The organism is Bradyrhizobium sp. B025, from assembly GCF_042257955.1.
Lineage (GTDB): Bacteria > Pseudomonadota > Alphaproteobacteria > Rhizobiales > Xanthobacteraceae > Bradyrhizobium > Bradyrhizobium diazoefficiens.
Map to the genome: position 1 here is coordinate 6,956,444 of NZ_CP170150.1, position 112,950 is coordinate 7,069,393.

Genomic DNA, 112,950 nt, shown 5'->3' on the forward strand with positions numbered 1-112,950 from the left:
GCCGCACTTGGCGAGAGCGACGCCACAAGCACGCCATCCTATCGCCTCATCTGACGCAACGCGTCGCTTTCTGCGTGACGTGCGCGCAACAATTGCGAATTCGTTCGCGCGGACCATTGCAGCCATACGACAATGGCGCATACTTGGCTCGGGCGGCGCAGCACTTTTCGATTCGAACATCACGAGAGATCGAGCAACCACATGCGGGATGAGGTTCCCGGCGTGATGGCTGAGACATGCGGCAGGTCAAGCCGCGTGAGGCGCCCCAAAACCAAGCGGCTCAAGCCCACGGAACTCGGGGACACATTCAGCATGACACGCAACCGGACCATCGCAACTCTCTTCGCCCTCGCCACCACCGCCGTCGCATTCCAGACATCGCCCGGCTTCGCCTTCTCGTCCGAAGCGCAGCAGATGTGCTCGGGCGATGCGATGCGGCTGTGCTCCAGTGAAATTCCCGACATCCCGCGGATCACCGCGTGCATGGTGCGGAACAAGGCGCAGGTCAGTCCCGGCTGCCGCGCCGTGATGGACCGCGAGCACGCCGCCGCCGCGGCATCGCGCAAGCGGGAAGCGGCCGCGCAGTAGTCATCCATCCAGGATGTCATTCCGGTTCGGTGCGCAGCACCAGTGGTCTAATCGCCCCACTGCGCGAACGCGTCGTTGAAGGCGCGCTCGCCGGGGGCGCCCTTCTCGATCGCGATGATGGCGCGGCGCTGGTTGGCGTAGACCAGGGGCACGTCGAACCAGGAACGCTCCTTCAGGAGCTGGACGTTGCGGGCGCGGTCGGCGTCGACGTTGGACAGGCCGACCAGGAAGAAGCCGTCGGTGACCTTGACCGCGAGCCCTGCGAGCGGCGTGCCGCGCGCCTGCTCGTTCGACTTCATCAGAATGCCCGGCACGTTGGAGACGCTGCCGCCCGGGAAATCCTGCGGCAGGATGAAGGTCAATTCCGCGGTGTGGCTCGCCGGCAGCGAGGAGTCGGTGTTGCGGCGGAACGACATCGTCATCTTGAACTTGCGGTCGGGAATCTCGATGTCGGCGCGCACGGCGACGTCGGCCTTCTGGTTGCCCGACGCCTTGATCGGCTCGAGCCGCCACACCACCGAGCCGACATATTGCTTGCCCTTCGGATCGGACGGATCCTCGTCATAGAGCACGACCTTCTGCGCCACCGGCGCGACCGGCTGGTCGCTGGCCGAGGGCTGGCCGACGCGATCGGGGATCTTCGGCTTGCTCTGCGGCTGGGACGCATCCTTCGGCGCCTCCACCACCTGGGTCGGCGAGGACTTGAACAGATTGGTCGCGGTCTTGACCAGCGACTCGCGCGCGACGATTGCGACGCCGACCAGGATCAGCACGATGCCAAGGGCGATCGCGCTCTTGAACGGGAAGACGGAGCGGGCGCGCTTGGGCTTCTTGGCGTCGCGGTCGAGGACGGGGATGTGCGGGCGCCCCGACGGCTGCCGCGGCGCATAGCGCTCGGCCTCCTCGACCGACTCGTCATAGGAATAGGGCGCATCGCCCTCGCCGGCGCGGTTCTCCAGGCTCGGCTCCAGCCGGTCGAATTCCGGCGAGGGCGAGGGCACGTTGGCGTAGGTGCGGCGCGCGGCGCGATTGGCCTGCGCGGCGGCGCCGCCGAGATCGTTGACGTCGGCGGTGATGTCGCGGAAGCCGCGCACGCCAGGTGCGGGCGGCAGCGGCGGCGGAGGTCCGATGTCCGGCGGACGGCGCCCACCCGCGCGCTCGCGTCCGGCAGGCGGCGGGACCGGCGGCTCGGGCGGCGGCGGCGCCGGCGGACCGGGCTGGCGCGGCGCATCGAAACGGGGCGCGCGCGGCGGACGCTGGGCCTCGCCCTGGTCATCGACGTTGAAGGACGGGCGGTCGGCGCGCGGCGGCGGCGGTGCCGGACGGGCGCGCGGCGGAGCAGCCGGTGGGGCTGCGGCCGGATTGCCTTCGGTGGCACGGGTGCTGGCGCGGCGGAAGGCATCGCCGCTGCCGCTGCTGCGGGTGCCGCCACCACCGGGGCGCGAGGCCTCGCGGGCACGCTGGGCGGCCTCCGATTCGACCTTGCGGACAGCCTCTTCCAGCGACAGCCGTTCGCGGGTGATCTCGGATTCGGAGAGCGGCGGCTGCACGCTGCGCAGCTGTGCGATCAGCGCCGTGCGCGCCCGCTCATAGAGCGCGCGACGGCTTTCGCCGGGAGCGTTGGGATCCAGGGCGGCAATAGCGCGGGCGATCAGCGGATAGTAATCAGCCATTTCTACTCAACTATACGCGCGTCCCGGTAAGAGATCGTTAAGCCTCAAACGGATTTTGCACCAGGATAGTATCTTCGCGTTCGGGGCTGGTGGAAAGCAGCGCGACCGGGCACCCCACCAATTCCTCGATCCGGCGGACATATTTGATGGCCTGGGCCGGCAGATCGGCCCAGGACCGTGCACTGGCGGTCGGCTCCTTCCAGCCCTCGATGGTCTCGTAGATCGGCTCGACCCGGGCCTGGGCGCCCTCGCCGGCCGGGAAGTGGTCGATCTCCTTGCCGTCAAGCTTGTAGCCGGTGCAGACCTCGATCGAGTCGAAGCCGTCGAGGATGTCGAGCTTGGTCAGCGCGAGGCCATTGATGCCGCAGGTGCGGACCGCCTGGCGGACCAGCACGGCGTCGAACCAGCCGCAGCGGCGGGGCCGCCCGGTATTGGTTCCGAACTCGCGGCCGCGCTCGCCGATCTTGCGGCCGATCTCGTTGTCCTGCTCGGTCGGGAACGGGCCCTGGCCGACGCGGGTCGTATAGGCCTTGCACAGGCCGAGCACGTAGCCGACCGCGCCGGGGCCGAGGCCCGAGCCGGTCGCAGCCTGCGCCGCCACCGTGTTGGACGAGGTGACGTAGGGGTAGGTGCCGTGGTCGACGTCGAGCAGCGCGCCTTGCGCACCCTCGAACAGCATGCGCTTGCCTTCGCGGCGCTTGATGTCGAGCAGCCGCCACACCGTCTCGGCATATGGCAGCAGCTGCGGCGCCAGCGCGGTCAATTCCTTCAGGATATCCTTGCCGTCGAACTCCGGCAGATTGAGGCCGCGGCGCAAGGCGTTGTGGTGAGCCAGCAGCCGGTCGATCTTGTGCGGCAGCGTGTCGAGGTCGGCGAGGTCCATCAGGCGGATGGCGCGGCGGCCGACCTTGTCTTCATAGGCCGGTCCAATGCCGCGGCGCGTGGTGCCGATCGCGGTCGCCGCATTGGCGGATTCGCGGTGCGCGTCGAGCTCGCGGTGCAGCGGCAGGATCAGGGTGACGTTCTCGGCCACGCGCAGATTTTCCGGAGAGACGGCGACGCCCTGCGAGCGCAGCTTGGTGACCTCGTCGAGGAACGCGGTGGGGTCGAACACCACGCCGTTGCCGATCACCGACAGCTTGTGTTCGCGCAGCACGCCCGAGGGCAGCAGCGCGAGCTTGTAGGTCTTGCCGTTGATCACCAGCGTGTGGCCGGCGTTATGGCCGCCCTGGAAACGGACGACGATGTCCGCCTGCTCCGACAACCAGTCGACGATCTTGCCCTTCCCTTCGTCGCCCCACTGGGCGCCGACGACGACAACATTGGCCATTCGCGGGTAATCCCTATTCAATCTGTCTCTAGGAGGCATGATCCTCGCGGAAAACCGGTGCCCACTTTTCCGGGATCATGCCTGCGCCAAGCCCTCTCCGCGGCCCAAGGCCGCTCGCACGCAAGGCAGCCAACCGGATAAAGGAAGCGGCCCCTCTAGGCAAGCAAGAACGGGGCTTTTTCGAGGTCGGAAAGGCACCCCAAGCCTTTGATATAACCTTAAAATCCTGAAAGATTCGCGGCCCCGCGACATCGGAATTGACACGCATCAACCGTTCCGGCCCGCGATTGCGCCAAGGGATGGCTGTCACCTCCACCGCTTACCCTTCCCGGGCCTAGAAGCCTCCATGCCGGATATGCCGTGACCAAGCCACCGAACAGCCAGGCGAGCCAGTTCTGGCGCCTCCCGACGGATGCGCTCTGCACCCAGCTCGGCTGCTCCTTGCAGGGCCTGACCGCGACCGAGGCCGCCAAGCGCCTCGGCCGGTTCGGGCCGAACAGCGATGCACCGCCGCGCATCGAGGGCGCGATGCGCGCGATCCTGCGCCGGCTGCTGGAGCCGCTGTCGCTGATCCTGCTGGTCGCCGGCATCGTCTCGATGCTGACCGGTGACGACATCGGCGGGCTCATCATCGTGCTGATTCTCGCCGGCTCCATCGGGCTCGACACCATCCAGGAGGGCCACGCAGTCCGCGCCGCCGAGATCCTCCGCCGTTCGGTGGCGCTCAAGGCCGAGGTCAGGCGCGACGGCGCCTTCCGCGAGATCGACGTCGACCACGTCGTTCCGGGCGACCTCCTGCGCGTCCGCGCCGGCGACATCATCCCGGCGGATGCGCTGATCCTGGAGAGCACCGCCTTCACGGCCGGGGAGGCCGCGCTCACCGGCGAGCCCTATCCAGTGCAGAAGCGCCCAGGCGCTGCCACCGATCCCGACGACACGTCGAACGCACTGTTCCGCGGCGCCGTGGCGCAAACGGGCGAGGCGATCGCGCTCGTCGTCAGGACCGGCCGCGACACCGTGTTCGGCGCGGCCGCATCCGCGCTCGCCGAGGCGCAGGCTCCCTCCCCGTTCGAGCGCGATTTGCGCGAGTTCGGCCTCGTGATCGCGCGGGCCACGCTCGCGCTGGTGCTGGTCGTGCTCACCGTCCGCGTCGTGTTCGGCCGGCCTGTGCTCGATTCGCTGCTGTTCGCGGTCGCGCTCGCGGTCGGGCTGACGCCGGAGCTGCTGCCGATGATCACCACGGTGACGCTGTCGCGCGGCGCGCTGCGCATGGCCGGCCGCAAGGTGATCGTGAAGCGGCTGGCCGCGATCCACGATCTCGGCGCCATGACCGTCCTGTGTACCGACAAGACGGGCACGCTGACCTCGGCCGAGATCACGCTCGCCGGAAGTCTCGACGGCGAGGGCAAGGACAACGCCCGTGCTGCGCAGCTCGGCGCCATCGCAGCATCGCTCGGCGGCGATCGCGGCTCGCTCGATGCCGCGCTCGTCGCCGGCCGGCCCGACGCCGCGCAGGGCTGGACGCTGGCCGGGCGGCAGGCCTTCGACTTCTCGCGCCGGCTGGGATCGGTGCTCGCGACCGGCCCCGAAGGCACGCTACTCATCGTCAAGGGCGCGCCGGAAGCCGTGCTCACATTGTGCACGATGGACGAGAGCGCGCGCATTGCTGCGCTGGCGCGCGTGCGTGAGCTCGCGAGCGAGGGCCTGCGCACCGTGGCGATCGCCTCGCGGGCGTGGAGCGGCGTGCTGCGCGAGGTCGAGACGGAGGACGAGACCGATCTCGCCTTCGAGGGCTTTTGCGCCTTCGCCGATCCGCCGAAGCCGACGGCCGCGGCCGCAATCGCGCAGCTCGCGGCGCGCGGCGTGGGCCTGAAGATCCTCTCGGGCGACGACCCCGTGGTGGTGAAGCGGCTCGCGAGCCTGGTCGGACTGAACCCCGAGCGCGTACTGTCGGGGACCGACGTTGCGGCGCTCAGCGACGCGGCGCTCGCCGTGCAGGTGCGCTCCACGGACGCGTTCGGCCGCCTCGCGCCGGACCAGAAGTCGCGCATCGTGAGGGCGCTTCAGGCGGGCGGCGAAGTGGTCGGCTTCCTCGGCGACGGCATCAACGACGCACCGGCCCTGAAGGTCGCCGACGTCGGATTGTCGGTCGACGGCGCGACCGGCGTGGCGCAGGCCGCCGCCGACATGATCCTCCTCGCTTCGGATCTCGAGGTCGTCGCCGACGGCGTCGCGGAAGGACGGCGCACCTTCGCCAACATCCTCAAATATGTCCGCATGGGCGCAAGCTCGAATTTCGGCAACATGCTGTCGATGGCGATCGCCTCGATGGTGCTGCCGTTCCTGCCGATGCTGCCGACGCAGATCCTGCTCAACAACCTGCTGTACGATCTCTCGGAGCTCGGCATTCCCTTCGACCGGGTCTCGGCGCAGGCAACGGCGCAGCCGCAGGTGTGGAGCATGTCGAACCTGGCGCGCTTCGCCGCGATCATGGGACCGCTGTCGTCGGTGTTCGACTTCCTGACCTTCGGCGCCCTCATCATGCTGTTTCACGCATCGCCCGGCGAGTTCCGCACCGCCTGGTTCATCGAATCCATGGCGACGCAGATCCTGGTGATCTTCGTCATCCGCACCAACGGCCGACCGTGGCGCAATTGGCCCGATCCAGTGCTGTCGGCCTCGTCGCTGATCGCCTTGCTGGTCGCGATGGTCGTGCCGTTCACCCCGGTCGGCACCTGGTTCGGCTTTGTCGCGCCGCCGCCGTTGATGATGGCCGGCATCGCGCTGCTCGTCGTCGTCTATCTCGCCTGCGCCGAGCTGCTGAAGCCCTTCGCGATCCGCAGCAAACGCAAGCGATAGAGATTTGTGACCGCGATATTTCAGATCATTTCGGACCCGCACAAATTTCCACCGACAGCGATTGACGCAGGTCAATCGCGCCCCCTGCTGCGCGCTCCTAGTATGGAACCGGGAGCCATGGAGGCGGACCAGGCGTCTGCCTCAATGTTGCAGCGAGGTCACCCGAGATGTCACGCAGCTTTGACGCCATCACCATCGGATCGGGGCTCGGCGGCCTGACCGCGGCGGCCCTGCTCGCCCGCGCAGGCCACGAGGTTCTGGTACTCGAGCGCAACCAGAATTTCGGGGGAGCGGCCACGGTCTATCGTCACGGCCAGCTCGCGATCGAGGCCTCGCTGCACGAGATCGACGGCCTGGACGCCTCCGATCCCAAGCTTCCGATCCTGCGCGCGCTCGGCATCGATCGCGATCTGCCCTTCGTGGATGTCGGCGCGCTGCACGAGGTGCGGAGCCCTCTGTTCGAGCGCCCCTTCGTGATGCCGCACGGCCTCGAAGCCGCCTCGGCCGCGGCGAAGGCGCAGTTTCCGGCGCACGCCAAGGGCATCGCCCAATATTTCGAGCGCATCGACGCCGTCCGGCAGGCGGTGGCGCTGATGAGCGAGCATCAGGACGACCGCGACTGGTGGCTCTGGAACGCGCCGACATTGCCGTGGCGCCTGTGGCCGCTGATCCGCGACCGGCACGCGACCTTGAGCGAAGTGCTCACCCGCCTGTTCGGTGACAGCGAGGCGATCAAGCTCGCGCTTGCCTCCAACCTCAGCTACTACACCGACGATCCCGACACGATGCCTTTCATCCAGTTTGCGATTCCGCAGGCCTCCTATCTCGTCGGCGGCGGACACTATGTCCGCGGCGGGTCGCAGGCGCTCAGCGATCGCCTGATCGCGATCATTCGCGACGCGGGCGGTGCGGTAGAGGCGGGACGCGAGGTCGAGACCATTCTGGTCGACGGCGCCCGCGCCCGCGGCGTGCGTCATCGCGCGACGAGGGCCGATGATGTGCGCGAGGAGCTGGCGCCGATTCTGCTCGGCAACGCGGCGCCCTCCGTGCTGGCCTCGATGCTGCCGCAGGACAAGCGCGCCGCGTTCCTGTCGCGCTACGAAGACCGGCAACCATCGATCTCACTTTGGAGCATAGCGATCGGTCTCAGCCGGCCGTCCGGCGATTTCGGCGTCAGGCACTATTCGACCAGCGTGCTGCCGGGGTGGTTGACGAAACTCTCCGGTTTCCGCGAGGCCGGCGCACTGCTGGGCGAGGATCCACCGGCACGTCTCCCCCCCTACGGCTTCGTCGCCTACGATCAGATCGATACGGGCCTGAACGAGAGGCCGCCTTATCTCGGCGCGCTCGTCGGCGTCGACCGGCTCGCGAACTGGACCGGTCTGTCCGCCGAAGCAAAGCGCTCCCGCAAGGAGCGCTGGATGGATCTCGTCATTGCCGATCTCGACCGGAATTATCCCGGAATCGCCGGCGCGATCACGCAGCGCGAGATGTCGACGTCCGAAACCTTCGCGCATTACCTCAACACGCCCGGCGGCGCGATCTACGGCTTCGCACCGCAAACGCGCGGATCCAAGCCAATGCCGGCGACCGCCATCAACGGCCTTTATCTCGCCTCGGCGTTCACGGGCGGCGGCGGCTTTACCGGCGCGATTCTCGGCGGAGGTTGGGCCGCACGGGCAGCGATGCACCCGAATGCGGGGCCAAGCGGCGCACAGGCGGCTTCCTGAAGTTTCGCCGTTCCGCGCGGCGCATGATGGCGATGCATCTGCGCCATTGATATCAGGCATATTTCCGTGTCTTTGGACGGTGCCGGGCTATGAGCCGGCCCGGACATCGCCGGGCCGGGGCTTCGGCGCATGACGCGGGGCCATAACAATCACGATGTCCGCCACGGACCAGACCACGAGCACCGAAACATCCGGTCACAACTGGGTCGCGAACCAGCCTTACCTGCTGCTCAGCATCACCGCGTTGTGCTGGGCCGGCAACGCCATCGTCGGGCGGCTTGCCGCCGGCCACATCCCGCCGGTGACGCTGTCGTTCCTGCGCTGGTCCTTCGCGTTCCTCCTGGTGCTGCCGTTCGCCTGGAAACATCTCGCACAGGACTGGCCGGCGATCCGCGGCAAGCTCGGCCTGATGGTGACGCTCTCGATCACCGGCATCGGCGCCTTCAACACCCTGCAATACTGGGCGCTGGAGCACACCCAGGCGCTCAACACGCTGCTGCTCCAGTCGGCCGCGCCGCTGCTCGTGGCGCTGTGGTCGCTGGCGATCCTCGGCATCAGGCTCACCGCGGCGCAGGCCTTCGGCGTACTGCTGTCGATGTGCGGCGTGCTGACCATCCTGCTGCATGGCGATTTCACCACGCTGTCGAACATCGAGTTCAACAAGGGCGACCTCATCTTCCTCCTCGCGCTGCTGATCTTCGCGCTCTATTCGGTGCTGAGCCTGAAGCGGCCGGCGATGCACGGCCTGTCGTTCCTCGCCTTCACCTTCGGCGCCGGCGCCGCCTGCCTCATTCCGCTGGAGATCTGGGAACTGTCCGCGCGGCCCGTGATGAAGTTCGACGCGCCGAACCTGCTGACCCTGTTCTATGTCGCGGTTTTCCCCTCCACCCTCGCCTATCTCTGCTTCAATCGCGGGGTGCGCCTGATCGGCGCCAACCGCGCCGCGCCGTTCTTCCACGTCGTGCCGGTGTTCGGTTCGATCATGGCGATGGTCTTCCTGGGCGAACGCCCGCAGGCGTTCCACTTCATCGGTTTCGCGCTGGTGCTGTCGGGCGTGTTCGCGGCGTCAAGGAAGCAGGCGAGCTAGCCCGCCTTGTCAGCTCGCCGCGCAGCGTTCTGCGGTCAGGTGCTCGCTGATGGGTTCATCCATACGATTTCCCAAACATAGCCGTCCGGATCTTCAATGTGGCGGTTATACATGAAGCCGAGATCCTGTGCCGGGTTGGGATCGGCGCGACCACCCGCCGCCACCGCGCGAGTCAGCGTTGCATCGACGGCGTCGCGGTCATCGACCGTGAGGGCGATCAAGACCTGACTGTCGCGGCGCGGGTCACCAATCGGGCGTTTGGTGAATTGGCGATAGTGGTCGTGGGTCAGCAGCATCACGCCAATCGCGTCCGTGATCATGAGCGAGGTCGAACTCTCGCCCGAGAACTGAGGGTTCACCGTACCGCCGAGCGCCACATAGAACTCCGTCGATGCGGCGAGATCGCGCACGGGCAGGTTCAGCAGAATCATCCTGGACATTGCTTTTCCTTCTTCAGCGGCGGGATGCCGCGCTATTGCAAAGTTCTGCTTGCGAGAGTGCCTGCCGGCCTCGGGGCCGTTGTGGCGCCTCGCCGTCGGCTGTTACCTTGGATGAACGAGCCCCTAGATGTAGCGCGCCGCGCCCATGCAGAGGGCGGTGATGGCGAGCAGAGCGGCGGCCACGCGCTGGGCGGTCGCGATGCGCGAACGCACATCGGTCGCCTCGCTCGTGCCACGACGCAAGCTCAGCAGCGCACGAGGACCGGTTGCGGCCTGAACGCCGGCTGCGATCAGCGCGCAAACCGCACCAAGCGCGAGCACTTGCTCGGCCGCGCCAAAGCTGCCGGAATGAACGAGATGCCCGAGATAGCCGCCGGTAAGGATCGCAATCATAGCCGCGCCGAGTTGCGGACCGACGAGCTGCTCGCCCCCGGCTGCTCCGGTTCGCGCCAGCGCAAAGCTTGATCCGGCCCAGAACACGGACGACAACACATGAAGCGACAGTGCGATTACGAGGGCAGTCTGCATGGCAAGCTCCAAACCGGCTTCTAAATTGGATATACATTATGTATAATCAATACGTCAAGACAATGGCAGGGCGATGCCGAAGCGCAGCTATGTGAGCTCGGTCCGCGCCTCCGCGGCCGCGGAGACGCGCGAACGCATCATCGCGGCCGGCGCGCGCCTGCTGCGCAAGGATGCGAGCATCGCGAACTTCTCGCTCGACGTGGTGGCGAAGGCGGCCGGCGTCACGCGGCTGACCGTCTACAACCAGTTCGGATCCCGGCGCGGACTGCTGGAGGCCGTGTTCGACGACATCGCACGGCAGGGCGGGCTGTTCGAACTGGCCGACGTGATGGCGTTGCCGGATCCACGCGCCGCGCTCGATCGCGTCGTCGCGATCTTCTGCACCTTCTGGGCGCACGACCCCGCGATCGGCGGCCTCAACCAGGCGATCGCAACCGATCCCGAATTCGGCAATGCGCTGGTCGCGCGCAACGAACGGCGGCGTGAGCTTGTTACGGGACTGGTGACACGCATCACCGAGAGCCGTGCCGCAAAGCGGGCCATGCAGGATGCCGTCGACCTGATCTTCGTACTGACGAGCTATCCGACCTTCGCAGCGCTGAGCCCGCAGCGGTCGACGGAGGAGGTCTGCCGCCTGTTGCAGACGGCGTGCCACGCCGCTGTGGATGCGTCGATGCCGGATGCGCGCGCGGAGCGGAAGAAATAGGCCGGCGGCTCTGCCTTCACGAAAGGCTCACACGCAAGAGCGCGCGCTACTTCATCTTGAACTTGCTGTACGCCTCGCTCGTCGCGATGATGACGTGCTCGGCGCAGCCGTTGACGCGGTGGGGGTCGGCTTCACGCTCGTAGGCCTCCGACGTCATCATGTCGAGAAAGGCTGCGACGGTGGGGTAGTGGACCAGCGCGACGAAATCCCAGTCATTGCCCGGTTGCGGGCCGAGCGCGACCGCCTTGGCCTCGCCGGTCCAGAGCAGCGTGCCACCGCGTGCCTTGATCATGGGAACGGTGATCGCGCTGTAGCGCAAATAGGCGTCCCAGCCCGAACCGTCACCGTCGCGCGAGCGCGCGTGGAAGCGCATCAGGTTCAGCATCACCACCGGCGCATGCCGGTCGAGCCCTTCCAGGCCCTTGATGTTCAACATATTGACCGCCAACGGCACCTCCTCAGGTCATGCGTGCATTGTAGCATTGCGGCGGCGTGACTTGTGTCGCGACGGCAATCCGGCGCAAGGTTGTATCCGACCCCAATGACGACCGCTTCGCCCGCGCCACCAGCCTCGAATCCGGCCAGTTGGCTCAACAACCAGCCCTATCTGCTGCTCAGCCTGAGCTCGTTGTTCTGGGCCGGCAACATCGTGCTCGCGCGCCATGTCGGCGCGCATGTGCCGCCGCTGACGGTGACCACGATCCGCTGGTTCGGCGTGTTCCTCATCCTGCTGCCGTTCGCCTGGCCGCATCTGAAGCGCGACTGGCCGGCTCTGCGCAAGAGCCTGCCCCTGATGCTGTTCCTGTCGCTGGTGGGTTTTGCCTTCAACAACGCGATCTCGTACTGGGCGCTGCAATACACCGAAGCGCTGAACGCGCTGCTGATCCAGTCGGCCGGACCGCTGTTTGTCGCGCTGTGGTCGCTGGCGCTGTTCGGCGTGCGGCTGACGGCTGCGCAGCTGGCCGGCATCGCGATCTCGCTTCTCGGCGTGCTGACCATCATCCTGCGCGGCGATCTCTCCGCCCTTGCCAGCATCAGCTTCAACAGGGGCGACATCATGTTCGCGTCCTCGCTGGTGGCATTCGGACTCTACTCCGCCTTCATCCCGCGCCGGCCGAAGGTCCATCAGCTCTCCTTCCTGTCCTTCACGACCTGCTGTGGCGCGATCATGCTGCTGCCCACCGCCGTCTGGGAGGCCTGGAGCGGCAACGTCATGCAATTCGATGGGGTGACGCTGGCAACGTTCGGCTACATCCTGATCTTCCCCTCGACGCTCGCCTATCTCTTCTTCAACCGCGGCGTGGCGCTGATCGGGCCGAACCGGGCCGCGCCGTTCTTCCATCTCGTGCCGGTGTTCGGCTCGGCGATGGCGATCCTGCTGCTCGGCGAAAAGCTCCAGCCGTTTCACCTGATCGGCTACGCGCTGGTGCTCGCCGGCGTCGTGATCGCCTCGCGCCAGGGCGCGGCGGTGAAATAATTCCGCGACGCGGAGACAAGGCAACAAACTCGAGCCTTCCGATTCCAACAAAGAGAAGCTAGGTTCCCCGCCAACGAAAAAGAGGGAACGACCAGACATGCTTTCAGCGTTGATTCGAAACCTGCGCACCATCGGCACGGCCGCGCTCTGCCTCGCCGCCTCGACCGCCGCACAGGCCGACAATTACCCCAGCCGCAACATCACGCTGGTGCTGCCCTTCGCGGCCGGCAGCGGCACCGACACCACGACCCGGCTGATCTCGCAGCATCTGTCGCAGGCGCTCGGCGTCGGCATCGTGATCGAGAACAAGGCGGGCGCCAACGGCATGATCGCGGCAACTTTTGTCGCGCGCGCCGCCCCCGACGGCTACACGCTGCTGGTGACGACCAACACGACGCATTCGGCCAATCCCTACCTGCTCAAGAGCCTCACTTACGATCCGGTCAAGGATTTCACCCCGATCGCGCGCACCGGCGATTTGCCCTTCATGCTGGTCATTCACCCCGAGGTGCCGGCCAAGACCGTCGGCGAGCTGGTCGCCTACGGCAAGGCCAATCCGGGCAAGCTGAGCTACGCCTCGGGCTCGTCGTCGGCGATCGTGTCGGGGGCGACCTTCGCGCACAATGCCGGGCTCGACCTGCTGCACGTGCCCTACAAGAGCTCGCCGCCGGCGCTCAACGACGTCATGGGCGGCCGCGTCTCGATGATGTTCGTGGACATCCTGACCGGCCTGCCGCACGTCAACGGCAACGCGCTGCGCGCGCTCGCCGTCACCACCAAGGACCGCTCTCCGCTGGTGCCGAACCTGCCCTCGATGCAGGAGGCCGGCGTGCCGGACTTCGACATCTCCTCGTGGCAGGGCTATTTCGGTCCGGCCGGCATGCCGAAGGAGATCGTGACGCGGCTCAACGCCGAGATCAGGAAGATCGTCGAGAAGCCGGAGATCAAGGCGCAACTCGCCACCCTCGGCATGGATGCCTTCTCGGGCACGCCGGAACAGCTCGGCACCTTCGTGAACGAGCAGCTGGTGCTGTGGGAGAGGCTGATCACCAACGCGAAGATCGAGAAGCAGTAAGACGGTCTCGTAGGGTGGGCAAAGTGTAACGTGCCCACCGAGACGTCACAGCGAACTCAAAAAGAAAGGTGGGCACGACGCTTACGCGTCTTTGCCCACCCTACGAATTCCGTGCGCTTGAGCTTACGCCGCGCGCACCTTGGCGAGGAAGCCGTCCACCGCGCTGCGTAGCGCGCCGGACTGGCTGTCCAGCTCGCGGGCGTTGGTGAGCACGTCGGTGGCGGCGGTGCCGGTCGCTTCCGCGGCCGAGGTGACGCTGCCAATATTGGCATTGATCTCGTTCGATCCGGCGGCGACCGACTGGATGTTGCGGGCGATCTCGCGCGTCGCCTCGCCCTGCTGCTCGATCGAGGCGGAAATGCCCGCCGTGATCTCGCTCATCTCGGCAATCGTCTGGGTGATGCCGCCGATCGCCGCGACCGCATCGCTGGTCGAGGTCTGCATCGCCGCGACCTGGGCGGAGATTTCCTCGGTGGCCTTCGCGGTCTGGTTGGCGAGCGCCTTGACCTCGGAGGCGACGACGGCGAAGCCGCGGCCGGACTCGCCGGCGCGCGCCGCCTCGATGGTGGCGTTGAGCGCGAGCAGGTTGGTCTGCGCCGCGATCGAATGAATGAGCTTGACCACCTCGCCGATCTTCTCCGCGCCGGTGGAGAGCTCCTGCACCGTGGCGTTGGTGCGCTCGGCGTCGTTGACCGCCCGGCTCGCCACTTCGGTCGAACGCGTCACCTGGCGGGAGATTTCCGCAACCGAGCTCGACAGCTCTTCGGCGGCGGCGGCAACCGTGCCGACATTGCCGGAGGCCTTCTGCGAAGCCGCGCCGACTGTCGCCGCGCGCGAGGAGGCGTCGCTCGCGGTCGCCGTCATCGACTGCGCCGTGCTCTGCATGCCGGCCGCGGCCGAGGAGACCGAGCGAACGATGCCGTTGACGCTGCGTTCGAAGTCGTTGGCGATCTCTTCCATCGCGCTGCGACGATCCGCCGCGGCGCGTTCCTTGGCGTCCGCCTCGGTCTTCTCGAGGTCACGAATACGGACCGCATTGTCCTTGAAGATCTGAACGGTCGAGGCCATTGCGCCGACCTCGTCGCCGCGGCCGACGCCGGGAATGTCACCCTCGAGCTTGCCGTCGGCGAGATCCTTCATGCGGGCGCCGAGCAGCGCCAGCGGACGGCTGATGCTGCGTCCGATCATCCAGGCGACGCTGCCGGCGACGATGACGATGCCGAGCATGGCGAGGCCGAGCAGCCAGTAGACCGGCCCCATCTTGGCGTCGATATCCTCGAGATAGGCGCCGGTGCCGAGATACATGTCGAAGCCGGGAACGGCGACCGCGTAGCCGAGCTTACGGATCGGCTTCTCCTGGCCGGGCTTCATGTATTCATAATACAGCAGGATCGAACCATTGGCCTTGACGCCATCCATCAGCTCGACCGACAGCCTGCGGCCGTTGGTCACCACATCCATGCGGTTGGCGCCGATCTGCTTCGGATCGGGGGCAAGCTGCGTGATGCCGTCATAGGACGTGCCGAACAGGTAGCCCGCACCGTTGTCGTAGGTCATCGCATTGCCGTAGCGGCGAAGCTCGGCCATGGCCGCGTCCTTCGTCATCTCGCCGGCATCGACGCGCTTCTTCAGCGCAGCGGCGTAGTTGCGCCCCAACTCGACGATCGCCTTGGCCTGGTCGATGCGCGCATTCACCATCTCCTGCTTCATCAGGTAGCCGGCGAGAACTCCGGAGATGCAAAGGCCGAACAGGGTAACACCGACAAGGATGCCAAGCTTGGGGGCGATCTTCAGATTGCTCAACAGAGCTGGCCCCGGTTATCTGAACAGCAATTCCGCGTCGATAAGTGGAGTTTCTGCCAGAGTTAGGCTGCCGCGCGGAACGGCAGCGGGCTGAAGTAAGCTTGATCGGGGGTGCCGCCGTCAAGGCTCGAGTGGGGACGCCGGCCATTGTAAAAGGCGAGGTATCGGCCGATCGAGGCGCGGGCGTCGGACACGGTGTCGTAGGCGCGCAGATAGACCTCTTCGTATTTGATGCTGCGCCACAGACGCTCGACGAACACGTTGTCGCGCCAGGCGCCCCGACCGTCCATGCTGATGGCGATGCCATGACTGGCGAGCATGCCGGTGAACGCGGCGCCCGTGAACTGCGAGCCTTGGTCGGTATTGAAGATGTCCGGCTTGCCATGGCGAGCGAGAGCGTCCTCCAGCGTCTCGACGCAGAATGCGGCTTCCATAGTGATCGAGACGCGCCACGACAGCACCCGGCGGCTGAACCAGTCCAGCACCACCGCGAGATAGACGAAGCCGCGCGCCATCGGGATGTAGGTGATGTCCATCGCCCAGACCTGGTTCGGGCCTGTGATCTCCATCCCGCGCAGCAGATACGGATAGATCTTGTGCCCGGGTTCGGGCTTGGTGGTACGCGGCCGGCGATAGAGCGCCTCTATCCCCATCCGCCGCATCAGCGTTTTGACATGCCGGCGGCCGATCTTGCACCCCTCGGCAGCCAGCAGGTCTCGCAACATTCGCGAACCGGCGAAAGGAAACTCCAGGTGCAGCCGGTCAAGCCGCTGCATGATCGCGAGGTCGGCGGGCGACACCGGACGTGGTAGATAATAGATACTGCCACGGCTGATCTTCAAAACTTCCGCCTGTTTGGTGATCGGCAGGTCGTGCTCACGGTCGATCATCGCTTTGCGCTCAGCAGGCCGGCTTTGCTGAGCGCGCCTTCTAAAAAATCGTTCTCAAGCGTCAGCTCCCCGATCTTGGCGTGCAGCGTTTTCACGTCTACCGCGGACTCGCTCGCTCTGTTGCCACCGCCAGGACCAAACACCTCGGCCGCCGCCTCCTGAAGCTGGGACTTCCACTGCGTGATCTGGTTCGGGTGCACGTCGAAATGCTCAGCCAGCTGGGCCAGCGTCATCTCGCCCTTGATCGCCGCTAACGCCACCTTGGCCTTGAATGCCGGTGCGTGTTGCCGGCGGGCTCGTCTGCTCATCGTCTCTCCTGATTCGCGGGACAATCTTGCCCGCCGTCAGGCAGAAACTCCACTTACCGCCCTGTCCAGATTTCCGGAGCCAGCTCTAACTTCACGATGGGCTCCTCGGGTGACGCGGGCTCGCGCAGACCTTTTTATTTGAATCAACTTTTAGTGTGTGACCCCTTAGCAAGTTACTTACGTGCCTCCGTAGAAGCCCTGACGATGCCGCGAAAACCGGCAAATAATGGTCAAGCCGGCAACCGGCGATTGTACGCACGCACCCCGATTTCGCGTAAAAGACGCAAAGGCCCGCCGAGAAGGCCGGGCCGCAACAAGAACCGACAAACCAAATCGGGAGCAGGAAATGCCGAAATACAGGGTGGTGACGCCGAAGGGCGCGAGCTTCACGGTCGCGGGCAGCGATTATTCCTACGAGCGCGAGGCGCTTGATCCGATCGACGCCGAGATCATCGAAGCTCCGGCCAACGAGGCCGAGTTCATTGCCGCCGCGAAAAACGCCGACGCCATCTATGCCAAGGGCATCCCGATCACCAAGTCGATCATCGACGCACTGGAGAACTGCAAGGTCATCACGCTCGGCTCGGTCGGCGTGGACAGCGTCGACGTGAAGGCCGCCACCGCGCGCGGCATTCCCGTCACCAACATCCCCGACACCTTCATCGAGGAGGTCGCGGACCACGCCATGATGCTGCTGCTCGCCGGCTTCCGCCGCCTGGTCGAGCAGGACAGGATGGTGCGCAGCGGCCGCTGGGCCGAGGGCCGGCCGGCGCTGCTGAAGATCCCGCGGCTGATGGGCCAGACGCTCGGCTTCATCTCGTTCGGACGCGTCGCGCGCGCGGTTGCGAAGCGCGCCGCGCCGTTCGGCCTGCGCATGATGGCCTACGACCCCTTCATCCAGGAAACGCTGATGTACGACCACGGCGTCATCCCCGCGACGCTGAACGAGGTGCTGTCGCAATCCGACTTCGTCTCGATGCACGCGCCCGCGCGGCCCGAAGTGCACCACATGCTGACCGAGAAGCACTTCCGGCAGATGAAGAAGGGCTCGATCTTCATCAACACCGGTCGCGGCGCCACGGTGGACGAGGAGAGCCTGATCAAGGCGCTGCAGGAGGGCTGGATCGCGCACGCCGCCCTCGACGTGCTGGAGAAGGAGCCGCCCTCGCACAACAATCCCATCCTCAGCATGGAGAACGTGACCCTGACCGCCCATGTCGCCTCGGCCTCGGCACGGTTCGACGAGGCACGCAAGCGCCGCGTGGGCTACGAATTGTCACTGGTGCTTCAGGGCATGTGGCCGGTAAGCTGCGTCAATCCGTCGGTGCTGCAAAGCACCGCGCTCCGCCGTTGGCAGCCCGTCAGCATGGATCGCGGACCGAACAGCTAGGCGGCCGGCCGCACGACGCGCCGGAAACAGGAAGACCCTTCACCGGCGATCAACGCCGGGAAGGGAGACAACAGGGAGGAACTGATGAGGAACGACCTGACACGTCGTGACGCCTTGGCGCTGGGCCTGTCCGCTGCGACGTTCGCGGCAACCGGTGCTGCGGCGCAAACACCGCCATCACAGATCAAGGCCGCCGATGTGCCGGCCCCCAAGCTCGCGATCGAGAAGGGCGCGAGCCTGCGCATGCTGCGGCCGGTGCGGTTCGTGCAGGCCGACGAGGACGTGTTTCGCGCCAACGCGGCCAAATTCACCAAGGAGACCGGGGTCGAGGTCAAGGTCGATTTCGTCGGCTGGGAGGACATCAACCAGCAGACCGCGGTGACGGCCAATTCCGGTGCCGGCCCCGACATCATCATCGGCTTCTCCGATGCTCCGCACATCTACATCGACAAGCTGATCGAGCTGACCGACGTCGCCGACTATGTTGGCAAGCGTTACGGCGGCTGGCTGCCGCTGGCGCAGCGCTACGGCAAGAGGAACAAGAGCGACGCCTGGATCGGACTGCCGTTCGGCGCCACCGCGGGTCCGCTGATCTACCGCAAGTCGATCCTGCAATCGGTCGGCTTCGACAAGGTGCCGGAGGACCACGCCGGCATCGTCGACCTCTGCCAGAAGCTGCAGAAGGCCGGCAAGCCGGCCGGCTTCGCGCTCGGCAACGCCAAGGGCGACGGCAACGGTTTTGCGAACTGGGCACTGTGGTCACACAACGCCGCCCTGCTCGACGAAGAGGGTAACGTCACCATCAACAGCAAGGAGACGATTGCCGCGCTGAACTGGGTCAAGCAGCTCTACCCGACCTTCATCGCCGGCACGACCTCGTGGAACGACGTCAGCAACAACCGCGCCTACTCCTCGCAGGAGATCGCGCTGACCGCCAACGGCGTCTCGCTGTACTTCTCGCTGAAGAACGATCCGGCGACCAAGGCGATCGCCGACGACAGCGAGCATCAGTTGCTGCCGAAGGGCGTCGCCAAGATCTCGCCGATGGCCGGCCTGACGTTGAACGCCATGGTGTTCAAGCACAGCCAGTATCCCAACGCCGCAAAGGCCTTCCTGCAATACATGCTGGAAAAGGACCAGTACGAGCCGTGGCTCAATGCCAACTCCGGCTACTGGGCCCAGCCGCTGGCCGCCTATGCCGATGCCGCCGTGTGGTCGCAGGACCCCAAGGTGAAGCTGTTCAAGGACACCATGAACAGCACCTATTATGACGGCTACAGGGGCCCGATCTCGACGGCGACCGGTGCCGTCAGCGCCGACTACGTTCTGATTCAGATGTGCGCGTCGGTCGCGACCGGCGCTGCCACGCCGGAAGCCGCAGCCGCGGAAGCCGAACAGCGCTGCAAGCGATACTTCCGGCGGCAGAAGTAACGGCCGCCGACAAAGCAACCGTTATTGCGAGGAGCAAAGCGACGAAGCAATCCAGACTGCATCCGCGGAAACACACTGGATTGCTTCCGCCTTCGCCAAGGCCTCGGCGGACAAGTCGCTTCGCTCGCAATGACGGTGTGGTGATAGCCCTGAACAGGACAACGACACGATGTCCGTGACCACACTTCCCCCTCTCGCCCTGGCCCAGCGGCAGCCGTCCTGGCTGGTGCGCCTGTTCGACTACAAGCCGTTCCTGATCGTGATGTGCCTTGCGCCCGCGATCGGGCTGCTGGCGGTGTTCCTGACCTATCCGCTCGGCCTCGGCATCTGGCTCGCCTTCACCGACACCACGATCGGCCGCAAGGGCGACTATGTCGGCCTGGAAAACTTCCAGTATCTGCTCACCGATCCCCTGTGGTGGAACGCGGTGTTCTACAGCGTGGTCTACACGGGCATAGCGACGTTCGGGAAGTTCGCGCTCGGCTTCTGGCTGGCGCTCCTGCTCAACAACCATTTTCCGTTCAAGAGCCTGCTGCGGGCGATCATTCTCCTGCCCTGGATCGTGCCGACGGTGCTCTCGGCGCTGGCGTTCTGGTGGATCTACGATCCGCAATTCTCGATCATCTCCTATCTCCTGGTCGACGTGCTGCACTGGCGGTCGAGCAACATCGACTTCCTCGGCTCGCCCTGGCCGGCGCGCTTCTCGCTGATCGTCGCCAATATCTGGCGCGGCATTCCCTTCGTCGCGATCTCGCTGCTGGCGGGCCTGCAGACCATCTCGCCCTCGCTCTACGAGGCTGCGATGCTCGACGGCGCCAGCGCCTGGCAGCGCTTCCGCTACATCACCTTCCCGATGATGATGCCGATCCTCGCCATCGTGATGACGTTCTCGATCATCTTCACCTTCACCGACTTCCAGCTCGTCTACGCCATCACCCGCGGCGGCCCCGGCAACTCCACCCATTTGCTGGCAACGCTGGCCTTCCAGCGCGGCATTGCCGGCGGCGAGCTCGGCGAAGGCGCCGCCATCGCGGTGTCGATGATCCCGTTCCTGGTGTTCGCGACGCTGTTCTCCTATTTCGGCCTGGCGCGCCGCAAATGGCAGCAGGGAGAGAGCAATGACTGACACCGTCGCGCAAGCCACACCCGACACCAAGGCGGCGCCCGACACCATGGCCTGGGATTCCGGGCTGCGGCGGCTGATGATGATCTACCTGCCGCTCGGCTGCTTCGTGCTGATCCTGCTGTTTCCGTTCTACTGGATGGCGATCACCTCGTTCAAGCCGAACGCCGAGCTGATGAACTACAAGGCGCACAATCCGTTCTGGATCTCCTCGCCGACGCTGGCGCACATCAAGCACCTCCTGTTCGACACCGCCTATCCCCGCTGGCTGTGGACGACGATGCTGGTTGCGATCGGCTCGACCACGCTGTCGCTGATCGCGAGCACGCTTGCCGCCTATGCGATCGAACGCCTGCGCTTCCGCGGCAGCCCCTATGTCGGCCTCGGCATCTATCTCGCCTACCTCGTGCCGCCGTCGATCCTGTTCATTCCGCTCGCCACCGTCGTGGTGCAGTTCGGCCTGTTCGACTCACCGATGGCGCTGATCCTGGTCTACCCGACCTTCCTGGTGCCATTCTGCACCTGGCTCCTGATCGGCTATTTCAAGTCGATCCCCTACGAGCTCGAGGAATGCGCGCTGGTCGACGGCGCGACGCGGCTCCAGATCCTGCGCCGGATCACGCTGCCGCTGGCCGTGCCCGGCCTGATCTCGGCCGGCATCTTCTCCTTCACGCTGTCCTGGAACGAGTTCATCTATGCGCTCGCCTTCATCCAGAGCGGCGCCAACAAGACCGTGCCGGTCGCGATCCTGACCGAGCTCGTCACCGGCGACGTCTACCAGTGGGGCGCGCTGATGGCGGGCTCGCTGCTCGGCTCGCTGCCGGTTGCGATCTTCTACTCGCTGTTCGTGGATTACTACGTGTCCTCGCTGACCGGCGCGGTAAAGGAGTAATCGGCGGTTGCACGCGACGATCGTGCAATCGCGATAGACTGCTCACTTCTTCCGTCCCATCATGTCACGGTGATGGCGGGTCGATCGCTGGCGCCGTCAATTTATCGCTCGAGAAAGCGAGAATTGCATGGGATCGCCAAATTCGTTATCGCGGCGCGGCTTTTGCCTGTGTTGCGTCGGCGGCGCCACGTTCGCCGCCTCCGCCGGATGGCTCACACCGCGCGAGGCCTACGCCGAGGCGCGCGGCCTCGTCAGCCTGATCAAGGACAGTGCGGCAATTTCTCCGATCACGGCCTCCAGGCTGCGCAACAATATCAGCGTGCTCGAAGGCTCCGGCGGCAACATCGCCGTCCTGACCGGGTCCGACGGCAAGCTCCTGGTCGATGCCGGCATCCGCGTGTCGCGCGCCCAGCTCACCAATGCGCTGGCCGGTCTCGGCACCGATCCCGTCACCCATCTCGTCAACACCCACTGGCATTTCGACCATGCCGACGGCAATGAGTGGCTGCATTCGGCCGGCGCGAAGATCATCGCACACGAGAACACCCGGAAGCACCTCCTCGGCGTTCAGCGCGTCGAAGACTGGGACTACAATTTCCTTCCGCTCGGACCCGGCGGGATTCCCAGCGAAGTGTTTGCCGGCAGCCACAAGCTCGGTCTCAACGGCGCCTCGATCAGCCTGAAATATTTCGGGCCCGCACACACCGACAGCGACGTCTCCGTCACCTTCGTGGAAGCCAACATCGTCCACGTCGGCGACACATTCTGGAACGGCATCTATCCGTTCATCGACTATTCGACCGGCGGCAGCATCGACGGGATGATCGCGGCATGCGACGCCAATCTCGCGGCGACCGACAAGGATACGATCATCATTCCCGGTCATGGCAAGCCGGTCAGCAACAAGGCCGAGCTTCAGGCGTTCCGCGACATGCTGGTCGCGATCCGCGACAACGTCGCCCGGCTGAAGGCGCAGGGACGCACCCGGGACGAAACCGTCGCGGCGAAGCCAACCGCGGCCTTCGACGCGCAATGGGGGCAGTTCGTGATCGACCCCGGCTTCTTCACCAGGCTGGTCTACCAAGGCGTTTGAGGAGCGGACGACTGACGTCCGACCACCGAGTTTAACGGGGAGACCGACATGAGCATCGCAGAATTCACACCGGCGCCAGCCCGGCTCGATCGGCGCCGCCTGATTCTCGGATTGTCCGGGATGGCTGTTGCCGCGGCTCCGCAGGCTGCATCGGCCAAGTCGCAAGCCGGCGCGCAAGGCGGCGGCTATCCGGTCGTCCATCATCGAACCACGACCGTCGACGGCATCAGGATCTTCTATCGCGAGGCGGGTCCGAAGGACGCACCTGCGGTACTGCTGCTGCACGGCTTCCCGACCTCCTCGCACATGTTCCGCAACCTGATCCCGGCTCTGGCCGACCGCTACCACGTGATCGCTCCCGACTACCCCGGCTACGGCCAGAGCGACATGCCGCCGCGCGCGTCGTTCAAGTACACGTTCGACCGTTTCGGTGAGCTCGTCGACGGCCTGCTCGATCAGCTCGGTGTCACCCGCTATGCGATGTATGTCATGGATTACGGCGCTCCCGTGGGCTGGCGGCTGGCGCTCAAGCATCCCGAGCGCGTCAGCGGCCTGATCGTGCAGAACGGCAACGCCTATGACGAAGGGCTGAAGAAGTTCTGGGATCCGATCAAGCAATACTGGGCCGACGGATCCGATGCGAGCCGGCAGGCGTTGATGAAGCTCGTCACGCTGGAGACCACGAAATTCCAGTACACCGACGGCATGTCCGACGTCAGCCGGATTTCACCGGACAACTGGGTGCACGATCAGGCGCTGCTCGACCGTCCCGGCAACAGCGAAATCCAGATGGACCTGTTCTACGACTACCGGACCAACCTGCCGCTGTATCCCGCGGTGCAGGCCTACTTCCGCAAGCACAAGCCGCCGACACTGATCGTCTGGGGCAAGAACGATTTCATCTTTCCCGCCGACGGCGCCCATCCCTACAAACGCGACCTGCCCCAGGTGGAATTTCACCTCATCAACACCGGCCATTTCGCGCTCGAGGACAAGTTCGACGAAATGGTCCCGCTGATCCGCGACTTCCTCGCCCGCAAGATCGCCTGATCCCTTCGGAAGGAACGGCCATGTACGCCCCCCTCGACTGCATGGCCGTTCTGGCGGCCTCCACATTGTTTGCAGCGACCGCCGTCGCCCAGACCGCCAGAGACGTGCGTGGCCCCTCCCCGCTGGTTGCGATCGAAAACGAGGCGCCCGCCCGGCTGATCGTCGATCCGCCGCTCGCCGAGCAGTTGGCGCGAGGCCTCGTCTTCATCCAGTATGCGACGGAAAACCTGCGCGTGGTGCCGGTGTTCGGTAAGGGCGCGCTCGACGTATCGCCACGCATCGGCCACGTCCACGTTACGGTCGACGACGCGCCGTGGCATTTTGTCGATGCCAGTGGCGAGACCGTGATCGTGGTCGGACTGAAGCCGGGCCCGCACAAGGTGCTGTTCGAGCTGGCCGATCCCACACACCGCGTGATCGACAGCAAGACGGTCAGCTTCGAGATTCCGCCACAGCCAAAGCCAGTGCCCTCGCCGGCGCGGTAAAGGAGTAGGACGAACTCAAGCCTGTGAGGCGCACGAAACGCGCCCGGATCGCGCTCTCGGGCGCTTTACAGACGACGATCTGCTGCATAGGCTCCAGAACATTATTTTTTTGATTTTTTGGAGCATTTGACATGAAGACATTGGTGTTGACCGTCATCGCTGTTCTGTTTCTCGTCCCCGTTGCGTCGAGCGCGCAGGCCCAAACCGGAACGTCGACTGCAACCAAGAAGAGCAGCAAGCAACCACAGACCAAAAATCTGCCGCGGTGCAGCCGCGCAAATCAGATGGCCGGCAAACCGTGTTACGGCGGGTAGCGCCGAGCAAGGAGTGACAAAACCCCGGCAACGCGCCGGGGCTTTGGCTGCGGCCTTTGGCCCGCTTTCACAAAACTGAAACAAGGGATCCGCATAAGGCATGCGTCCGCCAACAGGAGACGCACATGCGCGCGAGTTTTCTTGCCACCGTCGCAACGATCATTCTCACCGCGAGCACGGCGCTCGCCCAGAGCGAAGGTGAATTCCCGGCGAAGCTCGCCGGCCACGTGGTGATGCCGGCCGAATCGTTCATCGACGCGCCGGCGGATGCGCCCGCCGATCTCAAGACCTCCGGAAAGTACACCACCGGCAAGCGCGTCGACGCGCTCGGCACCGTGATGGGCAAATCCTATGAGCGGGCGACCGGCGTATCGCTGCCGTTCAAGGGCCAGCCGCTCCAGGGCCATTCCGGCATCAAGACCATGCCCGACGGCAGCTTCTGGGTCATCACCGACAACGGCATGGGCGCCCGCGCCAACTCGCCGGATTCGATGCTGTATCTCAACCGCTACAAGATGGATTGGGCGAGCGGCAAGATCGAGCGGCAGGAGACGATCTTCCTGCACGATCCCGACAGACGCGTGCCGTTCCGCATCGTCCATGAGGACACGCAGAAGCGCTACCTCACCGGCTCCGACTTCGACACCGAAGGTTTCCAGATCATCGGCGATACTTTCTGGATCGGCGACGAGTTCGGCCCCTACATCCTCAAGGCCGACAAGACCGGCAAGATCCTCGGTGTGTTCGAGACGGTTGCCGACGGCAAGCCGGTGCGCTCGCCCGATCACTGGGCGGTGGCGACGCCGGGCGCACCGGGCGCGACCTACACCAACGTCAACCTGCGCCGCTCCAAGGGGTTTGAGGGCTTTGCCTCGTCCAAGGACGGCAAGTTCCTCTACGGCCTGCTCGAGGGGCCGCTGTGGGATGCCGACAAGAAGGACTGGGAGAAGGTCGACGGCAAGGAAGCTTCCCGCATCCTCGAATTCGACGTCGCCGCGGAAAAGTTCACCGGCCGCTACTGGCAATACGTGTTCGAGCAGAACGGCAACGCCATCGGCGACTTCAACATGATCGATCAGGCCTCCGGCCTCATCATCGAGCGCGACAATGGTGAAGGCACGCCCGACAAGGCCTGCCCGCAGGGCACTCGCGGCGACAACTGCTTTCCTGATCTCGCCAAATTCAAGCGCGTCTACAAGATCGAGCTCACCGAGGCCAATGTCGGCAAGCCCGTGCGCAAGATCGGCTATGTCGACCTCATGAAGATCAAGGATCCCGACAAGAAGGCGCGCAAGCCGCTCAACGACGGCGTCTACACTTTCCCGTTCTTCACCATCGAGAACGTCGATCGCGTCGACGACTCCCACATCATCGTCGGCAACGACAACAACCTGCCGTTCTCGTCCAGCCGCGATCCCAACAAGGCCGACGACGACGAGTTCATGTTGCTCGAGGTCGCGGATTTTCTGAAGGCGAAGTAAGGCAACGGTCTCTCTTCAGCCGCCACAAACTCCGCCGTCGTCCCGGACAAGCGCAAGCGCAGATCCGGGACCCATAACCCCAGGCCGGAGTTGTGGCACGAGATGGTGGTGACGAATCTTCGCCAAACGCGACCCTGTGGTTATGGGTCCCGGATTTGCGCGCGCTTAGGGCGCGCTTGTCCGGGACGACGGCGGAGTTTGTGGAGACCGCGACCTACCTCACCGTAAACTCCACCGGGATCGAAAAGCTCATCGCGCCGTTCTTGATCTCGTCGGGAAACGGAGGGAACGGTGAGGCCTGGCGGATCATCGACATGGCCTGGGCGTCGAAGGCGGCAACGCCGGAGGAGCCGCCGAGACGGCTCGACGTGACCTGCCCGCTGCGGCCTAGGGTGAAGCTCAGCCTGGCCACGCCGCGCTGACCGCCGCCACCGGACGGATATTGGTGGAAACGCATCAGATGCGCGCGGACGCGTTGATTGTAGGACGCGATCGCCGAGGCCACCGCGCCCGCGCTCATCGCGGACGCCATGGGCGCCTCGCGCTCGGCGCGCGGCGGCGCGCTGGTGCGCGGCGCGGGCATCGCCTCCGAGGGCTTTTTTGACTCGCGGCGAACGATCTTCGGCTTCTCCGGCACAGGCTTTTCAACCGGCACGATCTTCGCGGGCTCGGGCCTGGCTGGTGTCGGCTCCAGCTTCTGCTCAGGCGGCGCCACCACGTCAGGCTTGTCCTGCGGCGGTGTCGGCGCGATGGTCTCTTCGACGGCTTGCCGCTGCGCGGGCTCCGGCGGCGAAGCGTCGGCCTCCTGCATCACGGGCCCGGGCGCGACGTCGTCCGGCATTGACTGCGGTGCCGATGTCACCGGCGCCATGTCGACCATGATCGCGGGAAGGCTGACGCCCTGTTCCGGCTGCGATTTCAGCCAGCTCATCGCAAGCAGCGCGACGGCAACATGCAACGCCACGATCACTGCTCCCGAGACGCCCCAGCGTGCGCCCTCGCGCTCGCCGAGCGGCTCGTGCAGGACAAAGGCGTGGGCGGCCATCAGCTGCGTCCGTCGAGGCCGACCAGGGCGACCTTCAAGTAGCCGGCATTGCGCAAGCTGTTCATCACCTCCATCAGATCGCCATAGGAGACGGCCTTGTCGGCGCGGAGATAGATGCGCTCGTCCTTGCGGCCCCTGGTGGCGACGTCGAGCGAGGAACTGAGCGCCTCGCGAGCCACGACGTCTTCGCCGACGGCAATCGAGAGGTCCGGCTTCACGGTGACGAACACCGGCTTGTCCGGCCGCGGCGCCGGCTCGGCGGCGGTTGCCGGCAGCTCGACGCCGATGTCCACGGTGGCGAGCGGTGCGGCCACCATGAAGATGATCAGCAGCACCAGCATCACGTCGATGAACGGCGTGACGTTGATCTCATGGGTGACGTCGAGATCATCGGGGTCGCCGCGCCTAAGCGGCGATCCTGCCCCTGCGCCGAGCTTCGCGGCCATGGCCTACTCCGCCGCCCGCGACAGGCGAAAATCGCGGTGGTCGCGCTGGCGGCTCACCAGCAGCATCAATTGTGCCGAGGCATCGCCAAGCAGCGCGCGGTAATTGGCGATGCCGCGGACGAGATGATTGTAGATCACGACCGCCGGGATCGCGGCGACGAGGCCGAGCGCGGTGGCGAGCAGCGCCTCCGCAATGCCGGGCGCAACCACCGCAAGGCTGGTGGTGTGGCTCTCGGAGATGCCGATGAAGGCGTTCATGATGCCCCACACCGTGCCGAACAGGCCGACAAACGGCGCGGTGGCGCCGATGGTCGCGAGCACCCCGGTGCCGCGCGCGATCTGCCGCGACATCGCCGCCTCGACCCGCTCCAGCCGCAGCGCCACGCGCTCCTGAAGACCGTCGTCGACAATGCCGCCGGAGAGCTCGGCCTCCTTCGCGCAGGACTGGATGAGCTGGGCAACCGCGTCATGCGCGTCCCCGGTCCGCGCCGCCGCCTCCGCCAGCTTCATCCGGCCCTCGAGCGCGCGCGTCCGCTGCACGGCGAGCGCACTCTTGCGGCGCAGCTCGACGGTCTTGGCGAGCCACACCGTCCACGTCACCACCGAGGCGACGGCCAGCCCGATCATCACCGCCTTCACGATGATGTCGGCACCGAGGAACATGCCCCAGGGCGACAGATTACGCGGCAACAGCGCTTCGTCGATCGCGAAGGCCGGAGCCGGCGCGAGCGCCAGCGCGATGGTTAGGATCACGTGCCGAAGCCTGGAATTGCCTTGCATCCTGATCACCCGACAGACAGAAGGAAGCTATGCCGCGATCCGGCCCGAAAGCTGGCGAAACCGCACGAGCTGATCCGCACGCAGCGCCCGGGTCTCGTCGCGGCCGACGAAGACCTTGAACATGATGCCGCCGTCGGCATTGACGAAGGCGATGAAGGCCGAATTCTTGCCCATGAAGGGACGCTCGACGAAGGCGATGCCTGCGCAACGCTCATGGCGCAGATGGCCATGCAGGCCCTTCGGCTGCATCAGGTTGAAATAGCCGCGGCCGATCTCGCCCGCGGGAATTGATCCGGTGAATTCGAAGATCGCGTCATCCGTGTGCACGATCAGCGTGACCTCGCCCCATTGTGCGACGTCCTGCATCGCGGCGGCAAAATGCTCGCCGCCTCCCATGCGCACCATCGACGAGGGCAGTGCCTCGATCACGGCACGTGGCGTGACATTGCGCCCCCGCGCGACGTCCTCGATCACCGCGCCGGGATTGTCGGCCATGTACGCCTTGAGATCGGCGAGATCGGTGCTCAACATGTCCAGCTCCTCTCCTGCGTCGCGGCCTCAGGCGGCCGCGGCCTTGCGTTCACTCTGGATCACCTCGAAGCCCTCGAACTTGGGATGGCCCAGATAGAGGCTCTCGCCGGTCCGATTGTCGGCGCGGGCATGGGCGCGGCGGAATTCCTCGGAGCGCGTCCAGGCCTCGAACGCCGCCTTGTCGACCCAGGTGGTGTGCGACGAGTAGAGCGTGTGGTCCTCGGCCTCGGGGCCCCTCAGGAGATGAAACTCGACGAAGCCCGACATGCTGCCGAGATAGGATTCGCGCGTGGCCCAGACCGTTTCGAACGCGGTCTCCGCGCCCTTCTTCACCTGGAAACGATTCATGGCGATGAACATAAAAGTCTCTCCTTCTGATCAAGATGAAAACGCGCCGAAACCGCGCTGGAGCATCAGCGCGGCCCGGCGGAGATTGCTGGCGTTGCAACGCCTGTCGGCTCACGCACCTCCAAAGTGGATCTTCATGCCGGCCTTGTAGACCCTGCCCGGTCCCGGGCTCGACCACAGCACGTCGTTCTGCGTGGTGCCGTCGGTCGAGCTGCCGGGAATGGCGTAAGGCCGGTAGTACTGGTTCAAGAGGTTGTCGATCGAGGCCGACAACACGATGTCCCTGGTCGCGTTGTAGGTCAGGTACAGGTTGACCAGCTCGTAGCCGGTCGCGGGCAGATAGCCGGCGGGCACGTCGTTGTTGGGACCGTACGAGGCCCACTGCGCCGTCAGGATCAGCGTACGATCGAGCAGGCGGACGCCGCCGGTCGTGACGACCTTGCGCGGGGTGATGGTCGCAAGCCCGATATTGGTCGCGACGTTCTTGCCCTGGATGTAGTGACCGGCAACACCGATGAACCAGTCGCCGGCATCGTACATCGTCTCCGCCTCGAAGCCCTGGATGCGAGCATTGGCGATGTTCTGGTACTGATAGAACTGGCTGAACGAGCCGAATGGCGGCACCGCGACCGGCGCCGAAGCAACGAGGTCGATGTAATCGCCGACATCGTTGCGGAACAAATTGATCTTGCCGCGGAACGAATCGTTGGCACTGAAGATGTTGTCGTATTTCAGGTTGATGCCGACTTCCTTGTTCTTGCCGACCTCGGGGCGAAGGTTCGGGTTGGGCAGGAAGCAGAACAGGCCGGCCGTGCCGTCCGGACAGACGAAGAAGGCCGGTCCGCCACCGGTCGCATGTGCGCCCGAGATCACGGTCTCGGTGATCGATGGGGCGCGATAGCCCTCGGCATAGCTGACATAAGGCTGGAAGCCCGGAACCGGCGTCACACCCAGGGTGATCTTCGGCGAGAAGCGGTCGCCACCGGTGCTGGTCTTGCCGGAATCCAGGTCATAGCGGTCGTAGCGGATCGCGCTCACCGCCTCGAACCAGGTGCTGTAATTCTGCTTCAGCTGGAGGAAGCCACCCGACACTGTGCGGATACCGCTTGGCGTGGTGATGTTGGAATTGCCGCGGCTGTCGGTCGTGATCACGTCGTCCTGGAACGCGTCGACGCCCCAGGTGAGCGCATTGCGCCAGTCGCCGACGTTGAAGCGCGTGGTGTTGTTGGCGTCGACGCCATACGTATTGAGGACGTAGCCGCGCTTGTCGCCGACGCAGCCCGAGACGTTGTTGCCGAAGCCGCCGTTGCAATAGGTCGAGGTGGTCGTGCCGTAGTGATAAGTCTTGGTCTGGTCGTTGTCGGTGCGATTGCCGTAGACCGACATATGCCAATCGAACAGATTGTCGCTCGGAAGCGAGTAGTTCCAGGTGATGGTCCCGGTGTAATTCTTGGCATCGGACGCGTAGACCGACGACCCGCGATTCAATGCAATCAATGCCTGGGTAGTCGTCGGACCGCGATTGAACTGGCCAATGTCGTATTGATAATCCTGGAACACGGCGCCGAACTTGACCTCGTGACCGAGGGCCGGCCGCACCGTGAGCTTCATCAGTCCGCTCTCGACCTGGTTGCCGGTGTTGCCGATCTCGGTGCCGTTACCATCCTTGTAGTTGCCCTGGGTGCGGTAGACCGCGCCGCCGAAGATATCGACGTCGGGCGTGGCGCGCACGCCGCCGAACACCGAGCCGAGGCCGCGATTGTTGTTGGAGCCGTAGGATCCCGAGAGATCGACACCCCAACGCTCGCCGGGACGCAGCACGTCGTTGATGTCCTTGGTGCGGAACGAGACCAGGCCGCCGATCGCGCCGGAGCCGTAGATGTTGGCGGTCGGTCCCCGCACGACGTCGACGCCGCCGATCAATTCAGGATCGAGAAAGAAGGAGCCGTTGGCATTGTGGCCGGTGCGTTGATAGTTCTGCCGCGCGCCGTCGACCACGACCGCGACGCGGCCGAAATCCTGCAAGCCGCGAATGTTGATGACGGTCGCGGGATCGTCGCCGCGCTCCTGGAACGAAACACCGGGAACCGCATAGAAGATGTCCGACAGCCGGTTCGGCTGAAGACCCTGGATCTGGTCGAGCGAAATCGAGCTGACGGGCGCGAGCGCGTCGATCGCTCGCTCCCTGGTCTTGGTTGCGGCGACCGTGATGGTGTCGAGCGTCTGCACCGGCGCGGCGCTGCCCGCCTGCGCTCGGGCGTTCAAGGCGTCGGGCGTTGCCTGCTGTGCAGCCAGCGGCTTGGCCGGCTTGCGCTTGGCCTGCTTCGGCCGTTCCAGCGACCCATGTTCGGCCTGCGGCGATGCGGTCTGCGCGAGACCGCTCTCCGTCGCCAATGCCGCGATTGAAACCACCGACGCACCCAAAATCAAGGCGCGCGAATACTTAGCCCCGTCAGCCATATCAGCCCCAGCCTGCACTTCACTTTAGTTTTTGGAGTCGTTTGGCTGGCGTGCGTTCGCAAGGCGAACGACTGGCTGGCTGATCTTCTTAAGACGCGGGCATGTTGCCCGCTGTCATGATTGGTAACGTGGCAACACTCTGACGGTCAATGACGTCTGGTTGCAGTTTATATCGATTGTAAATTTCCACCGTTGGAATGCGCCAGATGCCGCCTATACAAACAGGCAGCATCTGAAATTTCGAAGGCGCATCACACGGGCAATGTCAGCAACATCCGGAGACAGCGGCAGCGGGCCGGCGGAAAGTCCTTCCGCGACAACGAGAACCCTCACCATGCGCGGGAGCCGGATCGACAGCCGCGAGCTCTTTGCGCACGAGCGCGAGATCATCATCGCGCATGGCGAGGACGCCTATCGCCTGCGTTTGACCTCGCAGAACAAGCTGATCCTGACGAAGTAACCTGCAATGACATTTTGCCGCACCCTCACACAGATCCTCCTGACCGGTACGATCGCATTCGCTTCCGCCGCGCACGCCACTGGCATCACGGTGCATGACGCGCGCAATCGCGACGTCACTGTTGCCGACGTCGCACGCACGGTCTCGATCGGCGGCGCCATCACCGAGATCCTCTATGCGCTCGGGCTCGAGAGCCGGCTGGTCGGTGTGGACACCACAAGCCTTTATCCGGCGGCGGCGCTGCACGACAAACCCAATGTCGGCTACATGCGCCAGATCTCGGCCGAGGGCGTGCTCGGCCTCAATCCCACGGTGATCCTGGCGATCCAGGGATCGGGCCCGCGCGAGACCATGGACATCCTGGAGACGGCGAAGGTGCCGCTGGTGCTGGTGCCCGAAACCTTCTCCGAGGACGGCCTGATCGAGAAGATCAGGCTGGTCGGTCACGCCATGGGCGTGGATGCACGCGCCGAATGCCTCAGCGCCGCAGTCGGCGACGATCTCGCCCAGCTCCGCGCGCTGCGCGCCAAGGTGAAAAAGCCGGTGCGCGTGATGTTCGTGATGTCGCTGCAGAACGGGCGTGCCATGGTCGCCGGCCACAAGACCGCAGCCGACGAGATCATCCAGCTCGCCGGCGCGGCGAACGCCGTCGACGATTACGACGGCTACAAGATCATCGGCGACGAGGCGATCGTGGCGGCCAGGCCCGAATTCGTGCTGTCGATCGAGCGCGGCAAGGAGTCGCTCCAGGCCGACGCGGTCTATGCCCATCCCGGCTTCGCGCTGACGCCGGTCGCGGCCAACAGGAGCTTCATCACCATGGACGGGCTTTATCTGCTCGGCTTCGGGCCGCGCACGGCGGCGGCGGCGCGCGATCTCTCCGTCAAGCTCTATCCGGCATTGGCCGACCAGGGCGGCGCGTTCACGTCGGCTCTGTCGGCGGCGAACTGCCGGCAATGAGCGTGGCGGTCGGGACCGAGGCACGGAGCCTGCGACGAAGCGCGGGACGGCGGTCAGCATCGTTCGCGATTCCGCTTCTGCTCGCGGTGCTCGCGGCCACCGCGGTCGTCGCACTGACCGTGGGCGCGGCCGGCATTCCCCTTTCCGGTCTACCTGCTGCGCTCGGCGTCATGAGCAGCACGACCGCCGATGCGATGACGGCGCGCGACCAGCTCGTGCTGTGGTCGATCCGCATTCCCCGGATCGCGGCAACCGCGATGGTCGGCGGACTTCTCGCCGCGGCCGGTGCGATCATGCAGGGCCTGTTCCGCAATCCGCTCGCCGATCCCGCGCTGGTCGGCGTCTCCAGCGGCGGGGCGCTTGCGGCCGCGAGCGCGATCGTCTTCACCGACTCGCGCTTCGGCGAGACGCTGCGCTTGCTCCAGACCGAGCTGCTGCCGCTCGCCGCCTTCGCGGGCTCGCTGGCGACCACCGCGATCCTCTACGGGATCAGCAGCCGCGCGGGGCGGACCTCGATTGCGATCTTCCTGCTCGCCGGCGTCGCCATCACCGCCATCACCAATGCCGGCATTGGCTTGCTGGTGTTCATCGCCGACGACCGCCAGCTTCGCGACATCACGTTCTGGCTGCTGGGCTCGATGAGCGGCGCGACCTGGACCAAGGCCGCCGTGCTGGCGCCTATCCTCGTCATCGGGCTTGCCGCCTGCGCCTTCATCGGACGCGGCCTCGATCTGCTGGTGCTTGGCGAGGCTGACGCCTTTCACGGCGGCGTCGACGTCGAGCGCCTCAAGCGGATCTCGATCGTCATGGTTTCCGCCATGACCGGGGTTGCGGTGTCGGTCAGCGGCGTCATCGGCTTCGTCGGCATCGTCGTGCCGCATCTCCTTCGCCTCGTCATTGGACCGGCGCATCGCCTGCTGCTGCCGGCTTCGGTGCTGCTCGGCGCCATCCTGATGGTCGGCGCCGACACGCTGGCGCGCACCATCGTGGCGCCGGCGGAGATGCCGATCGGCATTCTGACCGCGGCGGTCGGCGCCCCGGTCTTCTTGGGGATCCTGCTGCGGCAACGCGGGCTCGCCTCGCTATGAGCGCGGTGATCGAGGCGCGACACTTAAGCAAGCGCGCCGGCCGCGCGAAGCTGCTGGATGGCGTCGGCCTCACGGTTGCGGCCGGCGAGATGGTCGCCATCATCGGCCCGAACGGCGCCGGCAAGTCGACCCTGCTGCGGCTGCTCTCCGGCGACCTCCGTCCGAGCCAGGGCGAGGTATGGCTGAAGCAGCGCGACATCGGCAGCTACACGCCGCGCGAGCTTGCCGCGCGACGCGCGATGCTGTCCCAGCACATCAACGTCACCTTCCCCTTCACCGTCGAGGAGATCGTGCTGATGGGCGCAGGCGACCGCAGCGCGCGCGAGGCAGGCCGGCTCGTCGATGCCGCGCTGGACGAGGTGGGGCTGGCGCATTTCCGCGAACGGCAATTGCCGACGCTGTCGGGCGGCGAGCAGCAGCGCGCCCATTTCGCCCGCGTGCTGGTGCAGCTCGCCTGCGGCGAGGCCGAGCATGGACCGGGGCTTCTGCTGCTGGACGAGCCAACCTCGAGCCTTGATCTGCGCCACCAGATCGACCTCGTCGAGGCCGCGCGCCGCCGCGCTGGCACCGGCACCGCCGTGATCGCGATCCTGCACGATCTCAACCTGGCGATCCGCTTCGCCGACCGGCTGGTCGTGCTGAGCGGCGGCAAGCTCGCCGCCGACGGCCCGCGCACCGAGGTCGTCACGCGCGAGACCATCCGCGACATCTTCGAGATCGACGCCGTCGTCCACCAGGCCGACGGCGTTCCTTACGTGCTGCCGCAATCGATGCGGGCGGCTGCGTCTGCGGCGAGGATTTAACCCGCCGGCACGATCACCATGCCCTTGTCCTTCGGCCAGCGGATGCGCCAGGCGAAGTTGACGTCCCTGACCTCGCCGGGCTTGGCGTCGAACGACCATTCCAGCACGCCGCGCTTGTCGCGAATGTTGCTCGCGGTCGGCGGCGTGGTCGAGGGCAGCATCTCGACGACGATGTCCTCGTTCTCGCTGACCGGCAGCTGATCCTCGATCGCGACACGAATCGGAAAGTCGTGACCGTTGCGAACGGTGGTCTTGAACGAACGCTCGTCGGTCTTCGACGTCGTGACGAGCAAGCCGGCCGAGCCTTCGTTGCGCTTCAGCACAGCGCGCTCGATCTTGACCTTGTCGTCGGCGCCGAAGCCCAGCCGCACGATGTCGTCCTTGGCCGAGGCCGAGATCTTGCCGCGGCCGACGAAGACGCCGTCGCGATAGATCGCGACCTTGCCCGGCAGCAATGTCGCCTCATCGGTCTGCTTGAAGCTGGCTTCGAGGAACGCGGTCGGGTCCATCACAGGTGCCGCGCGCACGGCGAGGTCGGCCGGCACACTCATGGACGCGATACGCAGGCTCTTCGCGCCCTCGGCAGCGCCGAGGCTGACGCGGCCGGGAATCCTGAACGTGGCCTGGAAGTCGCCGATCTCGGCGACCGCCTGCTGCTCGTCGGCACGCTCACGCGGTTCAGGCGCTTCGGCGAGCTTGGACATGGGCTCGAACTGCGCCGAGCGCTGGCGGACAGTTGGCGCGGGCCGCGCCAGATCGGAGGCCGCACCGAGCGCCATTGGTTTCGGCGGTTGCGGATATTGCGCGACCAGCGAGCCCAGCTCCGGCGCACTGCCGCCGCGGCTGACGCGGACCGTGGAGACGCCAAGCGTGACGTTCGACCAGTCCTCGCCGGTCGACTGCGTGATTTCGGCACGGCGGACCAGCTCCAGCTGCGGCTTGCGGTCCTTGGCGCCGGTGTCGAGCCGGGCGTCGTAAAGCGGCAGCCAGCGCGCGTTACGCACATTGTAAGTGACCCGCAACGTCGCCTTGGCCGCGGCCGGCGCGGCGATGTCCATACGGACTTCGAGCTTGCTCGGCGGTTTGGCCTTGCGCTCGACTTCGAGCTGGGCGATCTGCCGATCGATCTCGCGCATCTTGCGCGTGGCGTCGCGAACAGCGGTATCGGCGCTCGCAATTTCCTCGCCGACCGCGGCGAAGGCCGTGCGCCATTCGGCGATCGGCCGCGCCTCGCCCTTGTCGCCGATGCCCGCGGGGGACGCTTCCGCAAAGTGCTCCGCAAATTTGCGCCGGGCATTGGCTGAGTCGATCGCGCCTTGCAGGTCGGCGCGCTGGTCGTTCAGGGCCTCGATGCGCTTGTCCAGCTCGGGCAGGTTGACCGGCGCCGCACGCGGCGTTCGCGCATCGATCGTGCCGATGGTGAGCTTTGCACCGCCCTCACCCTCCACCCGGATGGAGGAGGTATCGAGACCAAGCGGGAAGTCCTTGGCAACGAGCGTCGAGTCACCGGACGGCAGGTCGACCGTGATGATGCGAGTGACGGTGGCACCATCCGGGTAAACCGTGACGGTATCGATGGCCGATGTGGCGTCCACATCGGCAGCCCATGACGGCAACGCGAATGCCGTGGTCACCAGAACCAGGCTCGTCGTCGCCAAACATTTCGCGGTGATGCGCATGAAGTCCCTCCTGCCGGTATCGCCGCGCCGCCAGCCGGACGCGCGATCAAATGCCTCGCCATCGTGGTGAGACGCGGCAGGGAAGGAACTGGTTCGATTGGGGTTTCCGTGGGGCGCCGCTGCGGCGGCGCCATGGCCGCGGAACGCGTCGCGCGCCGAGCTTCACATTTGGGTCGGCGAACCCTGGCCGAAGATGCGGCGGAGCAGATCGGTCACGTTGCGGGCACCGGCCTTCTTCAAAATGCTGGCACGGTAGCCTTCCACCGTCCGAGCGCTCAGATGCATGCGCCGGGCGATCTCCTTGTTGGTGAGGCCGACCGCAAGGTGCTCGAGCACGTCGCCTTCGCGCGCCGTCAGGGGCTCGCAGCCGGGCAACCAGCGCTGGCGGTTTGAGTTGGGCTGCCCGAACTCGTCGATGGCGGCATCGATCCGGTTGACGACGTCGCGGGTGCGGAACGGCTTTTCGATGAAGTCGGCCGCGCCGCTCTTGATCGCGTCGACTGCCATGGCGATGCTGCCGTTCGCCGAAGTCACCAGGACCGGCGCCATGCAATTCTCCTCGCGCAGCCGCCTGAGCACGTCGAGGGCGGAGCGATCCGGCGGCATCTCGAGCAGCACGCAGGCCGGCATCCGCGCCCTCGCTTCCGAGAGCAGGGACGCGCCGTCGGCGAAGCAGATCACGTCATAGGCGCTCTGTTGGAGCGCGGCGGAAAGTTGTTCGCGGGAGGCGGCGTCGGTGTCGATGACGAATACCTCGCCCTTGGAAAGCATGTTCCCCGGCATAATCCCGATCCAGCAATGTCTTGGTCAAATGATCCGAGACGGCCGGGGCCTCATCGCGCCCGGCGTCATGAGCACGGCATTCACGCCCGTGCTTCGGTTTCCCTTATGTATGTTCCGTCATGTTCCCGGATTTGACGGAACGGGACAGAAACTTTACATTTCGGGACATCTGCGGGAATGGCTGGCAGGAACGGTTTGCATGACCGACCTCATTCGCAGCGCAGGCTTGAGCTATTACCCGGAGGTCGCCCGGTCGGTCGGGCTCGACCCCAAACAGATGATGCGCAAGGTCAGGCTGCCGCTGACCTGCCTCGACAAGCCGGATACCCCCATTGCCGTGACCGGCCTGCGCCGCCTGCTCGAACTATCGGCACAGATGTCCGGCGCCGAAGATTTCGGCTTGCGCCTCGCCGAACGCGGCGGCCTGACCAACTTCGGCGCGGTCGGCCTGATCGTGCGCGAACAGGCGACCGTCGGCGAAGCGATCGAGGCGTTTTCGCGTTTCATCCATATCCATCATGACGGCATGCGGCTTGACGTTGCACGCAACAAGCAGACCGTGACCGTCGCACTGCATCTGCGCGGACGGCAGCCGAGCGCGCCGCGCCAGTCGATCGACATGGCGCTCGGCAGCGTCCACCGCATCATCCAGTCGCTGTTCGGTCATGACTGGCGGCCGCAGGAGGTGCATCTGCATTATCCGCCGCCGCACGACCGCAAGCGCTACCGCGACTTCTTCGGCTGCCGCGTGACGTTCAACGCCGAGGACGACGCGATCCTGCTGTCGGTGCACGACATGGAGCGCCGGATCCCGAGCGCGCATCCGCTGATCGCGAGCTATCTGCGCAAGCGGATCGAGGCGATCGAGACGCGTCCGGCAAGCTGGGAGGAGAAGGTCGACGAGGTCGTGCGCCTGCTGCTCGCCGGCGGCGACTGCACGGTCGAGCGCGTGGCCGAGCATCTCGCCTGCACCCGCCGCACTATCCACCGCCACCTCGCCGCGTCAGGCACCAGCTTCTCGGCCATCCTCGACACGCAGCGCGCCGATCTCGTCGTCAAATTGATCGACGACCCCGGCCGGCCGCTGGCCGATATCGCCGCGCAGCTCGGCTTCTCCGCGCAAAGCGCGATGGCCCGCTGGTTCCGCGGCCGCTTCGGCTGCACCATCACCGCATGGCGCAAGGGCGTGCGCCCGTTGGCCAAGCCGGCCGACGTGCCTTCGGCATCCGCGGCTTAGCTCTATCGTGCCGGAGCGGGCAGGCCCATGATGGCCAGTGCGCGCCGGCTGCTGCCGGCGAGCAGCGGGCCGAACGCAATCGCAAAGCCGAGGAAGGCGACGACCCAGCCGCAGGCGGCAATGTGCAGCAGTGCATCGGCATGCGCAGGCCACACCACGGCAGCAACCCGCGCCAGCGCCGCGGCGATGATCGCGACGTAGATACCTTGCGTCGCCGGCGAGGCCGTCAGGGTCTGTCCGGTGTGGCCGAGGCTCGCACGCGTCATCACCGCGAGCGTCATCGTTCCGGCGGCGCCCGCCATCCAGGCGTGAATCCCCGCGCTCGGCGGCAACGCACCGAACACGGCCAACGCATGCAGGAGGAAACCGAGCGGCACGAAGACATAGCCGACATGCAGGATCAGGAGCAGCCGCTCGCGCGAGGTGCGATCGCCGGCCCAGCGCGCAAGCCGCACCAGATGCAGCACGCCGACGAGCGCCATCGCGGCACCGGTCACCACATTCAACGGCGCCACGATCCACGAGATCAGCGCCAACGCGCTCAATGCGATCACCGCGCCATCGAAGCGGCCGAACGGGACCGGCAGGCGGCCGGGATTGAACTTGACCAGCCAGTTGCGGGTGAAGCTCGGAATGATGCGGCCTCCGATCAGCGCGATCAGCAGCACGACCACGCCGATGCCGACGCGGATGCTGACATCGGCCGCGCCCGCGTAGTGCGCTTCGAGATGAAAGCCGACATTGCCGGTGAGCAGCACGAGCACCAGGATCACCACGGGAAGGTTGCGCCAATTGCCGCCCGCGATGATCTCGCGCGTCGCGGCGGCGACGACCAGCGCCAGGAACGCGGCATCGACGACAAGCGCGAACGCCCAGCCGACCTCGGCGGACAGCGTCACCGCGAGGCGGCCGGCCAGCCACACCGCCAGCAACGCGCCCAGCGACGTGCCCTGGATCGGCAGCCGCCCGGTCCAGTTCGGGATCGCCGTAAACAGGAACCCGGTGATGACCGCCGGCAGGAAGCCATAGAGCATCTCGTGGACGTGCCAGTCGCGCGGCGCGAAGGCCGACGTCACCGACAATTCGCCGTAGAACATAGGCAGCCAGGCCAGGATCGAGAGCCCTGCCTGGATGGCGGCGAGCAGGAAAAAGGGCCGAAAGCTGTTCGCGAACAGCGGCCAGCCCGCAAAGTTGCGGGATCGGGCGCCAGCCATGGGGGCAACTCCTGTAAATTCAGACCGTTGCTTGGAAAAATACTGCCGCCCCGGCCGGCGGGTTTTGCGCTATCGCAAACTACCGGACGATTGCAGGTGCCATCACACTCCAGAGCGCCAAGGAGGCAGAATGGCCAAGGTCGACACATCGCTGGTTGCGCATTTGCCGCTGTTTGCCGGGGTCACGCCGGAAGCCCTGGACGAGATCCTGCGCGAGGCCCGCTCGGCGCGCTATCCCAAGAACAGCGCCATCTTCGAGCAGGGCGCAGACGCGCAGTCCTTCTTCCTGCTGCTGCACGGCCACGTCCGCGCGGCCAAGACCACGCCGACCGGCGAGCAGATCGTGGTGCGCTACGTCGCGCCCGGTGAGACGTTCGGGCTCGCGATGGCGATCGGAGCCGGGCGCTACCCCGCGACTGCGATGGCTGTCGACGACAGCGTGGTGCTGATCTGGCCGACCTCGGCCTGGCCGCGGCTGGTCGAGCGGTTTCCGGCGCTCGCCGCCAACACGCTCCAGACCGTCGGCACGCGGCTCCAGGAGAGCCACACCCGCATCCTGGAAATGTCGACCCAGCAAGTCGAACAACGCATCGCGCATGCGCTGCTGCGCCTCGCCAAGCAATCCGGCAAGAAGCTCGACCACGGCATCGAGATCGACTTCCCGATCAGCCGCCAGGACATCGCGCAGATGACCGGCACCACGCTGCACACCGTGAGCCGCATCCTGAGCGGCTGGGAACAGCAGGGCCTCGTCGAGAGCGGCCGCCAGCGCATCATTCTGCGCGAACCGCACAGGATCGTCGTGCTGGCGGAGCGGAGCCCCGACAGCGGCGCGCCATGAGGGCTGCGCCGGCAGGTTCACCCTGCTCCCGAAGATTGGGGTGAGAGCCGCTTTCGCTTACGGCGAAAGCGCTCCCTCACCCGGGAATCCGCACGCGGCCCGCGCGAATTCCAGACCGTCTCACGCCGGCACGCAGTCGCAGAGCGCGGCGAGGAATTTGTCGCGGTCGATGCCGTGCTCGCGGCAGGCGTCTTCCACCGTGTGGAAGGTTGCGATCGGGCAGCCGACGCAGGCCAGCCTGAAAGCAAGAAACACGCGGATCGTGTGCGGCGCCGTGCGCATGATGTCATCGACCAGATCGTCGGATCCAAAAGGCATGGACAACTCCGTTCCGAAACGACGATAGCGGAGCGGGCTGTGGTTTCTTTGTTGGAGCGCAAGCTGTTGCCAGTTCCTCGGCTCGTCATTCCGGGGCGCGCCACCGAACCCGGGTTTACCCGAGTTCGGAAGACTCTAAGATCAAAGTCGGCAACAGCCGACTTGGATGGCGCGAACCCGGAATCCATCGGGCAGCAAGCTGTGCGGTGAAATGAATTCCGGGTTCGCGCCAAGCGGCGCTCCCCGGAATGACGCAGCTACACCGCCCGGCTGTGCAGCTGCTTGCCGGGATCCAGATGCGCGTCGAACGCGGCGGCGACGCTGCGGACCAGGAAGCGCGAGTCGTTCGCGACCGCGAGCCGGTCGCCGTCCAGCCTCACGACGCCGTCAGAAATCAGCGGTTTCAGACGCGACGCCGATTTGAGCATCGCCTCGGGCTCTGCGCCGTGGCGCGCGCAGATATCACCGAGATCGGCGCTGAACTCGCACATGATGCGCTCGATGATGTCGGCGCGCAGCCGGTCGTCGTCGGTGAGCCCATAGCCCTTCGCTGTGGCGAGGCGGCCGGCGCCGATGCTCTGCGCATAGGCGCCGATCTGCACCTCGTTCTGGACGTAACCCTGCGGCAGATGTCCGATGGCGCTCGCGCCGAAGCCGAGCAGGACCTCGCCTTGGTCGGTGGTATAGCCTTGGAAATTGCGCCGCAGCGTCCGCTCCTCGAAGGCCACGGCCATGGAATCGTCGGGTCGCGCGAAATGATCGAGCCCGATCTGCACGTAACCGGCCTCCTTCAGGGCATTCGCGATCGCACAGGCCTGGTCGTGACGCGCTGGGCCGTCGGGCAGCGCGCCCTGGTTGATCATGCGCTGGTGCTTCTTGAAATCGGGCACGTGAGCGTAGCCGAACACCGAGAAGCGATCGGGCGCGAGCAAGAGGCTGCGCCGCACCGTGTCCAGGCACGAGGCGACGGTCTGATGCGGCAGCCCGTAGATCAGGTCGAAATTGATTCCCGCGATGCCGGCATGCCGGAGCATGTCGACGACGGCCGCCGTCTGCTCGAAGCTCTGGATGCGGTTGATCGCACGCTGCACGATGGGGTCGAAACTCTGCACCCCCAGGCTGGCGCGATTGACGCCGGACAGCCGCATGGCCTCGACCATGTCGGCGGTCAGCGTGCGGGGATCGATCTCGACGGCAATCTCGGCCGAAGGCAGTACGAAGAACGCCTGGCGCATCGCCGCCATCAACTCGGCAAAAGCCTCGGGCGCCATGATCGTCGGCGTGCCGCCGCCGAAATGGATATGCTCGACCTTGATGCGGCGGCCGATGGTCTCGGCGACCAGCGCGATCTCACTGCGCAGCGTCCGCTGGTAGGCCGCAATCAGATCGTCGCGCCGGACGATCTGGGTATGGCAGCCGCAATACCAGCACATCTCGCGGCAGAACGGCACGTGCAGATAGAGTGACGCGCTGGCACCGGCCGGGAGCTCGGACAGCCAGCGGGCGTAGGTACCGGCGTCGATGACCGGCGAGAAGTGCGGCGCGGTCGGATAGCTCGTGTAGCGAGGCAGTCTTTCTTCGCCGTAGCTCACTGCGAGATCAGCTCTCATATCTTACCCATTCGTAAATTTCGGCCGCTTGCGGAGCCGCGGCAAATCACGGAATGCATTCAGCTAACCCGGATTTGCGGAAGCGACCTTGCGCTCGCGCAAAGTCGGACCGGGGCACCGCAAACATTGCGCTCGCGCAAAGCGCAGCGGACGGTTCCGCGCAATGATCACGGGCAATTCGCACGGCATCCGGAGCGTTTGCCATGAGGCTTCTCGCACTCGAACTGATTTTCTCCCTGCTCGACGTCCGCGGCCATATCCCGCGTTTCGACGACTTCCGGCCGGTTCCGGCCTCGCCGGCCCCGGCCGGTATCGTGCACACTCTGGCCGCCGTAATCGCCGTCCTCGCCGTCCTGTCGCTGGCGATCTGGGCCGCGGTCTGGGTTGCCATTCATTTGCTTTAGCCGCGTCTTCGCGAAGGCTTCGATCATGATCTCATCCAAGCGCGCATTTGCTGGCGCGGTCGCCCTGACATGCCTTGTCTGGCCGCCCGCCTTCGCCGCCGACACGACCAGCGGCGATCTCGTCATCACCAGGGCCTGGAGTCGGGCGACGCCCAGGGGAGCCAAGGTCGCCGGCGGCTATCTGACGATCGAGAACAGGGGCCACGCGCCGGAGCGGTTGCAGACCGCATCGGCCGCCCATGCGCTTCGAACCGAAATCCACGAAATGGCCGTCAACAACGGCGTCATGACCATGCGCCCGCTCATCGACGGCCTCGTCATCGCCCCCGGACAAATCGTTGAACTTGCCCCCGGCGGCGGACACCTGATGTTCATCGGCCTCGATGCTCCACTTCGTGTCGGCGACCAGGTACCGGTGACGCTGTCGTTCGAGCATGCCGGCGAAGTGAAAGTGACGCTCGACGTACAGGCTATCGGCGCGCAGGCGCCGGAGAAAACAGAGCGCACGGAGATCGCGCAGCCCGCGCACCACCCCGAGCCGGCGGCGGCCGCTCCGCCCACGATGGTTTCCGAAGCCGACGAAAGTTTCTTCACCCATCTTCATGCCGAGAAGGCCATGGCGAACGTCACGGTCTCGCCCGGTCGTGCCGGTCCGGTCGAGATCGCAATCCAGCTCGAAGATGCGAACGAGTTGCCGCTGAGCGCCGACGCCGTTGCGGTCACGCTCGGCAACCCCGAGCACGGCGTGGCGCCGATGACGGCAAACGCCGAACGCGTCGGCAACGATCAGTGGAGAGTCAGGATGTCGGCGCCGCTGTCTGGCCGATGGTCGCTGGGCCTCGACATCCGCATCACGCCGTCGGACGCGGTCAACGTGGTGTCGCCGATCCTGCTCCGTTGAAGGATCTAAGTACTGTTGCGGAGGCGAATCCGGCGAAAGCTTGTTGCAGCGCAAACACTCTTGCCGTAACAGGCGCACACTGCATCCCGTCATCAAAACCATTTCAGATGAAGGATGCTTCCGATGTTCACCCGCAGAGCCGCATTGATCAGCGCCGCCGCGACCGCCCTGATGCTGGCGACACCCGCGCTGGCCGCCGACGATCTCAAACTGCCGCGCCAGAAAGTGGAGCTGGTGGCCCCGCCGTTCGTGCATGCGCACGAGCAGGCGACCAAGCAGGGCCCCAAGATCGTGGAGTTCAAGCTCACGATCGAGGAGAAGAAGGTAGTCATCGACGAGAAGGGTACCACTTTCCAGGCGATGACCTTCAACGGCTCGATGCCGGGCCCGCTGATGGTGGTGCATGAAGGCGACTACGTCGAAACGACGCTGGTCAATCCCGCGACCAACACCATGCCGCACAACATCGACTTTCACTCCGCGACCGGCGCGCTCGGCGGCGGCGCGCTCACCCTGATCAATCCCGGCGAGCAGGTCGTGCTGCGCTGGAAGGCGACCAAGACCGGCGTGTTCGTCTATCACTGCGCGCCGGGCGGCCCGATGATCCCCTGGCACGTCGTCTCCGGCATGAACGGCGCCGTGATGGTGCTGCCGCGCGACGGACTGAACGACGGCAAGGGCCACGCGCTGAAATACGACAAGGTCTACTATGTCGGCGAGCAGGACATGTACGTGCCGCGCGACGAGAAGGGCAATTTCAAGTCCTATGACTCGCCGGGCGAAGCCTTCACCGACACCGAAGAGGTGATGAAGAAGCTGATCCCATCCCATGTCGTGTTCAACGGCAAGGTCGGCGCGCTTACCGGCAAGAATGCGCTCACCGCCAATGTCGGCGAGAACGTGCTCATCGTGCACTCGCAGGCCAATCGCGACAGCCGCCCGCATCTGATCGGCGGCCATGGCGACTATGTCTGGGAGACCGGCAAATTCGGCAATGCACCCGAGGTCGGGCTGGAGACCTGGTTCATCCGCGGCGGCTCGGCAGGGGCTGCGATGTACAAGTTCATGCAGCCCGGCATCTACGCCTATGTCACACACAACCTGATCGAGGCCGCCGACCTCGGCGCCACTGCGCACTTCAAGGTCGAAGGCAAGTGGAACGACGATCTGATGACCCAGGTGAAGGCGCCTGCGGAAATCCCGGCCAACACCAACTAGACGCGACAAGGGGCCGGTGGATCACCGGCCCCTTCTTCCTTTCGGGGGACAACATGCTGATCGCATTCAAGCTGAAACTGGTCCTGGCTTGCGCGGCCGGACTCGCAGGACCGATCGCGGTGGCGCCGCTGGTCTCGGACATGGCGGTCCGCGGCACGGCGACGGAGCCCGCGATCGTCAAGATCGCGCCGGGCAATCTGTCCTATCGCGAGGCGGGCGATTTCACGCGGGGCGGGCAGCAGGCGGAAGCGCCGCTGCGCGCGATGCGGTTCACGAGGCCGCTGCACGTCATGCGGCATCAGGTTTCGTCATCCGACTACCAGCTTTGCGTGCAGGACGGCGCTTGCCGCGCTCTCGATCGTGACGTGGCGATCGCCACAGATCGCCCCGCGGTGCAGGTGAGCTGGCACGACGCACAGGCCTATGCGGGCTGGCTCTCGCACCGGACCGGCAAGACGTGGCGCCTGCCGAGCGATGCGGAATGGGCGTTCGCGGCGGGCTCGCGCTTCAAGGACGATGGCGCGCCGGTGGACGCGGACAATCCTTCGAAGCGCTGGATCAGCCGCTATGAGCGGGAATCCGAACGGGACCTTTCCGACACGACGGCCTATGCGTTCGGCAAATTCGGCGCGAACGAGCACGGCATCGAAGATCTCGCCGGCAACGTCTGGGAGTGGACCTCGACCTGCTTCGTGCGCTCGCGGACCGACGCGGCCGGCAATGCCGGCCGGGCGACCGTGAATTGCGGCGTGCGCATCGCGGAAGGCGCCCACCGCGCCTATGTCACCGATTTCATCCGCGACGCCCGCGCTGGCGGCTGCGCGCAGGGCGTGCCGCCCGCCAATCTCGGCTTCCGCCTGGTGCGCGAGGAGCCGTCGTGGGTCGCGAGCGTGTCGGCGCGGTGGAGCAAGACGTGGGCGGCGAGGTCGTAGCCGCCCTCCTGGCGTCATTGCCCGCGAAGGCGGGCAATCCGGTATTCCAGGCCTTCGCGGGGCATGACAGTGTCGAATGCGGAGACCGAGCGCGCTTAAATCGCGCGCGCAAACATGCGAAATCCCGGTGCGCCGATGATCGCCTCGAAAGCGGGATCACGCTTCTCCTCCGCAAGGACAAAGCCGGCCTTGGCGTAGGCGCGTTCAGCGGGCACGTTGCCGATCAGGAACGAGATCGTCGCCCGTCGAAACCCAGCCGCGCGCCCCTGATCCAGCGCGTGCGCGATGAGTGCCTGCACGAGGCCGCGGCCGCCATATGCAGGATCGGTTGCGGCATGTTCGATCATCCAATCGCCCTCGCCGCCTTGAACCCAGCAGCCGCGCGCATAGCCACCGCGCTGGCGGATCGCTTCCAGCTCCGACGCGGTGAGCCCGATCGCGGCTGCGACTTCCTCGATCGCGCGCCAGGCCGCAGGACCGGTGCCGGCCGCTGGCACGGCGCATAGCGCCGCGCCCGGCGCACCATCAATCTCGGCAATCCAATACTGCGAGACATGCCACATCGACACCGCGCGCGTGGCCGCGACGCGCGCGATGAAATCGAGGCATTCCGCTTCCGGCCAGCCGAGCGCGACGTCGAACCCGCCGCGCGGCCGGTAGCCACGCATCGATCGCAGGATGGTTTGTGCGATGAAACCGGCGTCTTCGGGACGCGCAGACCGTATCGTCATGCGCGCCCCCTCTGCGACGACCTTATGTGTTCTTCAGCGCGACGCGGAATTCGGCCTCGGTCTTGGCCTTGACCTCGTCGAGCGAGACGCCGTCGGCGAGCTCGATCAGCGCCATGCCGCCGTCGCCGTGCTTGTCGATGGTGAAGACGGCGAGATCAGTGACGACCATGTCGACCACGCGCTCGCCGGTCAGCGGCAAATTGCACTTCTTCAGGAGCTTCGAGCCGTCCTTGGCGGAATGCTCCATCACAACGACGACGCGCTTGACGCCGGCGACGAGATCCATCGCGCCGCCCATGCCCTTGACCATCTTGCCGGGGATCATCCAGTTGGCGAGATCGCCGTTCTGGGCCACCTGCATGGCGCCGAGGATCGACAGATCCATGTGGCCGCCGCGGATCATGCCGAAGGAATCCGCGCTCGAGAAATACGAGGTCGAGGGCAGCTCGCTCACGGTCTGCTTGCCGGCATTGATGAGGTCGGCATCCACCTCGTCCTCATAGGGGAACGGGCCCATGCCGAGCATGCCGTTCTCGCTCTGGAGGCTGACGTCGACACCATCGGGGATGAAGTTCGAGACCAGCGTCGGGATGCCGATGCCGAGATTGACGTAGTAGCCGTCACGCAGTTCCTTGGCGGCGCGCGCAGCCATCTGTTCACGGGTCCAGGCCATGTGAGTCTCCTGACGCTTAAGCGGCGGTGCGCGGGCGGGTGTTGCGGAATTCGATGCGCTTCTTGGCCGTGCCGACCTCGACGATGCGCTTCACGAAAATGCCGGGCGTGTGGATGTGGTCGGGATTGAGTTCACCGGCCGGAACCAGATGCTCGACCTCGGCCACCGTTATCTTGGCGGCGGTCGCCATCATCGGGTTAAAGTTGCGCGCGGTCTTGCGGTAAATGAGGTTGCCGGCGGTATCGCCCTTCCAGGCGTGCACGATGGCGAGGTCGGCGAACAGGCCGCGCTCCATCAGGTACTTCTCGCCGTCGAACTCCTTCACTTCCTTGCCTTCGGCGATCAGCGTGCCGACGCCGGTCTTGGTGTAGAAGGCCGGGATTCCGGCGCCGCCGGCGCGGATGCGCTCGGCCAGCGTGCCCTGCGGGTTGAATTCGAGTTCCAGCTCACCGGCCAGGAACTGCTGGGCGAACAGCTTGTTCTCGCCGACATAGGACGAGATCATCTTCTTGATCTGCCGGGTTTCCAGGAGGCGGCTGAGCCCGATGCCGTCGACGCCGGCATTGTTGGAGACGACCGTCAGCCCCTTGACGCCGGACTCCCGGATCGCGTCCGACAGCTCCTCGGCGATGCCGCAGAGGCCGAAGCCGCCCGACATGATCATCATGTTGTCTTTCAAAATGCCGTCGAGAGCCGACTTGGCGTCGGGATAGACCTTGTTCATGCAAAAACCTCGACTGAACCTTCGGCTTGCGGGCGTCGCGCCTTATTGGCGGCGATTATTAGGCGAAATCGTCCGAAGCCGTCAATGATACGGGGTTCTCCGCTCCGCGGGGCGGTGGTAGAAGCTGCCCACGCCGTGGGCAGGATCGCCCGCGGCCTTGAAAGCGACAAGAAAACCCATCAAGTTGCGGCACTTAACATAACAGGACTTGTGACGTAACAAGGCTTGGGCGTGGGGCGCGCGGGTTTCCCGGCCCGCCCCTTTGGCTCCAACGACCAACCCGATCAGGACACGCCATTGACCATGGCCCAAGGAATGAAGCGCCTCGGGACGCCGATCGCGGCGCTGCTCGGCGTCGCGCTGATCGCCCTGATCGCGACCTCCTGGCTCATCAACCGCGACGCGCTGCGCAAGGCCGTGGAAGCGCAGATCCGCGACGTCACCGGGCTCGAGCTCAGTGTCGCAGGCCCCATCGACATCTCGGTGCTGCCGGCGAGCTACATCTCCTTCCATGACGTCGGCCTGAAGGGCGGCGGCACCAGCGACCCCGCGCTCCGTGTCGACGTGCTCACCGCCAATCTGCGGCTGCTGCCGCTGCTGCTGCAACGGTTCGAGATCGCCGACCTGACGCTGCTGCGGCCGCGCATCCATGTCAGCCTGAAGCCGGACGGCGAGAGCAACTGGACGCCCTTCATCCAGACCATTGCGCGCACCATGAAGCCCGGCGCCGAAAATCAGGTCTCGTTCTCCGAGATCCGGATCCAGGACGGCGTGCTCAATTACGAGGACGCCGCCACGCACGCCACCGAGCAGTTCGACGACATCGACCTGTCGCTGGCCTGGCCCTCGATCTCGCGCTCCTTCGCCGCGACCGGCCAGTTCGACTGGCGCGGCGAACGCGTCGACGGCTCGATCAGCTTCGCCGACTTCGTCGCCGCCCTCTCCGGCGACCGTTCCGGCGTGAAGGCGCGGATCGCCAGCGCCCCGCTCAAGCTCGCCTTCGACGGCAGCGTCGCCAACCGCACCAGTCCGATGATGGAAGGCACGCTCACGATCGACAGCCCGTCCTTGCGCAACGCGCTGCGCTGGACCGGCCAGCCGCAGCCCGGCAGCGGCGGCTTCGGCCGTTTCGCGCTGAAGGCACGCGCCAATGTCGTCGGCGCCTCGATCGCGCTTACCAACGTCAATGTCGAGCTCGACGGCAACGCCGCCGAGGGCGTCATGACCTACGCCAACAACGGCCGGCAGACGCTCCAGGCGACGCTCGCCGCCGACGCGCTCGACTTCACGCCCTATATCTCGACCTTCCGCCTGCTCGCGAGCGGCGCGCGCGACTGGAACAGGCAGCTGTTCGATCTCAACGGGCTCTCGACCACCGACCTCGACATGCGCCTGTCGGCGGCGCGGCTGACGGTCGGGCCGTCGAAGCTCGGCCGCACCGCGATCGGCGCCAATTTGCGCAACGGCACGCTGGCGCTCTCGGTGGGCGAGGCCCAGGTCTATGGCGGTATCGCCAAGGGCTCGTTCGGCATCGCGCGCGCCGACACCGTCGCCGACATCAAGGCGCAATTCCAGTTCACCGACGTCGACCTCCAGGCCTGCGCCTCCGAACTGTTCGGCCTCAACAAGCTGTCCGGCCGCGGCAACATCAACGTCTCCCTCGTTGCCTCCGGCTCGAGCCCGTTCGGCCTCGTGCAGTCGCTCGACGGCAGCGCCACCGTCACCGGGCATGACGGCGCGATCTCGGGCTTCAATGCCGAACAGCTCCTGAAGCGGCTGGAGCGCCGGCCGCTGTCCGGTGGCGGCAATTTCCGCAACGGCTCGACGCCTTACGACAATCTCACCATCGCGGTGAAATTCTCCGACGGGGTCGCTACCGCCGAGGACATCCGCGTCGAAGGACCGGCGGCGAAGATCACGATGACCGGCACCGCCTCGGTGCCGACGCGCGAATACGACATGAAGGGCGTGGCGAGCCTCAACAGCGCCTCGGGCTTCGAATTGCCCTTCGTGGTGCAGGGCCCCTGGGATGATCCCCTGATCTTTCCCGATCCGGAAAGCCTGATCCGCCGCTCGCCCGCGTCCGCGCCCCTGCTCGACATGCTCAAGGACCGCAAGGCGGGCGACGCCGTGCGCTCCGCGATCGAGCGCATCACCGGCACCGGCAAGCGTCCCGCCCCGGCAGACTCGCCGACGGCGGAGAACGCCAAGGAAAACGCCAAGTCCAACTAGAGTGATCGGCGTCGCTCTCTTCGGGTTCAAGCGGCCGATTGCGTCGTCGAAATCCAGCTCTCGTTCTCCTGCACCACGGTTGCTCCGCCGATCGCCGTCCCCGCCGCGACCTCGCGCGTGACGCTCTGCCCCAGTTCACGGGCCAATACTTCGCGATCACAGGCATCCTCCCACAGCGAAATAGTGATGGCCGCGACACAGTTGCTGATCATGCTGGTCAGCGCCCGCGCTTCCGACATGAAGCGGTCGATGCCGACGAGCAGCGCCACGCCGGTCACGGGCAGATCCGGCATGACGGAGAGGGTCGCGACAAGCGCAACGAAGCCGCTGCCGGTGACACCTGCCGCCCCTTTGGACGTCAGCAGCATCAGGCCGAGCATCGCCGCGATCTGCCCCCACGACAGATGAATGTCGCAGGCTTGCGCGATGAAGATGGACGCCAGGGTGAGGTAAATGGCGCTGCCGTCCAGATTGAAGGAATAGCCCAACGGCAACACGAGCCCTGACACGCCTTTCCGGCATCCGAGCTGCTCCAGCTTGCGCAGCGCGCCCGGCAGCGCCGGCTCCGACGACGACGTGCCGAGCACGATCAGCAGCTCTTCTTTGAAGTAGCGGATCGTCTTCCACAGGCTGAAGCCGTTCAGCCGCGCCAGCGTCCCAAGCACGACGACCACGAAGACAGAGCAGGCGATATAGAAGGTCAGAATCAGCAGTCCGAGCGAGCCGATCGATCGGATGCCGTAGCGCCCCACGGTGAACGCCATGGCCCCAAAGGCACCGAGCGGAGCGAGCTTCATGATGAAGCCGAAGGACACAAACAGCACTTGTGAGAACGACTCGACCGCTTTCGTCACCACAACGCCGCCATCGCCGGCACGGCTCAGGCCAAAGGCGATCAGGATGGAGACGAGCAACACCGGCAGCACTTCGCCATCGGCGAACGCTCCAAAGAAGGAGTGCGGGATGATGTGCAGCATGAAGTCCGCAAATCCGGTCGCACCTGCCTGCTTGGTAAATTTCGCGGCCACCGACGGATCCAGCGTATTGACGGACACATGCATGCCAACGCCCGGCTGGATCTGTGACACGGCGATCAGCCCGGCCAGCAACGCGAGCACGGTCAGCAGGTAGAACAGCGCCATGGATTTCACCAGCGCGCGGCCGACCTCGCGGGAATCGCTGATGCTGTTGATGCCGCTCACGATGGTGCAGAATACGATCGGCGCGATCATCATCTTGACCAGCTTGACGAAGCCGTCGCCAAAGGGCTTCAGCGCGGCGCCGAATTCGGGCCAGAAATGGCCCGTGAAGACACCCAGCATGAGACCGATCAGCACCTGGACGTAGAGAATCCGGTAGAACGGCTTTCGCGGCTCGCTGCTCGCGGACCCAGCCGGCGCTCGCATCTGCATTCTCGTTTCTCCCTTGTGTTATTCTTGAGGTTTAAAAGCAGCCCGGCTTCAGGCCGCCAGCACCAAATGAGGCACGTGCGATCGACGGGCGAAGACGTGGCCCTCGAAGATTCGCCGGGCCGTCCGCAGCACCCGGGCAACCGGGCCGGGCTCCAGCCGAACCACGAGCTGGCCGGAGGGATGGGCGAGGGTGATCGGCACCGGCGGCGCCAATGGTCCGACCATCTCTGCCGCGATCGTCCCGGGCGTGACGCATGCCGTCGCGATCGCGACAGCGCCGGTCACCGCCAGCGCGTTATGGCAGTCATGCGGCATGAAATACCTGGTGCTCAACGTCGCCTCGCCTCCGCGCGCAATCAGAACCGGCTTCGGAATCACCATTGTCGCGGAATTTGGAAAGCCCATCCGGCATCCGGCCTCGATGCGCAAAGTTTCGAGGCGCGCGCGAAAGCCGCCGTCGGCGAAGTCCGAGGGAGCCTCACGGCCGGTCCACCCCAGATCCGCCGCGCGGACCAGCATAACGGGCATCGCCGCGTCGATGCAGGTCACATCGATCCCTTCGATGCGATCGACCGGTCGTCCGGTGGGCAGGAGACGACCAGTGCTTGCGCCGGCCGCGTCGGGGAACGACAGTTCGATCGGCGCGGCCGTTCCCGGTACGCCGTCGATCCGCGCCTCGCCGTCGTAAGTCACGCGCCCTGCGGGGGTCGGAACGGTCGCGTCAATCAGCTTGCCGGTGTTAACATTGTGGATCCGCACATGGGTGCGATCCGCGGCGGCGGCGACCAGGCCGGCTTCGATTGCGAATGGCCCCACCCCCGCGAGCATGTTTCCGCAGTTCGGGGAGGTATCGACGATGCCTTCACGAACACGCACCTGGGCGAACAGGTAGTCGACATCGGCGCCTGGCACCGATGCCGGTCCAACGATCGCGACCTTGTTGATAACGGCATTGCCGCCGCCGATCCCGTCGATTCCAAGATCGTGCCCCCCTCCCATCACAGATAGCAGGATCGCGTCGCGCAGTTTGGGGTCGGCCGGAAGATCGCGGGCCAGGAAGAACGGCCCGCGCGAGGTGCCCCCGCGCATGACCACACAGGGAATGGCAATCTGATCGTTCATGGAGCTGTTCCGTTCGCGACAACTTCGCTCGATCCGGAGCATCCCTCGACAGAACTCTTTTGTGAAATGCAAATATCTGATGTATTATTCCGATTATCGATACAATGGAGCTTGCCATGAACGCAGAACTTCTCGACCTCAAGGCGTTCATCACCGTGGCGGAGACGGGAAGCTTCGTGCGCACCGCCAGGGCGCTGAACCTGTCGCAGCCGGCGCTGAGCCGACGCATTCAGAAGCTGGAAGAAAGCCTCGGTGCGCCGCTGCTCGAACGCTCGACGCGTCACGTCAATCTCACCATGACCGGCCGTGATTTCCTGCCGAAGGTGCGCCGCCTCATCGACGAGTTCGAGACCTCGGTGCTCGCCATCCACGATATCGGCGCGCGAAGTTCGGGCCTGGTCTCGGTGGCTGCGGTGCCGACAGCGGTGTTCTATTTCCTGCCGCGTGCGATCGGCCGGTTTGCCGAAACGTATCCACGCATTCGCATCCGGATTCTGGACATCGGTGCCAATGAAGGATTGGAAGCGGTCGCGCGCGGAGAAGCCGACTTCGGCATCAATTTCATCGGTGCTTCGCATGCCGAGATCGAATTCGAGAAACTGGTTGAGGACCCCTTCGTCCTGGCCTGCCGTCATGACCATCCGTTGGCATCGCGCAAACGGGTCAGCTGGTCAGAGATTGTGTCACACCGGGTCATCACCGTCGGTCGCAACAGCGGCAATCGCGCGCTGATCGACAATGCGCTCGCGCGACACGGCCTGCAGCTGAACTGGTCCTATGAGGTCGCTCACCTCTCCGGTTCGCTTGGCCTCGTCGAAGCGGGACTCGGCATCGCGGTGCTGCCGAAGCTTGCGACGCCCGCCGCCGGTCACCCCATCATTCACACCGTTCGGTTGATCGAGCCGGAGGTGTCGCGGACGATCGGAATCGTGCGCAGGCACGGGACCACACTATCTCCTCACGCGAGCCAGTTTCTCAAGATGCTTCTCGAGGCGTGGCACACGCCTTCCGGGACGCGCGGGCAAGACAAGCCGAAGCCCCGATCCGCTCAGGCAAACTCGATTCGGCGGGCCTGAAGAGGAAACGCTAATAGGTCGGCAGCGCAGCGCTGCAAGACCGTTCCCCTGTCGAACCGGAAGTTCCTCGGATCAGCCCCGCCGTGTTTTCAGAGGCATTTTGCGTCCTCCGGCCGCAGCACCATAGTGTGGCCAGCCGACTGCGTTGCGTTCAGTCCTCATACCGCTTACAAGGCCGGGCTTCGCCAGTCGCGAGCAGGTACGGATGCACATGGTCAGGCGATCAGAACGCAGAACCCGAATTGATTGCCGCTAATTGATGCGGCGATTGGATCGATGCGCACGTTAATCATCTCCACAGGCGCCGTCCCCACGACCTAGGTCTGACAACATGCCGCTAGATCGGCTGACGGCCATGCGCTAGTGTTTTATACGACCGGTTAAAAACACCGGCCGTTTGAGGGAGAAAAACGTGAGATCCAAGGTTATTGGCGCAGTCACACTGGCGGTCGCTGCGGCCGGGCTGTTCGCAGCCGCTGCACCCGCATTTGCGCAGCAGAAGACGATTACGGTCTGGTGGGGCAAGGGCTTCTACCGCTCCGAAGACGACGCGCTGATCGAGACGATCAAGAAGTTCGAAGCCAAGACCGGCATCAAGGTCGAATTGTCGCAGTACGCGATTCAGGACATGATTCCGAAGACGGTCGCCGCGCTCGATGCCGGCACCGTGCCCGATGTTGCCTATTCCGACTCTTATGACGTGCAGGCGCAGGGCAAGTGGGCCTATGAGGGCAAGCTCGAGGACCTCACCGATGTCATGGAGCCGATCAAGGATCGGTTCGTGCAGAACACGCTGGATGCGTCGATCCTCTATAACGACGTCACCAAGAAGAAGGCCTATTACGGCTTCCCGCTGAAGCAGCAGAGCATGCACGTCCAGATCTGGAACGACATGCTGGAGAAGGCCGGCTTCAAGCTCGCCGACATCCCGACCGACTGGGAAGGCTACTGGTCGTTCTGGTGCGACAAGGTGCAGCCGGGGATCCGCAAGGCCACCGGCCAGCGCATCTACGCCGTCGGCCAGCCGATGGGCGTGGAATCCACCGACGCCTTCCAGTCGTTCTACACCTTCATGGACGCCTACCACGTCAAGCTGGTCGACGACGACGGCAAGCTGCTGGTCGACGATCCCAAGGTCCGCGAGAACCTGATCAAGGCGATGAAGGACTACACCGACACCTACATCAAGGGCTGCACCCCGCCCTCGTCTACGACCTGGAAGGACCCGGACAACAACGTCGCCTTCCACAACAAGACCATCGTGATGACCCACAACTTCACGATCTCGATCGCGGCGAAGTGGTACGAGGACTCCCAGAACCAGGCGCTCACGCCCGAGCAGCGCGAGGCCGGCAAGAAGGCCTATGAGCAGGACATCGTCACGGCGTCCTTCCCGAAGGCGCCTGACGGGTCGACCATCCGCTACCGCTCCGACGTCAAGACCGGGCTGGTCTTCACCGCGGCCAAGAACAAGGCCGAGGCCAAGCAGTTCATCAGCTTCCTGCTCCAGGAAGACAACGTCCGTCCCTATATCGAGGGCGCGCTCGGCCGCTGGTTCCCGGTGACCAAGGAAAGCCAGGCCAGCCCGTTCTGGCAGGCCGACAAGCACCGCAAGGCGGTCTACGCCCAGTTCACCGGCGGCACCGCCGCGTTCGACTTCACCAAGAACTGGAAGTTCACGATCCTCAACAACGAGAACGTGTGGGCCAAGGCGATGAACCGGGTCGTCAGCGAGAAGGTCCCGGTCGACAAGGCCGTCGACGAACTGATCGCCCGCATCAAGCAGGTCGCGGGTTAATTCATCCTTTCCCTCTCCCCGCTTTGCGGGGAGAGGTATAAGAACAACACCGGCCGCGTTTCGCGGCCGGCAACTCTTTGAAGAGTCCGAAAAGAATGGCGATCACGCTCTCTGGCGATCAGGCAATCCCCGCGCCGCCCTTGTCGTCGCGGCTGACCCCGGCGCAGGTCTGGGGCATCGCGCTGCTCGCGCCCTATCTGCTGGTTTTCCTCGCCTTCGTCGTCTATCCCGTCTGCTACGGGCTGTGGCTGGCGCGGGCGCCGGCGAACTATGTCGCGCTCTACAACGACCCGATCTTCGCGCGCGCCGCGGTCAACACGCTGATCTTCCTGGTCATCGGCATCAACATCAAGATGCTGATCGCGCTGTTCCTGTCCGGCTTCTTCGCCCAGCAGCGCACCTGGATCAAATGGCTCTCGGTGATCTTCATCCTGCCCTGGGCGGTGCCGTCGATCCCGACCATCCTGTCCGTGCGCTTCATGCTCAATCCCGAGTGGGGCGTGATCAACCACCTCATCTTCTCGTTCACCGGTGACGACGGCCCGAACTGGCTGAACGACCCGACGGTGGCGCTGACCATGGCGATCGGCGTCCACATCTGGAAGTCGCTGCCATTCTGGACGCTGATCCTGATCACCGGACGCCTTGCGATACCGCACGATCTGTTCGAGGCCGCCGAGGTGGATGGCGCGAGCTGGTGGCAGAAGTTCCGCTTCATCACCTGGCCGTCGATGCAGACGCTCTACATCACCTGCACGCTGCTCTCGATGATCTGGACGCTCGGCGATTTCAACAGCGTCTACCTCCTCACCGGCGGTGGCCCGGCCGACCTCACGCATGTGCTGGCGACGCTCGGCATCCGCTATCTCCGGCTCGACCAGCTCTCGCTGGCAATGGCATCGATCGTCTGTGCGATGCCGTTCGTCCTGCCGCTCGTGTACTTCATGATGAAACGGTTGTCGCGATGAAGCTTCCCTCCTTACGCGAAGTCGCGACCGAAGCGCGGTTGCTGCTGATCGGCATTCCCGTCTTCATCTGGACGATGGTGCCGATCTATCACATGTTCCTGTTCGCGATCTCCCCGAAGGAGGACGCGTTCTCGGGCAAGCTGTGGCCCGACCATCCGACGCTGCACAACTTCGAGATCGTGTTCAAGCAGCAGCACTACTTCCTGCGCGACTTCTATGTGCAGTTCTGGAACTCGCTGGTGATCGCGGCGTCGGTCGGCGTGCTGACGCTGTTCATCGCCACCGCCGCCGCGTTCTCGATCTCGCGGCTGCGGGTGCCCGGTGGGCGCATCGTGATGAACCTGGCGCTCTTCACCTATTTCATCCCCGCGGCGTTCCTCGCCGTGCCGATGTACCGCACCATGGGCAATTACGGCCTCCTGAACAATCACTGGTCGCTGATCCTGGCCATGGTGACGATCGCCAGCCCTTACGCGATCTGGGTGCTGAAGCAGGCCTCCGACAAGCTGCCGGTCGAGCTGGATGAAGCCGCCGTGATGGACGGCGCGACGACGCTCCAGATATTCCGGCTGGTCTATCTGCCGCTGATGATGCCCTCGCTGGTCGCAATCGGCACCTATGCGGTGCTGCTGGCCTGGAACGAATATCTCTACGCGTTCCTGCTGCTCTCCAACGACCGCGAGATCACGCTGCCCGTCGCGCTCGGCAACTTCCTCGCCGCCGACGATTCGCCGTGGGAGCTGTTGATGACCACCGGCTTCATCTACGCGCTGCCACCGGCAGCGATCTACTACGCCTTCCGCCGCTACATGGTGGGCGGGCTCACCGCGGGTGCAGTGAAGTCCTGACGCGACAGGACGCATCCGGTCGCCGCAAGCAGCGCGTTCGAGCGACAACGTGGACAATTGAAGATTGTCCACGCCTGCTCTAACCTCGAAGCCCTGTCACGGGCTCGTCATCATGCGCGGCAACGACGCGATCCATCTCGGCCTGATGCTGCTCGCGCTCGCGGCAGCCTATCTGGTGCCGTTCGAGCTGTTGCTGCTGGCCTATGTCGTGCTCGGCCCGGCGCATTATTTCACCGAGATATCCTGGCTGCATGATCGCAGCTACTATCTGCCTCACCGCGGGATTGCCGTAGCCCTGGCAATCGTCGCCGTGGTCGCGGCGCTGATCGACAACGCCTCGTGGTTCGGCTTCGCGATGTGGGGCGCGCTGATCGTCTGCGCCATGCTGGCGGCGACCACATCCGCGGTCGAGAGCATGCTGCTGTTCATGGCGGCGATCGCCCTGTCCGCGATCATGTATTCGAGCGGATCGTCGCTCGCCGTGATCGGCATCCTGATCCCGACGCTCGTTCACGTCTCGCTGTTCACGCTGATCTTCATGGTGCTCGGCGCCTATCGGTCCGGCAGCCGCGTGCAGGCCACGCTGGTGGTCGTCTACCTCGCCGCAATTGCCACGATCCTGCTGCTGCCGCAGACCGCCGAAATCCGGATCGCGAGCTTTGCCCGGGTCGGCCAGGATTATTTCGGCAATGTCGGCCCGGCTCTCGGCCGGCTGTTCGGTGTGCCCGGCCTCGTCCTCGACACCAGGCTGACCAGCCTGCTCGCCTTCGTCTACACCTATCACTACCTCAACTGGTTCATCAAAGCCGACGTGATCCGCTGGACCGAGGTGCCGAAGGCCCGGCTGGCGGCGATGGCCGCCGCCAGCGCTGCATCCACCGCGCTTTATTTCTACGACTATGCGTTCGGCTTCACCTTCCTGCTGGCGCTGAGCCTGATCCACATCCTGCTCGAGTTTCCGCTCGACAGCCTCGCGCTGCGCCAGCTCGGCGCCGCAATACAAGGCTCGGCGCGTGGATGGCACGCTGCACGAACGGCTACAGCGGCGCCGCGCTCTCGCCCTGCGAGCTCGACAGCTTCGAAGCGAGCGAAGCAATCACGATGACGACCGCGATCAGGCCGATCACCAGCGTGCAGATCGCGTTGATCTCGGGCTTCACGCCAAGGCGCACCTCGGAATAGATCCGGATCGGCAAGGTGGCCGAGCCCGGACCGGTGGTGAAGCTCGCGATCACGAGATCATCGAGCGACAGCGTGAAGGCTAGCATCCAGCCGGCGACGATCGCGGGCGCGATCAACGGCAGCGTGACGGCCGCGAACGCGCGCACCGGATTGCAGCCGAGGTCCATCGCCGCCTCTTCCAGCGAGCGGTCCAGCGAGCCGAGGCGGGACTGCACGACCACGGCGACGAAGCACATCGTCAGCGTGGTATGGGCGATCGTCACCGTCCAGAAGCCGCGCTCGGCGTTCAGCGCGACGAACAAGAGCAGCAGCGACAGTCCGGTGATCACCTCCGGCATCACCAGCGGCGCATAAAGCATGCCGGAGAACAGTGTCCGGCCGCGGAACCTCTCGCCGCGCGACAGCGCCACTGCGGCGAGCGTGCCGAGCAGCGTGGCGATGCTCGCCGAGGAGACCGCGACCCGCAGGCTCATCCAGGCCGCCTCGATCATCGCGCGGTCATTGAAGAACTCGTGATACCAGCGCAGCGACCAGCCGCCCCACACCGTCACCAGCCGCGAGGCGTTGAAGGAATAGATGACGAGAATGAGGATCGGCAGATAGAGGAACGCCAGCCCCAGCGCGAGCGAGGCGATATTGAAGCGGGACAGGCGAGAGACCTTGCGCATCGGCTCACCGCCCCTGTTCCAGTTGTCGCTTCTGCAGCCGTTCGTACAGCAACAGCGGCACCAGCAGCACCACCAGCAGCACGATGGCCGCTGCGGAAGCGACCGGCCAGTCCTTGTTGGTGAAGAATTCGAGCCACAGGGTCTGGCCGATCATCAGCGAATTGGAGCCGGCCAGGAGGTCCGGAATCACGAACTCGCCGACGATGGGGATGAAGCACAAGAGCACGCCGGCGCCGACGCCGGGCAGCGACAGCGGGAAGGTGACGAGCCAGAACACCTGCCAGGGCGGCGCGCCGAGATCGGAGGCCGCCTCCTCCAGCGCCGGCTCCATCTTGGCGAGCGTGGCATAGAGCGGCAGGATCATGAATGGAAGATAAGAGTAGACGATGCCGATATACATCGCGGTATCGGTGGAGAGCCACACCACCGGCTGGCTGACCAGATGCAGCGCGAGCAGGATCTGGTTGAGCAGGCCGTCGTGCTGGAGGATGTTGATCCAGGCATAGATGCGGATCAGGAACGAGGTCCAGAACGGCACGATCACCAGCACCATCGCCACCGCCTGCCAGCGCTTCGGCAACCGCGCCATGCCATAGGCGATGGGATAGCCGATCAGAAGCAGCAGCGCCGTCGCCGTGACCGCGACGGTCAGGCTGCGCACATAGGCGTACACATAGATGTCGTCGGAACCGAGCAGCCTGAAATTGTCGAGCGACAGCGCGGCAAAGGCCGCCTTGAGCGATTCCCATCCCGCCGCCAGGTCAAACACCGGCTCGTAGGGCGGCTGCGCGATCGCGGTCTGCGACAGGCTGATCTTCAGCACGAAGGCGAACGGCACCAGGAAGAGCAGCACCATCCAGACATAGGGGGCGATCGCGGCGAAGCGCGCCGGTCGCGCGAAGATCCGGCGTCCGCTCATGACGGCAGCACCACGCAGTCGTCGGGCGTGAACCAGGCGACCACGTGCTGGTTCAGGCTGTAGGCGTCGACGTCGAGGCGCGCGCTGTTGGCGACGGACGTCTGCACCATCCCGCCGGTGTCGAGCTTCACCTTGTAGGTGGTGGTGCCGCCGAGATAGCAGATGTCGGCGATCACGCCGTCCAGCCGGTTGATCGCCGTTTCATGGCCGGCTTCGCTCACCGGGCCGCGGCGCGACAGCTTGACCTTCTCGGGACGGATCGCGACCGACAATTTTCCCGCGCCGACCGGCTCGCGCGGCTCGGCCACCACCAGCGTCCCCGCATCACGCGTGCCGATGACCAGACGATGGCCGTCGCGCAATCTGGACTCGGCGTCGAACAGATTGATGTCGCCGACGAACTCCGCGATCCAGCGCGAACGCGGCGCCTCGTAGAGCTCGCGGGGGCTCGCGACCTGGGCGAGCTTGCCGACCTTCATCACCCCGATCCGGCTCGCCATCGTCATCGCCTCTTCCTGATCGTGGGTGACGATGATGAAGGTCATGCCGAGCCGGCGCTGGAGCTCCATCAACTCGCCTTGCGTGCTCTCGCGCAGCTTCTTGTCCAGCGCGGCGAGCGGCTCGTCGAGCAGCAACAATTGCGGCCGGCGTGCCAAAGCGCGGGCCAGCGCCACGCGCTGGCGCTGGCCGCCGGAGAGCTGGTCGGGCTTGCGCTTCTCCAGGCCCTCGAGCTTCACCAATGCGAGCATCTCCGCAACGCGCGTGGCGATGTCGGCGCGCGCCAAGCCGGCGCGCTTCAGGCCGAAGGCGATGTTGTCGCGCACCGAGAGGTGCGGAAACAACGCGTAGTTCTGGAACATCATGTTGATCGGACGCTCATGCGGCAGCGCCTGCGCGATGTCCTTGCCGCCAAGCAGGATACGCCCCTCATCCGGCGCCTCGAAGCCGGCGAGCATGCGCAACAGCGTGGTCTTGCCGCAGCCGCTGGGCCCGAGCAGCGCGAAAAACTCGCCGGCCTTGATGTCGAGCGAGACACCGTCCACGGCCCGGAACGTCCCGAACGTCTTGGCGACGCCCTCGATGCGCAGCAACGGCTGACCCGCTACGGGAAATGCAGCTCCAGCGGCCGTATCCGCCGCGACGTCCGTTCCGGGCAACTCTTCCGCCATGGTCCCTGCCAACCCCGATTCCGCCGCACGCTAGCGGCCGATCGGCCTTTGCTCAACCGGTTCGGGGCGATCGTTCACATCCGCCATGAACGCGGCAAGCCCATCACGATCGGCCTTGGGCATGGTCAGACCGAGCTTGGAGCGACGCCACAAGACGTCCTCTGGAAAACGCGCCCATTCGTGGCTCATCAGATAACGCACCTCGGCGCCGGTCAGCTCAGGGCCAAAGGTTGGGCCAAGCTCATCGCGCGTCCTGGCCTCGCCAAGCACGGCCGGCAGTCGCGAGCCGTAGGCCGCGACCAGGCGTTGGGCCTCCGGCTCCGAGAGAAAGCGCCAGCGATCGCGTGCGAGGTCGACTTCGGTGTCGAAACGGTCCCAGGCGAAATCGCCGCCGGGGAGTACCGCCCCGGCGGTCCAGGGCGGCGACATCGGATAGAACGGCGTCAGCCGCGTCACCGCCCGCTCCGCACGCAGGCGCGAAGTAGTGACATCGCCGCCAAACATCGTGATCAGCGGCGCCTTGCGCCGGCGCGCATGGAACAGCGCCGTGCCGTCGCGTCCTCGCGCGGACGCCAGCGTCAGGTTGACGCCCGAGACCGTCCGGACCACGTCGGTCGGGGCGACGCGCTCGCGGAAATAGCGGCTGGCCGCTTCGCAGAGATAGCTGACGTCGGCGCCCGGCATCGCGACGATCGCAGGATCGCCGGTGAAAGCGTGCGTGACCGTGCCGATCAGCGTGAAATCGCGCTCGAGGGGCCGGGCGAAGATCAGCCGTCCATCATTGTTCTGGAAGACGTAGACGTTCTCGGAATCGAACAGCCGCGGCACGATGATCTGGCTCATCTGCATCGCGGCCATGGCGGGCTGCGGCTCCCGCAGCACGGTGTCCGCCACCATCGACGTCCAGCCACCGGTGGCGTTGGCCAGCGCCCGCGCCGTGATCGTGCGGCGGTGGCCGCGATCGACCACTGCGAGGCGCCATGTGTCGGTTCTGTCAGCGCGCACGCAGCGTGCCCCGGTATGGATCGCGGCGCCGCGTTCGGCGGCATCCAGCGCCGTGAGCACCACCAGGCGGGAATCGTCAACGACACAGTCCGAATATTCGAACGCCGTGCCGAACGGACGCTTCAGCGCGTTGCCGACCGGATGATGCGTAATGTCGAGGGTCGCTGATGGCGGCAGGCCACCCCGGTTCGTGAGGCCGTCATAAACATACAGGCCGGCCCGCAGCAGCCATGGCGGACGCTCCTCGGAATGGGCGGGAATCACGAAGCGCATCGGCCGGACCAGGTGCGGCGCGATCCGGAGCCAGATCCGGCGCTCGGCGAGCGCCCGGCGCACCCGCCAGAACCCGCGGCGCTCCAGCACCGACAGATCGCCATGAATCAGCCGCGGCGTCGCCGACGAGGCGGCACCGCCGAGATCGCCCTGCTCGAACAGAATGACCCGCAGGCCGCGGCCGGCCGCATCGCGCGCGAGGCTGACACCGTTCAGGCCGCCGCCGATGATCGCAAGGTCGTAATCCGCCATGAAGCCGTCGAGAGCGAGCGAAACGAAGCGCTCCCATCACTAGCCGGTCTTGAGCGCAAGCTCCATGGCTTCGGCGCGGCCGACGAGGCCGGCATACTTCCCGATCGGCAGTGGCTTGCCGAGCAGGTAGCCCTGCACGCCGTCGCAGCCCTCCTTGGCGAGGAAGGCGAGCTGGTCGAGCGTCTCGACGCCCTCGGCGATGATGGACATTTCGAGGCCGTGGCCGAGATCGATGACGGCGCGCACGATCGCCGCCGATTGCGGGTTGCGGCCGAGATTGATGATGAAGGCGCGGTCGATCTTGATCTTGTCGAACGGAAACGCCTGGAGATAGCTCAGCGAGGAATAGCCGCTGCCGAAATCGTCCATGGAGATGCGCACGCCGAGCGCCTTCAGCCGGCGCAGCAGCGCCAGGCCCCGGTCGAAATCCTCGATCAGCACGCCCTCGGTGATCTCGAGTTCGAGCCGGCCGGGCGCCAGGCCAGTTTCGATCAGGATCGAATGGACCAGCCCGACCACGTCGCCGTGCATGAACTGCGCCGGCGACAGATTGACCGCGACCTGGAGCGGCTTCGGCCAGGACGCCGCCTCGCGGCAGGCCTCGCGCAGGATCCACTCGCCCATCTCGACGATCAGGCCGCTCTCCTCGGCGATCGGGATGAATTCGGCCGGCGAGACCTGGCCACGCACCGGATGCTGCCAGCGCGCCAGCGCCTCGAAGCCGATGATCTCGCTCTCGGCGACGCTATGGCCGGCGGCCCCCTGCGGCTGGAAGGCGAGCGAGAGCTCGCCGTTCTTGATCGCCATCGACAGGTCCTGATGCAGCACGCGGCGATCGCGGATCTGCTGGTCCATCTCCGGTTGGTAGAGGCTGATCGTGCCGCGCGATTTCTGCTTGGCGCGGAACAGCGCCGCACCGGCATTGGCGAGCAACGAGGCGCCGTCGGCGCCATTGTGCGGGAAAATCGACATGCCGGTGGTGGCGCCGGCACGGACTGGCCGGCCGTCGATCTGGAATTCCCGCGCGACGGCTTCGCCGAGCTGCTGCGCCAGCGCAAGACCCGCCTCCGGCTGCTTGCCGTCGATGATCAGGCCGAACTCGTCGCCGGACAGGCGCGCCACCACGCCGCCGCGCGCGGAGTCCTGGAGCCGCTGGGCCACCTCGATCAGGAGCTTGTCGCCGAGCGCATGGCCGAAGACGTCGTTGACCTCCTTGAGGCCGTCGAGATCAACGCAGAGGACGGCGAACTCCTCGCCGGTGCCTTCGCAGGCCTCGATCATCTGGGTCAGCGCCTGCAGGAAGGCGGCACGGTTCGGCAGATCGGTGAGGCCGTCGTGATAGGCCATGTGCGCCATGCGCGACTCGGTCTGCCGGCGGTCGGTGACGTCTTCGTGGGTCTTGATCAGGTATTGCGGCTCGCCGGCATCGCTGAGCACGGTGGCGCGCCGGGTCAGGAACAGCCGCAGGCCGTCCTTGGTGGAGATCGGGTGCTCCTCGGTGATCATCCCGCGCTTCTTGATCGCAGCCTCGTCGCGCGCGATGATCAGCTTGGCTTCCTTGGGATTGAAGATGTCGGACGCGGTCAGGCCCGTGGCTTCCTCGCGCCTGCGGTTGAGGATCGTCTCGGCGCTGCGGTTGGCGAGCAGATAGCGGCCGTCCTTGACCTGCTCGACGATCAGCGCCACCGGGATGTTGTCGACGACGAGCTCGAGGAATTTCTTGGTGCTCTCCAGCTCCTGCGACAGTGAGCGGCGGTCGGTGATGTCCTCGAACACGAGCATCAGGAATTCGGGCTTGTTGTTCTCGTTGCGGACCACGATCCGGATCGAGGCAACCATGCGCCGTTCACCGCCGCGGTCGACCTCGAACTCATTACGGAACTGGCCGTCCGGCGAATTGAGCGCCGCCCGGTCGGTCGCCTCGATGCTGGCCGCTGAGACGGGGGCAAACAGCTCGCGCGCGTTCTTGCCGACGACCTGGTCCCGCGTAAACCCCCAGAACCGCTCATAGGCGGTGTTGGCGAAGATGTAGCAGCCGTCCTCGATGTTCTTCGCAGCAACGCAGGCCGGCACGTTGTCGAGCACCGTTTCCAGGAACTGCTTGGTCGAGGCGAGCTGCCGCGACAGCCTGCGCTCCTCGCTGACGTCGAGATGCGTCGCCACCGAGCCGCCGTTCGGCAGCACAAAGTATTTTACCAGGATGGCCCGGCCGTCAGGCAGTTCGGTGATCAGACCGTTGCCGCTTGCCGCCTTCTCGTAGAATTCCTTATCGGAGACGCCACCAAGGACCCCGCGCTTGCGCCGCAGCTCGAGGATGTCGTGGCCGTTCATGTCGGCCCACAGATCCGACCGTGACAGGCCATAGATCTCGAGATAGCGGTCATTGCAGAAGATGACGCGCCGCTGCGCATCGGTCATCACCACGCCCTGGTTGAGATTGTTCATGGCGGAGGAGACGAAGGCGTTGCGCCGCAGCTGCAACCGCCTGGTCCGGCGCAGCGCGGAGTGGATCCACAACGCGATTGCCACGAGGAACGCACAGACGACGATGCCCCCGATCAGGGCTTCCCAGATCAGGTTGGGATCGAGGTTGTCGAGCGAGCTCGGCGGGGCGAAGCTGTCCGACAGCGCAAAGGCACGCGCAGGCGCGACCGTGCCGGCCAGGCACACGACGGCCTGCACAGCAATCAGAATCGTGCTGTCCGCGTGCCAGTTCTTCTCAGCCATCAGCCACCCGCGATTTCAACGTCGGATTGTCTGGCCTCACGGGTTTGGATCGGGTAAACGCCTGTACGCGCAACAGAAAAATGTCACGTTAAATACGGCAATTGCCCTGACATGATAAATGCTTCCTTAACGGAAAATCACCCCGCGCCCTCGTTCCCGGGCTTGATGCCACCGGCGCTTCCAGCGGACCTCCTGCACAACCATGGATAGGGTCGACTGCATCGTCATCGGAGCCGGCGTGGTCGGGCTCGCGGTGGCTCGAAAGCTGGCCCAGGCCGGGCGCGAGGTCATCGTGCTCGAGGAAGCCGAGGCCATCGGCACCATCACCTCCTCGCGCAACAGCGAGGTGATCCATGCCGGCATCTACTACCGCGCCGGAAGCTGGATGGCGCGCATGTGCGTCAACGGCAAGCACGCGCTCTACCGCTACTGCGGCGAGCGCGGCATCCCGCACAAGAATTGCGGCAAGCTGATCGTCGCGACCAATGCGAAGGAAACCGAGAAGCTGCAATCGATCAAGGCGCACGCCGAGGCCAATGGCGTGCTCGACATGCAGTTGCTCACGGGCGAGGCCGCACGCGCGCTGGAGCCGGCGCTCGCCTGCGACGCCGCGCTGCTCTCGCCCTCGACCGGCATCATCGACAGCCACGCCTACATGCTCTCGCTGCGCGGCGAGGCCGAGGAAGCCGGCGCGGCCTTCGCGTTTCACACCCCGCTGATCCGTGCCAAGGCGGCCGCCGGCGTGATCGAGGTCGAGGCCGGCGGCGCGGCACCGATGGCGCTGCAATGCAGCCTCCTCGTCAACGCTGCGGGCCTCGCGGCGACAACGGTGGCGCGCAATATCGACGGCATGCCGCTGGACCGGATTCCGCCGGCCTATCTCGCCAAGGGAAATTACTTCAGCTGCAACGCCAAGGCGCCGTTCTCGCACCTGATCTATCCGGTGCCCGAGCCCGGCGGCCTCGGCGTGCATCTGACGCTGGACATGGCGGGGCAGGCGCGTTTCGGCCCTGACGTCGAGTGGATCGAGACGATCAACTACGAGGTCGATCCGTCACGCGCCGAGCGCTTCTATCCGGCGATCCGGAGATACTGGCCGACGCTGCCTGACGGCGCGTTGATGCCGAGCTATTCGGGCATCCGCCCGAAGATCGTGCCGCCGGCGGTCGCCACGCAGGATTTCCTGATGCAGGGTCCGCGCGATCACGGCGTGGCAGGCCTGATCAACCTGTTCGGCATCGAATCGCCGGGACTGACGTCCTCGCTCGCGATCGCCGATCACGTCGCCGAGCTCGCAAATATCTGAAGCGTCTTCAAGCGAAGCGGATACCACTTCGCGCAAAGAAGAAAACGCGTCCAAACAAGAAGCCGGAGCTATTTCCGTTCCGATTCCGTCGGAACGGAAATAGCTCTGGACGCCGCGCAAATGTCCTTGCGCGGCTTCGCATCTTCCAACAGGGATGAGCGCAACAGCACTCACCCCTGCCTGAAGGGGTACGATCAAACTCGACGCTGAATACGGGGTTTACTAGTGAAGCGTGTCGCCAGTGTGCTTCAGACGCTCGATCTGGTCCTTGACCATCAACTTCCGGCGCTTCAACTCAACAATTTGCAGGTCGTCTGTTGAAAGGTGCACGAGAGCTTCGTGCAATTCGTTTTCGAGAGTTTTATGCTTCCGTTCCAATTCAACCAGATGTGCCTGAATTGTCATTCGAAACCTCCTCGGTAGGGGTGACCTTGGATTCGATCCGGACGACGAAGTGTACATCACCGATTCGTTCTGTCGATGGATATCCGTCGTCGCCTTGTCATTTTTGAAAATTCATATGTAACGAAGCGTGAGTAAGGAACCGCGCTGGGAAAAATCCATGATATCAATGCGCTTGCGCAGCGCCGCAGCGAACCGTCGAAATATCTTGCGAGAGATCGGTGAGCGACGGCCCGAGATCGCTTGCGGTCACGGCGCGCAAGGACGATAATTTCCACAGGGCATCCACAGCCTTAATCTCACGACTATCGGTTTTTCGGCCACCGCAGACATGACCCATGAAGACGAGAGCGAACTCGAAGCCGAGCTCGCCCGGTTGCAGCAGGAACACCGAGATCTCGACGCGGCGATCGATGCACTGCATCAATCGCCTGCCCCCGACCTATTGCGGTTACAGCGGCTGAAGAAGCGCAAGCTGTTGTTGCGCGACCGCATCGCCTTCATCGAAGACCAGATCACGCCCGACATCATCGCCTGATCCCCAGCGGGCTTTTCGCGGCGGGGCGAGCCGGGTGAATCCTCTTGACTCCAAAAGAACAAAATAGGAACATTCAGGCACCAAACGCCCCCAGGAAACGCCCCAGAGAAACGCCCAAGGAACCTAGCAAGGACAACGCAGATGTCGGCAACCGCCCTTTTGGACAACAGCCATTATGAACAGGCCTGCGATCAGGCGATCGCGATGTGCGACGGCAATCTGCGCAGCACCATCAAGGCGCTGATCATGGCCAACGAATATCTGGAGGCGGAGCTCGAGGAATTGCAGGCGGCGATTTCAGCCGGCTGCATTCCGGAGACCTCTCGCAGCAAGGCGCGGAGCAGCGCCGCCTGATGTTGATGATCGGAGCAACGCCATGTCGGACGTCACCTACTACGTTGCAATGCCCTTCCTGATCGATGACGACGGATCGCCGGTCGCCGGCGCCGCGGAGGAATGTCAGTCCTCGACGGCCGCGCTGCGGCGCGCCGAAATTCTGGCGCGCGGCGCGGGCCACATCGGCGCGGTCGCATTTTGCCGCAGCGGCGATCCCATGACCGGCGAATTCGGCGACGCGACGCTGCTGCGCAAATTCGGCAACGTGCCGGAAGATCTGGCCACGTTGTAGGGCATTTATTGTTTTGAGCATGATCTCCGCGCAAACGCGTTTCGCATTTGTCGCGAGGAAAATTGCTGCACACTTTGCGCTAGCGCGGCCCTTCGGGTCCGGATCATGCTCAGTTGCTGACCAGCCTGATCCGCGGCTCGTGCCGCCGGCGCGCCTTGCGCACATACATTGCGGCATCCGCCTCCTCCAAGGCGCGGCCTGCGTCGGAATGCGCCCCCAGCAACGCGACGCCGGCGGAGGCGCCTGCGGTCACATTCTGGCTGCGGAAGACGAAGGATAATTCGTCGATCGCCTGCTCGAAGGCCGCGGCCTTCGCCTTGGCATCGGTCTCGTTGAGATTCCACAGCAGCAGCGCGAACTCGTCGCCGCCGAGCCGGCCGACCACGTCGGAGGCGCGGACCTGCCGCGTCAGCGCGCCGACGATCGCCTTGAGCACCTCGTCGCCGGCGGCGTGGCCGAAGGAATCGTTGATAGGCTTCAGCCGATCGACATCGAGCACGATCAGCGCGCCGGTGGCGCGATAGCGCTTCATGTAGGCGATGGCGCGTGTGAGCTCGCGCTCGAAGCCGCGCCGGTTCGGAATCTCGAGCAGGAAATCGGTGTCGGCGGCAGCTTCCAGTTCCGCGACCCGCCGCTCCGCCGCCTTGAGCTTGCTCCGCAGCCCGCGGATGATCTTTGCACTGTCCTTGGTGCCATCAAGCGACGCTCCGCGCCGCGGCGGCTTGGCCGGACGCTTGGTGGCAGGTTTGGACCGGCCGGCGCTGATTTTCCGGCCCTTTTTGGCCTTCGCAGCGCTCGCCCTTTTTGGTTTCTTCATGGGCATCCTGCTCAATGAAGGCTTGCGGGGATTCACCAAGACAGGATAGTGCATTCCCTTCTCCTTGCCACCGCCTTGCGAGCCGCCGGCCGGAACCGTTAATCTGGCCTATGTTTCTGTTTTCCCGAGCACAATTAACGTCATGACCGCGCCGATCGCCATCATCATGGGAAGCCAGTCGGACTGGGACACGATGCGGCATGCCGCCGACACGCTCGAGGCGCTCGGCGTTGCCGCCGAGACCCGCATCGTTTCGGCACACCGCACCCCCGACCGGCTGGTCGCTTTCGCCAAGGGCGCCAAGGCGGCGGGTTACAAGATCATCATCGCCGGCGCGGGCGGCGCTGCACATTTGCCGGGCATGGCGGCGGCACTGACGGAGCTCCCGGTCTTCGGTGTTCCCGTCGAATCGAAGACGCTCAAGGGCGTCGATTCGCTCTATTCGATCGTGCAGATGCCCGCGGGCATCCCGGTCGGCACCCTTGCCATCGGCAAGGCCGGCGCGATCAACGCGGCGCTGCTTGCTGCCGCCGTGCTGGCGCTGTCCGACCCAGCCTTGTCCGACCGCCTCGCCGCCTGGCGCAAGGCACAGACCGAGGCGGTCGCCGAGCGCCCGGAGGACAAGGCGTGACCGACGCAAAGCAGGTGAAGCTGAAGCCCGGCGACACGATCGGAATCCTCGGCGGCGGACAATTGGGGCGGATGCTGGCCATGGCCGCGGCGCGGCTCGGACTGCGCTGCCAGGTCTTCTCGCCCGATCCGGACTCGCCGGCCTTCGACGTCGTGCTGAACGCGACCTGCGCCGAATATGCCGACGTCGAGGCGCTCGAGCTGTTCGCCAACGACGTCGACGTCATCACCTACGAATTCGAGAACGTCCCGGCGGCCGCCGCGATGGTGCTGGACGCGCGCCGCCCGGTGTTGCCCAACCGCAAGATCCTGGAGACCACCCAGGACCGGCTCGCCGAGAAGGATTTCGTGACGCGGCTCGGCATCGGCACCGCAGCCTATGCCGACGTCACCTCCGTCCCCTCGTTGCGCGAGGCGATTTTAAGGATCGGTCTTCCGGCCGTGCTGAAGACCCGCCGCTTCGGCTATGACGGCAAGGGCCAGGCCATCATCCGCGCGGGCGACGACATCGCCAAGGTCTGGACCAGCCTCGCCACCAAATCGGCGATCCTGGAGGCCTTCGTGCCGTACGAGCGCGAGATCTCCGTGATCGCCGCGCGCTCGGTCGCGGGCCAGGTGGAATGTTTCGACGTCACCGAGAACGAGCACCGCGACCACATCCTGAAGATATCGCGCGCGCCCGCGCCGATCCCGGACGCGCTCGCCGAAGAGGCGCGCAGCATCGCAAGCAAGATCGCAAGCGCGCTCGACTATGTCGGCGTGCTGGCGGTGGAGATGTTCGTGCTCGCCAATGGCACCGGACCAAAGGTGTTGGTCAACGAGATCGCCCCGCGCGTGCACAATTCCGGACACTGGACACTCGACGGCGCCTCCGTCTCGCAATTCGAGCAGCACATCCGCGCCATTGCCGGCTGGCCGCTCGGCAAGCCGGTGCGCCACGGCGAGATCGTCACCATGACCAATCTGATCGGCGACGAGATCAACGATTACGAGAAGTGGCTGAGCGTTCCGGGCGCGACCATCCACATATATGGCAAGGGCGCACCGCGCCCCGGCCGCAAGATGGGCCATGTCACCGAGGTCCGGCCGCCCCGGGACAAGTGACGGGAGCGCGGCAATCGCCGCGATCCTCTGCCGACTGGATTTTGTTTTGACGCGTTGTCTTGATGCGAACCGGTATCCACTTCGCTCGAAAACGCTCTAGGCCGCCTTCGCGCCTGCGACGACGCCGGTGGGCTCCTCGCTGAGCCAGCGATAGATCACCCCGCCAAGCGCGCCGCCGATCAGTGGCGCGACCCAGAACAGCCAGAGCTGCGCCATCGCCCAGCCGCCGACGAACAGCGCGGGGCCCGTGCTGCGCGCCGGGTTCACCGACGTGTTGGTGACGGGAATGCTGACGAGATGGATCATCACCAGCGCAAGCCCGATCGCGAGCGGCGCGAAGCCCGCGGGCGCGCGGCCATGGGTGGCACCCATGATGATGAACAGGAACATCATGGTCATCACCACCTCGGTGAGGAAGCAGACCATCATGCTGTACTGGCCGGGCGAATGCGCGTCGTATCCGTTCGACGCGAAGCCCTTGGTGACGTCGAAGCCTGGGGCGCCGCTGGCGATGATGTAGAGCAGTTCGGCGGCAACGATCGCACCGCAGACCTGCGCAATCACGTAAGGCAGGATCTGTCCGGCCGGAAAGCGCCCGCCGGCGGCAAGGCCGACCGTGACGGCCGGATTGAGATGACAGCCCGAGATGTGACCGATCGCGTAGGCCATGGTGACGACGCTTAAGCCGAAAGCCAGGGACACGCCGACCAGGCCGATTCCGACCTGCGGGAAACCGGCCGCGATCACCGCGCTGCCACAACCTGCGAATGTGAGCCAAAAGGTGCCGATGGCCTCGGCAGCATATTTCTTCATATCCATGTGTCGTCCCCTCATTTCAAAGTTTCCGGAACAAAGCTCCGGTCGCCGCCCCGCCAAAGGCACCAAATCTCCCAAATCGGGGCCGCACAGAGGTATTTTCGCCCCATTTAATGGCTGAACTTGGCCCGAAAACCCGCTTGGCTGGTGGACATCCAGGGTTTTGTCTGATACATCCGCGCGCTCAAGGCTAAGGGCTTGTGCGTTTTGCCATCCCCTTTGACTTACCAGAATTCAAATCCGATCCACTGAAGAGGATGCCGCGTGCAGGTTCTCGTTCGCGATAACAATGTCGATCAAGCCCTCAAGGCGCTGAAGAAGAAGATGCAGCGCGAGGGTATTTTCCGCGAGATGAAGCTCCGCGGTCACTACGAAAAGCCCTCTGAGAAGAAGGCCCGCGAAAAGGCCGAAGCCGTGCGCCGCGCGCGCAAGCTGGCCCGCAAGAAGCTCCAGCGTGAAGGCCTGCTGCCGATGAAGCCGAAGCCGGTGTTCGGCGCTGGCGCCGGTGGTGAGCGCGGCGGCCGTGGCGGCCCGGGTGCTGGTCCGCGCGGACCGCGCTGATTTGCCGAATTTGTAAGACCTCAGCTTTCGATAACGCGGGCCGCTGGCCCGCGTTATTGTTTGTGAGCGGTGCCTTTCTGGGACGGGGCACTACCGATGCGGCGCTAAAGCGCGACGAGGTTGGTCGTCGCGCTTTAGATTGTTGTTTGAGCATGATTTTTTCGGAAAACCGCGGCACACTTTGCGCTGACGCGGCCCTTCGGGTCCGGATCATGCTCTAGCGCGAGCGAACCGTAGATGGCCTCCCCTTTCCCCGAGCGTGGCTTGGCGCGACTGCGCCAGATCTGGCAGCAACCGTTCGCACTGGCCTTGATGGGGATCGCACTATGCGGCTGCTCCTTCGATCTGGGATCGCTGATGCCGGAGAAGGAAAAGCCGCAGGAGGCCCCCAAGGCGGCGGCCGCCACCGAGAGCGCGGTCAGCCCGGCAACGTCACTGAGGCCCAGACCCACACCGCAAAGGCCCAAGCCCTGGCCAAGTCAGGCGAGACGGCAGCAGCGCTCGACGAATTCAATCGCGCGGTCGGGCTCGATCCCTACAACGCGCAGGCGCTGTATGGTCGCGCGCTGATCTACCAGGGCAACAACCAGCACGATTTCGCCGTCGCCGATTTCACCGCCGCGAGCGGGCTCAACCCGCAAAAGGCCGAGCCCCTGCTCGGCCGCGCCATCAGCCATCTCGCCCTAGGCAAGATCAAGGAGGCTACGGCCGATCTCGACGAGGCTTCCGAGGCCGATCCGCACAATGCCCAGGTCTGGACCGCGCGCGGGCAGGCCTATGAGCGGCTGGGTGACAAGGCCAAGGCGGCAGCGTCCTACACCAAGGCGGTCGCACTTCGTCCACGCGACGATACCGCCCGCAGCGGCCTCGCCCGCGTCGGCGGCTGACAGGGCGGCGCAAGGGCCGTCTTAGTCGGGGGTGGCGCTCTTCGGCAGAACGGCGTGGAACATCGACTTGACGCCGGACAGCATCTCGTCGGCGACATTGGTCTTCTTCGGCCGCGGCACGGACACACCGGCATCGGCACGCAGATCGAGCGGAGGCGCGATCACCGGCACGGGAATGTCAGCCGGCGGCGTGATCCGATTCGGGTCGTCATTGCCGACCGAGGCCGTGTAGGACGGCGACGAACCGCCATTGCCATACGGCTCGGGCGAGGGCGTGGACACGGTGATCGGCGGCGGCAGCGGACGGACCGCGGACGGCTCCGTCGTGGCGACACGCGGGGCCTCGGGGACGCGGGTGGCCTCGCGCACCGCGGGCTCGGGGGTCCGCTCGACCGGCTTGGTCTCGGCGGCTTTGGCTTCGGCAGCCTTGCCCTCAGGCGACTTGCGAAGACGCTCGATGGCGGCACGCGCCAGATCGTTGGCGTCGGGGGCCGCAGCCGGGGACGCCGCGGCCGGCGCAGAATTGGCCTCCACCACCGGGGCGGTAGCTGCCGGGATCGACTTCGCGGCCGCTTTCTCGCGCGCCGGGGGGCGGCCATGCGAGGTGGTGTCGGCGGGAGCGACGTCCGCAGCCTTGGTCTCAGGCTTGTCGGCGGGCTTCTCGGCCGCAGCCTTGTCCGTCGCAGTCTTGTCCGTCGCAGTCTTGTCCGTCGCAGTCTTTTCGGAAACGCTCTTTTCGGAGACACCCTTGGCCTTGACGCCGGGCGCCGGCAGGTTGGCGACGTCGGCGGGCTTGCCGTTCTTGCCAGCCTCGGCGGGTGCCACCACGGCCGTAGGGGTATCGGCCGCCGGCTTGGCGTTGATGTAGTGATTAACGATGTACGCCCCGATGATCGTCGCGAGCACCGAGGGGAAAATATCCATCGAGATTTTAGCGAGGTATTTCAGCATTTCTCGGCCACTCCCCGCGCGATCTGATGCGGGAACTTTGGGGCATTGTAAGGGATCAACTGCGACGGATCGATGGCAAACGGTAACGCCGGACTTACAGCTTCAGCTCGATCTCAAGGAACACGATCTCAGTTGAGGTTTCGTTAAGTACGTCGTGTTGGACGCCGGCTTTGCGGAAGTAGGATTTTCCGGCCGCAAGCTGCGCCTTGGAACGCTCGCCGCCGGGGGCCACGATGGTCATTTCGCCGGCGACGATGGGAACAATCACATAGTCCATCCCGTGGGTGTGATGCCCGGTCGCGCTGCCCGGGGCGAGCCGCCATTCGGTCACCCGGACCTCTTCGTTGTCGATCTGAACCTCGGACTTGGCGGCAAGCATCGGGAACTCCTTCAGGCATGATCCGGAAAAGTGTGGGGCGGTTTTCCGGAAAGACCATGCTCAAACAATAACCAGAAGCGCGACCGCGCTTCAGGGCACGAAAACCATGAACACGTAGACGGCAAATACCACCATATGGACCAGCCCGAACAGGACATTGGTCCTGCCCGTGCCGAAGGTCAGCATGCTCAAAAAGAAGGTCAGGAGCAAAAGGACGCTGCCCTGGGCGCTGAGGCCGAGTTCGAGCTCCTTGTCGAAGGCGTAGGTAGCGATGCCGACGGCCGGGATGGTGAGACCGATGGTCGCCAGCGAGGAGCCGAGGGCGAGGTTGATGCTCTTCTGGAGATCGTTCTTGCGGGCCGCCGCAATGGCCGAGACACCTTCGGGCATCAGGATCAGGAGCGCGACCAGAAGGCCGGCAAAGGCCGGCGGCGCGCCGATCCTGGCGGCGACGGCATCGACCACGAGCGAGAATTTCTTGGCCAGCAGCACGACTGCCAGGAGCGAGACCAGGAGCAGCCCCACGGTGAGCGCGAGCGCCCCGGCCGACGGGTGCGCCTCCCCGCCCTCGCCCTCCGCCCGTTCATGAACGAAGTAGTCCTTGTGCAGGACGGTCTGGGTGTAGAGAAACACCGCGTAGAGCGCGAGCGTCACCACGTCGACGAAGCCGAGCTGAACCGCCGAATAGACCGGGCCCGGCGTGGTGGTCGTGTAATTCGGCATGATCAGCGTGATGGTCGCGAGCGCGAACAGGACGCTGAGATAGACGTTGGCCCCGGAGAGCTGAAAACCCTGCTCGCGATAGCGCAGGCCGCCGATAAAGATGCAGAGCCCGACGAGACCGTTGCAGACGATCATGACCACGGCGAACACGGTGTCGCGCGCCAGTTCCGGCGCCGGCTTGTCGCCCAGCATGATCGTGGTGATCAGGGCCACCTCGATGATGGTCACCGAGAGCGTCAGCACCAGCGTGCCATAGGGCTCGCCGACCCGTTCGGCGATCACTTCGGCATGATGAACGGCGGCGAACACCGTGCCGAACAGGATGACCAGAAGGACGATGGCGAAGACGAGCCCGCCCAGCGAGAGCGTGAAGACGTAGCCCGTCGCACTGACGGCCGCAAACAACAGCACGGCCAGCGCCGGGAAGATCCAGGCCGACCGTGGCATCGGATTATGCGCGCTCATCCACCAGCTCCAGTTGTAGATCCGAGCAGTAGCAAATCGGCCGGCAGATTCAATGCCAGTGCAGGAGTGGTGCGACCGGCAGGACGGTCAGCAGCAGGAACAGCGGGATCAGCACGGCGCCGGCGCGCAGGAGATAGCCGAAGAAGCTCGGCATCTCGACGCCGTTTTCGCGGGCGATGCTGGCGACCATGAAGTTCGGCGCATTGCCGATATAGGTGAGCGCCCCCATGTAGACCGCGCCCATGGAGATGGAGGCGAGCGTGCCCGAGAGCGCATGCATCAGCACCTGCGGGTCGCCGCCGGCGAGCTCGAAGAACAGCAGATAGGTCGGCGCATTGTCGAGGAACGCCGACATCACACCCGTGAACCAGAAATAGGCGACCTCGCGCGGCGTTCCGTCCGGTGCCGTGACGGCGGACAAAAGCCAGGCGAAGGCGCCGTGGTGCCCGGCATCGAGCATGGCAATGACCGGGATGATGGCGACAAAGATGCCCGCGAACAGCTTTGCGACTTCGCGGATCGGCTCCCAGGTGAAGCCGTTGGCCTGCCTGTGCTCGTCCGGCGTCAGCCATACCGACAGCGCCGCAATGGCCAGCAGTGCCACGTTGCGGGCGATGTCTTCCAGCTCCAGCCTGGTTCCGAGAATGTCGAAGGCAATGCCGGGCTTCCACATCGCCGAGGCCAGCAGGCTCGCGACGATGGCTGCAATCAGCACGAGGTTGACGAGGCCGCGAATCCGCAGCGGCTTCGCGGGGCCCGCGTCTTCCTGCAACGGCTCGCTACGGAAGCGCCAGACGTCGATGACGACGAAGATCGCCAGCAACAATCCGGCAACGATCGTCGTCTGCAGCCAGATGTTCCGCGTGGTCCAGAAGAAGTCGACGCCGTGCAGGAAGCCGACGAACAGCGGGGGATCGCCGAGCGGGCTCAGCGCGCCGCCGACATTGGCGACCAGGATGATGAAGAAGATGACGACATGAGCGTTGCGGCGCCGCGGCCGGTTGGCCCGGATCAGGGGGCGGATCAGGATCATCGCCGCCCCGGTGGTGCCGACGACGCTCGCCATCAGCGTGCCGAGCGCGAGGATGCCGGCATTCGCCGCCGGCGTGCCCCTGATGTCACCCATGATGAGAATGCCACCGGCCACGACATAGAGCGAGAACAGGAGCACGATGAAGCCGAGATATTCGGCGAGCATGGCATGGACGAGTACGGCCAGCGTCGCCATGCCTCCTGCGAGCCAGACCAGCGAGCCGAGCGCCAGCAGTGACCAGGCTGCGGCGATCTTGCCGTAATGGTGGTGCCAGAACTTTGCAAACAGCAGCGGCCCGAGCGCGATCGACAGCAGGAGACCGGCAAAGGGCAGTGCATAGGGCCAGCGCATCGCCGCGCCGTCGAGTTCCGTCGCGGCCCATGCCTGCTGCGGCAACAGCGCGAGGATCGCAGCGACGGACAGGCCGCCGCGCAGCATCACGAGCCGTCTAGGAAGCAATGAAGCGCTTTGCTGTTTCAATCGCACCGAAAGCATCAAGATTGTCGTGTCCGCCGCCCGCAAAGCGAACGAACTGCTTCGGTTCATGCGCGAGCGCGAACAGACGCTCTCCGAACACGATCGGAATGGCAAGGTCATTGGTGCCATGCATCACCAATAGCGGCACCGTGACGCGCGCAATTCGCTCGTCGGAGCGAAACTGATCGCGCATCAGGAGGCGGACCGGAGCGAAGCGGAACAGCGAGGCGGCGACCTCGACCGTCGAAGTGTACGGCGCCTCCAGGACCAGTTTGCGGACCGGATGTTCGGAGGCGATGGCGACCGCAACGCCCGTTCCGAGCGAAAAGCCCCAGGAGACGATTCGTTCCGCCGCGTAGCGCGCCGTCGTGAAGGCGTAGGCGGCCGCGGCATCGCGCAGCAGGCCCTCCTCGCTCGGCGCGCCGGAGGAGCCGGCATAGCCGCGATAGGACAGCGCGACGAGGCCGGTGCCGTCGGCGGTCATCGCCTTGAAGCGGCTGACGCCGCCCGCGAGAAAATCGCCGTTGCCCGGAAAATACAGAATCACGGGGCGGCCGGGCCTGGCCGGCACGTGCCAGGCGATGACTTTCTCGGCATCGGACGTGGTCAGGACGTGCTCTTCCGCCTCGGGCAGGCCGGCGGCATCCGGAGCGGTGCGACCGACGGGTGGGATCGGAAACAGCATCTCGCGCTGCCGGACATACAGCACGACGAGACCGGCGCAATAGACGGCCGCGAGCAGGATGGCGATCCACTTGACGATGGTCATGATGATGCGGCCGGTCTCCGGCTCAGGGCTTGCGCCGGCTCCGCAGCAATTTCATGACGTCGAGCCGGATGCTCGCGGGAACGTCGCGGCAGCCGCACGCCGCCGCATGCGCGGCGTGCCATTTGACGCGCTGCTCGCGCGTCGCTTTGGGTGGCATGCGATGGGACCGGTGCCATTCCTTGTTGATGGCCACGATCCGCTTCCCTCGCGGGCTACATCGCCTTGACGATGTTCTCGGTGACCTTCTTGGCGTCGCCGAGCAGCATCATGGTGTTGTCGCGGTAGAACAGCGGATTGTCGATGCCGGCATAGCCCGAGGCGAGCGAGCGCTTGATGAACATCACGGTGCCGGCCTTCCAGACCTGGAGCACGGGCATGCCGTAGATCGGGGAGGTCTTGTCCTCTTCGGCCGCCGGGTTGGTGACGTCGTTGGCGCCGATCACGAAGGCGATATCGGCCTGCGCGAACTCGGAGTTGATGTCCTCGAGCTCGAACACCTCGTCATAGGGCACGTTGGCTTCGGCCAGCAGCACGTTCATGTGGCCGGGCATGCGGCCGGCCACGGGGTGAATGGCGTATTTCACCTCGACGCCTTCCTTCTTCAGCATGTCGGCCATTTCGCGCAGCGCGTGCTGGGCCTGCGCCACCGCCATGCCGTAGCCGGGCACGATGATGACCTTGGAGGCGTTCTTCATGATGAAGGCCGCGTCATCCGCCGAGCCGAGCTTGGCGGGCTTCTGCTCGCCGGTGCCGCCGCCGGCGGCAGCCGTCTCGCCGCCGAAGCCGCCGAGGATGACCGAGATGAAGGACCGGTTCATCGCGTGGCACATGATGTAGGACAGGATCGCACCGGAGGAGCCGACCAGCGCGCCGGTGATGATCAGCGCGGAGTTGCCGAGGGTGAAGCCGATACCAGCCGCGGCCCAACCGGAGTAGGAGTTCAGCATCGAGATCACGACCGGCATGTCGGCGCCGCCGATCGGGATGATCATGAGCACGCCGAGCGCCAACGCGAGGATAACGATCATCCAGAAGTCGAACGCGCTGCCGGTCAGCACGAGACCGACGATGAAGAACACCAGCGCCACGGCGAGCGCGATGTTGATGATGTGACGGAACGGCAAGATGATCGGCGCACCGCTCATCCGCGCGGACAGCTTCAGGAACGCGATCACCGAACCGGTGAAGGTCAGCGCGCCGATGGCGACGCCGAGCGACATTTCAACGAGGCTCTGGCCATGGATGTTGCCGGGCGTGCCAATGTCGAAGGCTTCAGGCGCGTAGAACGCGCCGGCAGCGACCAGCACCGCGGCCATGCCGACCAGCGAGTGGAAGGCAGCGACCAGTTCCGGCATCGAGGTCATCGGCACGCGGCGCGCGATGACCGCGCCGATGGCGCCGCCGATGGCGATGCCGACGATGACCAGCACCCAGGCCAGGCCGTCAGCCGGCGGATGGTTGGCGAGCGTGGTGGCGACCGCGATCGCCATGCCGATCATGCCGAACAAATTGCCCTGGCGCGAAGAGGCCGGGCTCGACAATCCCCGCAGCGACAGGATGAACAGCACCCCCGCCACGAGATACAAGAATGCAGAGAGATTGGCGTTCATCTCAGGTCCCCATTGATCCCTTCAGCCCGAGGTGGCCGCTTACTTCGACTTCTTCTTGTACATCGCCAGCATGCGCTGGGTGACAAGGAAGCCGCCGAAGATGTTCACGCAGGCGAAGATCAGCGCCACGAAGCCGAAGGCGCGTGCCCAGCCCGAGCCGCTCGAGACGTTCGCGACGCCGCCGGCGAGCAGCGCACCGACCACGATCACCGAGGAGATCGCGTTGGTCACGCTCATCAGCGGCGTATGCAGCGCCGGCGTCACCGACCACACCACGAAATAGCCGACGAAGACGGCGAGAACGAAGATCGACAGCCGGAAGACGAAGGGGTCGACGACCTGTGCTGCATGCTCCATGGCGGCTCTCCTTAGACCTTCGGCTGGAAGTTCGGGTGGATGACAGCGCCGTCCTTGGTCAGCGCGGTCGCCTTGACGAGTTCGTCGTCCCAATTCACGGCGAGCTTCTTCTCCTTCTTGTCGACCATGGTCTCGATGAAGGAGAACAGATTGCGCGCGTAGAGGCTGGAGGCCGAGGCCGCGACGCGGCCTGCGACATTGGTGTAGCCGACGATCTTGATGCCATCGAGGTCGACGACCTCACCGGCCCTGGCGCCTTCGACATTGCCGCCGCGCTCGACGGCGAGATCGACCAGCACCGAACCCGGCTTCATCGACTTGACCATCTCGCCTGAGACGAGCATGGGCGCCGGCCGGCCCGGAATCAGCGCCGTGGTGATCACGATGTCCTGCTTCTTGATGTGCTCGGCGGTGAGCGCGGCCTGCTTGGCCTGGTACTCCTTGGACATTTCCTTGGCGTAGCCGCCCGCGGTCTGCGCGTTCTTGAACTCCTCGTCCTCGACGGCGAGGAACTTGGCGCCGAGCGATTCCACCTGCTCTTTCGTCGCGGGCCGTACGTCGGTCGCAGTGACGATGGCGCCGAGGCGGCGCGCGGTCGCGATCGCCTGGAGGCCGGCGACGCCGACGCCCATCACGAACACTTTCGCGGCGGGCACGGTGCCGGCGGCGGTCATCATCATCGGGAAGGCGCGGCCGAAGGCTTCGGCGCCCTCGATCACGGCGCGGTAGCCGGCGAGGTTGGCCTGCGAGGACAGCACGTCCATCACCTGCGCGCGCGTGATGCGCGGCATCAATTCCATCGCGAAGGCGGAAACGCCGGCATCGGCCATCGCCTTCAGCGCGGCATCGTTACCGTACGGATCCATGATGGCGATAACGAGCGCCCCGCGCTTGTATTGCGCAAGCTCCGATGCCTCGGGGCGCTTCACCTTGATGATGATGTCGGCGTCCTTCAGCGCGTCAGTGCTGACGGTGGCACCCACGGCGGTGAATTCGGAGTCCGGCAGCCCCGACTTGAGGCCGGCGCCCGGCTCGACGGCGATCTCGGCGCCGAGCGCTTTGAACTTCTTCACCGTATCAGGCGAAGCGGCAACGCGCGGCTCCGACGGATCGATTTCCTTGGCAACGGCGATCTTCATAGGCCCTCCGGCGGCGCGGGAAAAAGCGCGCACGCAAACTTAGCGTCACTCCCGCAACGTTGGATACCGGTTTTGGCACCGGTTTGAATGCAAATTTTATGGGCACCGACGGCGCTGTCGGTGCGGCAGACGATGGATCAGGTGAGGAAGATCGCCATCAGGATCACGATGAGCGCGACCGAGGCCGTGCCGTATTTCACCAGCTTGATGAAGCCCTCATAGGTCTGCTCGTGGGCAACGTAGTCGTTGCCGTCGGCAGTGGTGTACGCCACTTCGCTATGGTCAGCCATGGATTGTCCCCAGTCGAAAGTCGAATTCTGGGGCTGGGATACCTTAATCTTTCGGGCAGGGCAACGGCAGGCAAGCGCGGTTTTCCCGCAAATCAGGTCATTTGGAATTCCGATTGCCGGGAATTCGGGCTCTCGCGCCGCTCAGCCCTGATCGATCATCGTGGCGGTGACACTCACGGTCGGTCGCCGTGGCTCCGGAAGACCGAGCGCCGCGCGGACCGCGTCGATCGCCTTCTCGCCCGCCTCGGTAAATCGCGCCATGCGCGGATCCGTACCGGGACCGACCGCCACGGAATGGTCGCCGGCCAGGAAGCCATGGGTCATGTGGAACCCCAGCGCGCGATAGACCTCGAACTGCTCCTCCGAGAAGAACTGATCGCCGGTGGTCTCGTGGGGGAAGGTGTCGTTCCGCCGCGCATAGTCGCGGATGTAGTCGTTCTCGTCGCTGGAGAGCGAGGACTTGATATAGACGAGATAGCCCTTGTCATCGCCGCCATAGTCGATGCTGCCGATCGCCACGTGGACGTGCGGAGCCTCGTCCGGGGCGTCGGAGGACGCTGGTGCGGACTTCCTGTCGGCGTTCTCCGCCATGATGGCGCGGGTGCGGTCACGGATCGGCGTCCAGGGCAGATCGATCCGGACCCCGAGGTCGATGCGGGCATAGCGCTGCAGCTTCATCAACGAGGAGAAATTCATAGGCGCGTCGGCTTCCGCGTCGACCGCGACGATCACCTTGCAGCGCCGGCGCAGCAGCTCGTAGACGCCGAGATTTTCGATGTGGCCGCCGTCGGTGAGATAAACGCCGTCGCTGTTCTCGTAGAGACGGCCCGAGATTTCCGACCACAGGAACAGCGGCGTGGAGCGGCGCTGCGGCCGGGCTGTGGCCTCGACATAGCGCGGGTTGCTCAGCCAGTAGCCCAGCCGCACGTTCAACAGCGCGAGCGTCGGCGTCAGCGCCTTGATCGAGTTCGAGCCCATATTCGACGACGCCGCCGCCCCGGAGATCGCCATGGCGGTGGCGAGGTCGAGGCTTTGCTCGAGACGCTCGACCGCCGGAGTCCTGGCGTAGCGCGTCGCCTCGCTGCCGACATAGAGCGGCGAGAAGACGAAGAAGTCCGCATTGCGGCCGCGCCGGTTGGCGAAGTCCGATCCCTGGATGTTGAGCGCCGTGTTGATGAGATGATAGGGCGCCCGCAGCTTCGGCGCGGCCGGCCGATCGGTCGTCGTGGCACCGTCGTCCGCGACCACGAAAAGCTCGCTCAACTTCATGCGATCGAGCGGCTTGAAATCGCGCCCCTGGTCGAGGCTCGCCTCGGCGCGCGCGATATTGCCGTCTGCCGAGCGGCCGGGGTCGAACAGGAAAGCCTTGCTCAGCCGATCGCGGTACAGGCGGTGCAGCGAATTCGCATTCGGTGTCAGGGACCAGGAGATCGCAAACAGCAGCATGCCGACGAGCGTGTACAGGATCACCACGGGCAGGCTGTGCGCGTAGCCGGAGCCTCGATCCGTCCAATCGAATTGTCTTGCGACATTGCCCGCGGCAAATGCGAGCCACGCCGGAACGTGGGATACCGGCGTCAACCAGTCCGTCGTCGCCGTCGCTGCGGCAGCTTTTGGCGTGATCTCAGCCGAGAGGGTGCCGGCAGCCGCGTCGAACTCGATCTTGCCCGACAGGTTTGCCGACGCGGGCACAGTCGATTTGTTGGCGGCGAGACAGCCCTTCTGCGCAATAACGGTCAGAGGCGCCTGGCATTTTTCGATCGGATCGTTGGCGATGCCCCAATAGGACAGATAGAGATAGGCGACCCAGATGATCAGCGGCAGCGCCAATCCGGCGATCCACAGCGCGACCTTGGCGATGATCGCGAGCACCAGCGAGCCCCATTGCGAGGATACGCTGTTGCCCTTCAGGAATTCGGCGAATTGCTGCCTGAAGGCCGTGACGAATATGCCGATCGGCGCGGCGATCGCGGCGAGCGATTTGATCCAGGTGACGGCGACGCCGCCGACCGGCCCGCCGATCGTGTTGCTGTCGACGACATCGAACATCTGCAACAGCATGAAGGGCTGGAACTCGAAGAACGCGATCACGGCAAGCAGCACCAGGAAGGTCGCGCCGGCGGTCGGCCAATGCGAGCGAAACTCCTGGCGGTTCTCGGGACTTGCAAACGACTGCTTGAGCGCCCAGCCGAAGAACAGGCCGATGCCGATGATCGCCGTTGCCAGCGTCAGCGCGAAATTCCTGATCTGAAGGACGCGGGCGAAGTCGCACGCGATGCCAAGCAGGAACGCGATGCCCGCGGCATAGGTCAGGAAGACGGTTGGGCCGATGCCCCGTTCCGCGCGTGAGAGCAGATAGGCAATTCCACCGCAGGCAAGCAGCACCAGCGCAAAGATCGCGCCGATGGCGGCGAAACCGAAACGGTCCGCGATCCAGCCGAAATGGTGCAGCTCACATTGCGGCGAAGCGCCGTCGGCAAGATCGACACCGAAGAAGTTCGCGACCGTCAGGCAGCTCCGCAGCGGGGTCGACCAGATGGTAACGGCGGCGAGCAGCAGCACCGCCGGCAGCGTCAGCCCGATATTGGCGATCAGGCCGCGCGCCACGATCGCAATCCCGGTCAGGAGATCGCGGAAGCCGGCCGGGACCAGGTAGTTGGAATAATTCCTGATGTGCCCGACCGACGGCGTGTCGCTGATCTCGCTGGCGGTCACGGTTTCCCCGGTCGGCCGCTCGCCGAACACGAAACGGCCTGTCACCGTCATGGTCGTGCTGAGCGAGGTGCCGATGTAGCCGCCGCCCGATACGGTGGAGAGATAGTCGATCCGTCCGATCAAATCGTGGTGGTTCAGGGCCTGGAGCACGCCGAGACACATGGCCGAGGAGCGGATGCCGCCGCCCGACAAGGCGAGCCCGACGACGTCGAGCATCTGGCAGGCGACGATACCGTCGGGGTCGATTTGCCGCGCCTCCTCGCGGCGCGTGTTGATGGCCTCGATCTCGTCGCGCACGATCTGCTGATGCTTCTCGCACCAGGGCGTTTCCTCCTCGAAGGCTGCGGCGTTCCGTGCTGCGCCAGGTCGCGGGACCTGTCCCTGGTCGGGCATGCGAGCCTCTCCCGAGCAACAAAAAGCGATCGGCAATCAAGAGTTGAAAAAATACATCAAGTATCTACAGGATTAGTCTCGCCTCCGGCGCGAACGTTCAACGCCGGCGCGGGAACCCGAGGCGGCCAGGCGCCCGCGCGCCCGACGCCTCAGCCCATCGCCTCCAGCTCGTCGATCATCCCGGCAATGACCGAAAGGCCGCCGTCCCAGAATTTGGGATCCTTGGCATCGAGCCCGAACGGCCGCAGCAGCTCGGAATAGTGCTTGGTGCCGCCGGCGGCGAGCATATCGAGATAGCGCTCGGCAAAGCCCTCGGCCGCGTTCTCGTAGACCGCGTAGAGCGAGTTCACCAGACAATCGCCGAAGGCATAGGCATAGACGTAGAACGGCGAATGGATGAAGTGCGGAATGTACATCCAGTAGTTCTCGTAGCCGGCCTTGATCTCGATCGCCGGCCCCAGGCTCTCGCCCTGCACCGACAGCCAGATCTCGCCGAGCCGCGTCGCGGTGAGCTCGCCGTTCTTGCGCTCGGTGTGGACCGCGCGCTCGAAGGAATAGAAGGCGATCTGCCGGACCACGGTGTTGATCATGTCCTCGACCTTGCCGGCGAGCAGCGCCTGGCGCTGCCTGGCGCTCTTGGTCTGCGCCAGGAGCCGCCTGAAGGTCAGCATCTCGCCGAACACGCTCGCGGTCTCCGCCAGCGTCAGCGGCGTCGGCGCCATCAGCGCGCCGTTCTTGGCCGCCAGCACCTGATGCACGCCATGGCCGAGCTCGTGGGCGAGCGTCATCACGTCGCGCGGCTTGCCCTGGTAGTTCATCAGCACGTAGGGGTGCGCCGACGGCGTGGTCGGATGCGAGAACGCGCCCGGCGCCTTGCCCGGACGCACCGGCGCGTCGATCCAGCGGTCGGTGAAGAAGCGCTCGGCGATGTCGGCCATTTTGGGCGAGAAGCCGCGATAGGCCGTCAGCACCATGTTGCGCGCATCAGGCCAGCCGATGACGTCCGTCGCCGCAAACGGCAGCGGCGCGTTGCGGTCCCAATAGGCCAGCCGCTTCTTGCCGAACCACTTTGCCTTCAGCGCGTAATAGCGATGCGACAGCTTTGGATAGGCCGCGCGCACCGAGGCCACCAGCGCATCCACCACCTCGCGCTCGACGCGGTTGTTCAGGTGGCGGGAATCCGCGACGTCCTTGAAGCCGCGCCAGCGGTCGGAGATGTCCTTGTCCTTGGCCAGCGTGTTGGTGATCAGCGCGAAAGTGCGCTCATTGGCCTTGAAGGTCTTCGCCAGCGCCTCCGCCGCGGTTTTGCGCTTGGCGCCGTCGCGGTCCTGCAACAAATTGAGCGTCGGCTCGATCGCGAGCTCCTTAGGCCCGACCTTGAAGCGCAGGCCGGAGATGGTCTGGTCGAACAGCCGGTTGAAGGCGGAATAGCCGGTCTGCGCCTTCTCCAGGAAAAGCTGCTCGAGCTTGTCGTCGAGCTGATAGGGCTTCTCCTTGCGCAGATCCTCGATCCAGGGACGGTAATGTGCGAGCTCCGGCGCCTGCATCGCACGGGTCAAAATATCGTCATCGACACGATTGAGCTCGAGCGCGAAGAACAGAAGATGGGTGGACGCCGCCGTCAGCCGCTCGGAGACATCGCCGTAAAACTTTGAAATCTTGGGATCAACGCTGTCGCCGGCATGGACGAGACCGGCATAGGAGCCGAGACGGCCGGCGAGATCGTCGATCGCCTCATAGCGTCGCACGGCCTCGGCGAGCCATTTTCCGCCATCTTCATTTGCTGTCCCTGTCGCGAGCTTGCCTTTGTAGTCGGTCTCGAACGCGACGCAATCGGCATCCATCCTTTCGAGATCGCGCGCCACTTCCGGCGCGTCGATCCCGGAATAGAGATCGGCGAGGTTCCATTCCGGAAGCCTGCCGGTCTTGCTCGCAGGCTTGGCTAGTGAAGACTTGGCGAGTGAAGACTTGGCGAGTGACGACTTGGAGGGCTTTGCCTTGACGATGGCTTTCTTGGCGGCGGATGTCCTGGTGTTCGGCTTGCGGAGAGCGGGTTTGCTGGGAGCGGGCTTCTTCAAGGCAGACTTTCCGAGAGCGGACTTGGAGCGCGAATTCATTTTGTGGGAAACCTGTGTTCAACAAGCGCGACGGCGGGCGGGGGCATCAAGGTTTAAGAGTGCGTTAATCGGCTTCGGCCAGAGTGCCCCGATTCGAGACAGATAGTAGTAGCGTGCGGGGAACACCATGGCTGCCAGTATTTTGATCGCCGACGACGACGCTGTAGCCCGCCGGCTGATCGAGAACATGGTGCAGAAATGCGGCTATGAGACGGTCGTCGTGGACTCCGGCGATGCCGCGATCGCCGCCCTCACCGCCCCCGATGCACCCGCTATCGACGGCGTCATCCTCGATCTCGTGATGCCCGGCCTCGACGGCATGGGCGTACTGGCGAAGATCCGCGAAGCCGGCCTCAGCGTGCCCGTCATCGTGCAGACCGCCCACGGCGGCATCGACAACGTGATCTCGGCGATGCGCGCCGGTGCTGCTGATTTCGTGGTCAAGCCGGTCGGCATGGAGCGGCTCCAGGTCTCGCTTCGCAACGCGCTCAACGCCTCCGCGCTGAAGGGCGAACTACAGCGCATCCGTCACAGCCGCGAGGGCCGGCTGACCTTCTCCGACATCATCACCCGCGCCGAGGCGATGGCCGGCGTGATGCGCACCGCGCAGAAGGCGGCGAACTCCTCGATCCCGGTGCTGATCGAGGGCGAGTCCGGCGTCGGCAAGGAGATGTTCGCGCGCGCCATCCATGGCAGCGGCGAGCGCAAGGCCAAGCCGTTCGTCGCGGTCAATTGCGGCGCGATCCCCGACAACCTCGTCGAGTCCATCCTGTTCGGCCACGAGAAGGGCGCCTTCACCGGCGCCACCGAACGCCACACCGGCAAGTTCGTCGAGGCCCACGGCGGCACGCTGTTTCTGGACGAGGTCAGCGAGCTGCCGCTGGCTGCGCAGGTCAAGCTGCTGCGCGCGCTCCAGGAAGGCGCGGTCGAGGCCGTCGGCGGCCGCAAGCCGGTGAAGGTCGACGTCCGCATCATCTCGGCAACTAATCGCAGGCTGCTGGAACGGGTGAAGCAGGGACATTTCCGCGAAGACCTGTTCTATCGCCTGCACGTGCTGCCGCTGACGATCCCCTCGTTGCGGACCCGGCGCGAGGACATCCCGCATCTGCTCCGGCATTTCCTGGCGCGCTTTGCCGCCGAGGAGAACCGCACCATCACCGGCATCAGCGGCGAGGCCGTGGCGCATCTCGCCCAGCTCGACTGGCCGGGCAACATCCGCCAGCTCGAAAATGCGGTGTACCGCGCCGTGGTGATGAGCGAGGGCGACCAGCTTGGCCTTGGCGATTTCCCGCTGCTCGCCTCGCAGCCGTATCCCGCAACCGAGATTCCGACCGCGCCGCTGATGCTCGAACCGATCGCGGCGCCTTCCGTTGTGTCGTCGGGTAGCGAAATACCGATTGCGCCGCTCCCCTCGGTGGGAACTCTTCCCATGCTGACCGCGACCGGCGACGTCCGCCCTCTGGAGGACATGGAGAACGAGATCATCCGCTTCGCGATCTCGCATTACCGCGGGCAGATGTCCGAGGTCGCCCGCCGCCTCAAAATCGGCCGGTCCACGCTCTACCGAAAACTCGACGAGGCCGGGGTTCCCGGACATGGCGGGAAAAGCGGCGAGGAGACGCACTGAGCCTCATGCGAACGGAGGTTCGCGCGACGGCGCGAGGCGACTGTAAGCCGTTCGCATGACGATAGAATTCGACTGCGATTTGAACCGTGACCTGGAAGTGACAGACAGAGGGAAAAGCGCGCGGCAGAGGCGCACAATCCGTTGCCAAGAGGCTCCCTTGAAGTCAGTTTGTCGTGAGTTGTCCCGGGTAGCGCTGGCTGCAAAATCGGGGCCTGTATATCGTCTGCGTATGAATCGTTGCGTGCAGGCGTGCAACTTTCGAGAGGCCGGCGCGGTTTAGCCGAAGCTCAATTAGGCGATAACAAAGCTGTTCCACGAGGGACAGTTCACCCGAGGGGTGCGACACAATGCGTGACTGTTTGAACCACCGTGCAGGCTTTGACCGTGTCTTGATGACGGTCGCAGCAACCTTCCTCACGGTGTCGGCCAGCTCGGCCCTGGCGCAGGATCAGGCGCGCAGCAGCGCCGCCGAGCTCGCGATCGAAGCCGCGATCCCGCGCCCCGAGCCCGCCAACGTCCCGCCCCCGACTGCCTCCGACATCAAGCTCGACGCCACCGCCACGGTCCAGGACTCCGCGAAGGAGCCGGCCAAGGAACCCGTGAAGGCCGAAGCCGCTCCCGCGCCGGACAAGGTTGAGACGAAGCCGTCCGACGTCGCCACCACGCCCGCCACCGAGGCGCCGAAGAGCGAGACGGCTAAAACGGAGCCCGCGACGACCGAGCCCGCCAAATCTGAACCAGCAAAGGCCGACACTGCGACGACCGCGCCGGCTGCGCCTGCGGCTCCCGCCACCGCAGCGGCTCCTGCCGCCGAGCCGGTCAAGGCTGCGAGCAGCGTGCCCGCCGCCGACCAGCCGGTCGCCGACAAGCTGAAGGATATCATCGGCGCCAAGACCTCGCGCCATTTCGACCGCAAGAACGAGCGCGCGGCGATCGAGAAGTTCTACGGCGCCCGCGACTTCGCGCCGGTGTGGACGCAAGCCGGCAGCCTGACCGCCGCGGCCAAGGGCGTGATCGCGCGGCTGAAGGATGCAGCCTCCGACGGCCTCAATCCGACCGATTATCCGGTGCCGGATTTCGCCGCCGCCACGACCCCCGATGCGCTCGCCGACGCCGAGCTCAAGCTCACCGCCAGCATGTTCGACTATGCGCGCCAGGCCCAGAGCGGCCGCATGCACTGGTCGCAGGTCAGCGCCGACATCCTCTATCCCGAGCATCCGGTCGACCCGAGCGAGGTGCTCGCCAAGGTCACGACCGCGGCTGACGCCTCCGCGGCGCTCGACAGCTACAACCCGCCGCAGAAGCTCTACAAGGAACTGAAGGCGAAGCTCGCGGAGCTCCGCGGCCAGGGCAGCGGCCCGGTGATCGAGATCGCCGACGGCCCGGCGTTGAAATACACCCCCGCCGGCAAGAAGCAGGCTGAAATCGTCGTCGAGGATCCGCGCGTGCCGCAGCTCCGCGCCAAGCTCGGCATCACCGAGAATGCGAGCGACACCCGCTATGACGCCGCGGTCGCGGAAGCCGTGCGCAAATTCCAGAACGGCGCCGAGATCAAGGCGACCGGTATCCTCGACGACAAGACGGTCAAGGCGATCAACACCCCGAAGCGCGACAAGCAGATCGACACGGTGCTGGTGAACATGGAGCGCTGGCGCTGGCTGCCGCGCGACCTCGGTGTGCCCTCGCTCGGCGATGCCTATGTCATCCTCAACATTCCCGACTACACGCTGAAGGTGATGCAGCGCGGCCAGCAGGTCTGGACCACCCGCGTCGTCACCGGCAAGCCGGGCCAGCACGCGACGCCCCTGCTCACCGAAACGATGAAGTACATCACGGTCAACCCGACCTGGAACGTGCCGCCGTCGATCGTCTACAACGAATACCTGCCGGCGCTTCAGCAGGACCCGACCGTGCTTCAGCGCATGGGACTCAAGCTCGAACAGAACCGCGACGGCTCCGTGCACATCTCGCAGCCGCCGGGTGAAGCCAACGCGCTCGGCCGCATCCGCTTCAACTTCCCGAACAAGTTCCTGGTCTATCAGCACGACACGCCGGACAAGAACTTGTTCGCCAAGGAAGACCGCGCCTTCAGCCACGGCTGCATGCGCGTGCAGAACCCGGATCAGTACGCCTCCGTTCTGCTCAACATCGCCATGCCGAACGAGAAGTACACGCCGGAGCGCGTGCGCAGCATGTACGGCAAGAGCGAGATCGACCTGAAATTCCCGACCCCGATTCCGGTCAACATCACCTATCAGACCGCGTTCGTGGACGATGCCGGCAAGCTGCAATTCCGCAAGGACGTCTATGGCCGCGACGCGACCATGATCAACATCCTGAAGAACAGCCGCGGCAAGGACCTCGAGAATATCGTCGCGCACTCCCAGCCGAGCTATTCGCGCCCGGCAACGACGCTGCCCTCGGGCGTGGCAGTGGCCAACAATGGCGGCGGCTTCGGCTCGTCCGGTCCGAACTTCTTCGAGCGGCTGTTCGGCGCCCCGACCCCGCCGCCGGCTCCGGTCGGCCGCAGGCCGCAGCGGGTGTTTACCCGCTGAGCCCGGCCCGGCCGCTCGCTTCCTGAAATTCTGCAATAAAATCAACGCCCCCGTCCCCTGGATGGGGGCGTTTCACGTTAACCATTCTCCACCCGGGCCCCGGGCAGCGGGCGTTTTTTTGCCACACTCAACCGGTTAGGTTTGTATTCTGACTTGGTTTGGGGGCGGGAAGGTCAACCTCGAATTAACCTTCTCGCTTTAATAAAGCGTTCATCCTCTTTCTCGCGCTAACGGGGTTGGCGGGAGAGTCCATTTGAACGCTCGTCGACTGGGTGGGCTCATACGTGCTGACTGGTCTTGCACGCCAATTCGCTGTGCTGTCGTTGTCCCATGCGGGAGTGAAGGCCGGATCCCGGATCGGCCTTGCTGCCGTGTTGCTGCTTGCTGCCGCGGGTTCGGTCCATAATGCCGCCGCGCTGAACGAGACCAAGACGCTCTCCTTCCACCACACCCATTCCGGCGAAGACCTCACCGTCACCTTCAAGCGCGACGGCCGCTACGACGACGCGTCGCTGAAGCAGCTCAACCACTTCCTCCGCGACTGGCGCACCCAGGACGAGACGGTCATGGACCGTCACCTGTTCGACATCCTCTGGGAAGTCTATCGCGACGTCGACGGCAAGCAGCCGATCCAGATCATCTCCTCCTACCGCTCCCCCGCCACCAACGCGATGCTCCGCCGCCGTTCCTCCGGTGTGGCGCGCTTCAGCCAGCACATGCTGGGGCATGCGATGGACTTCTACATTCCGGGCGTGCCGCTGGAGCAGATCCGTTTCGCCGGCCTGCGCCTCCAGCGCGGCGGTGTCGGCTTCTATCCGACCTCCGGCTCGCCCTTCGTGCATCTGGACACCGGCAGCATCCGGCACTGGCCGCGCATGACGCATGACCAGCTCGCCCGCGTCTTCCCGGACGGAAAGACGGTGCATCTGCCGACCGACGGCACGCCGCTGAAGGGCTATGAGCTCGCCAAGGCCGAGATCGAGCGCCGCGGCAACGGTGACGACGGTGCCAGCAAGCCGAACTTCTTTGCCGCCCTGTTCAAGAGCAAGTCGGCGCCGGCAGCCAGCAGCAACGACGAGGATGACGAGGGCGCACCAGCCCCGGCCGCCAAGCCCGCGGCGCCCACCGTGGTCGCCGCTGCGGCCAGGCCGGCCGATCCGGTGCCGACGCCGCGCGCCAAGCCGCAGGTCGCCGCCACGCTGCAGCTCGCCTCGGCCGATGCGCAGATCGTTGCGCCGCCCAAGCCGAAGCCGGCGCCCGTGGCTGACAAGCCGGCGGCCGGCAAGCCTGAAACCCCGGCCGACATCATCAATGCCCGCGGCTTCTGGGACACTCCGGCGACGCCGCAGCAGGCGACACCGGCGCAGATCGCCGCGCTGAAGGCCCGCCAGGCGCTTGCCGCCGCGACCGATCCGCAGCCCACCGCCAGCGTCTCCAACGCAACTCTTCAGGCGCTGGCTTACGCACCGGCCGCCTCCCCGGTCGATCGCGCCAACGTCGTTGCCGCTTCCGCGCCGATCCCGCGCTCGGCCCGTCCCGCCGCCGCGTCCCGCAGCGGCGCCCAGGCAACCGAGATCAACACGGTGGTCGGCAAGAGCGTCGACGGCATGGTCGCAACCGCGACCCGGCTCTCCGCGGCCAAGGGCGAGAGCATCTGGCTCAAGATCGTGATGCTGTCGCCGAGCGCCAGCCGCGCGATGTCGGTGACGCTGATGGGCGAGCTCGATATGACCGCGCTGCGCGGCTATTTCGTCAAGCCGCAGGCCGTGATCGCCGTGGGCTTCACCGACGATCCGATGCAGGGCCTGTCCTGCGACAGCTTCTCGGGCAGCGCCACCGCGAAGCTCGATACGACCTCCTTCGTCGTGCGCACCGCCGCGTTGCGCTGAGGCGGTATTTCCACGAACACAATGTCGTGGCCCGGATGGTGCGCGCGCACTGGGTTCACTTGTCCGTGACGACAGATAAACGGATTTTGCCCAAGCCTGGCGCGCATATGCACTAAGGAGGATTCCCCCACTTCCAACGGGTAATCACCCGGTATCGCTGCGCATTCCAAACGCGCATCGTGGCAATGCGCGAAAAACCCGGAAGGGAGCGTGCGATGTCAGTTCCAAGCAAGTCTGAGCTCAGCCTTCTGAACCAGGACGAGCGCGAAGTCACATTGAATACGCACCATCCCGTGGTTGGAGAGATGGGGCGCGATCGACTTGAGGGCCTTCGCGACCGGCTACGGGATCTGCGCGACAGGGAGCGTACATTGTCGCGGCATCGACGCCGCGAAACAAAGGGGACGACCGACCCGCGCGGCAAGAGTTTCTCCGGAACGGCAGAGCACGCAAACCGGCGCCAATCGGTCTTCGCTGCCGCCATCAAGCGCGTCAAGAACGAGCTGAGGCGCATCCGAAAGTTTGAGGCACGACGGGAGCTCGGGGAAGCGGCGCGACGGGCGCTGGCACTTCGTCGGGCACGTCAGTTTTCCCGACCGCAGACGACCCCAACTTCGCATGACGGCATGCGGTCCATCCCAAGCCGTCGCCGGATCAAGAAACTTCCACCGGAAAAAATCGGAAGGGTCTCGCAGGCCAACAAGCGGGCGCAGGCCCGACGAGACTCCAAACGCGGACGCGGCAATTGAGACGAGACCGACAATCCTGCCGATAGAGGCTGCGCGCCGGACCGGCGCAACGGCGTGCTCGCCATGTCCAAGACTATAGTGTCGAAACCCGCAGCTTCTATCTCGCTTTCCTGACCCGCCGATCCAGATGATACGTCAGCGCCAGCGAGAGACAGACGGTGAGCTGCTGCTTCGGAAGCGCGCCGGATACCGGCAACAGCAACGCCCTCGTCTGCCGATACTCGAACTGATCGGGAAAGCGCTCGCGGAACGTATCGACCAGCGTCGTCCTGCAGTTGACGAGAATGGCGGCGCGATCGGAGTCCTTCACGCGCCCGAGCCGGATCGTAGAGCCGCTGCCGGTCTCATCGGTCAGATAAGCGGGTTCGCCCCATTTCAGCGTTTCGGTGAGCGGGCCGACGTCCTCATGCGCCGCAGCGGTCGCAAAGATCAGCGCACGCACCTGAAGCAGCCGCTTGCCGATCGGCGCCGGAAGAGCGTCGAAGGCACGGCTCACCTCGCGCGGTAGCGGCGGCGCAGTCACGGCGTTTCCCTCGATGGACCCACGACACTGGTGTCGTCCTGGCGAAAGCCAGGACCCATACCGCGGAATCTATCGATGAAGCGCGGTACCAATCCCGCACGACGATAATGCAACTGCCGGCCTTCGCAATAACCACGGCCTGTGGCTATGGGTCCTGGCTCTCGCGAGGACGACAGTACAGACCTCAGATCATTCCCAGCGCTTGCATGTAGGTCTCGAGAATGGTCTCGGCCTCGGCGCGCTCGTTGGGATCCTGCTTGCGCATCCGCACGATGGTGCGCAGCGCCTTGACGTCGTAGCCGTTGCCCTTGCTCTCGGCATAGACGTCGCGGATGTCGTCGGAGATCGCCTTCTTCTCTTCCTCCAGCCGCTCGATGCGCTCGATGATGGATTTGAGCTGGTCCTTGGCAAATTTCGTCGCGGGCTCGTCGTCGCGGACGGCGGCGGAGGTGGCCATCTTGGTACTCCCAATGAAACTGGCAAAACGAGGTGACGCCGGCATCCGTCACCGCGCGTGCTGCCTGAACCCTTAGGGTTCGTGCCCCCCGCGTTCAAGCAAGCATCGCGCTCGTCCACAGCGCGCCCACAGGAGATGAGAAGATACTGGAGATTGTCGTCATTCCGGGGCGCCCGAAGGGCGAACCCGGAATCTCGAGATTCCGGGTTCGATGCTGCGCATCGCCCCGGAATGACGGGGAAAGACTAGTGCCCGTGGGGATGGACCTTCTTCATCGCCTCGATCTGCTCGGGCGTGGCCGTGCCCTGGTATTTCGCTTTCCAGGTCTCGTAGGGCATGCCGTAGACGGCCTCCCGGCTCTCGTCCTTGCTCAGGGCGACGCCCTGGGCGTCGGCGGCGTCCTTGAGCCAGTTGGACAGGCAGTTGCGGCAGAAGCCTGCCAGATTCATCAGGTCGATGTTCTGGACGTCGGTCCGCGTCTTCAAATGGTCGACCAGGCGCCGGAAAGCGGCCGCTTCGAGTTCCGTTCTGGTTTTGTCGTCGATTGCCATCACTGAATCCCTTGGCTACCCCTGATGTCGTCACCCTTACGGGATCAGGTGGGGTCCTGTCACAGATTTTGCCATATCGCGGCGCAAACGGGCCCCGGGCCGCCTCTCGCGGCAGTTCCCCGGCCCTACGCCAAATCGTCAATCATCTGGTATACGTTCCGCGACAATGATCGCCGAATCTCCCCGTTCCCCGTTTCGCCTGCTCGCCCGGTTGGTCCCGGTGCTGGTGGTTGGCCTGCTGTGCCTCTGGACCAGCCCCGCCTCCGCCGATTTCCGCCTCTGCAACAACACCTCGAGCCGGGTCGGCATTGCGCTCGGCTACAAGGACGCCGAGGGCTGGACCACCGAGGGCTGGTGGAACATCTCCTCCCGCTCCTGCGAGACCCTGCTGCGGGGCACGCTGGTCGCCCGCTACTATTACATCTACGCGATCGACTATGACCGCGGCGGCGAATGGTCGGGCCAGGCCTTCATGTGCTCGCGCGACAAGGAATTCACCATCCGCGGCACCGAGGATTGCCTGGCGCGCGGCTATGACCGCACCGGCTATTTCGAGGTCGATACCGGCGAGCAGCGCGCCTGGACGGTGCAGCTTACCGATGCCAACGAGCAGCCGGCACAGCCGCGCCTGCCCGGCATGCCCGGCCCGGTTGGCCCGGGTGGCGGCGTTCCGGGTTTGCCCAATGGCCCGCCCGGTGCTACGCCCCCGGGCTCGCCCGGCCTGCCACCGGCCGCAGCTCCCCCTCCGCCTGGGAATAAGCCATGAGGCGTCTTCGCCGTATCAAGATTCTCGCGACCCTTGGACCTGCCTCTTCGGACCTCGCGATGATCCGCCGCCTGTTCGAGGCCGGCGCCGACCTGTTCCGCATCAACATGAGCCACACGCCGCATGACAAGATGCGGGAGCTGGTGGCGACGATCCGCAATGTCGAGAGCAGCTACGGCCGGCCGATCGGCATCCTGGTCGACCTTCAGGGACCGAAGCTCAGGCTCGGCGCCTTCGCCGAAGGCTCGGTCCAGCTCCAGAACGGCCAGACCTTCACGCTCGATTCCGACAAGGCGCCGGGCGATGCCACGCGCGTCAATCTCCCGCATCCGGAGATCCTCGCCGCGCTGCGGCCCGGCCATGCGCTGCTGCTGGATGACGGCAAGGTCCGGCTGATCGCGGAGGAGACCTCGAAAGAGCACGCGGTGACGCGCGTCGTGGTCGGCGGACGGATGTCCGACCGCAAGGGCGTCAGCCTGCCCGACACCGACCTGCCGGTCTCGGCGATGACGCCGAAGGACCGCGCCGACCTCGAGGCGGCGCTGGTCACCGGCGTCGACTGGATCGCGCTGTCCTTCGTGCAGCGCGCCGACGACGTGATCGAGGCCAAGAAGATGATCCGCGGTCGCGCCGCGGTCATGGCCAAGATCGAGAAGCCGCAGGCGATCGACCGCCTCGCCGACATCATCGAGGCCTCCGACGCGCTGATGGTGGCGCGCGGCGATCTCGGCGTCGAGCTGCCGCTGGAGCGCGTGCCGAGCCTCCAGAAGCAGATGACGCGCATGGCGCGCCGCGCCGGCAAGCCGGTGGTGATCGCGACCCAGATGCTGGAATCGATGATCCAGTCGCCGGTGCCGACCCGCGCCGAGGTCTCGGACGTCGCCACCGCCGTCTATGAAGGCGCCGACGCCATCATGCTGTCGGCGGAATCGGCGGCCGGAAAATTCCCGGTCGAGGCGGTCTCGACCATGAACCGCATCGGCGAAGAGGTCGAGCGCGACCCGATTTATCGGTCCGTGCTGACCGCGCAGCGCCCTGCGCCGGAATCCACCGCCGGCGACGCCATCGCGGACGCCGCCCGCCAGATCGCCGAGACGCTCGACCTGCCGGCCCTGATCTGCTGGACCAGCTCGGGCTCGACCGCGGTGCGCGTCGCGCGCGAGCGGCCGAAGCCACCGATCGTGGCGATCACGCCGAACATCGCGGCCGGACGCCGGCTGGCGGTGGTCTGGGGCGTGCATTGCGTGGTGGCGGAAGACGCGCGCGACCAGGACGACATGGTGAGCCGCGCCGGCCAGATCGCGTTCCGGGACGGCTTCGTCCGCGCCGGCCAGCGCGTGATCATCGTCGCCGGCGTGCCGCTCGGCATCCCCGGCACCACCAACATGGTGCGCATCGCCTCCGTCGGCCCCGAGGGCGGCGCGGATATCTAGGTCCGCGGGACCCCGGCAAACAAGAACGTCGAAAACAACCCCATGCACAGTAGCCGGCCTGTCCGGCGTGCCTGCTCGGGTTTTTCGAAAAGGCGCGCTCTGACAACGGCCTGAGCGCGATCAGGCCCCCGGCCTTGGTCGCGCCCTCGATTCAGGCCCCGACCAGCGCTTTCGTGGTCGGGAGCAGCGTCTGCTGCACCACCAGGCCGCGGGCGCGGGCGTCCATGACGCCGACGGCGCGCAGCGCAAGCAGCGTCACGGTCTGCACCGCATCGCGCATCTTGACGGGATCTTCGAGATTGTCAGGCGCGAGCGGCCCGACCAAGGCCTCATGCAGCGCACCGAGCAGCGCGGTGGCGGCCAGCGCGGTGTCCTGCGCCGGCAGGTGACCGGCGCGCACGGCCGCATCGATCCGGCCTGCGATCTCGCCCGCGATCTCGCGCCGGCTGGCAAGCCGGGAGGCGCTGACATCGACATCGACCGGCTCGGCCAGGATGCCCCAGGCCAGCCTGCGCTGCGACAGGGTATGGACCGCCACCGTGGTGACGGCAGCAGCCAGCGCCGAGGACGGACCCGGCGCGGCATCGGCCGCCCGGCGGATCGCCGCGAGCTCGTCGCGGGAGACCTCGGCGATCAATTCGGAGATCAACTCGGCCTTGGAGGGGAAGTAGCGGTAGACCGTGCCGGCCGCGACATTGGCCCGGACCGCGACCGGCGCGATCTGCACCGCCGCCATCCCGCCTTCCGCCGCAGCCTCCCGCGCCGCCGCCAAGATCGCACTGCGCCGGGCCGCAAGGCGCTTAACCACTTGATGCGTCCGCCGATAAACCATGGCGCGCTTCCTGTCCCACACGCCTGCCGCACGCCCTGCGGCCGAACGCTTCGTCACTCAATCGCTGCAAATCGCCCCGCAAGGACTGAACAACTATTCAGGACGAATGACAAGGAGCAAATGAGGATACGGGCGCCACGCAACTCCGAGGCGCACGCGAGCAGGTAGTAAACGCATCCTTGCACCGCGTGGCGGCGGCGAACCGGCCCGGTTTACCCCAACTTAAAAGCGATCATGCTCAGGTGCGGATCTGCTGTTGTGCGTGGTCGTTCAACCCCGAGAGTCCAATGTCGGTTTCCGTTACAAGCAGCGTTCCCGTCCGCGGCGTTGCGCGCTGGCTCGTGCCGCTCTGCATCGGCGCCGGTGTGTACCTGTTCTTCCTCGGCGTCGGCGACATCATGCTGCGGGATTCCGATACGCTGTGGCAGATCAAGATCGGACAGTGGATTCTCGAACATCGCGCGCTGCCCACCACCGACATCTATTCGTTCACGCGCGCCGGTGAGCCCTGGATCTCCAGCTCCTGGCTGTCGCAAGTCCTGTTCGCGCTGGTTTACGAGCCGTCAAACTGGTCGGGCGTGGTTATCCTGACATCGCTCGCAATCGGAGCGACCGCGGCGATCTTCGTTCACCTGCTTGAGCCTTATCTGGAGCCGGCGCGCGCCTTTCTGCTCGTCACCCCGCTCCTCTTCATGTCGATGGGGCATTTCCTCGCGCGCCCGCACATGCTGGCCCTGCCGGTCATGGTGGCCTTTGTCGGCGGGCTGCTGGCGGCCGCCGACCGGCGCACCGCGCCCTCCTGGCTATTGCTGCCCTTGATGGCGCTATGGGCCAATCTTCACGGCGGCTTCGTCATGGGGCTGGCGCTGATCGGGGCCATCGGCCTCGATGCGCTCGCATCCGCCGATCGCAAGGATCGATTTGCGCTGGCGGCGCGCTGGGCCGTGTTCGGGCTTGCTGCGCTGGCCGCAGCCTGCTGCACGCCCTATGGCTGGAACACGCTTCTCGCATCGACGAAGATCCTCAGCCTCGGCAAGCTGCTCTCGATGATCTGGGAATGGATGCCCGCCGACTTCAGCTCGCTCGATCTTTTTGGAGCCAGCCTGCTCGGATTGATCGCCATCGGCTACTACAGCGGGCTGGTGCTGTCCTGGACCCGTATTCTTCTACTGCTCGGCCTGGTCTGGGCGGCCCTCAACCACGTCAGAAATATCGAGGCCTTTGCGTTGTTGACGCCGCTGGTGCTGGCGAAGCCGTTCGCCGAGCAATTGGGCGTGACGCGAGCGGTCGCGCTGAGGGCGGCAGACGCCCGGTCCTCCTTTGCAGTGAGCGCAATCGCTGCGCTCGCGATCGTCGCGGCCGGCTGGAGCATCACGCGGTCCTATGCCACGCCGTACCGGTATGCCTTCATCGGCAATCAGTCCCCCGCGGCCGCGGTCGACGTGCTCGAACGGCGGCACGCGCAGCGGATCTTCAGCACCGCTCCGATCGGCGGCTATCTGATCACCCGCAACATCAAGACCTTCATCGATGGCCGCGCCGAGCTGTATGGCGAGCAGTTCGTGCTCGACTACTTCGACGCCGTCGAGGGCAAGAACGTCGAGACGCTCCTGCGTCTGCTCGATACCTACCGGATCGACGCGACGCTGCTGAACCCCACGGTGCCCGCCTCGAGGATCATGGACCATCTGCCGGGCTGGAAGCGGCTCTATGCGGATGACGTCGCCGTGGTCCACGTCCGCGACGACACACCGCTCCCCTCCCCGTCACGGTGAGCCACGAACCAAAGCGCGACGAGATTGGAGTGAATCGTCATCGCGTCTTGGCGTGTTGCTAGAGCATGAACTCTCGGGAATACCGCCGCACATTTTAGGCAAACGCGGCCCTGCGGGTCCGGATCACGCTCCAGGCCGCCAGCTCTCGCGGCCTTGCGCGGACGCTTCGCCGCGTTCTTGTGGTGGCTGGCCCCGCACCATGAGGGCCAGACACCCCGCAGCAAGACCAAAACGCGACCACGTCCGTTAACCCTCGGTCCCTGGCTGCAAAGCTCCCCGCACAAAAGAAAAGAGCCTCGTCTCGGACGAGGCTCTTTCAACTCTCAATTTGTCCGGCCTTACTTGAGGCTGGTCGAGATCGAGGTGAACTTGGTGTTCAGCGTGCTGCCGAGGTTGTTGACGACGGTGATGATCGCCAGCGCGATGCCGGCAGCGATCAGGCCGTATTCAATGGCGGTGGCGCCGGATTCATCCTTCACAAAGCGCGCAACGAGGTTCTTCATAGAGTGCTCCCAAAAAGTACACGAGGCTACAACTGGTCTGGTCTCTTCGGCTTCCCAGCGCCGCCCGACCATGGAACCGAACGTAGAGGCAAAGAATTGCGCCGCAGTTAATTCGACTGCGTAAACACTGAGCGGTTTGCGTGTATTCGTCGATGGTAAACCGAAATCTAAAACAACCCGTTAAATCATCCGGACGTGACGCCGACCCGGCCCCGATTTACCCGAAGTTATGACCGCCGTGGTCCACTGCCGCCGAACCGACAAGAACAACAGGACGACGAGGCGGAATGTCCCTTTCCTTTGCCAACAGCATCGCGATGCAGGGCCGCGCGCGAGCCCTGGTGCCGCTGTGCGTCGGTGCCGGCGCCTATCTGTTCTTCCTCTATGTCGGCGACACGCTGCTTCAGGACTCCGACTCGTTCTGGCAGATCAGGGTCGGGCAATGGATCCTCGATCACGGCGCCGTGCCCACCACGGATTTCTATTCCTTCACGCGGGCCGGCGCGCCGTGGATTTCGACGTCGTGGCTGTCGCAAGTGCTGCTCGCCTTCTCCCATGCGCAATGGGACTGGGCGGGTCCCGTCATCCTCACTGCGATGGCGACCGCACTCACGGCCGCAATCTTCGTCTATCTGCTCGACGCGCAGATCGAGGCACCGCGGGCAGTGCTGTTTGCGATGCTGGCGCTGCTGCTGTCGTTGCACCACGTCCTGGCGCGCCCGCATATTCTGGCGCTGCCGGTCATGGTGGCGTGGGTCGGCCTGCTGATGGCGGCCGCCGACCGCAGGCGTGCGCCGTCCTGGTATTGGCTGCCGCTGATGGCGCTCTGGGCGAACCTGCATGGCGGCTTCGTGCTCGGCCTGGCGCTGATCGGTCCGATCTCGCTCGAGGCCGTCGAGCATGCCGAGAAGGGACAACGGCTCCGACTGTTCATGCGCTGGGTGCTGTTTGGCATCGGCGCAGTGATCGCGAGCTGCTGCACGCCGTACGGCTGGAAGACGCTGCTGGGCGCGACCAACATCCTCAGCCTCGGCGAGCTGCTGTCGCTGATCTTCGAATGGATGCCGGCGAACTTTGCCACGTTCACCTCGTTCGAAGGCGCGCTGCTCGGCCTGATCGCCTTCGGCTATTATCGCGGCCTGGTGCTCTCGGCGCCGAGGATCTTTTTGATCCTGTTCCTGACCTGGAGCGCGCTGACCCATGTCAGGAGCATCGAGGCCTTTGCCTTCCTGGTGCCGCTGGTGCTGGCGAAGCCGCTCGGCGAGTTGGTCCCGCGCCCGCAGCCGGACTCCACCGGCACCGACCGCTGGCCGGCCCACTATGTCACCGCGCTTGGCGCGCTGATGATCGTGGCCGCAGGCTGGACCTCGACCTCGCTCTACATGGGGCACCACCGCTTCACCTTCACGATGACGCAGACGCCGGTTGCCGCCGTCGACCTGCTCGAGCAGCGCAGGGCCCAGCGCATCTTCAACGCCTATCAGTTCGGCGGCTATCTGATCTCGCGCGATATCCCCGTCTACGTCGACGGCCGCGCCGAGCTCTATGGCGAGAAATTCGTGATGGACTTCTTCAAGGCGACCGAGGGCAAGAAGCCCGAGCTGCTTCCGCGCCTGCTGGATGAGTACAAGATCGACGCGACGCTATTGGTTGCCGATGCGCCCGGCCCCCAGATCCTCGATCAGCTCACGGGCTGGAAGCGGATCTATGCCGACGACATCGCGGTGATCCATGTGCGGGACGACAGCGCGGCCGCGAAATCGTCGAAGTGAGGACGCGACTCCAGCTTCATCCCGGCAGCATCTTGCATGGAGTCCTCCGGCCATGCGGCCGGAGGTCCAATTGATCCGGCGATTTGCCGCTTTGCCTTACCTGCAGGGATGGCGGTTGCCGTCCAGACCGAGATAGGTGCCCGTCGCCGGATCGAAGGACCGGTAACGCTCGGAGCAAGAACGGGAAGCGGCGCCGTCCGCGCGAGCCATGGCGCTGTCGGCGCCTTGCGCGGGAGCCGCGCCGTCCGGCAACTCGAGGCCCAGCCGGCCCGCCGGCGTCAGCGTGCCATTCAGGTTGCGATTGGGGTTCTCCGCTTCGTACGTGTCCGGATGACTGCTCGCAAAACCGGATTGCGCGTAGGCGGTGGTTGCAGTCAGGGCCGACAACACAGCCACGGCAGCGAGGATCTTAAGCCCAGTCATAGTCGATCTCCATCATTGGCCGGTGCATCGTGCGGCCGGTGCGGCAGGAGGTGGGCCGACATGGTGTGCTGGACAAGCTCGCCGTGATGGCGGACTCGCCACCAGGCGCGATCTGGTCGTTCAAATACGGAAAGCGTCGTTTGTTTGTGGAACGCGAGGGAGGGACGAAAGCCCGCGCCCTGGTTTTTGTCTTGGAACGTGACGCCGCCACTTTGTCATGCGCTAATGTCCGGTGGACGAACAGGAAGACGTGTCATGATGTTTCGCAAACTCCTCACCGCCCTTCTCGTCATGGTCTCGATCAATGCTGCGCATGCGGCGCCGCAATGGCTGAGCCTGCCGCCGACGCCGACCTTGCCCAAGGCGGCGCAGAGCGGCTTCGCGCCCGTCAACGGCATCAAGGTCTGGTACGCCGTGTTCGGCCGCGGGGAGCCGGTGCTCTTGCTGCATGGCGGCCTCGCCAACGCCAACTACTGGGGTCACCAAGTCCGTGCGCTGCAACGGCGCTATCAGGTCATCGTCATGGAGAGCCGCGGGCACGGGCGCAGCAGCCGCAACCAGGAGCCCTATGGCTACGATCTGATGGCCTCGGACGTGGTCGGGCTGCTCGACCATCTCAAGATCAGGAAGGCCGCGATTGTCGGCTGGAGCGACGGCGCAATCATCGGCCTCGACATCGCGATGAAGCACCCGGAGCGGGTCACCAAGCTGTTCGCTTTCGCGGCCAACTCGGATCCGTCGGGCGTTGCCGATATTGCGTCAAGCGACGTCTTCAACGCCTACATCGCCAGAGCCGGCGAGGAGTACAAGCGTCTCTCGCCGACCCCGACGGAGTACAAGAGCTTCGTCGCGGAGATTACCAAGATGTGGGAGAGCCAGCCGAAATGGACGGCGTCGGATCTCGCGGCGATCAAGGTCCCGACCTGGATCGTGGATGGCGATCACGACGAGGCGATCAAGCGCGAGAACACCGAGTTCATGGCGGCGAACATCCCGGGCGCCGGCCTGCTGATCCAGCCGGAGGTCAGTCACTTCTCGTTTCTGCAGGATCCGGAGCAGTTCAACGACGATGTGCTGCGCTTTCTCGAGCGGCGCGGCGAGAGGGCGGGAGCCGCGGCGAAGTGAAATATCGTAGGGTGGGCAAAGCGAAGCGTGCCCACGACTTCTGTCTCGCTTGCCGATAGGTGGTGGGCACGGCGCAAAAGGCGCCTTTGCCCACCCTACGGGACTTGAACAGCGGCGATCGCCCAGCCTTCACCGCCTCATACTCCGGAATCAGAATGGGCACGGCGCGTGCGCGCCTTTGCCCAGCCTACTTCTTCGCCGGGCGGTCCTTCACGGGGATCACGAGCTTGAGGCCGGACCAGACGTCGTCGACGGCGCAGACCTTGATGTCGACGAGGCCGTTCGCGAGCGCGGTCTCGCGCACCAGCGTTTCCGTCACGTCAGTCGCGACGCCCGAGGCCTTCTTCGGCCATGACGCCCAGATCATCCCATCAGGTGCGATCGCCTTGCGGTAGCTGCGCAGCTTGACCGCAAAGCCTTTGGCTTCGGTCGCGAAGACATGCACCATGTCGAGCGGCGCCTTGGCGGTCTTTGCGATCTTCACATCATCGGGCAATTCACCGACGACATCGCGATAGGCCGACGAAAGGCCGTCCACGAAAATACAAAAGCCCGGCTTGATGCCGAGCTTTTGCACTAACGGTTTGCCGGAATAGCCGGCCACGACGCGAGAGGCGTTACGCCTGCGGTTGCGGCTCCAGGCCCGGATCCGGATCGGGCCGCGGGCGCGACTTGCCGGCCGGGGGCACGGCGGAGGCGCGCGGCGTGGTCGGCTCGAGCACGGACTCGCGGTTCGGCTTCTTGCCCTTGAGCAGATCGACGATCTCGTCTCCGGAGAGCGTCTCGAACTCGAGCAGGCCCTTGGCCAGCGCCTCAAGATCACCGTGCTTCTCGGTGAGGATGCGGGTGGCTTCCTTGTAGCCTTCCTCGACCAGGCGCCGGATCTCGGAGTCGATCTTCTGGACGGTCGCCTCAGAAGCGTTCTGCGTGCGCGACACCGACATGCCCAGGAACACCTCGTCCTGGTTCTCGCCGTAGGAGACCGTGCCGAGCTCTTCCGAGAGGCCCCAGCGCGTCACCATCATGCGGGCGAGGCGCGTGGCCTGCTCGATGTCGGAGGCAGCACCCGAGGTCACCTTCTCGCGGCCGAAGATCAGCTCTTCGGCGACGCGGCCGCCCATCATGATGGCGAGGCGCGAGGTCATCTGCTCCAGCGACATCGACAGCTTGTCGCGCTCGGGCAGCTGCATGACCATACCCAGCGCACGGCCGCGCGGGATGATCGTCGCCTTGTGGATCGGATCGGTCGCGGGCACGTTGAGGCCGACGATGGCGTGGCCGCCCTCGTGATAGGCCGTCAAGAGCTTCTCTTCCTCGGTCATGACGAGCGACTTGCGCTCGGCGCCCATCATCACCTTGTCCTTGGCCTCCTCGAACTCGGCCTGAGTCACCATCCGCTTGTTGCGGCGGGCGGCGGTGAGCGCAGCTTCGTTGACGAGGTTCATCAGGTCGGCGCCGGAGAAGCCCGGGGTGCCGCGCGCGATGGTCTTGAGGTTGATATCCGGCGCCAGCGGCACCTTGCGAACGTGAACCTTGAGGATCTGCTCGCGGCCGACGACGTCCGGATTCGGCACCACGACCTGACGGTCGAAGCGGCCGGGACGCAGCAGCGCGGGATCGAGCACATCAGGGCGGTTGGTCGCCGCGATCAGGATCACGCCCTCGTTCGCCTCGAAGCCGTCCATCTCGACCAGCAGCTGGTTCAGCGTCTGCTCGCGCTCGTCATTGCCGCCGCCGAGACCGGCGCCACGGTGACGACCGACGGCGTCGATTTCGTCGATGAAGATGATGCAGGGGGCGTTCTTCTTGGCCTGCTCGAACATGTCGCGGACGCGGCTCGCGCCGACGCCGACGAACATCTCGACGAAGTCAGAACCCGAAATGGTGAAGAACGGCACGTTGGCTTCGCCCGCGACCGCACGCGCGATCAGGGTCTTACCGGTGCCGGGAGGGCCAACCAGCAGCACGCCGCGCGGAATGCGGCCGCCGAGGCGCTGGAACTTGCCGGGGTCGCGCAGGAATTCGACGATCTCCTGCAGGTCCTGCTTGGCTTCGTCCACGCCGGCGACGTCCTCGAAGGTGACGCGGCCATGCGCTTCAGTGAGCATCTTCGCACGCGACTTGCCGAAGCCCATCGCCTTGCCGGCGCCGCCCTGCATCTGCCGCGACAGGAAGATCCACACGCCGATCAGCGCGATGAAGGGCAGCCAGGAGACCAGCAGCGAGACGAACCAGGGCACGTTGTCGCCCGGCGGCTTCGCGGTGATCTGGACCTTGCTGTCATAGAGGCGCTTGACCAGCGTCGGGTCGTTCGGCGCATAGGTCTGGAAGCTGGAGCCGTTGGTGAAGGTGCCGTGGATATCCGGCCCCTGGATCACCACGTCGCGCACATTGCCGCGGTCAACCTCGCTCAGGAGCTGGGAGAAGGCGATGTCCTGCGAGGAGGCGCGCTGACCCGGATTTTGGAAGAGCGTGAACAACGCCAACAGCAGCAAGACAATGATGACCCAGAGGGCGAAATTGCGCAGATTGGCGTTCATCGATCTTCCTTCGTGGTCGCGCGGATCGCGGCCTGAATCCTTGGGCAGTACGAGGAAATCCCCAAGGAATCCTCTCGGTTAGACGCATACAATTTAGGTGCCGCCCCGGTCGCTGCCAAGGGAACGAGATGGGACTATTTATCCCATCTTAGGGCGATTCCCGCTGAAATAATGGCGACCTACCCGGGGTTTTTCCTGCCTGGTTAAGGTGACCTGACGGCGCTGCCTCGAAACAGCCGGTGTCATGATCCGCCTCTATCGCCCTTGCGCCGCCGGGCCGGCGCCGGCGCGATCTGGATACGCCCGCCGGCAAGGCTGATCAAGGCTCCCGCAAGGGTCTGCTTCAGGACCGGCCGGCCATTTGCGGCTGCGCGGGGACCTGCGGCCATACCAGCAGCGATCGCCTGATCGAGCGCGGCCAGGAGGGTTTCGACCTTGCCGAGTTCCGCCGGCCCCTCGTGCCCGAGCGCGTTGATGGCCCGAAGCAGCATCCGCAGCCGGACCTCCTCCGGTAGGGTGGCGAACGCGCCGGCCTCAAAGCTTCGCATATCCGGCCCATGCGGCGCATCGTCGCGATCCCTCAAGCGAAGGAAGCGCTCGGCCCCGTCCGTCAGCACCTCCACCGCCGCATTGGCGCGCGCCAGCCTGGCTGCGAGCCGCGCCAGACTGCGGGCGTCGCCGCCCTCGGCCGCGAGCTGCGGCAACAGCGCGCGCAGCCGCGGCCGGGTGAAGGCGGTGTCGCGATTGGTGGGATCATCGGCAAAGCCGATCTTCGCGCGCTTCAGGGTCGCGATCAGCTGCGCCTTCGGGACGTCGAGCAGCGGACGCGCCAGCACGATGCCGTCGCGCTCCGTGAGGCGCGCCATCGCCGACAGCCCGGCAAGTCCGCTGCCGCGGACGAGGCGCATCAACAGCGTCTCGGCCTGGTCGTCGCGGGTGTGGGCGGTCAGCACATGGCTCGCACCGGCGCTGCGCGCGGCCTGCACGAGCAGGCGGTAGCGGGCTTCGCGCGCGGCCGCGGGCAGTCCCGTCTTCGGCTTGGCGCCGCGCCAGCGCAGGGTCCGGTGCGGCAGGCCGAGCTCGGTGGCGAGCCGCTTCACCTCGCGCGCCTCGCGCGCCGCCTCGGCCCGCAGGCCATGATCGACGGTCACGACGGTGAGACGCGGGCCGCGCGCAAGACTGCGCTGCCAGCGCGCGGCGAGCCACATCAGCGCGATCGAGTCGGGCCCGCCGGACACCGCGAGCACCAGTGCGGGCGCACTTTTCAACTCGGCGAAGAGCTGCTTCGCCTCGCGCGCGGAGATCGGAGAATTGTCGTCGTCTGACATGACGCTGCCCAGCAATCGCCAGCGGATGGACCGACTGTTTAGCGCAGCACCATCCGCGTTGTCAGCGATCAACGCCGCGTGGTCAGCACTTCACCCGCTTCTGCTCGCGGTCGACGGCGGCTTTGACGCCGGCGGAGGCGCGCGGATATTTGCGGCCGACCTCGCCGAAGGCGGCGCAGGCGGCCTCCTTCTCCTTCAGCGCGGCCAGCGACTGGCCGAGCCGCAGCAGCGCATCCGGCGCCTTGGCCGACTTCTCGTATTTGGTGGTGACGGCGAGGAAGGCTTCCGCGGAGTCGCGATATTGCTGGCGCTGGAAGTAGCTCTCGCCGAGCCAGTATTGCGCGTCGCCGAGCAGCGGGTCGCTCGGATATTTCTGCGCGAAGTTCTTCATGGTCTGCTCGGCGAGCGCATAGTCCTTGCGCTGCATGTAGCCGATGCCGAGATCGAACTCGTCGCGCGGCGTCGCCGACGGCGGCAGGGTGGTCAGGCCGGTGCCGGCGGCTGGCGCAGGAGAGCCCTGTTGGACCGGCGGATAGCCGGGCTGGGCTGCCGGCGGCACGCCCTGCTGATAGCGCGGGCTGGTGTTGGCGAGATCGAGCGGCTCGCCGGCGTTGCGCCCTCCGGGCGCTCCGCCAGGGACTCCCGCCGACATCGGCTGCTGGCCGCCGCCGAGCGCGCGCGGCGCGCCGGGCGCGCTCGGATTCTGGCTGGGGTCAAAGGCATCGCCACGGCGGCGCGTGCCGGGGGCACCGGGCGCCGGCTGCTCCTGAACGATCGGCGGGGGAGACGCGATCTGCGGCTGCTCGTAATTCGGCTGGGCGGGTTGCGGCTGCTGCTGGCGATAGGCCGGCGCAGCCTGCGCGGGCGGCACGGCGGCGACACTGGGCTGCACCGGCGCCTGTCCGGGCGCAGCTTGCGCACCGCCTTCGAGCGCCCGCAGGCGCTCTTCGAGCTGGCGGTTGCGGTATTGCAATTCTTCGTTCTGGCCGGTGAGCTGGCGCAGCTGGTTCTCCAGCCGCTCGATCCGCATCTCGGGGTCATCGTCCGACTGCGCGAGGACAGGCGAACACAAGGAGAGCAGCGCGGCGGTCGCCACGGTGCCGGTAAAGACCTTAAATCTGGATGACATCTTGCCCTGACGACGAAAGCGAAATGGCCTGCGACGGAACATTCGACGCGCCACACATTGAAGGGGAGTACGCCAAAAATGTGACTGGCACCACGGGGTTTCTGTCACAGATCGCTGAAACGAAACCGGCGCCCGTGAGGGCGCCGGCATAATCGAATTCTGAAGATGAACGGCGCCTGACTTGAAGCGTCAGGAGCTCGCGTTCAGCACGGTGACGGCGCGGCGGTTCTGCGACCAGCAGGAGATGTCGTTACAGACGGCCACCGGCCGCTCCTTGCCGTAGGAGATCGTGCGCATGCGGTTCGCATCGATGCCGCGCGAGGCGAGGAACGAACGCACCGATTGGGCTCTGCGGGCACCGAGCGCGATGTTGTATTCGCGGGTGCCGCGCTCGTCGGCATGACCTTCGATGGTGAAGGAGTAGCGCGGATAGGTCTGCAGCCACTGCGCCTGCTTCTCCAGGGTCACGATCGCCTGCGGGGTCAGATCGGTCTGGTCGCTTTCGAAGAACACGCGGTCGCCCACGTTGACGACGAAGTCCTGCTGGCTGCCCGGCGTCGCCGCGTTGGCCATCGCATCCGCAGCAGAGTTCTTGTTGGCGCAGGCGCCCATCGACAGCGCGACGGCAAGCACCGCGGCCAGCTTCAATCCCTGGAGGATACGCATAGGATGTTTCATTCCGGAGCCTCCACGCTCGCGTTAGTCCACTGCTGTCCGGTCTACAGGGGGTTGGTTAAGCGAACGTTCCGTCAACCTTGATGGGATGTTGCCAGAGCCGGTCAAATGCCCCCCACCGGCGAAAAGCACCCGTCATGGTTAATGGGTTGTAAATGTGGCGCGAGGGTGAAAGCAAGCCGCGTTCACCGGCAAAATCGCTGGCTTTGCTTGAATTTTGGGCCTGAGCCCCGGGAAATCCCGGAGCACCTTCGTCAGGCGGCCCGCCGGGAATCAGGCGTGAGCGGCATCCGGCACCCGCAGCGGCTGCTGCGGCGCCTGGCGCTGCGCGCTGCGCCCGAACAGCATCCGCCGCTCGAAGGCGGTGGACCGCATGATCGGATAACGCTCGAACACCTTCTTGCGGAAGGTCGGGAAATCCGCCGCCATCAGTCCGAACGGCTTGGTGAGACCGGGAACCAGCCTCGGCTCGGCAATGGTCTCGTGCAGAAACACCCGCCGGTAGAAGGCCTGATGCTCGGGACGCACGATCGCAAGGCCAAGATCGGCATTGAAATGCTCGCAGGCCATGTAGGCGAGCCGGGTCGTCAGATAGGGCAATTCCGGAACCCGCTTCACCTGGTCGGGATCGGCGACAAACCGGGTGGGATCGATCATGACCTCGCCGCGATCGAGTCGCGGCAGCAGGATCTCGGGAAAGACATCGGCCGAGGTCGACTGCCGCCACTCCGATGTCAGCACGCTGATGCGCACGGAGCTGCAAAGCTCGCCGTGCAGATAGACGCCGAAGGTCCACGCGTTCGGCAATTCGTCATACTGGTCGGTGACGCGCGCGTCCGCGGATTCCTTGACGGCACCTTCGCGCAGATAGGCGCGGTAGCGGAGATTGTAGATCTTCTCCTTCTCCGCGACCGTGTCGGCGAGATGATAATCGACGTCAGTCAGGAGCTCGGCGCCCCGTCCTACAGCCGAAATGATCGCTCTGGCTGAGGACTGCATTCCAACTCCTTACCCACCACCGCTCACCGCATGCGCGCGGAAACAACCTCCACGCGCGTGATGATTTATTAACAGCTTCTTAACAACGAAGCAAAGCAATCGAAGTGTTAGGGTTAATCCCCCCGTAGCACTACGGTGCCGGGCAACAGACTGAAACGACGGGAAATTCTCGGACGCGGACTTAAGCGAAGGAGCGCGAGCCGACGACCTGGAGCAGGGCTTCGTCGCGCCGTCCATGCGAGGCGTTGAGGAGCTGGCGCATCCGCACGGCGGGCACCGGGCGGCTGAACAGATAGCCCTGCGCCTCGGAGACGGTGCCGTCGGCGCTGATCAGCTCGAGCTGCTCGTTGGTCTCGATGCCCTCGACCACGACCGCCATGCCGAGGTCGGCGGACAGCCGCGCCACGCCGCGCAACAGCGTCAGCGGCCGGTCGGTGTCGATGCCTTCGAGGAAGGAGCGGTCGATCTTCACCTTCTGCATCGGGAAATTGTGCAGGTAGCTGAGGCTCGAATAGCCGGTGCCGAAATCGTCGAGCGAGATGCGCACGCCGAGCGCATGCAGCTGCGAGAGGATGTCGTGGGTGAGCTGGGTGTTGCGCAGCAGCGAGGACTCGGTGATCTCGATCTCCAGCCGATGCGCCGGCAGGCCCGAGACCTCCAGCGCGTAGCGAATCTCGCTCAGCACGTCGCGCTGGTGGAATTGCTGCGGTGAGAAGTTGACTGCGACGCTGACGCCCTCCGGCCACTTCATGCATTCCATGCAGGCGCGGCGCAGTATCCAGCGGCCGAGATCGACGATCAGGCCCATGTCCTCGGCGACCGGGATGATGTCGACCGGCGAGACCGTGCCGCGCACCGGATGATTCCAGCGCAGCAGCGCCTCGCATGTGGTGATCTTGCCGGACTTGAGATTGACCAGCGGCTGGTAGAACAGCTCGAACTCCTCGTTGGCGAGCGCCTTGCGCAGGTCGAGCTCGAGGATGCGGCGGGCCTCGACGGTCGCCGCCATCTCGTCGCGGAAGAAGCAGAAGGTGCCGCGGCCGTCGGCCTTGGCGCGGTACAGCGCCATGTCGGCGTTCTTGAGCAGCGTATCGGCGCTGATGCCGTCCGGCGAGGTCAGCGCGATGCCGACGCTGGCGCCGATCTCGACCAGATGATTGTCGATGCGGTAGCGCTCGCTCAGCCGCTCGACGATGCGGCGGGCGAGGCTCGCGGCATCCTCGGGCGAGCTGATGTCCTGCTGGAACACGACGAACTCGTCGCCGCCGAAGCGGGCGACGAAATCCTCCGGCCGCAGCATCTCGCGCAGGCGGTTGGCGACCGCACATAGCAGCTGGTCGCCGCAGGGATGACCCAGCGTGTCATTGACCTGCTTGAACTGGTCGAGGTCGACGAACAGCAGCGCGGAGAGCCGTTCGGCATGGTGCGAAATCGCCAGCAGCCGCTCGATCTCGTCGCGGAAGGAGACCCGGTTGGGCAGCGCCGTGAGCTCGTCATAGCGGGCGAGATGGCTGATCCGGGCTTCCGCGTTGGTGCGTTCGGTGATGTCTTCCAGCAGCAGCACGGTGCCGCCGCCGGTCATCGGCTGGAACGTCCAGGCGAGCGAGCGGCCCCGCGCGGGATTGGGATCCGCGGTGGCGATCTCGCGGATTCGCGCGTGCTCGATCTCGGCCAGGATCTGGTTGCCGCTCTCCGCCGAGATGGAGCCTGCGGCGACGCAGGCCGACACGATATCGACGGCGGTGGCGCCGCGCTTGACCAGATCCTCGGGCAAGCTCATCAGCTCGCCGAAACGATGGTTCATCACCGCAAGGCGCCCGTCGGCGCGAAACATGCACAGCCCGTGCGGCATGTTGTTGAGCGCGGTATCGAACTGGCTCGCCAGCGCGGATTCGCGGAAGCTAGAGGTCAGCGCCTTGACGAAGATCGCGTGCAGGCTGAGGTTGATGTTCTTCAGGCCGATGAAGAAGAACACGAGCAGGATCGCAAGACCGATGTGGTAGAATCCGCCATGCAGCAGCAGGGCGAGCGACATCGGACCGCAGGCGAGCGCGACGTGCCACTGGATCACCCGGGGCTGGCCGTAATTGCGGGCGGCGCCGCCGGCGGTGTAGCCGATGCCGATGGCGACACAGAGCATGTCGGCGACCGGATCCTCGTTGTTGTAGATGACGACGAAGGCCCATATGCCGAGCACCGCCGCATAGCTGAGCGCGCCGATCCAGTAACGCGGCTCCAGATGCTTTGCCTCTTCGAATGACAGTCCCTGCGTCCGGTTTTCGTATCCGCGCATCTGGAATGCGCGCGCGGTGCCGATGGCGATCAGGAGAAACGCGATCGGCCACAGCCAGACGTCGCCGGTCTTCAGCGCAGTCATCACCGCGGCCACGGCCGCGGAGGCCGAGCCCAGGAAAATCGCCCAGAAATTCTGCACCATAGAGTTGATGAGAGCGGCGTAGAGTATCGGCTCCAGCTCGTCTCGATCGCTCTGCTTCTGGTCGGCCAGTTGCATCGGCTTGTTACGCGTCCTGTTTGGAGCGTACTTTTACTCAGCCCAGGTGAAGCTTTCCTGAGGGAACATCGTTAAAGTCGGGTTGTTTTT

104 protein-coding genes and 2 pseudogenes (1 of these 106 running past the window's edge) are annotated in these 112,950 nt (G+C 65.3%); 50 read left to right on the forward strand and 56 right to left on the reverse strand.

The window, feature by feature from the left end:
• Both ACE10W_RS32770 and ACE10W_RS32775 read left to right on the forward strand, forming a co-directional pair.
• Window positions 1–54, forward strand: the 3' portion of a protein-coding gene (locus ACE10W_RS32770; RefSeq protein ID WP_028173074.1) for a hypothetical protein. The gene continues 171 nt to the left of window position 1, outside the view; 54 of the gene's 225 nt are visible here — the last part of the coding sequence; its start codon lies beyond the left edge, outside the window; its stop codon occupies window positions 52–54.
• Window positions 55–312: 258 nt separating this feature from the next.
• Window positions 313–588 (forward strand): hypothetical protein, encoded by a 276-nt coding sequence (locus ACE10W_RS32775; protein ID WP_370139528.1) that lies wholly within the window; start codon window positions 313–315, stop codon window positions 586–588.
• A 47-nt stretch (window positions 589–635) separates the two neighbouring features.
• Here ACE10W_RS32775 and ACE10W_RS32780 read toward each other — a convergent pair whose 3' ends face one another.
• Window positions 636–2,261: a hypothetical protein gene (locus ACE10W_RS32780; protein WP_304548229.1), complete on the reverse strand. Its 1,626-nt coding sequence runs from the start codon at window positions 2,259–2,261 to the stop codon at window positions 636–638.
• Between the two features lie 37 nt (window positions 2,262–2,298).
• Complete coding sequence (locus ACE10W_RS32785) at window positions 2,299–3,591, reverse strand: adenylosuccinate synthase (RefSeq protein WP_028173071.1); 1,293 nt, start codon at window positions 3,589–3,591, stop codon at window positions 2,299–2,301.
• Window positions 3,592–3,951: 360 nt separating this feature from the next.
• Between ACE10W_RS32785 and mgtA the strand changes: the two genes are divergently transcribed.
• From mgtA to ACE10W_RS32800, 3 genes are all read left to right on the forward strand, one after another.
• Window positions 3,952–6,450: a magnesium-translocating P-type ATPase gene (gene mgtA / locus ACE10W_RS32790; RefSeq protein ID WP_304548230.1), complete on the forward strand. Its 2,499-nt coding sequence runs from the start codon at window positions 3,952–3,954 to the stop codon at window positions 6,448–6,450.
• A gap of 167 nt (window positions 6,451–6,617) precedes the next feature.
• Complete coding sequence (locus ACE10W_RS32795; protein ID WP_304548231.1) at window positions 6,618–8,180, forward strand: NAD(P)/FAD-dependent oxidoreductase; 1,563 nt, start codon at window positions 6,618–6,620, stop codon at window positions 8,178–8,180.
• Between the two features lie 154 nt (window positions 8,181–8,334).
• Window positions 8,335–9,267, forward strand: coding sequence for a DMT family transporter (locus tag ACE10W_RS32800; protein WP_304548232.1), 933 nt, complete (start codon window positions 8,335–8,337; stop codon window positions 9,265–9,267).
• Window positions 9,268–9,302: 35 nt separating this feature from the next.
• Here ACE10W_RS32800 and ACE10W_RS32805 read toward each other — a convergent pair whose 3' ends face one another.
• Together ACE10W_RS32805 and ACE10W_RS32810 are read right to left on the reverse strand one after the other, a co-directional pair.
• Window positions 9,303–9,707 carry a VOC family protein gene (locus ACE10W_RS32805; protein WP_304548233.1) on the reverse strand — a complete coding sequence of 135 codons (405 nt, stop codon included), beginning with the start codon at window positions 9,705–9,707 and terminating at the stop codon, window positions 9,303–9,305.
• Between the two features lie 123 nt (window positions 9,708–9,830).
• The gene (locus tag ACE10W_RS32810) at window positions 9,831–10,235 is read right to left on the reverse strand and encodes a hypothetical protein (protein ID WP_304548234.1); all 405 of its coding nucleotides are present in this window, start codon (window positions 10,233–10,235) and stop codon (window positions 9,831–9,833) included.
• Window positions 10,236–10,308: 73 nt separating this feature from the next.
• Between ACE10W_RS32810 and ACE10W_RS32815 the strand changes: the two genes are divergently transcribed.
• Window positions 10,309–10,941, forward strand: coding sequence for a TetR/AcrR family transcriptional regulator (locus ACE10W_RS32815; RefSeq protein ID WP_028173067.1), 633 nt, complete (start codon window positions 10,309–10,311; stop codon window positions 10,939–10,941).
• Window positions 10,942–10,987: 46 nt separating this feature from the next.
• On the opposite strand, the gene ACE10W_RS32820 is transcribed toward ACE10W_RS32815, so the two are convergent.
• Window positions 10,988–11,377: a DUF1330 domain-containing protein gene (locus ACE10W_RS32820; protein ID WP_171463860.1), complete on the reverse strand. Its 390-nt coding sequence runs from the start codon at window positions 11,375–11,377 to the stop codon at window positions 10,988–10,990.
• 105 nt (window positions 11,378–11,482) lie between these two features.
• On the opposite strand from ACE10W_RS32820, the gene ACE10W_RS32825 reads away from it, so the two are divergent.
• A complete protein-coding gene (locus ACE10W_RS32825; protein WP_038965523.1) occupies window positions 11,483–12,418 on the forward strand; it encodes a DMT family transporter in 936 nt (311 codons plus the stop codon).
• 97 nt (window positions 12,419–12,515) lie between these two features.
• Window positions 12,516–13,493 (forward strand): tripartite tricarboxylate transporter substrate binding protein, encoded by a 978-nt coding sequence (locus tag ACE10W_RS32830; RefSeq protein WP_028173064.1) that lies wholly within the window; start codon window positions 12,516–12,518, stop codon window positions 13,491–13,493.
• 123 nt (window positions 13,494–13,616) lie between these two features.
• Here ACE10W_RS32830 and ACE10W_RS32835 read toward each other — a convergent pair whose 3' ends face one another.
• Entirely contained in the window at window positions 13,617–15,299 is a 1,683-nt protein-coding gene (locus tag ACE10W_RS32835) for a methyl-accepting chemotaxis protein (protein ID WP_375762786.1), read from the reverse strand.
• 59 nt (window positions 15,300–15,358) lie between these two features.
• Window positions 15,359–16,494, reverse strand: a protein-coding gene (locus ACE10W_RS32840; RefSeq protein WP_085973330.1) for an IS3-like element ISBj3 family transposase whose coding sequence is annotated in 2 segments (ribosomal slippage) — window positions 15,359–16,236 and window positions 16,236–16,494 — 1,137 coding nt in all. Because the reading frame shifts where the segments join, the coding sequence is not laid out codon by codon here.
• Between the two features lie 346 nt (window positions 16,495–16,840).
• Between ACE10W_RS32840 and ACE10W_RS32845 the strand changes: the two genes are divergently transcribed.
• From ACE10W_RS32845 to ACE10W_RS32885, 9 genes are all read left to right on the forward strand, one after another.
• Complete coding sequence (locus ACE10W_RS32845; RefSeq protein ID WP_028173062.1) at window positions 16,841–17,884, forward strand: C-terminal binding protein; 1,044 nt, start codon at window positions 16,841–16,843, stop codon at window positions 17,882–17,884.
• Window positions 17,885–17,968: 84 nt separating this feature from the next.
• A complete protein-coding gene (locus ACE10W_RS32850; protein WP_011089801.1) occupies window positions 17,969–19,315 on the forward strand; it encodes an ABC transporter substrate-binding protein in 1,347 nt (448 codons plus the stop codon).
• Window positions 19,316–19,484: 169 nt separating this feature from the next.
• A complete protein-coding gene (locus ACE10W_RS32855) occupies window positions 19,485–20,441 on the forward strand; it encodes a carbohydrate ABC transporter permease (protein ID WP_011089802.1) in 957 nt (318 codons plus the stop codon).
• On the forward strand, window positions 20,434–21,330 hold the full coding sequence (locus tag ACE10W_RS32860) for a carbohydrate ABC transporter permease (protein ID WP_011089803.1): 897 nt from the start codon (window positions 20,434–20,436) through the stop codon (window positions 21,328–21,330). Before ACE10W_RS32855 ends, ACE10W_RS32860 begins: the two co-directional genes overlap by 8 nt.
• A 127-nt stretch (window positions 21,331–21,457) precedes the next feature.
• Window positions 21,458–22,423: an MBL fold metallo-hydrolase gene (locus ACE10W_RS32865; RefSeq protein ID WP_161536514.1), complete on the forward strand. Its 966-nt coding sequence runs from the start codon at window positions 21,458–21,460 to the stop codon at window positions 22,421–22,423.
• Window positions 22,424–22,471: 48 nt separating this feature from the next.
• Complete coding sequence (locus ACE10W_RS32870) at window positions 22,472–23,473, forward strand: alpha/beta fold hydrolase (RefSeq protein WP_011089805.1); 1,002 nt, start codon at window positions 22,472–22,474, stop codon at window positions 23,471–23,473.
• A gap of 20 nt (window positions 23,474–23,493) precedes the next feature.
• Window positions 23,494–23,958 (forward strand): DUF6130 family protein, encoded by a 465-nt coding sequence (locus tag ACE10W_RS32875; RefSeq protein ID WP_028173059.1) that lies wholly within the window; start codon window positions 23,494–23,496, stop codon window positions 23,956–23,958.
• Window positions 23,959–24,089: 131 nt separating this feature from the next.
• Window positions 24,090–24,272, forward strand: coding sequence for a hypothetical protein (locus ACE10W_RS32880; protein ID WP_028173058.1), 183 nt, complete (start codon window positions 24,090–24,092; stop codon window positions 24,270–24,272).
• 125 nt (window positions 24,273–24,397) lie between these two features.
• Window positions 24,398–25,753 (forward strand): esterase-like activity of phytase family protein, encoded by a 1,356-nt coding sequence (locus ACE10W_RS32885; RefSeq protein ID WP_028173057.1) that lies wholly within the window; start codon window positions 24,398–24,400, stop codon window positions 25,751–25,753.
• Between the two features lie 214 nt (window positions 25,754–25,967).
• Here the strand turns inward: ACE10W_RS32885 and ACE10W_RS32890 are convergent, their stop codons facing one another.
• The 6 genes from ACE10W_RS32890 to ACE10W_RS32915 all read right to left on the reverse strand — a co-directional run bounded on the left by ACE10W_RS32890 (window position 25,968) and on the right by ACE10W_RS32915 (window position 31,363).
• A complete protein-coding gene (locus ACE10W_RS32890; protein WP_028173056.1) occupies window positions 25,968–26,798 on the reverse strand; it encodes a TonB family protein in 831 nt (276 codons plus the stop codon).
• Window positions 26,798–27,244, reverse strand: coding sequence for a TonB system transport protein ExbD (exbD, locus tag ACE10W_RS32895; RefSeq protein WP_028173055.1), 447 nt, complete (start codon window positions 27,242–27,244; stop codon window positions 26,798–26,800). Before exbD ends, ACE10W_RS32890 begins: the two co-directional genes overlap by 1 nt.
• Before the next feature lie 3 nt (window positions 27,245–27,247).
• Window positions 27,248–28,024: a tonB-system energizer ExbB gene (exbB, locus tag ACE10W_RS32900; protein ID WP_028173054.1), complete on the reverse strand. Its 777-nt coding sequence runs from the start codon at window positions 28,022–28,024 to the stop codon at window positions 27,248–27,250.
• A 27-nt stretch (window positions 28,025–28,051) separates the two neighbouring features.
• On the reverse strand, window positions 28,052–28,555 hold the full coding sequence (hutX, locus tag ACE10W_RS32905; RefSeq protein WP_028173053.1) for a heme utilization cystosolic carrier protein HutX: 504 nt from the start codon (window positions 28,553–28,555) through the stop codon (window positions 28,052–28,054).
• Between the two features lie 27 nt (window positions 28,556–28,582).
• The gene (locus ACE10W_RS32910) at window positions 28,583–28,915 is read right to left on the reverse strand and encodes an antibiotic biosynthesis monooxygenase (RefSeq protein ID WP_028173052.1); all 333 of its coding nucleotides are present in this window, start codon (window positions 28,913–28,915) and stop codon (window positions 28,583–28,585) included.
• Window positions 28,916–29,014: 99 nt separating this feature from the next.
• On the reverse strand, window positions 29,015–31,363 hold the full coding sequence (locus ACE10W_RS32915; protein WP_028173051.1) for a TonB-dependent hemoglobin/transferrin/lactoferrin family receptor: 2,349 nt from the start codon (window positions 31,361–31,363) through the stop codon (window positions 29,015–29,017).
• A gap of 262 nt (window positions 31,364–31,625) precedes the next feature.
• Here ACE10W_RS32915 and ACE10W_RS32920 point away from each other — a divergent pair, with 262 nt between their 5' ends.
• From ACE10W_RS32920 to ACE10W_RS32935, 4 genes are read left to right on the forward strand one after another with little or no spacing between them, the layout of a single operon-like run.
• Window positions 31,626–31,823 carry a hemin uptake protein HemP gene (locus ACE10W_RS32920; RefSeq protein ID WP_028173050.1) on the forward strand — a complete coding sequence of 66 codons (198 nt, stop codon included), beginning with the start codon at window positions 31,626–31,628 and terminating at the stop codon, window positions 31,821–31,823.
• Between the two features lie 6 nt (window positions 31,824–31,829).
• Window positions 31,830–32,783: a hemin ABC transporter substrate-binding protein gene (locus ACE10W_RS32925; protein ID WP_028173049.1), complete on the forward strand. Its 954-nt coding sequence runs from the start codon at window positions 31,830–31,832 to the stop codon at window positions 32,781–32,783.
• On the forward strand, window positions 32,780–33,871 hold the full coding sequence (locus tag ACE10W_RS32930; RefSeq protein WP_028173048.1) for an iron ABC transporter permease: 1,092 nt from the start codon (window positions 32,780–32,782) through the stop codon (window positions 33,869–33,871). The genes ACE10W_RS32925 and ACE10W_RS32930 overlap by 4 nt, the downstream gene beginning before the upstream one ends.
• Window positions 33,868–34,674, forward strand: a complete 807-nt coding sequence (locus tag ACE10W_RS32935; RefSeq protein ID WP_011089816.1) for a heme ABC transporter ATP-binding protein — start codon at window positions 33,868–33,870, stop codon at window positions 34,672–34,674. Before ACE10W_RS32930 ends, ACE10W_RS32935 begins: the two co-directional genes overlap by 4 nt.
• Here ACE10W_RS32935 and ACE10W_RS32940 read toward each other — a convergent pair.
• Together ACE10W_RS32940 and ACE10W_RS32945 are read right to left on the reverse strand one after the other, a co-directional pair.
• Entirely contained in the window at window positions 34,671–36,353 is a 1,683-nt protein-coding gene (locus tag ACE10W_RS32940; protein WP_028173047.1) for a mucoidy inhibitor MuiA family protein, read from the reverse strand. The two genes, ACE10W_RS32935 and ACE10W_RS32940, sit on opposite strands and share 4 nt — an antisense overlap.
• 162 nt (window positions 36,354–36,515) lie before the next feature.
• Window positions 36,516–37,136 (reverse strand): response regulator transcription factor, encoded by a 621-nt coding sequence (locus tag ACE10W_RS32945; RefSeq protein ID WP_011089818.1) that lies wholly within the window; start codon window positions 37,134–37,136, stop codon window positions 36,516–36,518.
• A gap of 199 nt (window positions 37,137–37,335) precedes the next feature.
• On the opposite strand from ACE10W_RS32945, the gene ACE10W_RS32950 reads away from it, so the two are divergent.
• Window positions 37,336–38,373 carry an AraC family transcriptional regulator gene (locus ACE10W_RS32950; protein ID WP_028173046.1) on the forward strand — a complete coding sequence of 346 codons (1,038 nt, stop codon included), beginning with the start codon at window positions 37,336–37,338 and terminating at the stop codon, window positions 38,371–38,373.
• A 2-nt stretch (window positions 38,374–38,375) separates the two neighbouring features.
• Here the strand turns inward: ACE10W_RS32950 and ACE10W_RS32955 are convergent, their stop codons facing one another.
• Window positions 38,376–39,587, reverse strand: a complete 1,212-nt coding sequence (locus ACE10W_RS32955; RefSeq protein ID WP_011089820.1) for an NnrS family protein — start codon at window positions 39,585–39,587, stop codon at window positions 38,376–38,378.
• 130 nt (window positions 39,588–39,717) lie between these two features.
• On the opposite strand from ACE10W_RS32955, the gene ACE10W_RS32960 reads away from it, so the two are divergent.
• The gene (locus ACE10W_RS32960; RefSeq protein ID WP_011089821.1) at window positions 39,718–40,428 is read left to right on the forward strand and encodes a Crp/Fnr family transcriptional regulator; all 711 of its coding nucleotides are present in this window, start codon (window positions 39,718–39,720) and stop codon (window positions 40,426–40,428) included.
• A 120-nt stretch (window positions 40,429–40,548) separates the two neighbouring features.
• Here the strand turns inward: ACE10W_RS32960 and ACE10W_RS32965 are convergent, their stop codons facing one another.
• Complete coding sequence (locus ACE10W_RS32965; RefSeq protein WP_011089822.1) at window positions 40,549–40,746, reverse strand: DUF1858 domain-containing protein; 198 nt, start codon at window positions 40,744–40,746, stop codon at window positions 40,549–40,551.
• A 257-nt stretch (window positions 40,747–41,003) separates the two neighbouring features.
• Window positions 41,004–42,356 (reverse strand): oxygen-independent coproporphyrinogen III oxidase, encoded by a 1,353-nt coding sequence (hemN, locus tag ACE10W_RS32970; RefSeq protein WP_028173044.1) that lies wholly within the window; start codon window positions 42,354–42,356, stop codon window positions 41,004–41,006.
• A gap of 203 nt (window positions 42,357–42,559) precedes the next feature.
• Between hemN and ACE10W_RS32975 the strand changes: the two genes are divergently transcribed.
• From ACE10W_RS32975 to ACE10W_RS32990, 4 genes and pseudogenes are all read left to right on the forward strand, one after another.
• Window positions 42,560–42,760: a hypothetical protein gene (locus ACE10W_RS32975; protein WP_028173043.1), complete on the forward strand. Its 201-nt coding sequence runs from the start codon at window positions 42,560–42,562 to the stop codon at window positions 42,758–42,760.
• Between the two features lie 25 nt (window positions 42,761–42,785).
• Window positions 42,786–43,250 (forward strand): annotated as a pseudogene (locus ACE10W_RS32980) (copper chaperone PCu(A)C); the annotation flags it as partial.
• A gap of 534 nt (window positions 43,251–43,784) precedes the next feature.
• Complete coding sequence (gene nirK / locus ACE10W_RS32985; RefSeq protein ID WP_028173042.1) at window positions 43,785–44,879, forward strand: copper-containing nitrite reductase; 1,095 nt, start codon at window positions 43,785–43,787, stop codon at window positions 44,877–44,879.
• Between the two features lie 53 nt (window positions 44,880–44,932).
• Complete coding sequence (locus ACE10W_RS32990) at window positions 44,933–45,811, forward strand: SUMF1/EgtB/PvdO family nonheme iron enzyme (RefSeq protein ID WP_028173041.1); 879 nt, start codon at window positions 44,933–44,935, stop codon at window positions 45,809–45,811.
• A 95-nt stretch (window positions 45,812–45,906) separates the two neighbouring features.
• On the opposite strand, the gene ACE10W_RS32995 is transcribed toward ACE10W_RS32990, so the two are convergent.
• From ACE10W_RS32995 to ACE10W_RS33005, 3 genes are read right to left on the reverse strand one after another with little or no spacing between them, the layout of a single operon-like run.
• Window positions 45,907–46,542 (reverse strand): N-acetyltransferase, encoded by a 636-nt coding sequence (locus ACE10W_RS32995; RefSeq protein ID WP_028173040.1) that lies wholly within the window; start codon window positions 46,540–46,542, stop codon window positions 45,907–45,909.
• A gap of 22 nt (window positions 46,543–46,564) precedes the next feature.
• Window positions 46,565–47,215: a 3-oxoacid CoA-transferase subunit B gene (locus tag ACE10W_RS33000; protein WP_011089829.1), complete on the reverse strand. Its 651-nt coding sequence runs from the start codon at window positions 47,213–47,215 to the stop codon at window positions 46,565–46,567.
• Between the two features lie 16 nt (window positions 47,216–47,231).
• Window positions 47,232–47,939, reverse strand: a complete 708-nt coding sequence (locus ACE10W_RS33005; protein WP_011089830.1) for a CoA transferase subunit A — start codon at window positions 47,937–47,939, stop codon at window positions 47,232–47,234.
• A 303-nt stretch (window positions 47,940–48,242) separates the two neighbouring features.
• Between ACE10W_RS33005 and ACE10W_RS33010 the strand changes: the two genes are divergently transcribed.
• Complete coding sequence (locus tag ACE10W_RS33010; RefSeq protein WP_161537175.1) at window positions 48,243–50,171, forward strand: AsmA family protein; 1,929 nt, start codon at window positions 48,243–48,245, stop codon at window positions 50,169–50,171.
• 26 nt (window positions 50,172–50,197) lie between these two features.
• Here the strand turns inward: ACE10W_RS33010 and dctA are convergent, their stop codons facing one another.
• On the reverse strand, window positions 50,198–51,577 hold the full coding sequence (gene dctA / locus ACE10W_RS33015) for a C4-dicarboxylate transporter DctA (RefSeq protein ID WP_129557651.1): 1,380 nt from the start codon (window positions 51,575–51,577) through the stop codon (window positions 50,198–50,200).
• Between the two features lie 54 nt (window positions 51,578–51,631).
• Complete coding sequence (locus ACE10W_RS33020) at window positions 51,632–52,705, reverse strand: 4-oxalomesaconate tautomerase (protein WP_028173037.1); 1,074 nt, start codon at window positions 52,703–52,705, stop codon at window positions 51,632–51,634.
• 104 nt (window positions 52,706–52,809) lie between these two features.
• Between ACE10W_RS33020 and ACE10W_RS33025 the strand changes: the two genes are divergently transcribed.
• From ACE10W_RS33025 to ACE10W_RS33045, 5 genes are all read left to right on the forward strand, one after another.
• Entirely contained in the window at window positions 52,810–53,781 is a 972-nt protein-coding gene (locus ACE10W_RS33025) for a LysR family transcriptional regulator (RefSeq protein WP_161536532.1), read from the forward strand.
• Window positions 53,782–54,193: 412 nt separating this feature from the next.
• Entirely contained in the window at window positions 54,194–55,579 is a 1,386-nt protein-coding gene (locus ACE10W_RS33030; protein WP_011089836.1) for an ABC transporter substrate-binding protein, read from the forward strand.
• Between the two features lie 95 nt (window positions 55,580–55,674).
• Window positions 55,675–56,547 (forward strand): carbohydrate ABC transporter permease, encoded by an 873-nt coding sequence (locus tag ACE10W_RS33035; RefSeq protein ID WP_092186871.1) that lies wholly within the window; start codon window positions 55,675–55,677, stop codon window positions 56,545–56,547.
• Window positions 56,544–57,395, forward strand: a complete 852-nt coding sequence (locus tag ACE10W_RS33040) for a carbohydrate ABC transporter permease (protein WP_011089838.1) — start codon at window positions 56,544–56,546, stop codon at window positions 57,393–57,395. Before ACE10W_RS33035 ends, ACE10W_RS33040 begins: the two co-directional genes overlap by 4 nt.
• A 64-nt stretch (window positions 57,396–57,459) precedes the next feature.
• Window positions 57,460–58,500, forward strand: a complete 1,041-nt coding sequence (locus ACE10W_RS33045) for a hypothetical protein (protein ID WP_236842130.1) — start codon at window positions 57,460–57,462, stop codon at window positions 58,498–58,500.
• Here the strand turns inward: ACE10W_RS33045 and ACE10W_RS33050 are convergent.
• From ACE10W_RS33050 to ACE10W_RS33070, 5 genes are read right to left on the reverse strand one after another with little or no spacing between them, the layout of a single operon-like run.
• On the reverse strand, window positions 58,433–59,245 hold the full coding sequence (locus ACE10W_RS33050; protein WP_161536533.1) for an ABC transporter permease: 813 nt from the start codon (window positions 59,243–59,245) through the stop codon (window positions 58,433–58,435). The genes ACE10W_RS33045 and ACE10W_RS33050 overlap by 68 nt on opposite strands.
• Before the next feature lie 4 nt (window positions 59,246–59,249).
• Complete coding sequence (locus ACE10W_RS33055; RefSeq protein ID WP_011089841.1) at window positions 59,250–60,164, reverse strand: ABC transporter permease; 915 nt, start codon at window positions 60,162–60,164, stop codon at window positions 59,250–59,252.
• Window positions 60,161–61,333 carry an ABC transporter ATP-binding protein gene (locus ACE10W_RS33060; RefSeq protein WP_304548239.1) on the reverse strand — a complete coding sequence of 391 codons (1,173 nt, stop codon included), beginning with the start codon at window positions 61,331–61,333 and terminating at the stop codon, window positions 60,161–60,163. Before ACE10W_RS33060 ends, ACE10W_RS33055 begins: the two co-directional genes overlap by 4 nt.
• A 30-nt stretch (window positions 61,334–61,363) precedes the next feature.
• Complete coding sequence (locus ACE10W_RS33065) at window positions 61,364–62,863, reverse strand: glycerol-3-phosphate dehydrogenase (protein WP_304548240.1); 1,500 nt, start codon at window positions 62,861–62,863, stop codon at window positions 61,364–61,366.
• Between the two features lie 39 nt (window positions 62,864–62,902).
• Window positions 62,903–65,590 carry an EAL domain-containing protein gene (locus ACE10W_RS33070; protein WP_011089844.1) on the reverse strand — a complete coding sequence of 896 codons (2,688 nt, stop codon included), beginning with the start codon at window positions 65,588–65,590 and terminating at the stop codon, window positions 62,903–62,905.
• A gap of 202 nt (window positions 65,591–65,792) precedes the next feature.
• Between ACE10W_RS33070 and ACE10W_RS33075 the strand changes: the two genes are divergently transcribed.
• Window positions 65,793–66,896 (forward strand): NAD(P)/FAD-dependent oxidoreductase, encoded by a 1,104-nt coding sequence (locus ACE10W_RS33075; protein WP_028173029.1) that lies wholly within the window; start codon window positions 65,793–65,795, stop codon window positions 66,894–66,896.
• A gap of 222 nt (window positions 66,897–67,118) precedes the next feature.
• Here the strand turns inward: ACE10W_RS33075 and ACE10W_RS33080 are convergent, their stop codons facing one another.
• Window positions 67,119–67,301, reverse strand: coding sequence for a YdcH family protein (locus ACE10W_RS33080; protein WP_008131172.1), 183 nt, complete (start codon window positions 67,299–67,301; stop codon window positions 67,119–67,121).
• A gap of 328 nt (window positions 67,302–67,629) precedes the next feature.
• Between ACE10W_RS33080 and ACE10W_RS33085 the strand changes: the two genes are divergently transcribed.
• The 3 genes from ACE10W_RS33085 (at window position 67,630) to ACE10W_RS33095 (ending at window position 68,464) form a co-directional block, all read left to right on the forward strand.
• Entirely contained in the window at window positions 67,630–67,836 is a 207-nt protein-coding gene (locus tag ACE10W_RS33085) for a YdcH family protein (RefSeq protein ID WP_011089847.1), read from the forward strand.
• A gap of 141 nt (window positions 67,837–67,977) precedes the next feature.
• A complete protein-coding gene (locus tag ACE10W_RS33090) occupies window positions 67,978–68,190 on the forward strand; it encodes a hypothetical protein (protein WP_027545542.1) in 213 nt (70 codons plus the stop codon).
• A 22-nt stretch (window positions 68,191–68,212) separates the two neighbouring features.
• On the forward strand, window positions 68,213–68,464 hold the full coding sequence (locus ACE10W_RS33095; RefSeq protein ID WP_011089849.1) for a hypothetical protein: 252 nt from the start codon (window positions 68,213–68,215) through the stop codon (window positions 68,462–68,464).
• 109 nt (window positions 68,465–68,573) lie between these two features.
• Here the strand turns inward: ACE10W_RS33095 and ACE10W_RS33100 are convergent, their stop codons facing one another.
• Complete coding sequence (locus ACE10W_RS33100; RefSeq protein ID WP_161536536.1) at window positions 68,574–69,281, reverse strand: GGDEF domain-containing protein; 708 nt, start codon at window positions 69,279–69,281, stop codon at window positions 68,574–68,576.
• 142 nt (window positions 69,282–69,423) lie between these two features.
• Here ACE10W_RS33100 and purE point away from each other — a divergent pair, with 142 nt between their 5' ends.
• Window positions 69,424–69,912, forward strand: coding sequence for a 5-(carboxyamino)imidazole ribonucleotide mutase (purE, locus tag ACE10W_RS33105; protein ID WP_011089851.1), 489 nt, complete (start codon window positions 69,424–69,426; stop codon window positions 69,910–69,912).
• Entirely contained in the window at window positions 69,909–71,015 is a 1,107-nt protein-coding gene (locus ACE10W_RS33110; RefSeq protein WP_011089852.1) for a 5-(carboxyamino)imidazole ribonucleotide synthase, read from the forward strand. The genes purE and ACE10W_RS33110 overlap by 4 nt, the downstream gene beginning before the upstream one ends.
• A 96-nt stretch (window positions 71,016–71,111) precedes the next feature.
• Here ACE10W_RS33110 and aqpZ read toward each other — a convergent pair whose 3' ends face one another.
• A complete protein-coding gene (gene aqpZ / locus ACE10W_RS33115) occupies window positions 71,112–71,834 on the reverse strand; it encodes an aquaporin Z (RefSeq protein WP_028173027.1) in 723 nt (240 codons plus the stop codon).
• Window positions 71,835–72,095: 261 nt separating this feature from the next.
• On the opposite strand from aqpZ, the gene rpsU reads away from it, so the two are divergent.
• Together rpsU and ACE10W_RS33125 are read left to right on the forward strand one after the other, a co-directional pair.
• Window positions 72,096–72,392: a 30S ribosomal protein S21 gene (gene rpsU / locus ACE10W_RS33120; RefSeq protein ID WP_011089854.1), complete on the forward strand. Its 297-nt coding sequence runs from the start codon at window positions 72,096–72,098 to the stop codon at window positions 72,390–72,392.
• A 237-nt stretch (window positions 72,393–72,629) separates the two neighbouring features.
• Window positions 72,630–73,279, forward strand: a pseudogene (locus ACE10W_RS33125) (tetratricopeptide repeat protein).
• Between the two features lie 21 nt (window positions 73,280–73,300).
• On the opposite strand, the gene ACE10W_RS33130 reads toward ACE10W_RS33125, so the two are convergent.
• From ACE10W_RS33130 to ACE10W_RS33185, 12 genes are all read right to left on the reverse strand, one after another.
• Window positions 73,301–74,230, reverse strand: a complete 930-nt coding sequence (locus ACE10W_RS33130; RefSeq protein WP_304548241.1) for a hypothetical protein — start codon at window positions 74,228–74,230, stop codon at window positions 73,301–73,303.
• Window positions 74,231–74,324: 94 nt separating this feature from the next.
• The gene (locus ACE10W_RS33135) at window positions 74,325–74,609 is read right to left on the reverse strand and encodes a cupin domain-containing protein (protein WP_028173024.1); all 285 of its coding nucleotides are present in this window, start codon (window positions 74,607–74,609) and stop codon (window positions 74,325–74,327) included.
• A 90-nt stretch (window positions 74,610–74,699) separates the two neighbouring features.
• Window positions 74,700–75,797, reverse strand: a complete 1,098-nt coding sequence (locus ACE10W_RS33140) for a calcium:proton antiporter (RefSeq protein WP_011089858.1) — start codon at window positions 75,795–75,797, stop codon at window positions 74,700–74,702.
• A gap of 49 nt (window positions 75,798–75,846) precedes the next feature.
• Window positions 75,847–77,268, reverse strand: a complete 1,422-nt coding sequence (locus ACE10W_RS33145; protein WP_375762440.1) for a sodium:proton antiporter — start codon at window positions 77,266–77,268, stop codon at window positions 75,847–75,849.
• Between the two features lie 10 nt (window positions 77,269–77,278).
• The gene (locus ACE10W_RS33150) at window positions 77,279–78,076 is read right to left on the reverse strand and encodes an alpha/beta hydrolase (protein WP_304548244.1); all 798 of its coding nucleotides are present in this window, start codon (window positions 78,074–78,076) and stop codon (window positions 77,279–77,281) included.
• A 22-nt stretch (window positions 78,077–78,098) separates the two neighbouring features.
• A complete protein-coding gene (locus ACE10W_RS33155) occupies window positions 78,099–78,269 on the reverse strand; it encodes a hypothetical protein (RefSeq protein WP_165448174.1) in 171 nt (56 codons plus the stop codon).
• A gap of 19 nt (window positions 78,270–78,288) precedes the next feature.
• Window positions 78,289–79,686 carry an NAD(P)(+) transhydrogenase (Re/Si-specific) subunit beta gene (locus tag ACE10W_RS33160; RefSeq protein ID WP_011089861.1) on the reverse strand — a complete coding sequence of 466 codons (1,398 nt, stop codon included), beginning with the start codon at window positions 79,684–79,686 and terminating at the stop codon, window positions 78,289–78,291.
• 39 nt (window positions 79,687–79,725) lie between these two features.
• Window positions 79,726–80,043, reverse strand: a complete 318-nt coding sequence (locus tag ACE10W_RS33165; protein WP_011089862.1) for a proton-translocating transhydrogenase family protein — start codon at window positions 80,041–80,043, stop codon at window positions 79,726–79,728.
• 11 nt (window positions 80,044–80,054) lie between these two features.
• Complete coding sequence (locus ACE10W_RS33170; RefSeq protein WP_304548245.1) at window positions 80,055–81,182, reverse strand: Re/Si-specific NAD(P)(+) transhydrogenase subunit alpha; 1,128 nt, start codon at window positions 81,180–81,182, stop codon at window positions 80,055–80,057.
• Between the two features lie 137 nt (window positions 81,183–81,319).
• Window positions 81,320–81,472: an aa3-type cytochrome c oxidase subunit IV gene (locus ACE10W_RS33175; RefSeq protein WP_008136857.1), complete on the reverse strand. Its 153-nt coding sequence runs from the start codon at window positions 81,470–81,472 to the stop codon at window positions 81,320–81,322.
• Between the two features lie 141 nt (window positions 81,473–81,613).
• The gene (locus ACE10W_RS33180) at window positions 81,614–84,580 is read right to left on the reverse strand and encodes a cell division protein (RefSeq protein WP_304548246.1); all 2,967 of its coding nucleotides are present in this window, start codon (window positions 84,578–84,580) and stop codon (window positions 81,614–81,616) included.
• Between the two features lie 149 nt (window positions 84,581–84,729).
• The gene (locus ACE10W_RS33185) at window positions 84,730–86,697 is read right to left on the reverse strand and encodes a M3 family oligoendopeptidase (RefSeq protein WP_011089865.1); all 1,968 of its coding nucleotides are present in this window, start codon (window positions 86,695–86,697) and stop codon (window positions 84,730–84,732) included.
• A 127-nt stretch (window positions 86,698–86,824) separates the two neighbouring features.
• On the opposite strand from ACE10W_RS33185, the gene ACE10W_RS33190 reads away from it, so the two are divergent.
• The 4 genes from ACE10W_RS33190 to ACE10W_RS33205 all read left to right on the forward strand — a co-directional run bounded on the left by ACE10W_RS33190 (window position 86,825) and on the right by ACE10W_RS33205 (window position 93,517).
• Complete coding sequence (locus tag ACE10W_RS33190; protein WP_011089866.1) at window positions 86,825–88,324, forward strand: sigma-54 dependent transcriptional regulator; 1,500 nt, start codon at window positions 86,825–86,827, stop codon at window positions 88,322–88,324.
• 347 nt (window positions 88,325–88,671) lie between these two features.
• A complete protein-coding gene (locus ACE10W_RS33195; RefSeq protein WP_028173018.1) occupies window positions 88,672–90,879 on the forward strand; it encodes a murein L,D-transpeptidase in 2,208 nt (735 codons plus the stop codon).
• Window positions 90,880–91,163: 284 nt separating this feature from the next.
• A complete protein-coding gene (locus ACE10W_RS33200) occupies window positions 91,164–92,768 on the forward strand; it encodes a DUF882 domain-containing protein (RefSeq protein WP_304548247.1) in 1,605 nt (534 codons plus the stop codon).
• Between the two features lie 215 nt (window positions 92,769–92,983).
• On the forward strand, window positions 92,984–93,517 hold the full coding sequence (locus tag ACE10W_RS33205) for a hypothetical protein (RefSeq protein ID WP_304548248.1): 534 nt from the start codon (window positions 92,984–92,986) through the stop codon (window positions 93,515–93,517).
• 97 nt (window positions 93,518–93,614) lie between these two features.
• Here the strand turns inward: ACE10W_RS33205 and ACE10W_RS33210 are convergent, their stop codons facing one another.
• The 3 genes from ACE10W_RS33210 to ACE10W_RS33220 all read right to left on the reverse strand — a co-directional run bounded on the left by ACE10W_RS33210 (window position 93,615) and on the right by ACE10W_RS33220 (window position 95,048).
• The gene (locus tag ACE10W_RS33210; protein WP_271552397.1) at window positions 93,615–94,040 is read right to left on the reverse strand and encodes a DUF1801 domain-containing protein; all 426 of its coding nucleotides are present in this window, start codon (window positions 94,038–94,040) and stop codon (window positions 93,615–93,617) included.
• Between the two features lie 184 nt (window positions 94,041–94,224).
• Window positions 94,225–94,497, reverse strand: a complete 273-nt coding sequence (locus tag ACE10W_RS33215; protein ID WP_008136868.1) for a DUF2312 domain-containing protein — start codon at window positions 94,495–94,497, stop codon at window positions 94,225–94,227.
• 245 nt (window positions 94,498–94,742) lie between these two features.
• Window positions 94,743–95,048 carry a DUF1244 domain-containing protein gene (locus tag ACE10W_RS33220; RefSeq protein WP_232953852.1) on the reverse strand — a complete coding sequence of 102 codons (306 nt, stop codon included), beginning with the start codon at window positions 95,046–95,048 and terminating at the stop codon, window positions 94,743–94,745.
• 166 nt (window positions 95,049–95,214) lie between these two features.
• Here ACE10W_RS33220 and ACE10W_RS33225 point away from each other — a divergent pair, with 166 nt between their 5' ends.
• A complete protein-coding gene (locus tag ACE10W_RS33225; protein ID WP_304548249.1) occupies window positions 95,215–95,814 on the forward strand; it encodes a DUF1036 domain-containing protein in 600 nt (199 codons plus the stop codon).
• Window positions 95,811–97,247 carry a pyruvate kinase gene (gene pyk / locus ACE10W_RS33230; RefSeq protein WP_011089873.1) on the forward strand — a complete coding sequence of 479 codons (1,437 nt, stop codon included), beginning with the start codon at window positions 95,811–95,813 and terminating at the stop codon, window positions 97,245–97,247. The genes ACE10W_RS33225 and pyk overlap by 4 nt, the downstream gene beginning before the upstream one ends.
• A 151-nt stretch (window positions 97,248–97,398) precedes the next feature.
• Here pyk and ACE10W_RS33235 read toward each other — a convergent pair whose 3' ends face one another.
• Window positions 97,399–98,079: a TetR/AcrR family transcriptional regulator gene (locus ACE10W_RS33235; RefSeq protein WP_008136878.1), complete on the reverse strand. Its 681-nt coding sequence runs from the start codon at window positions 98,077–98,079 to the stop codon at window positions 97,399–97,401.
• Window positions 98,080–98,366: 287 nt separating this feature from the next.
• On the opposite strand from ACE10W_RS33235, the gene ACE10W_RS33240 reads away from it, so the two are divergent.
• Window positions 98,367–99,854 (forward strand): hypothetical protein, encoded by a 1,488-nt coding sequence (locus ACE10W_RS33240; RefSeq protein ID WP_038965503.1) that lies wholly within the window; start codon window positions 98,367–98,369, stop codon window positions 99,852–99,854.
• A 338-nt stretch (window positions 99,855–100,192) separates the two neighbouring features.
• On the opposite strand, the gene ACE10W_RS33245 is transcribed toward ACE10W_RS33240, so the two are convergent.
• A complete protein-coding gene (locus tag ACE10W_RS33245) occupies window positions 100,193–100,357 on the reverse strand; it encodes a Flp family type IVb pilin (RefSeq protein ID WP_028173014.1) in 165 nt (54 codons plus the stop codon).
• A gap of 287 nt (window positions 100,358–100,644) precedes the next feature.
• Here ACE10W_RS33245 and ACE10W_RS33250 point away from each other — a divergent pair, with 287 nt between their 5' ends.
• Window positions 100,645–102,129 carry a hypothetical protein gene (locus ACE10W_RS33250; RefSeq protein WP_304548250.1) on the forward strand — a complete coding sequence of 495 codons (1,485 nt, stop codon included), beginning with the start codon at window positions 100,645–100,647 and terminating at the stop codon, window positions 102,127–102,129.
• Window positions 102,130–102,225: 96 nt separating this feature from the next.
• On the opposite strand, the gene ACE10W_RS33255 is transcribed toward ACE10W_RS33250, so the two are convergent.
• The gene (locus tag ACE10W_RS33255; RefSeq protein ID WP_028173012.1) at window positions 102,226–102,552 is read right to left on the reverse strand and encodes a BA14K family protein; all 327 of its coding nucleotides are present in this window, start codon (window positions 102,550–102,552) and stop codon (window positions 102,226–102,228) included.
• A 255-nt stretch (window positions 102,553–102,807) separates the two neighbouring features.
• On the opposite strand from ACE10W_RS33255, the gene ACE10W_RS33260 reads away from it, so the two are divergent.
• The gene (locus ACE10W_RS33260; RefSeq protein WP_271552385.1) at window positions 102,808–103,677 is read left to right on the forward strand and encodes an alpha/beta fold hydrolase; all 870 of its coding nucleotides are present in this window, start codon (window positions 102,808–102,810) and stop codon (window positions 103,675–103,677) included.
• A gap of 187 nt (window positions 103,678–103,864) precedes the next feature.
• On the opposite strand, the gene ACE10W_RS33265 is transcribed toward ACE10W_RS33260, so the two are convergent.
• The 7 genes from ACE10W_RS33265 to ACE10W_RS33295 all read right to left on the reverse strand — a co-directional run bounded on the left by ACE10W_RS33265 (window position 103,865) and on the right by ACE10W_RS33295 (window position 112,860).
• Window positions 103,865–104,254: a DUF3052 domain-containing protein gene (locus ACE10W_RS33265; RefSeq protein ID WP_231166636.1), complete on the reverse strand. Its 390-nt coding sequence runs from the start codon at window positions 104,252–104,254 to the stop codon at window positions 103,865–103,867.
• A 40-nt stretch (window positions 104,255–104,294) separates the two neighbouring features.
• On the reverse strand, window positions 104,295–106,217 hold the full coding sequence (gene ftsH / locus ACE10W_RS33270; RefSeq protein WP_011089881.1) for an ATP-dependent zinc metalloprotease FtsH: 1,923 nt from the start codon (window positions 106,215–106,217) through the stop codon (window positions 104,295–104,297).
• A 242-nt stretch (window positions 106,218–106,459) separates the two neighbouring features.
• Window positions 106,460–107,545 (reverse strand): tRNA lysidine(34) synthetase TilS, encoded by a 1,086-nt coding sequence (tilS, locus tag ACE10W_RS33275; protein WP_060910251.1) that lies wholly within the window; start codon window positions 107,543–107,545, stop codon window positions 106,460–106,462.
• Window positions 107,546–107,627: 82 nt separating this feature from the next.
• Window positions 107,628–108,674: a tol-pal system protein YbgF gene (ybgF, locus tag ACE10W_RS33280; protein ID WP_028173009.1), complete on the reverse strand. Its 1,047-nt coding sequence runs from the start codon at window positions 108,672–108,674 to the stop codon at window positions 107,628–107,630.
• A 189-nt stretch (window positions 108,675–108,863) separates the two neighbouring features.
• Window positions 108,864–109,352 carry a peptidoglycan-associated lipoprotein Pal gene (gene pal / locus ACE10W_RS33285; RefSeq protein ID WP_011089884.1) on the reverse strand — a complete coding sequence of 163 codons (489 nt, stop codon included), beginning with the start codon at window positions 109,350–109,352 and terminating at the stop codon, window positions 108,864–108,866.
• A 270-nt stretch (window positions 109,353–109,622) separates the two neighbouring features.
• Window positions 109,623–110,348: a hypothetical protein gene (locus ACE10W_RS33290; protein WP_011089885.1), complete on the reverse strand. Its 726-nt coding sequence runs from the start codon at window positions 110,346–110,348 to the stop codon at window positions 109,623–109,625.
• Between the two features lie 181 nt (window positions 110,349–110,529).
• On the reverse strand, window positions 110,530–112,860 hold the full coding sequence (locus ACE10W_RS33295) for a bifunctional diguanylate cyclase/phosphodiesterase (protein ID WP_028173007.1): 2,331 nt from the start codon (window positions 112,858–112,860) through the stop codon (window positions 110,530–110,532).
• Window positions 112,861–112,950 lie beyond the last annotated feature (90 nt).

Bases quoted from the DNA above. Each gene is read 5' to 3' on its own strand.
- ACE10W_RS32775 (WP_370139528.1), top strand. From the start codon at position 313: ATGACACGCAACCGGACCATCGCAACTCTCTTCGCCCTCGCCACCACC.
- ACE10W_RS32780 (WP_304548229.1), bottom strand. From the start codon at position 2,261: ATGGCTGATTACTATCCGCTGATCGCCCGCGCTATTGCCGCCCTGGAT.
- ACE10W_RS32785 (WP_028173071.1), bottom strand. From the start codon at position 3,591: ATGGCCAATGTTGTCGTCGTCGGCGCCCAGTGGGGCGACGAAGGGAAG.
- ACE10W_RS32795 (WP_304548231.1), top strand. From the start codon at position 6,618: ATGTCACGCAGCTTTGACGCCATCACCATCGGATCGGGGCTCGGCGGC.
- ACE10W_RS32800 (WP_304548232.1), top strand. From the start codon at position 8,335: ATGTCCGCCACGGACCAGACCACGAGCACCGAAACATCCGGTCACAAC.
- ACE10W_RS32805 (WP_304548233.1), bottom strand. From the start codon at position 9,707: ATGTCCAGGATGATTCTGCTGAACCTGCCCGTGCGCGATCTCGCCGCA.
- ACE10W_RS32810 (WP_304548234.1), bottom strand. From the start codon at position 10,235: ATGCAGACTGCCCTCGTAATCGCACTGTCGCTTCATGTGTTGTCGTCC.
- ACE10W_RS32815 (WP_028173067.1), top strand. From the start codon at position 10,309: ATGCCGAAGCGCAGCTATGTGAGCTCGGTCCGCGCCTCCGCGGCCGCG.
- ACE10W_RS32820 (WP_171463860.1), bottom strand. From the start codon at position 11,377: ATGTTGAACATCAAGGGCCTGGAAGGGCTCGACCGGCATGCGCCGGTG.
- ACE10W_RS32825 (WP_038965523.1), top strand. From the start codon at position 11,483: ATGACGACCGCTTCGCCCGCGCCACCAGCCTCGAATCCGGCCAGTTGG.
- ACE10W_RS32830 (WP_028173064.1), top strand. From the start codon at position 12,516: ATGCTTTCAGCGTTGATTCGAAACCTGCGCACCATCGGCACGGCCGCG.
- ACE10W_RS32845 (WP_028173062.1), top strand. From the start codon at position 16,841: ATGCCGAAATACAGGGTGGTGACGCCGAAGGGCGCGAGCTTCACGGTC.
- ACE10W_RS32850 (WP_011089801.1), top strand. From the start codon at position 17,969: ATGAGGAACGACCTGACACGTCGTGACGCCTTGGCGCTGGGCCTGTCC.
- ACE10W_RS32855 (WP_011089802.1), top strand. From the start codon at position 19,485: ATGTCCGTGACCACACTTCCCCCTCTCGCCCTGGCCCAGCGGCAGCCG.
- ACE10W_RS32860 (WP_011089803.1), top strand. From the start codon at position 20,434: ATGACTGACACCGTCGCGCAAGCCACACCCGACACCAAGGCGGCGCCC.
- ACE10W_RS32865 (WP_161536514.1), top strand. From the start codon at position 21,458: ATGGGATCGCCAAATTCGTTATCGCGGCGCGGCTTTTGCCTGTGTTGC.
- ACE10W_RS32870 (WP_011089805.1), top strand. From the start codon at position 22,472: ATGAGCATCGCAGAATTCACACCGGCGCCAGCCCGGCTCGATCGGCGC.
- ACE10W_RS32875 (WP_028173059.1), top strand. From the start codon at position 23,494: ATGTACGCCCCCCTCGACTGCATGGCCGTTCTGGCGGCCTCCACATTG.
- ACE10W_RS32880 (WP_028173058.1), top strand. From the start codon at position 24,090: ATGAAGACATTGGTGTTGACCGTCATCGCTGTTCTGTTTCTCGTCCCC.
- ACE10W_RS32885 (WP_028173057.1), top strand. From the start codon at position 24,398: ATGCGCGCGAGTTTTCTTGCCACCGTCGCAACGATCATTCTCACCGCG.
- ACE10W_RS32890 (WP_028173056.1), bottom strand. From the start codon at position 26,798: ATGGCCGCCCACGCCTTTGTCCTGCACGAGCCGCTCGGCGAGCGCGAG.
- exbD (WP_028173055.1), bottom strand. From the start codon at position 27,244: ATGGCCGCGAAGCTCGGCGCAGGGGCAGGATCGCCGCTTAGGCGCGGC.
- exbB (WP_028173054.1), bottom strand. From the start codon at position 28,024: ATGCAAGGCAATTCCAGGCTTCGGCACGTGATCCTAACCATCGCGCTG.
- hutX (WP_028173053.1), bottom strand. From the start codon at position 28,555: ATGTTGAGCACCGATCTCGCCGATCTCAAGGCGTACATGGCCGACAAT.
- ACE10W_RS32910 (WP_028173052.1), bottom strand. From the start codon at position 28,915: ATGTTCATCGCCATGAATCGTTTCCAGGTGAAGAAGGGCGCGGAGACC.
- ACE10W_RS32915 (WP_028173051.1), bottom strand. From the start codon at position 31,363: ATGGCTGACGGGGCTAAGTATTCGCGCGCCTTGATTTTGGGTGCGTCG.
- ACE10W_RS32920 (WP_028173050.1), top strand. From the start codon at position 31,626: ATGTCAGCAACATCCGGAGACAGCGGCAGCGGGCCGGCGGAAAGTCCT.
- ACE10W_RS32925 (WP_028173049.1), top strand. From the start codon at position 31,830: ATGACATTTTGCCGCACCCTCACACAGATCCTCCTGACCGGTACGATC.
- ACE10W_RS32930 (WP_028173048.1), top strand. From the start codon at position 32,780: ATGAGCGTGGCGGTCGGGACCGAGGCACGGAGCCTGCGACGAAGCGCG.
- ACE10W_RS32935 (WP_011089816.1), top strand. From the start codon at position 33,868: ATGAGCGCGGTGATCGAGGCGCGACACTTAAGCAAGCGCGCCGGCCGC.
- ACE10W_RS32940 (WP_028173047.1), bottom strand. From the start codon at position 36,353: ATGCGCATCACCGCGAAATGTTTGGCGACGACGAGCCTGGTTCTGGTG.
- ACE10W_RS32945 (WP_011089818.1), bottom strand. From the start codon at position 37,136: ATGCCGGGGAACATGCTTTCCAAGGGCGAGGTATTCGTCATCGACACC.
- ACE10W_RS32950 (WP_028173046.1), top strand. From the start codon at position 37,336: ATGACCGACCTCATTCGCAGCGCAGGCTTGAGCTATTACCCGGAGGTC.
- ACE10W_RS32955 (WP_011089820.1), bottom strand. From the start codon at position 39,587: ATGGCTGGCGCCCGATCCCGCAACTTTGCGGGCTGGCCGCTGTTCGCG.
- ACE10W_RS32960 (WP_011089821.1), top strand. From the start codon at position 39,718: ATGGCCAAGGTCGACACATCGCTGGTTGCGCATTTGCCGCTGTTTGCC.
- ACE10W_RS32965 (WP_011089822.1), bottom strand. From the start codon at position 40,746: ATGCCTTTTGGATCCGACGATCTGGTCGATGACATCATGCGCACGGCG.
- hemN (WP_028173044.1), bottom strand. From the start codon at position 42,356: ATGAGAGCTGATCTCGCAGTGAGCTACGGCGAAGAAAGACTGCCTCGC.
- ACE10W_RS32975 (WP_028173043.1), top strand. From the start codon at position 42,560: ATGAGGCTTCTCGCACTCGAACTGATTTTCTCCCTGCTCGACGTCCGC.
- nirK (WP_028173042.1), top strand. From the start codon at position 43,785: ATGTTCACCCGCAGAGCCGCATTGATCAGCGCCGCCGCGACCGCCCTG.
- ACE10W_RS32990 (WP_028173041.1), top strand. From the start codon at position 44,933: ATGCTGATCGCATTCAAGCTGAAACTGGTCCTGGCTTGCGCGGCCGGA.
- ACE10W_RS32995 (WP_028173040.1), bottom strand. From the start codon at position 46,542: ATGACGATACGGTCTGCGCGTCCCGAAGACGCCGGTTTCATCGCACAA.
- ACE10W_RS33000 (WP_011089829.1), bottom strand. From the start codon at position 47,215: ATGGCCTGGACCCGTGAACAGATGGCTGCGCGCGCCGCCAAGGAACTG.
- ACE10W_RS33005 (WP_011089830.1), bottom strand. From the start codon at position 47,939: ATGAACAAGGTCTATCCCGACGCCAAGTCGGCTCTCGACGGCATTTTG.
- ACE10W_RS33010 (WP_161537175.1), top strand. From the start codon at position 48,243: ATGGCCCAAGGAATGAAGCGCCTCGGGACGCCGATCGCGGCGCTGCTC.
- dctA (WP_129557651.1), bottom strand. From the start codon at position 51,577: ATGCGAGCGCCGGCTGGGTCCGCGAGCAGCGAGCCGCGAAAGCCGTTC.
- ACE10W_RS33020 (WP_028173037.1), bottom strand. From the start codon at position 52,705: ATGAACGATCAGATTGCCATTCCCTGTGTGGTCATGCGCGGGGGCACC.
- ACE10W_RS33025 (WP_161536532.1), top strand. From the start codon at position 52,810: ATGGAGCTTGCCATGAACGCAGAACTTCTCGACCTCAAGGCGTTCATC.
- ACE10W_RS33035 (WP_092186871.1), top strand. From the start codon at position 55,675: ATGGCGATCACGCTCTCTGGCGATCAGGCAATCCCCGCGCCGCCCTTG.
- ACE10W_RS33040 (WP_011089838.1), top strand. From the start codon at position 56,544: ATGAAGCTTCCCTCCTTACGCGAAGTCGCGACCGAAGCGCGGTTGCTG.
- ACE10W_RS33050 (WP_161536533.1), bottom strand. From the start codon at position 59,245: ATGCGCAAGGTCTCTCGCCTGTCCCGCTTCAATATCGCCTCGCTCGCG.
- ACE10W_RS33055 (WP_011089841.1), bottom strand. From the start codon at position 60,164: ATGAGCGGACGCCGGATCTTCGCGCGACCGGCGCGCTTCGCCGCGATC.
- ACE10W_RS33060 (WP_304548239.1), bottom strand. From the start codon at position 61,333: ATGGCGGAAGAGTTGCCCGGAACGGACGTCGCGGCGGATACGGCCGCT.
- ACE10W_RS33065 (WP_304548240.1), bottom strand. From the start codon at position 62,863: ATGGCGGATTACGACCTTGCGATCATCGGCGGCGGCCTGAACGGTGTC.
- ACE10W_RS33070 (WP_011089844.1), bottom strand. From the start codon at position 65,590: ATGGCTGAGAAGAACTGGCACGCGGACAGCACGATTCTGATTGCTGTG.
- ACE10W_RS33075 (WP_028173029.1), top strand. From the start codon at position 65,793: ATGGATAGGGTCGACTGCATCGTCATCGGAGCCGGCGTGGTCGGGCTC.
- ACE10W_RS33080 (WP_008131172.1), bottom strand. From the start codon at position 67,301: ATGACAATTCAGGCACATCTGGTTGAATTGGAACGGAAGCATAAAACT.
- ACE10W_RS33085 (WP_011089847.1), top strand. From the start codon at position 67,630: ATGACCCATGAAGACGAGAGCGAACTCGAAGCCGAGCTCGCCCGGTTG.
- ACE10W_RS33090 (WP_027545542.1), top strand. From the start codon at position 67,978: ATGTCGGCAACCGCCCTTTTGGACAACAGCCATTATGAACAGGCCTGC.
- ACE10W_RS33095 (WP_011089849.1), top strand. From the start codon at position 68,213: ATGTCGGACGTCACCTACTACGTTGCAATGCCCTTCCTGATCGATGAC.
- ACE10W_RS33100 (WP_161536536.1), bottom strand. From the start codon at position 69,281: ATGAAGAAACCAAAAAGGGCGAGCGCTGCGAAGGCCAAAAAGGGCCGG.
- purE (WP_011089851.1), top strand. From the start codon at position 69,424: ATGACCGCGCCGATCGCCATCATCATGGGAAGCCAGTCGGACTGGGAC.
- aqpZ (WP_028173027.1), bottom strand. From the start codon at position 71,834: ATGGATATGAAGAAATATGCTGCCGAGGCCATCGGCACCTTTTGGCTC.
- ACE10W_RS33130 (WP_304548241.1), bottom strand. From the start codon at position 74,230: ATGCTGAAATACCTCGCTAAAATCTCGATGGATATTTTCCCCTCGGTG.
- ACE10W_RS33135 (WP_028173024.1), bottom strand. From the start codon at position 74,609: ATGCTTGCCGCCAAGTCCGAGGTTCAGATCGACAACGAAGAGGTCCGG.
- ACE10W_RS33140 (WP_011089858.1), bottom strand. From the start codon at position 75,797: ATGAGCGCGCATAATCCGATGCCACGGTCGGCCTGGATCTTCCCGGCG.
- ACE10W_RS33145 (WP_375762440.1), bottom strand. From the start codon at position 77,268: ATGCTGCGCGGCGGCCTGTCCGTCGCTGCGATCCTCGCGCTGTTGCCG.
- ACE10W_RS33150 (WP_304548244.1), bottom strand. From the start codon at position 78,076: ATGACCATCGTCAAGTGGATCGCCATCCTGCTCGCGGCCGTCTATTGC.
- ACE10W_RS33160 (WP_011089861.1), bottom strand. From the start codon at position 79,686: ATGAACGCCAATCTCTCTGCATTCTTGTATCTCGTGGCGGGGGTGCTG.
- ACE10W_RS33165 (WP_011089862.1), bottom strand. From the start codon at position 80,043: ATGGAGCATGCAGCACAGGTCGTCGACCCCTTCGTCTTCCGGCTGTCG.
- ACE10W_RS33170 (WP_304548245.1), bottom strand. From the start codon at position 81,182: ATGAAGATCGCCGTTGCCAAGGAAATCGATCCGTCGGAGCCGCGCGTT.
- ACE10W_RS33175 (WP_008136857.1), bottom strand. From the start codon at position 81,472: ATGGCTGACCATAGCGAAGTGGCGTACACCACTGCCGACGGCAACGAC.
- ACE10W_RS33180 (WP_304548246.1), bottom strand. From the start codon at position 84,580: ATGCCCGACCAGGGACAGGTCCCGCGACCTGGCGCAGCACGGAACGCC.
- ACE10W_RS33185 (WP_011089865.1), bottom strand. From the start codon at position 86,697: ATGAATTCGCGCTCCAAGTCCGCTCTCGGAAAGTCTGCCTTGAAGAAG.
- ACE10W_RS33190 (WP_011089866.1), top strand. From the start codon at position 86,825: ATGGCTGCCAGTATTTTGATCGCCGACGACGACGCTGTAGCCCGCCGG.
- ACE10W_RS33195 (WP_028173018.1), top strand. From the start codon at position 88,672: ATGCGTGACTGTTTGAACCACCGTGCAGGCTTTGACCGTGTCTTGATG.
- ACE10W_RS33205 (WP_304548248.1), top strand. From the start codon at position 92,984: ATGTCAGTTCCAAGCAAGTCTGAGCTCAGCCTTCTGAACCAGGACGAG.
- ACE10W_RS33215 (WP_008136868.1), bottom strand. From the start codon at position 94,497: ATGGCCACCTCCGCCGCCGTCCGCGACGACGAGCCCGCGACGAAATTT.
- ACE10W_RS33220 (WP_232953852.1), bottom strand. From the start codon at position 95,048: ATGGCAATCGACGACAAAACCAGAACGGAACTCGAAGCGGCCGCTTTC.
- ACE10W_RS33225 (WP_304548249.1), top strand. From the start codon at position 95,215: ATGATCGCCGAATCTCCCCGTTCCCCGTTTCGCCTGCTCGCCCGGTTG.
- pyk (WP_011089873.1), top strand. From the start codon at position 95,811: ATGAGGCGTCTTCGCCGTATCAAGATTCTCGCGACCCTTGGACCTGCC.
- ACE10W_RS33235 (WP_008136878.1), bottom strand. From the start codon at position 98,079: ATGGTTTATCGGCGGACGCATCAAGTGGTTAAGCGCCTTGCGGCCCGG.
- ACE10W_RS33240 (WP_038965503.1), top strand. From the start codon at position 98,367: ATGTCGGTTTCCGTTACAAGCAGCGTTCCCGTCCGCGGCGTTGCGCGC.
- ACE10W_RS33245 (WP_028173014.1), bottom strand. From the start codon at position 100,357: ATGAAGAACCTCGTTGCGCGCTTTGTGAAGGATGAATCCGGCGCCACC.
- ACE10W_RS33250 (WP_304548250.1), top strand. From the start codon at position 100,645: ATGTCCCTTTCCTTTGCCAACAGCATCGCGATGCAGGGCCGCGCGCGA.
- ACE10W_RS33255 (WP_028173012.1), bottom strand. From the start codon at position 102,552: ATGACTGGGCTTAAGATCCTCGCTGCCGTGGCTGTGTTGTCGGCCCTG.
- ACE10W_RS33260 (WP_271552385.1), top strand. From the start codon at position 102,808: ATGATGTTTCGCAAACTCCTCACCGCCCTTCTCGTCATGGTCTCGATC.
- ftsH (WP_011089881.1), bottom strand. From the start codon at position 106,217: ATGAACGCCAATCTGCGCAATTTCGCCCTCTGGGTCATCATTGTCTTG.
- tilS (WP_060910251.1), bottom strand. From the start codon at position 107,545: ATGTCAGACGACGACAATTCTCCGATCTCCGCGCGCGAGGCGAAGCAG.
- ybgF (WP_028173009.1), bottom strand. From the start codon at position 108,674: ATGTCATCCAGATTTAAGGTCTTTACCGGCACCGTGGCGACCGCCGCG.
- pal (WP_011089884.1), bottom strand. From the start codon at position 109,352: ATGAAACATCCTATGCGTATCCTCCAGGGATTGAAGCTGGCCGCGGTG.
- ACE10W_RS33290 (WP_011089885.1), bottom strand. From the start codon at position 110,348: ATGCAGTCCTCAGCCAGAGCGATCATTTCGGCTGTAGGACGGGGCGCC.
- ACE10W_RS33295 (WP_028173007.1), bottom strand. From the start codon at position 112,860: ATGCAACTGGCCGACCAGAAGCAGAGCGATCGAGACGAGCTGGAGCCG.